The organism is Actinospica sp., assembly GCF_035552695.1.
Lineage (GTDB): Bacteria > Actinomycetota > Actinomycetes > Streptomycetales > Catenulisporaceae > Actinospica.
This window is the reverse complement of the sequence record NZ_DASZKT010000009.1, coordinates 1-91,285: the sequence shown is the minus strand read 5'-3', so window position 1 is coordinate 91,285 and position 91,285 is coordinate 1. Positions and strand designations below refer to the sequence as shown.

Sequence of the window (91,285 nt, the reverse complement as noted above, 5' to 3'; positions counted from 1 at the left end):
GCAACAGTCGCGTTGATCCGGTCGGCGCATCCGTCGTGGACGGCGGGGCAGGTGATCCGGGACCTTATTGCGACGGCGGATCCGGCTTCGGGGCAGGCGACGGGGCAGCACAGCGATCAGTACGGGTACGGGATCGTCGATCCGCTGAAGGCGCTGCAGGCGTCGGCGCCGAGTGAGACGTCGAATCCGCTGCTCGCGTCAGCGAGCAGTTCGGCGTCCGCGGGGACGACGGCCACGGCTACATCGACGGGTGGCGGCGCTACGGCCTCGTCGTCGAAGTCGAGCTCGGGGCTGGTGATCGGGATCATCGTCGCGGTGGTCGTCGTGCTCCTGATCATCGTGCTGATCGTGGTGCTCAGTCGTCGCAACCGGAACCGGCCGGGGGGCGGGCCGGGCGCTGGTGGGCCCGGCGGACAGCCGCCGTATGGTGGCGGACAGTATCCGCAGCAGAACCCATATGGTCAGCAGTCGAATCCGTACCAGCAGCAGAATCCACAGCAAGGTAATCCTTACGGGCAACCGCAACCGCAGCAACCGCAGTATCCGTACCCGCCGCAGAACCCGCAGCAGGGGCAGCAGCCTCCGCAGCGGTAAGTGGGGCGGTACTTTCGGGACGAGACGCGTGGCGGAGTCGTGATCGCACGGCGCCGCCACGACATGTTTAAGAAAAGTTCGGAGGGCGGCTCAACCAAACGGGGGTGCCGGCGGTCATTATCTGTGCCAGTTGGCAGCGAGAGGGGAGGGATCGGGATCGTGCGAACGACGCGGGTTACGGGGCGGTGGGGCATCGGCGCCGCAGCGGTGGTCCTGGCCACGCTCGGTACGGTCGCGGGGTGCGGCATGGCAGGCGGCGGGATCAGCGTGGTCGGCGCGAATCCGGCGACCGTGCCCGTCGTAGCCCAAGCGTCCACGTCGGCCACAGCTACGGCAACATCGAGTGCTGCTCAAGGCGACGCCGCCGTGCTGAACAGCAAGGGCGAGCGTGGGACTACGGAAGCGACGGCCGTCGCAAGTTCTATTGCAACAGCCAGCGGCGCTGGCTCCGGTGCGCCTACTGGCACCGGGAATCCGACGACCACCCCGACTACGGTGTCCACATCGACTGCTGATGCGTGTGCAGCCGCGGCGCTGAACCTTCAGGTCACGGCATCATCCGCAGCCGGCTACGTGGGTGGGGGCGGCTACACGGGCGGCAGCACGAAGTCGGGGCATCACTCGCTCATTATCGTGACGCGAACTCAGCAACTGACTCTCACCTTCACGAACGTGTCCCACATCAGGTGCACGCTACGTGGCTACCCGAGCGTCGACTTCCTGCGTGGCGGAATCAAGGGGCCGCTCAGCGCGCCCGACTCGTTCGCGCCGAAACCGGGCGTCACTGACGTGTACCTGCTCCCCGGTAACGCGGCCACAGCGCAAGTCACCTTCACCGCGAACGGCGCCGACAATCCGCACGGCGCGCGATGCGATCAGGTCATCGCGGTGCGCGTCTACGCTCCCGGTACGACGAAGGCTCTGACCACTACTGCACGCGACATGGCTGGTCACCGGATTCCGTCCTTCTACGTGTGCGGGCACAAGGTCGTGGTGCACGCGGTGCAGCACGGCTGAGGACACCCTCATCACGATCAGCACGCGAAAATAGCTGGTCACACTGGCGGACCCGCGCTTAGCGTGGGAGGCATGAACGATCGCACCGAACTTACGCCCACTCATACCGATGCTCTGCCCACGCGCGGCCGGGTGCGGTCGGTCAATGTCGGGGCCCTGCAGCCGTCGAATCCCGCGAAGCCGCACACATCGGGTACCGGCATCAACAAGCTGCCGGTCGACGAGCCGGTGCGGGTGCGCACACCGCGGCCCAAGAACTCGGGGCCGGGGCAGTCGGGGCTCGTCGGCGACGTCATCTGTGACATCAAGCACCACGGTGGACCTGACCAGGCTGTTTACGCCTACGCTCGGGAAGATCTCGACTGGTGGGGGCAACTGCTCGGGCGGGACCTGCCGGACGGCATGTTCGGCGAGAACCTGACGACCGAAGGGCTGAACCTCACCGACGCCGTTGTCGGGGAACGCTGGCGGGTCGGCGAAGAGCTTGTGCTCGAGGCGCGGCTTCCGCGGGTCCCCTGCGTCACGTTCGCCGCGAAAATGGCCGAACCCCGGTGGATCAAGCGATTCACCGAGGTCGGGGTCACGGGCGCCTACCTGCGGGTCATTACTCCGGGCGACGTACGTGCGGGAGACAGGATCGAGGTCCTCACCCGTCCGGCCCACGGCGTGACGATCGCGACGTACTTCCGCGCGGTCACCACGCAGCGCGACCGACTCGCCGAACTGGTGCCGGCTCGGGAGTTTCTAGCGGACGAGACTCTCGACGACCTGGCACGAATCGGTCACTGATCCGCGGTCCAGCTGGGCGTCCACGAGCGGGGACACGCCGAGCATCATCATCGCCGTGTTGTTGGCCGGCACGGACGTTGCGTCGCCGGTCACGGAAGTCGCCGCCGCGCGCTTGGCGAGATTTGCGCGGATCACGATCGTGCCGACGCGCGTGCAGACCTCGCACAGCACCATAAGGATCAGGGCACTGACCCACGCCTGGATCGAGGTGATCTGGTGCTGCTCGCTGAAACGCACGAGGGTGGGGCCGCCGCTGTGCTCGGACCAGATCGCGAATGCGAGCCGCCCGCCCATGCTGAGGATCCACAGACCGGCCGCGACGAATCCGGCGCGAACGAACACCTTGCCCTGCTCAAGCCGCACGTGAGTGGTGAGTCCGCCTGCCACACCCAGCGCGAGGCCCACTGCGGCGAACACGCCGATCACCAGCAGATCGTTGCCACCGGTCGGGATCGGGCTGAGGTACTTGTGCGCGACGAACGCGACGATGCCGAGCGGCAGGAGCACGGTCGTCGCGTCGATGCGGCTCCAGCGGATCTGCCGCAGGACGACGAGGATGAGGACGATGTCGAGGATCCAGTCCGAAGTGGTCATGTCTCGACTATCGCCTGGACCTGCGGGTATGTGATCAAACCGTGGGTCGAACCAAGGTGGAGACGCGGGTGGAGATCCGCGCGGTCCGCGGGTGGAGAAGTCGGCCGGAGGCATGCGCGGCCTCGATGACGAGGGAGCGGGTTCAACGCGTCCGGGGACCGCGGCACGTGCGGGAGCCGGAACCGATCGGGCACCGCAGCCGAGGCGAAGATCGCGACTCACACGGCACTGCAACGGAAGCACCGCAGCAGAAGTGAGGAAAGCGATTCACACGGGCAGCAGCGCAACTCATGCGCGGACCGCGCGACTCATACGGGACCGGCCCGCGCGTGGTCCGCGACTGACCACGGGGATCTCGACCCAGGTAAGGCGGCTCACACGCGACCGCGGCTGACGCACGTACCGACGCTCACACCCGGTCCGCGACTGGCCGCAGGGACCACGACCCAGTTACAACGACTCACATCCGGCCATGGCTGACGCACGTACCGCGGCTCACGCACGGTCCGCGACTGACCGCAGGGACCGCAGCTCACGCAGGATCCGCGACTTATGACGGGTACCGCGACTCGTGCAGAGAGCGCGACTATAACTACTAGCTTGTACCTACTCCCTCGACCCATGCGGGGACAGCGACTTTCACCGGAAACCGCACCTCGTGCAGGTACCGCGCGACTCACACTTGCACCGTGTCGCTTGCGGAGGACCTGCCGGCGCCGCCGCGGCGGAGTGCGCCGGCGACGGCTTCGGCGAGTTCGGGGGCCTCGCCGGGGCGGAGGCCGGCGATGGTCACGCGGATGCCGGGTCCGCTGCGTACGCGGAACCAGGAGCCGGGCGCCACGGCCCAGCCGCGCGCGAGTAGGCCGGTCGCCGCGGCGGTCTCGTCTGGGACGGGGATCCAGACGTTGAGTCCGGTCTCGCCGTGTGCCGTAACACCGCGCCGCGCGAGCTCGCCGATCAGCGCCTCGCGGTTTGCCGCGTACGTCTGAGCGGCCTTGGCCAGCACCGCGTCGTGCTTCGCGTCCGCCAACGCGGCCGCCCACAGGTTCTGCATCACGCCCGAGACACGTCGCGACGTGTGCCGCAGTTGGCCGGCGACGCGGTCGGCCGAGTCTTCGTCCCCGACCAGCACTGCAATACGAAGGTCTGGGCCGTACGCCTTCGACGCCGAGTAAAGATAGGCCCACTGGTGTGTCGCGCCGCAAAGCACCTGCGGTGCCCCAGGGGTCAGATCGGCGCCGTGATCATCGTCGATCGTCAGCACGTCTGGATATGCGGCGAGCTCCGCACGAAGCATCGCCGCACGGCGCGGTGACACGACTGCTCCATACGGGTTCTGCGCCCGCGTCGTCACGATCACCGCGCGGACTCCCGCCGCCAGCGCGGCGCGTAGGTCCACGGGGTCCGGGCCCTCGTCGTCGATGCGCATCGGCTGTGCCGTGATTCCGCGCGCGGCCACGAGATCGAGCAGGTTTCCCCATGCCGGGTCTTCGATCGCGACCTTGTCACCGGGCCTGGTGTGAGTCGCCAGCAAGCGATCGACTCCGTCCAGTGCGCCGAAGACCGGCACCAGCTTCGCCTGTGTCACCAGCTCAGCCACTGTGGCCGACGTCGCGTCAGTTCGATCAGTCGCTCCGTGAAAGCTGTGCGCTTTCGCAGCTCGCACGTCGAAGTTTCGAGCCAGGCGGCGCCTGAGCTGCTCCTCCAACGCGGACTCGGTCGACGCGCCGTACCGGTAATGCGAGACGTCGATGTGGGTGGGCGGGGCCAGCTGCGGCAGCAGGGCTGGATCCGGCTCACCCGAGGTCAGATCCCGCACTCCCTCCGGCATGGCATACGAACGGTTCCGCTCGCTTCGACCGGGGCGGTCACGCACCCGGGTCCCGGCGCGGCCGCGCGTCTCAACCGTGCCCCGATCACGCAGGGCGCGGTATGCCGAGGCGACGGTGTTCGGGTTGACGCCGAGCCGCTCGGCCAGGTCGCGCACCGGCGGCAGCGACTCACCTGGGCTGAGCAGGCCCGCGGTGAGGGCAGCCTCGACCGACGAGGCGATCTCGCTTGCGCCTGCCCCGGCCAGCTTGTAGCGTTCCCACCAGAGAGATTGTTCTGACACAATCAACATTATGTACTAGGACATAACCATGACGCAAGTCTACGCCGCCAAGGAACTGTCCACGCCGACCAGATATCGCGATCGCGCGAGCTACGACACGGCCGCCGTCCACGCTGTACTCGATGAGGCGCTGCACTGCCACGTCGCCTTCGTCCGCGACGGCCGGCCGGTGAGCCTGCCCACGATGCACGCTCGCGAGGGCGAGACGATATACGTGCACGGATCCACCGGTGGACGCTTCGCATTGCTCGACGGCGAGCCGATCTGCGTCACCGTCACGCTGATCGACGCGCTCGTACTGGCCCGATCGTGGATGCACCACTCGGTCGGCTATCGCAGCGTCGTCGCGCACGGGGAGGCGCGCGTCGTGCGGGATCCCGAGGAGCGGCTCGCGGCCATGCGCGCCCTGATCGAGAAGATGCACCCCGGGCGATCCGATGAATCCCGGCCGCCCACGGCCAAGGAGGACGCGGCGACCGCGATCATCGCGCTCAAGCTCGAAGCGGTCTCGCTCAAGAGCCGGGCGGACAATGTCGCGGACGACGAATCCGACCTCGACGGCCCGTTCTGGGCGGGCACGATTCCGGTCTCCGTTCAGCGTGGCCCCGTTCGTCCGGCACCGGACCTCGCGGAGGGTATCCCGATTCCGACAGCGCTGGACTGCAACGGAATCGGCTGAATGATCCGAGGAATACTCCAATCGAGAATCACTCAACGAGATCTGAGCATTCGTCAGAAATAAACACGGCTGTGTCCGCGAGCGAAGACATCGCTCGCGGACACAGCCGGAAGTCTCTTCTCGGCACGCCGGACTCCACCAATCCCCGCGCCGGGGCCGGGCTCAGCCCTGGTTGAAGAACCCGGGGTCCTGGGACGGGTTGTCCGCGCCGTCCACGATCTCCAGGCCCGCCGGGGTCAGCAGGAACACCCGGGCCGCGACACGCTCTATTCCGCCGCGCAGCGAGAAGATCAGGCCGGAGGCGAAGTCCACGATGCGCTTGGCGTCGGACTCTTCCAGGTCGGCGAGGTTCATGATGACGGGAACGCCGGCGCGGAAGTACTCACCGATCACCTTGGCGTCGGTGAAGCTGTGCGGCCGGACGGTGGCGATCCGCTGGCCGATCCCGGCAGCTTCCTCTCCATCCCCGTACCACCGCTCGCCGTCATCGACCGGAACCAGATGCGGGGCCGTGGCCCTGCGGCTCGAAACCATCGAACGCCTCCTCTCTCCACTGCGGCCCGTGTCGAGACGGGTAGCACAATTCACTCAATCGAGTGTCGCAGCCCACGCTACCGGTTTTCCCCGGTGTACGGACCCCGACGCGCCGTCCGCCCTCGCCCAGCGTAGCGGGACGGTGGCAGGCACTGGGAAACGGCAGGGGAGGGCCACGACCTTGCCCCGAGTGGTACCCCGGCTTCCCATCCGCCACACATGCGAACGGGCGGATGTTCATTGAGCAGGGAAGATTTTTTGATTACCGGTCAGTGGACAACCCGTCAGTCGGCAGCAGGATGATTATTCGTTCCCCTTAAAGAAGGACGATCTGAAAAGTTCCGTACCCCCGGGGCGCCGGCGTCGTTTCCCTCTGCGTGGCCCGAGGCGGATCGGATGCGAAAACCAGATCCGGCTCGACGCGGCCACTGCCCTGTTACGCATGCCGCGGTCACGACGGCCGCGACAAGGAGGACTGTTCATGAACGTCAAGAAGATCGCCGCGCTGTCCGGTGTCACCGGCGCCCTGGTCGTCGTGGGCGCCGGTGCGGCCATGGCCGACACCACCGCGCACGGCTTCGCCCAGCACTCTCCGGGCGTCGTGTCCGGCAACACCATCCAGGTTCCGGTCAGTGTTCCGGTCAACGCCTGCGGCAACAGCATCTCGGTGATCGGGCTGCTCGACTCCGCGTTCGGCAACAACTGCCAGAACTACAACTAGTCGGCGCTCCCGCCGCCGGGGCCGGCCGTACGGCTCGGCCCCGGTCACAGGCGCTTCTCCCGGGCCCGGCCACCGCATTCCCATGCACGGTGGCCGGGCTCTGGGTATCCCGGACGGACGAGCTTTCCGATGGTTGTACGACGAGGCGCGAAATCACTCGTCTGCGGTATTCCTGCGATTTGCGGTAACCCCGATCGTCATACCTCGTTTCTGTCATCTGGAAGAGGGCGACTGCCCGAACGATCAACTCAGGGGTTTTGATGCATCACTCGACGAAGCGGCGAGTCGTCCTCGGAATGACCACCGGCGGTCTGCTGATCGGCGGCCTCGGTATGGGCGTCGCTCAGGCCGACACCGCCGCGAGCGGCGGCACGGCCGACTCCCCGGGCATCCTGTCCGGCAATCTGATCCAGATTCCGGTCAGCATCCCGATCAACATCTGCGGCAACAGCATCTCGGTCGTGGGCATCCTCGACTCGGCGTCCGGCAACAGCTGCACGAACGCGGGCTCGACCGGCAGCACGGCCAACGGCGGGGCGAGCCACTCCCCCGGCGTCGGCTCGGGCAACCTGATCCAGATCCCCGTCAGCATCCCGGTCAATGTCTGCGGCAACTCCGTCAGCGGCGCGGGCGTGGGCGACAGCGCCTCGCACAACAACTGCTCGAACGGCTCGGGTTCCGGCTCGGCCGGGAGCAGCGCGAACGGCGGCTCGAGCCACTCGCCCGGCGCCGGCTCGGGCAACACCGTGCAGGTTCCGGTGAGCGTGCCGGTCAACGCGTGCGGCAACGACGTCTCGGTCATCGGCATCCTCGACTCCGTCACCGGCAACAACTGCGGCAACGGTGGCACGCCGACCGTCCCCGGCCACCCGTGCGGCTGCCACCCGACGCCGCCGAGCCACCCCACCCCGCCGGCCACGCCGCCCAAGCACGTCTCGCCGGCGTCGACGCACAAGCACAAGCCGTTCAAGGGTTCCGGCACGCTCGCGGAGACCGGTTCGGGCGCTTCGAAGGTCGTCACGCCGCTCGGCGCGAGCGTGCTCGGCGGCAGCGGCCTGATCCTGCGCAAGCGGGTCTCGACCCTGCGGCACCTGACGCACCGGCACTAGCCGTAACGCGCCCCCCGACGGGTTCGGGGAGAGTGGATGTACCGAAAAGACACCGGATTCCCCGTTCGGATATGTCTTTTCGGTACATCCATTTCCGCTACCACGGCTTTTGTCGGTGGCGGCGTGCACCATGGGGTCATGGACTACTTCGCCGAACCGACTCAGCGCTGGTTGAGCGCCGCCTTCGCGCAGCCCACCGCCGCTCAGCTCGGCGCGTGGGCGGAGATCCAAGCCGGGCACAACGCCCTGGTCGTGGCGCCGACCGGTTCGGGCAAGACGCTGGCCGCGTTCCTCGCCGCGCTGGACCGGCTGGCCTTCGGGCCGCCGCCCGAGGATCCGAAGCTGCGCTGCCGGGTGCTGTATGTGTCGCCGCTCAAGGCGCTGGGTGTGGACGTCGAGCGGAACCTGCGCGCCCCGCTGATCGGGCTGCGCCAGGAGGCGGTGCGCACCGGGCTGCCGGAGCCGGACGTCCGGGTCGCGGTGCGCACCGGGGACACGCCGGCCGACGAGCGCCGCCGCTTCAGCACCAAGCCGCCGGACATCCTGATCACCACCCCCGAGTCGCTGTTCCTGCTGCTCACCTCGCAGGCGCGGGAGGCGCTGCGCGGAATCGAGACGGTGATCGTGGACGAGGTGCACGCGATCGCCGGGACCAAGCGCGGCGCCCATCTCGCGCTCAGTCTGGAGCGGCTCGACCTGCTGCTGAAGGAACCCGCGCAGCGTATCGGCCTCTCGGCGACGGTCCGGCCGCCCGAGCAGGTGGCGAACTGGCTCGGCGGGCCGCGGGCAGCCGTGGTGGTCGCGCCGCCCTCCGCCAAGATCTTCGATCTGAAGGTGGTCGTGCCGGTCGAGGACATGGCGGAGATCGCCTCGCTGGATGACGAGTCCGTGCCCGCCGAGGAGCGCGGCAGGCACCGTTCCTCGATCTGGCCGCACGTGGAGCAGCGTGTCGCGGAGCTGATCGAGCAGCACACGTCGACGCTGGTGTTCGCCAACTCGCGTCGGTTGGCGGAGCGCTTGTGCAACCGGCTGAACGAGATCCGGTGGGCGGAGCTGCATCCGCCGGAGGCGGCGCAGCAGGAGAAGACGCGGCGAGGCCGTGCGCCCGCCGAACTGATGGGCGAGGCGGGGCAGGTCCAGGGCGTGCCGCCGCTGCTCGCGCGGGCGCACCACGGCTCGGTGTCCAAGGAGCAGCGGGCCGAGGTCGAGGAGGCGTTGAAGGCGGGCCTGCTGCCGGCCGTGGTGGCGACATCGAGCCTCGAGCTCGGTATCGACATGGGAGCCGTCGACCTGGTCGTCCAGGTGGAGTCGCCGCCCTCGGTCGCCTCCGGCCTGCAGCGCGTGGGCCGGGCCGGGCACCAGGTGGGCGCGGTCAGCCGTGGCGTGATCTTCCCGAAGTTCCGTGGGGACCTGCTGCAGGCAGCGGTGGTCGCGGAGCGGATGCGCGGAGGCCAGATCGAGTCCGTGCACACCGTGCGCAACCCGCTGGACGTGCTGGCGCAGCAGATCGTGGCCATGGTCGCGGTCGATTCTTGGCAGACGGCTGACTTGTTGACCGCGATCCGCCGGGCCGCGCCCTTCACGACCCTGGCCGAGTCGGTGTTCGAGGCCGTGCTCGACATGCTCGCGGGCCGCTACCCGAGCGATGAGTTCGCCGAGCTGAGGCCGCGGCTGGTCTGGGATCGCGAGGCGGGCCGGGTGGAGGGGCGGCCGGGCGCGCAGCGGCTGGCGGTCACCTCGGGCGGCACGATCCCGGATCGCGGCCTGTACGGCGTCTTCCTGGTCGGGGATCAGAAGCAGGCCAAGCGGGTCGGCGAGCTGGACGAGGAGATGGTGTACGAGTCGCGGGTGGGCGATGTGTTCACCCTCGGCACCAGCTCGTGGCGGATCGAGGAGATCACGCACGACCGGGTGCTTGTCTCGCCCGCGCCCGGCCAGCCGGGCCGGCTGCCGTTCTGGCACGGCGACTCGCTCGGTCGTCCGCTCGAGCTCGGCAGGGCGCTCGGCGCGTTCACCCGCGAGCTCGGCGGCCTCGAACCGCAGCAGGCGCAGGTCAGGCTGCGCGAAGCGGGGCTCGATGAGTGGGCGGCCGGGAACCTGCTTGCGTATTTGACGGAGCAGCGGGAGGCGACGGGTCTGGTCCCGGACGATCGGACGATCGTCGTCGAACGCTTCCACGATGAGCTCGGCGACTGGCGCCTGGTCATCCACTCCCCCTTCGGCGCGCAGGTGCACGCACCGTGGGCGTTGGCGATCGGGGCGCGACTGCGCGCGGTGCACGGCATGGACGCGCAGGTCATGCACGCGGACGACGGCATCGTGCTGCGTGTGCCGGACGCGGACTGGGATGAGGATGCGGCGACGGTACGGCCCGAGGCGGAGCTCGCGCGCTTCGCCGCCGAGGAGATCGAGCAGTTGGTGACGGACGAGGTGGGCGGCTCGGCGCTGTTCGCCGCGCGGTTCCGCGAGTGCGCGGGCCGGGCTCTGCTGCTGCCGCGCCGCAGGCCGAATGCGCGCGTTCCGCTTTGGCAGCAACGACAGCGTGCCGCGCACCTGCTTTCGGTGGCGAGCAAGTTCGCCTCGTTCCCGATCGTGCTCGAGACGGTCCGCGAATGCCTGCAGGACGTGTTCGACCTGCCGGGCCTCGTCGAACTGCTCGGGGACATCGAAGCGCGGCGGGTGCGCATCGTCGAGGTGGAGACGCACGCACCCTCGCCATTCGCGAAATCCCTGCTGTTCGGCTACATCGCGCAGTTCATGTACGAGGGCGACTCGCCGCTGGCCGAGCGCCGTGCCGCCGCGCTCGCCGTGGACCCGTCGTTGCTCGCGGAACTGCTCGGGCAGCCGGAGCTTCGTGATCTGTTCGACAACGAGATCATCGACCAGCTCGAGGCGGAGCTGCAGCACCTCTCGCCGGAGCGGCACGCGCGGGACGCCGAGGACGCGGCCGACCTGCTGCGCCTGCTCGGGCCGATGTCGACCGAGGAGGCGGCCCGACGCGGAATCGCGGAGGAGTGGCTGATCGACCTCGCGCGGACGCGCCGGGCGATCCGGGTGCGCATCGCCGGCGAGGAACGTTGGGCGGCGATCGAGGACGCGGGTCGTTTGCGCGACGCGCTCGGCTGCCCGCTGCCGGTCGGCGTCCCCGAGGCGTTCACCGAGCCGATGGCGGATCCGCTCGGCGACCTCGTGGCCCGATATGCGCGAACCCACGCGCCGTTCACGGTGCAGGACGCGGCGGCGCACTTCGGGCTCGGCGTGGCGGTGCTCAGAGCCGCGCTGGAACGCCTGTCCGCGGAGCAGCGCGTGGTGCGCGGCGGCTTCCGGCCGGACACCTCGGGCGAGCAGTGGTGCGATGCCAGGGTGCTGCGGAGGCTGAGGCGCCGGACCGTTGCAGCGCTACGGGAGCAGGCTGAGCCGGTCGCGCCGACCTCGCTCGCCCGAATGCTGCCCGCGTGGCACGGGGTCATCGCGACAAGCGGCGGCGAGGGCTCGGCCCAGCCGAAGCTGCGCGGCGTGGAGGGAGTGCTCCGCGCGGTTGAACAACTCGCCGGCTATCCGGTCCCGGCGTCGGCGCTGGAGAAGCTGATCCTTCCCGCGCGGGTCGCGGACTACCAGCCCGCGATGCTCGACGAGCTGACCTCGGGCGGCGAGGTGTCGTGGACGGGTGCGGGCGCGCTGGCCGTGGACGACGGCTGGGTTTCGCTGGCTCCGGCGGCGATCGCGCCCGCCGTACTGCCGGAACCGCTGCCGATGGACAGCTTCGGCGAGCTGCATCGCAGGATCCTCACGGAGCTCGCGGGAGAGAACGCGCTGTTCTTCCGCGGTCTGATGTCGCGTCTCGACGAGCAGGGCATCGAAACGACTCCGGACCGCGTACTCGACGCGCTGTGGGAGTTGCTCTGGGCGGGACATCTCAGCAACGACACGCTCGCTCCGATGCGGGCGCTGCTCGGTGCGGGTAAGACCGCGCATCGCGCGAAGCGGCCGACACCGCGGGGAAGGTACGCCTCGCTCCGGCTCTCCGCTCCGTTGCCCGGCGCCGAGCAGTCCCTGACCACGGTCCAAGCGGCGCGCGCCGCCGGACGCTGGTCTCGGGTACGTCGCCTCACAACGATTCCCGGTGATGCCGCCGCCAATGGCGCCGCGTCGAGCCTCTCCCCCGCCCAACTCGCCCAGCTGGCCCAGATTCAGGCGGAGGTGCTGCTGGACCGCTACGGTCTCGTCACCCGAGGCTCGGTCGGTGCCGAACGCGGCGGTGTCGGTGCGCTGGGGAACTTCTCCGCGGCGTACCGGGTGCTGTCAGCGTTCGAGGAAGTGGGGCGGGTGCGGCGCGGCTACTTCGTGGACGGGCTCGGTGCCGCGCAGTTCGCGGCGGACGGCGTCGTGGACCGGCTGCGCTCGGAACCGAGCGGCTTCGGCGGCCGCAAGGAGCAGCCCGCGACGATCGTGCTCGCCGCGACCGATCCGGCGAACGCGTATGGCGCGGCTGTCGATTGGCCGCACCGACGAGAGTCGGCAGCCGAGGGCGGTGCGGCGCCCGCTCAGCCGGCGAAGCTCGGCCATCGTCCGGGCCGGAAGGCGGGCGCACTCGTCGTGCTGCACGACGGGCAACTCGCCTGGTACGTCGAACGCGGCGGGCGCACGGTCCTGACCTTCCATCAGGATCAGGAGGTGCTTGAGGCGTCGGCCCGCGCGCTGGCCGACGCGGTGCGTTCGGGGCGGGTCGGTGCGCTGACGGTCGGCGCGGTCGACGGCGTGCCGGTGTTGTCGGCTGAGGGCGGACCACGCATCGGCGGACGGGACGGAGCCGCCGGTCCGGCGGCGCTGCTCGTGCAGGCCGGATTCTCGCTGACACCGCAGGGGTTGCGATTGCGCGGATAGCCGAGCCGGGCGCGGACCTGGGACACCCGTCAAGCGGCAACCGTCAGCCGCCAGCGCGTCGGCCGTCAATCGCCGGCCGCATGCCGTCGGCCGCTAGCGCGTCGTCCGTCGTCCGTCAGCCGTCAGCCGTCAGCCGTCAGCCGTCAGCCGTCAGCCGTCAGCCGTCAGCCGTCAGCCGAGGGCGAGCTTGCCGGCGACGCTCACTATGAGAAGGGAGACCACACCGAAGAAGACCTTGCGAATGAATACCGAACCCCGTGTCGTGGCCAGCGCCGTACCGATGAGGGCGCCGCTGAGATTACACAAGGCCATCACGATCGCCAGTCCCCAGGCGACGGATCCGCCCGGGGCGAAGACGATCAGCGCACCGAGGTTCGTGGCGCAGTTGACCACCTTCGAGACCGCCGAGGCGCGGACGAACTCGAAGCCCACCGCGCCGACGAGAAAGAAGATGAGCAACGAGCCGGTGCCGGGCCCGGCGATGCCGTCCCAGAAGCCGATGACGAGGCCGCCCGCAGCCATGACGGCGATGCGTAGCGGCTGGCCGTCGTCGCCGAAGCGCAGCGACTCGACCACACCCAGGGTCTTGTTGAGCCACAAATAAATACCGATCGCGACCATCGCCACCAGGACGATCGTGTCCAGCACCGTCGCGGGCATCAGGCTCGCGGCGCGCGCCCCGGCGAGTGAGCCGAGCAGAGCGACCGCGGCCATCGGCGCCGTCTCGCGCCAGTCGACCCGGGTGCGCCGCAGATAACGACCCGCGGCCGTGCTTGTGCCGACGATGGAGGCGACCTTGTTGGTGCCCAGCGCAAGGACCGGCGTACGCGGCATCAGGAACAGCAGGGCGGGCAGTTGGATCAGCCCGCCTCCGCCGACCATCGCGTCCACACAGCCCGCGACGAGCGCCGCGGCGCAGACGAAGACGATGCCGAACAGGCCGAGGTGGGCGAACAGGGCGCCGTGCACGAAAGCTGTCTCCCCCCGGGCGGTCTCCAGGTCTCCAATGGTCGCGGCCCGCAGTAGCGGCGAGCGGCCCGGCGCGCGGGCGCGCACACGACCTCGGATTCAACCACATCCGGGGAAACGGCAAACAGGGAGGGCGGTTCGGTGCGGGGCGGTCAGAACTGGCCGGGCGCGGCGCGGCGGACGGTCCAGGCGGCCGGGCCGGTGTCCGGCTCGGCCAGCACGCAGCGGAGGCGGTAGAGCGCGGGTTCGCCGAAGCGGCCGACGGAGGCGCTCACCAGCCAGTGCACCTCGCCGGGCTCCGACCAGCAGCCGAGCAGGTCGTGCACGATGAACAGAAGGCCCTGGTGCAGGAAGTAGACCGGCCCGTCGGCACCTTGGAGCACCTCGCAGTACCCCTCGTCGCCGGCCGTGCCCGAGTCCGGCAGCTCCTGGGTCATCTCGACCGCCATCCTTACCACCGATGCCTTTCCGCGCTGGTAACTCTCCGACCTGTCCCGACCTGCCCTGTGTCCGGCGCCGCCGGCGAACGCGAGCTTCCCCGACGTGCGACGACGTGGGGATGCGTCCGAGCCCGTGGACACCCACGCCGTCGCCGTCCCCGCGTCCGCCGGCGGCGGCTTGTTCGAATCTTTGTTCGAACGGCACCACTCTAGCGGGCTCGGGCGGCGACCGCCAAGCCTTAGCCGAATTCCCACTCGTTCGAGTGGGACTCGCCCGGAATCGGCCATCCCACCTGCACTTTCACAGAGTTATCGATTCGTTACCGACTGCCATGACAACCGTGCGGGCCCCTGGCTGGTCCTACTCGATGGATCGCACCGCCACGGCGCAACGCGATCGGCCCGGGCGCGCGACGATTCGAGGAAACCCGGCTCCGATCGGTGGGGAGAACCGGCCGTGGTCTGCCCAGCCGCCTCGGGAGAGCGGCGGGGGGAGCGGGTCTTGACGGGACCCGCTGGGGTGGGGAGTACGGCGGCCGCGCGCCGTGGGGGCACGCGGCCGCCGTCACCATGCCCGGAAGGAAACGCCGAGAGGCGACCGGCGGCGATTTGCCGGGCCACCACAAGACCAGTCACCACAAGACCACGAGTAGCTGCACCGTGAGCAATTGCACCGTGAGCAGCTGTGCGAGGCGGAAGGCTGCGAGCGGCGTGCGAGGCAGACAGCCGCCAGCCGCATGCGCGACGGGGAACCGCGAGCTGCGCACGAGACGACCGAAGAGCATGAGCAGCGTCCGAGGCCACAAGGCTGCGGGCAGTGCACGCGACCAAAACCGCGAGTCGAGCTCGGGACGAAGCCGCAGGCGGAGCGCAGGACCAAAAACGCTAGCAGAGCGCGGGACGAAGCTGCAGGCGGAGCGCGGGACCAAAAACGCTAGAGCAGAGCTGGGGACGAAGCCGCAGGCAGAGCGCAGGACCAAAAACGCTAGAGCAGAACGCGCGACCGAAAACGCGAGCAGAACGCGGGACTAAACCGCGGGCAGTGCACACGACCAAAATCGCGAGGCAGCGTCCGAGCACAAAACCGCGAGCAGAGCGCGGGACTGAGCCGCGGGAGAGCGCGGGATCGCGAGTCCGTGCGGGGCGGGAGATGGTCAGTGGCCATGCGCGGCTGGAGGCTGAACGTGCTGAGCGGGCGGGGGGATCGAGAGCGTGCGGGTGGCGGGCTCAGGGGGCTGCGGATGAGCGGAGAGTGAGCGCGCTGCTCCATCCGGTTGCCTTCGGCATGGCGGGCTCGACTCACCTCCCTAATACTCGAAAGCGTGCCAGGACTCACAGTCGTCCCCCGGATGCTGCCCCGACTACCCGTCACCCGACCCGTCCTGGTCGCACCGCCGCTGCTGCATCTGCACGCGGCCGGGCCGCGGACGCCGCAGGTGACCGAGCCGGTGTCGGTGCTGCTGCCGTTGCGGCACGAGCCTTCCGTGGCGCTGGCTGCGGTGCGGGCGGCGGTGGCGCAGCGCAACGTGGCCCGGCTCGACGTCGTGGTGCTGGACGTCGGGTGCACGGAGGCGACTTATCGTGCACTGAATCGCGAGTACGGGGATGATCCGCGGATCCGGCTGCTGGACACGGCGTGTGTGCCGAACGGCTGGTCGCGCACGTCGCACCGCGGCCAGCAACTCGCTGTCGGAGCACGCGGGCGGATACTCTTCTTCGCCGATCCGGCCGCGCCGCTCGGGCCGTACGCGGCGGCCGCCGGGGCGAGCCTGTTGCGGCGTCAGAAGCTCGACCTGCTGGTTCTCGATGCGGGCGGGTCGCGGCGGACGGGGCGTTTCGCCGTTGCCGCGGACACGGAGGCGTACTGGCGGATCGGCGGTCACCGGGCCGCGGCGCGCGATGCGCATCCGCTCGCGCTGCTTCGTGCGATGCGCAAGGCACACGCGTCGACCGGCCTGGCCGACGGGCGACGCGTCATCCCGGCGGATACCCGCGCGCACGCCGAGGATCTGCCGCCCGAGCCGCGCGAGCAGTACTTCCAGCGTCGCGGCGAGCACGGGGACGCCACCTTCGGCTCGCTCAGCACGTCCGCGCGACGCGTGCTCGCGGCGCTCTGGGCGACAGGGGCCGACCTGGCCGGGCTCGGCGCGCACCCGTCGCCTGAGGACGACGAGGACCCGCAGCACACCATGTTCGGGGAGGACTCCATGTACGGGGAAGACACCATGTTCGGGGCGGACGACTGGCGACCCTAGCCACGGCACCGCGCAACGCACGCTGCCAGGCGCGGAAGACACCATGTTCGGCGACCCTAGCCACGGCACCGCGCCACGCACGCTGTCGGGCGGGGAAGACACCATGGTCGGGGCGGACGACTAGCGACGGCATCGCGCCACGTACGCTGTCGGGCATGGCAAGGATCATCGTCGTCGGCTCGGGCGTGGCCGGACTCGCGGCCGCGGCGCGCATGGCGACCGGCGCCAACGACGTCACCTTGATCGAACGCAACGGCTCCCCCGGCGGCTCGCTCATCTGGGCCACGCCCGACACCCTCACCCTCCCCGCTGTCCTGCGCGATCTGTTCGTGAAGACAGGGGGCCGCAAGGCGAGCGCGGCCGGGAAGTTGGAGGAGGTCGTCGACCTTCGTCCGATCGATCCGGTGCGCACGTACCGCTTCCCGGACGGATCCAGCCTCGACCTCCCGAACGCCGCTCGTGGGGCCTCGAAGGACGCGTTCGACGCCGCGTTCGGGCACGGTGCGGGCGACGCGTGGCTGCGCGTCGTGGACCACGGGAACCGTGCCTGGAGCGCCGTCCGGCCGACGCTGGTCGAGGTTCCGGACGCCGGGCGTCGCGACCTCTGGCGCCTGTTCAGCTCCTCCGCCGCACGTCGTGCCCTCGCGCCACGCCGGACGCTGCGTCAGATCGGCGAGGCCGCGGGCGTTCGCGATCCGCGGATGATGCGCGTTCTGGACGAATACGCGCAGGCCGCGGGTGCCGCGCCCGAAACCGCGCCGTCCGTGATCGCGATCCGGCCGTACATCGAGCAGACGTTCGGCGCGTGGCGGATCGTCGGCGGTCTGCCCGAACTCGCCACGGCGCTGTACGAACGCTGCCTCAAGCGCGGCGTCAGCTTCCGATTCGACACCGAGGTCACGTCCATCGCCGCAGGTAGCGTGACGTTGGCGGACGGCGAGCGGCTGTCGGCGGACGTGATCGTCGCGGCAGTGGATGCGCATGTGTTGGCGCGGCTCACGGGAACCGTCAAGGGAAGCAAGGCGGCTCCCGCCGACTACTCGCCCTCGATCCTCAGCATCAGGCTGGAAAGCCGGAATGCGACCGAGACGACCCCGGCGACCGAGACGACCGAGCGCGCCTATGAGACGGTGCTTTTCGGCGAGGGGGACGAGCAGCCGACGATCCGGCTCCGCGTCGCTCCCGAGCGGCCGAATGAGTGGATCGCGTACGCCGATGTGGCCCTAAGTATGACAAGCCAGGACGCGGAGGAGCTGAAGAGCGCCATCGCGAAGCGGCTCGGGATCGCGGCCGAATCCCTCACCGTGCGCGAGGTCTTCACTCCGGGGGATCGGGAGCGGCTGACCAGCACTCCGGGCGGGTCACTGCACGGCCCGGCGATCAGCTCTCTGAACAGTGCGATTCTGCGCTCGCCGACCGTTCAGCCGATCAAGGGCCTGCTGCACGTCGGCCCGAGTGCGCGGCCGGGGCCCGGCATCGCGTTCGCCGCGCTGTCCGCGTGGAACGCCGCGGAGGTGCTTAAGCCGACGCGGGTGTGAACCGCGTTTGACTCACGCAGCCGGGTTCAGTGAGTCACGCAGCCGGGTTCAGGTTCCGGTAGACCTCGAGCGTCGCCGTGGACGTGTTCAGGGTGATGAAGTGCAGACCGGGCACGCCCTCGGCGAGCAGCCGCTCGCACATCCGGGTGCAGTGGTCGATGCCGATGGCGCGCACGGCCGCCTTGTCGTCGGCGACGGCGTGGATTCGCTCGCCGACGGCCGCCGGGAACTTGCCGCCGCTGAGCGTGACCATGCGCTCGATCTGCGCCGCGCGGGTGATCGGCATGATGCCCGCGATGACCGGAGTCTCGCAGCCGGCCTCCGCGAGCCGGTCGCGCAGCCGCAGGTAGTCGTCGACCTCGAAGAACATCTGGGTGATCGCGAAGTCCGCGCCCGCGCGGCACTTGGCGACGAAGTTGCGGATCTCGGCGTCCCAGTCGGCCGAGCGCGGGTGCTTCTCCGGGAAGGCGGCGACGCCCACGCAGAAGTCCCCGGATTCCTTCACCAGCCGCACGAGCTCGGCGGCGTACTTCAGGCCGTCGGAGCGCGGCACCCAGTCGCCCGAGGGGTTGCCCGGCGGGTCTCCGCGCAGTGCGAGGACGTTGCGCACGCCCGCGTCCGCGTACCGGCCGATGATCTGACGCAGCTCGGCGACGGAGTGGTTCACGGCGGTGAGGTGGCCCAACGGGGTCAGCGTCGTCTCGGTCGCCACGCGCTCGGCCTCGCTCGCCGTGCCCTCACGGTTCGAGCCGCCCGCGCCGTACGTGATCGACACGAAGTCCGGGCCCACGCCCTCGACCCGGCGCAACGCCTTCCACAGGCTGCGCTCCTGCTCCTCGTTCTTCGGTGGGAAGAACTCGAAGGACATGGTCGGCGCACCGGCGGCGAGCAGTTCGCGTACGGTGACGGCCCGGTCGGGGCGGACGCTGGGAAGTCCGAGTGCCATGTAAGGAGCGTAGTCGCGGGCCGGGTTGTGTCGAGTACATGTCCGACTGCCGAGACACGAACGTCCATCCGCCAACCTGCGCGGTTGGCTTCCCCGGTGAACTTCCACAGTCGGTCGAAACCGTCCGCACCGAATGGCTTAGGGTCGAAGCGTGACCGAAACCTCCGCATCCCCGCTCGACCGGCGTGACCTGCGCGTACGGGTGTCCCGCGCGTTGACCGAGTTCCTGGACCGGCAGGAGCTGGTGCTCCGGCAGATCTCCGCGGATCTGCTGGAACCCGCCGTCGCGCTGCGCGAGTTCCTGGACGGCGGAAAGCGGATGCGGCCCGCGTTCTGCTATTGGGGCTGGCGGGCGGCAGGCGGCGGCGCGGCGGCGGACGGGGCGCTGGATCACGCGGCGCTCGTGGCGGCCGCCTCGCTCGAACTGCTGCAGGCTTCGGCGCTGATCCACGACGACTACATGGACGGTTCGGACACGCGCCGCGGCAAGCCGGCCGTGCACAAGCGGTTCGAGGCGCTGCACACGGCGGGCGGTTGGGAGGGCACCGGCGCGCGGTTCGGCGCCGCGGCCGCGATCCTGCTCGGCGACATCACGCTGACCTGGTGCGACGAGATGTACACCCGTTCCGGCTTCGACGCGGCTCGGATCCACGCGGCACGGCCGATCTTCGATCTGATGCGCTCTGAGGTGATGGCGGGTCAGTATCTCGACGTAGTCGCGCAGAGCCGCGGGCTGAGCGTGGCCACGCCGCAGGAGATCCTGGAGCGCGCCGAGACCGTGATCCGTTACAAGTCGGCGAAGTACACGATCGAGCGCCCGCTGCAGTTCGGTGCCGCTCTGGCTACCGGCAACGGCGACGAATCCGGTCCGATCAACGCGGCCTTGTCGGCGTACGGTCTGCCGCTCGGCGAGGCCTTCCAGCTGCGCGACGACGTCCTCGGCGTGTTCGGGGACCCGGCGACGACGGGCAAGCCGGCGGGCGACGACCTGCGCGAGGGCAAGCAGACCGTTCTGGTCGCGCTGGCCGCCGCACAGGCCGACACGACGCAGTTGAAGCTGTTGCGCGAAGGCCTGGGTGACGCGGCGTTGGACGCGGCCGGGGTCGCGGCGCTGCAGGAGGTCATCGTCGAGACCGGCGCGCTGGCCGCCGTCGAGCTGCGGATCGAGCAGCGGACCGGGCTGGCGTTGGCCGCGCTGGAGCGCGCGTCGGTCGAGCCGGAGGCGCGCACGGTGCTCGCGGAGCTGGCCATCGCCGCCACAGCCCGCCAGGTCTGAGGCGCAGGGCGTAACCCGTTTGCCGTAGTAATCTCATGAACGAATCCGCAGCGAAGCCGGTGTGAGTCCGGCGCTGTCCCGCAACTGTGACGTCCGGCCCCTCGGGGCCGACGAAGCCAGGTCGCCTGCGGATTCTGACGACTCAGACGACCCGTGGGCATGGTCGGTCCGTCCTCGGCGGCCGGCTCTGCCCGCCCGCTTGCGAAGGACAAGTCCCATGCGTCTGCCCCGGTTCACCGCGGCCACGACCGCCCTGCCACTGCTGGCCCTCGGCCTGACGGCCTGCTCGAGTTCGGCGGCTCCCGCGAGCTCGGCCGCGGCGTCCACGACCGAGCCGCGCCGCATCGTCTCGCTCTCCCCCACCGCCACCGAAGACCTGTTCGCGATCGGCGCGGGCAGCCGGGTCGTGGCCGTGGACAAGGATTCCGACTATCCGGCGAGCGCGCCGAAGACGACGCTCGACCCGATCACTCCGAACGTCGAGGCGATCCTCAAGTACAACCCCGACCTCGTCGTCGCGTCGCAGGATTCGAACGGCCTGGTTGCCGCGCTCAAAAAGGTAGGTGTGGCGACGCTGATCGAGCCAGCGGCTAACACATTGAACGACGCGTACACCCAGATGGAGCAGCTCGGCAGGGCCACCGGCCATGTGAGCAGCGCCGATTCGACCGTCGCCACGATGAAGAGCGAGATCGGCACCGCCGTCGCGCAGGCCGGATCGAAGCACGCGGACTTGTCGTACTACTGGGAGCTCGACACGACCTACTACTCGGCGAGCTCCTCGACCTTCATCGGCCAGATCGTCGGGTTGTTCGGGCTGAAGAACATCGCGGACAAGGTGAGCAAGGCGGCCGACGGCGGATATCCGCAGCTGTCGAGCGAATACATCGCCCAGTCCTCGCCGAGCCTCGTCTTCCTGGCCGACACGAAGTGCTGCGGCGCGAACGCGGCGAGCGTGGCTGCGCGGCCGGGCTGGTCGGGCATCGAGGCCGTGAAGGTGGACGACGTCGTGAGTCTCGACGATGACGTCGCCTCGCGCTGGGGGCCGCGGCTCCCACAGCTCGTCGAGGCGATCGCGGCGGCGGTCGAGAAGGCGCCGGCGAAGTAATGAGCCGCACCGTCCGGGCGTTGCTGGCCGCGGTGGTCTTCGTGATCGCCGCGGCCCTGCTCGGCGCACTGGTCGGGGCCGCGGATCTGAACCCCTGGGGCATTGTGGCGACGCTGCTCGACCGGATACCCCTGGTGCACCTGGACACCGGGCTCACTCCGCTGGAGCAGAACATCCTGCTGCAGATCCGGCTGCCGCGCGTGGTGCTGGCGCTGCTGGTCGGCGGGCTGCTGGCGATCGCCGGAGCCGGATACCAGGGCGTGTTCCGCAATCCGCTCGTCGACGCCGGCATGCTGGGGTCGAGCGCGGGAGCGGGGCTGACGGCCACGATCGCGATCGTCTTCCTCGGCGGATTCGGCGGGCTTGGCGGCTCCGTGGTGCCGGTCGCGGCATTCGCCGGTTCGCTGGCCGGAGTGGCGGTGTCCTGGTTCGCCTCGGGCGGCCGCGAGACGACGACACTGCTGCTGTCGGGCGTGGCCGTCGGGATGTTCCTGACCGCCGCGCAGGCCTATCTGATGCAGCGGGAATCGCAGGACCTGCAACAGGTCTACGCGTGGATGCTCGGGTCGATGGCGGCGGCGTCGTGGACGCAGGTGACCGAGGCGCTGCCGTACGCCGCCGTCAGCATCCTGATCCTGTTGGTGCACAGCCGACGGCTCGACGTGCTGGCACTCGGCGACGACGAGGCGCGCAGTCTCGGCCTGAACGCGGGTCGCACACGGTTGATCGTGATCGCCGCCGCGTCGCTGGCCGCGGCCACGGCCGTCGCCGTGAGCGGGCTGATCGGCTTCGTCGGGATTGTGGTGCCGCACGTGGCGCGGCGGCTCGGCGGACCGTCGTACGCACTGGCGGTGCCGCTGTCGCTGCTGATCGGCGCCGGATTCCTAGGGCTGGCGGACACCGTGGCGCGCACGGCGCTCAGCCCGGCCGAGCTGCCGATCGGCGTGGTGACGGCCGTCGTCGGCGCACCGGTGTTCGTGGTGATCCTGCGGCGCAGCCAGGCGGTGCGCGAGTGAGCGCACTACGGGCAGTCGACGTGCGGGTCGTGCTGAACGGCGGCGCCGTGCCGGTGGACGGGGTGTCGTTGCGGGTCGAGACCGGCGGTTGGCTCGGCGTGATCGGACCGAACGGCGCGGGCAAGTCCACCCTGCTCAAGGCGCTGGCCGGGCTGCTTCCGTATCAGGGCACGGTGACGCTTGATCCGGCACCGGACGGGCGGAAGCGACGTGACCTGGCCCGAGCACTCGCATACGTGGCACAACAACCGACCCTGCCGCCAGACGTTTCAGTACACGAATATGTGCTGCTCGGGCGCACGCCCTACCTCGGCTATCTGGGCAATCCCGGCCGCCATGACCGGGAGATCGCGGACGAGGCGTTGACCAGACTCGAACTCGAATCCCTGGCACGCCGACGGCTCGGCACCTTGTCCGGCGGTGAACGCCAGCGGGTGGCCTTGGCTCGGGCGCTGGCCCAGCAGCCGCGGATCCTGCTGCTCGACGAGCCGACCTCCGCGCTGGATCTCGGGCATCAGCAGCAGGTACTCGAACTGGTGGACCGGCTGCGGCTGGACGATAGGCTGACCGTGATCAGCACGCTGCACGATCTGACCGCCGCCGCCCAGTACGCCGACCGGCTCGTGCTGCTGGACCGGGGGCGGGTCGCTGCGGCCGGATTACCCGCCGAAGTGCTCAGCGTGTCGCGGATCCGAGAGGTTTACCGCGCCCTAGTATCAGTGACCACTGATACGTCCGGCAGGCCGGTGCTGAACCCGGTGCGGCCCCTCGACGGCCTGCGCCCATGCCGACGCGACGTCGACTCTGTGTGACGAATCCGGGCCGCTGAATTCGTGATCAACCTGGGCAAGCGGGTCAGGGGGTGAACACGAGCCGTAAGGACAGTGATTCCGAGCGACAACTTTCCGCGAAGGGGTCGCCAACCGCCTTCGAGACATGAATAATCCTCTTCGAGACTCCAACGTCCCCCCGTACGGAGGGGTCTCAACTTAGAGACTCCTGTCGCCGGGACCCCGGTTCCGCGCGGAGGAGTCTCCCCCGAGGTACGCGGCGCCCCTCCCCCCGTGGGGCTCCTCCGTACCGTTGCGACGCCCCATCCGTCCCCCCGTGCGGATCCGGCGTCGTCGGCGCCGGAACCGCCCCCGCCGTCCGTGCGGTCTTCGGACCCGGACGGCGGAACCTTCGGCGCCTCGCGGAGAGTCCTCGACAACTCTCCGCCGCGAGGCCTGTCGTCCCCCCGTGCGGCAGGCCTCGCTCCCATTTCCCCGGCCGTCCGCGGCGTGATCCAGCTCGCAGGGCGTTCTCGTCGCAGTGACGATAAAGGGTGCTTATGATGGAGCCATGGCGCAACTGAGAATCGCACTGGCCCAGATCAACCCGACCGTGGGCGATCTGACGGGCAACGCGGCGTTGGTGCTCGAGGCGGCGCGCGAGGCGTCGGCGGCGGGCGCGCAGCTGCTCGCGGCGCCGGAGCAGGCGCTGACCGGCTACCCCATCGAGGACCTGGCGCTGCGCGGCTCGTTCGTCCGGGCCTCCCGGGCGGCCCTGGAGGAGCTGGGCCGGCGGCTGGCCGACGAGGGCCTGGGCGAGCTGGTCGTCGTGGTCGGCTACCTCGACGAGACCGATTGGGTGCCGCGCGCGGGCTTCCCGGCCGGTTCGCCGCAGAACGCGGCGGCCGTGCTGCACCGGGGCGAGGTGCTGATCCGCTCGGCCAAACACCACCTGCCCAACTACGGGGTCTTCGACGAGTACCGGTACTTCGTGCCGGGCGACGAGCTGCCAGTGGTGCGGATCGGCGGCGTGGACACGGCCGTCGCGATCTGCGAGGACCTGTGGCAGGACCGTGGCACGCCCGCGGCGGCGGCCGAGTCGGGTGCCGGCCTGATGCTGTCGATCAATGCTTCGCCGTACGAGCTGGCCAAGGACGATGAGCGCTACGAGCTTATGCGCCGCCGCGCGATCGAGACCGGCTGCGCGGTCGTGTACGTCAACCAGGTCGGTGGCCAGGACGAGTTGGTGTTCGACGGCGACTCGCTGGTGGTCGCGAAGGACGGCGCCCTGATCGCGCGGGCCGGCAAGTTCGTCGAGGAACTGTTCGTAGTCGACCTCGACCTGCCGGAGTCGGATCTGCCCGTCGAGGACACGATCGCGTCCAACGGCATGACGATCCGTCGCGTCGTGGCCAGTGCGGACCCGCTGCCCGCGCCCCCGGCGCCGCGAGTCGAGCCGGTGATCGAGGAGCAGCCGAGCGAACTCGAGGAGATCTATCGGGCGCTGGTCCTCGGCCTGCGCGACTACGTGCGCAAGAACGGCTTCAGGACGGTGCTGTTCGGCCTGTCCGGCGGGATCGACTCGGCGCTCGTCGCGGCCATCGCGGTGGACGCGGTCGGCGCGGAGAACGCGTATGCGGTGTCCATGCCGAGCGCCTACTCCTCCGAGCACTCGAAGAGCGACGCCGCGGACCTGGCACAGCGCACCGGCCTGCACTTCGAGACCGTCGCGGCGGCGCCGATGGTCGACGCGTACCTCAAGACGATCGCCGACAGCGGCACCGCGATCACCGGCGTCGCCGACGAGAATCTGCAGGCACGCGTGCGTGGCACGATCCTGATGGCGCTGTCGAACCAGCGCGGCCATCTCGTGCTGGCGACGGGAAACAAGAGCGAGCTGTCGGTCGGCTACGCGACGCTTTACGACGCCGGCTCGATCGGCGGCTTCTCCCCGATCAAGGACGTCCCCAAGACGCTGGTCTGGCAACTCGCGCGGTGGCGCAACGCCGCGGCCGAGCAGCGCGGTGAGACGCCGCCGATCCCGGTGAGCTCGATTGAGAAGGAGCCGAGCGCGGAACTGCGGCCGGACCAGAAGGACTCCGACTCGCTGCCCGACTACGCGCTGCTCGACGGGATCCTGGACCTGTACGTCAAGGGCGACAAGGGGATCGAGGAGATCGTCGCGGCTGGCTACGACCCGGCGCTCGTCGAGCGGATCATCCGCCTGACCGACCAGGCCGAGTACAAGCGCCGCCAGTACCCGCCGGGCACGAAGATCTCGCCGAAGGCCTTCGGCCGCGACCGTCGGCTGCCGATCACCAACCGGTACAAGCAGAAGGCGGACGGGGCCGCGGACAAGACACAGCGGGACGAGAAGTGAGATTTGGGGCTGGGGAGAGCTGAGGTCGGCGAGGTGTGGGGGCTCTTCGAGGGCCCGGCCGGGCCGGCCCTCGCTCAGGCGCTAGCGCGCGTCGTCTGACGGTTCGTCACGCTTGCGCCAGCGGTCCGCGACGATGGTGGACACCACGCCCCGCTCCCAGCACAGCATGCAGCCGTGCAGGATCGTGGAGTTCTGGCGTGGCACCTTCCGACTGCCGAGGCAAGCCGGGCACTCGACGATGAACCTGCCACTGGTGGGCCGGTCGTGCTTCATGTGCGGGACTCCTTCCCTCCCGTCCCTACCGCTCGGGGGACCTGACGACCTGTAGGTCGGTGCCCGCCACCCGGTTCGCTCGTGGATCCACGGCGATCCGCGGGCGATTCAGGTCCCTTGGCGGCCTTAGTTCTGATAGTTTCGCTCAGAGAGCCTGTTGGCAACTGCGTTTGGCAATTGCCAACGACAAGTTCACCTGGCATGTACCCCGTGCATGTTCGTTCGTATCGCGCACTGCCCGGATGCCGTGTAACAGTCCGCATGGATCTTCCACGGGAGGTGGGCCGCATGCCTGAGTTCGCGGGCGCGATGCTGCTCCGCTGGGAACTCGGCAATGCCCTGCGACGTATGCGCGATGAACGGGGCATGACCATCGCCGAGGTCACGAGCGCGATGAAGGATCGCTACGGCTCGAGCTTCTCGGCCACCAAGCTGAGCCGGATGGAGACGGCGCGGCGCACCGTGATCCCGCGCGACGTCCACGATCTCTGCCTGATCTACGGGGTGCCGGACGAGGAGCGCGAGAGACTCGTCGAACTGGCGGTGCAGGCCCACGAGGGCGAGACACCGGTCACCGACGAGCAGGTGCGCGGCTATCTCTGGTACGCGACACTCGAGGAGGTCGCCTCCAGCATCCGCGAGTACACGACGATGTTCGTCCCCGGCCTGCTGCAGACTCCCGGCTACGCGCGCGTCGTGGAGAATCTGCAGTTCATCGCACCCGACTACTACAGCCCGTACTCAGAGATCGAGGACGTCCCGCGCAACGCCGACGATCGGGTGAAGCTTCGCCTGAAACGCCAGGAACTCCTGGAGCGCGAGAACGGCGCGCATCTTCATGTACTGATCGACGAGAGCGTGCTCAGGCGGCAGCTTCCCGATCGGGAGATCATGCGCGAGCAACTCAGACATCTCGTCAGTATGTCACAACGGCCGAATATCACGATACAGGTGATTTCGTTCGAGGCCGGACTCTATCCGGGCTCCGAGACCTCGTACTGGTCGATCCTCGACTTCCCCGACGGCCGCAATCGGCCCCCGACCACGATCTACATGGAAACGGCCAACGGGGCGCAGATCATCGAGCGCGACGCCGACGTGTCCAGGATGTCCGCCGCGTTCGAAGCGCTCACCCGTCTGGCCCTCGACGCGACCGCGACGCGCGAAATCCTCGACGCCTCATTGGCCCGATTGGCTTGACAGATGAAATAATATGTCGCGCGTGACTTTAAAATACGACGCCGACGCACAGGCGGACCAGTCATCACTCGACTGGCGTAAATCAAGCCTTTGTCCCAATAATGCGACGTGTGTCGAGGTGGCGGCGCTGCCTGATGGTGGGCGCGCCGTGCGGGACGGCAAGAACCCGGCAGGTCCGTCCCTGGCATTCGGCGCCACCGCGTGGTCCGAGTTCCTGGCGGCGGCGCGTGCGGGGAAGTTCGACGGCGGTCGCTAAGCGCGCTGACGTGAGACGGGAGGGGTTCGGCCGACCGAACCCCTCCCGTCTCACGTTTCGGACCTAGGAACACAATCGCATTGAGTGCTCGGCGAGCGGGCATACGGAAGTCAGGGTGGCTGCCGTACTCATCCAGGCCGATTGTGAGGTGTGCCTGAATGGACACCACGCGTCACATAGATCTTCATTGGCGCAAGCCGAGCACGTGTCCGAACGGAGCGTCATGCGTCGAGATCGCCGCGCTGCCCGGCGGCGGCGCAGCGATTCGGGACGGAAAGAATCGACAGGGTTCTGTGATCAAATTCGACGCCCCCGAGTGGGCGGCCTTCCTCGCCGCGGCGAAGGCGGGCGAGTTCGATTCGCCTTCGCCGGATCGAGATCAAGCGGGCTGACCCTCCGTCACCGGCGGCGCAGGGTGCGGCGGCGACGGGTGGGGCGGCCTGGGGGGCGGGTGCGGGCGCGCAGGGGACGGATGGGACGCAGGGCGCTCATCGGCGGGCGCCTTGCAGCAGGTCGTCGACCAGGCCGATGCAGTACTCCTCCGTCACCTCGAAGGCGGGGAAGAGCTTGCAGACGAACAGCATGGTGGACGTGAGCATGATCGTCGCGCGTTCGACGTTGAGGTCGGCGCGCAGTTCGCCTCTGGCGATGGCGTTGCGCAGCACGATGCGGTATTGCTCGCGGCGCGGTTCTATGACGGTTTCCTGGTAGCGGCACATCAGCTGGGGGTTGCCCGCCAGGGTCTGCAGCAGCACCGCGAATGCCGTGCCCTCGTGCGTGTGCATGACGTTCGAGCGCATCTGCTTGAGCAGGTCGATCAGCTGCTCGCGGACCGTTTCGCCTTCGGGGGCGTGGCGGGCGGTGCTGTGGAAGGTGCGCTGCAGGGTGGCGATGACCAGGGCCTCCTTGTTGGCCCACCTGCGATAGATCGCGGCCTTGCCGACGCCCGCCTTCGCGGCGATCATCTCCATCGACAGCAGGTCGTACGTGACGCCCTGGCCCAGCAGGCCGATTACGGCGTCGAGGATGGCGTCCTCGACGTGCTCGCTGCGCGGGCGGCCGGGGCGACGTGCGGCCCGGGGCGGGGCCACAGCCACGTCGGCGACCTCGGCAGCGCCGACCGCGGGAGGGGACACTGGGGCGACTGGGGCGACCTCGGCGGGGCCCACGGCGGCAGGGGCCGCTGCGGGCGCCGCTGCGGCGGGGGCCACTGCGGGCGCCACAGCGCCAGGATCGGCAGGGTCTATGGCGGACGCAGGGCCTTTGGCGGACACAGCGTCTATGGCGGCTACAGGGGCGGCGGCGTCCGCGGGGCTCGTGCCGCCGCCCGTCTTCGTGCGAAGCGCCATCGGATCAGGCCGCCACGCTCTCGGCCTGGGCCGCCGCGTCGACGGGGCCGGCGGCCTGGGTGACCTTCTTCGGCAGCCACAGCGCGACGACGATCGCGGCGAAGACCATGATGACCGCGCCGGTCAGGGTCGTGACGTGCATGGCGTGGACAAACGACTCGTTGGCGGGCTGCAGCAGGCCGGCGGCCCGCGTGTTGCCCTGCGATACGGCGACGCCGACGGCCTGCTGGGTCGCCTCGATCGAGCCGCTGACGTAGTGCGACTGAGCGGCCGTCAGGTGCGAGTTCGGGATCGCGTTCACCAACGGCTGCATCCGGCTGCGGTACGCCGTCGTCAGGATCGTGCCGAGCACCGCGACGCCGAGGGCGCCGCCGAGCTGACGGACCGTGTTGTTGACCGACGAGCCGACTCCCGCGATCTGCCGGGGCAGCGCCGCCATGACGGTCGTCGTCGCCGGGGGCATCACGTTCGCCATCGCCGCGCCCTGGAAGAACGCGATCAGCAGGTAGATCCACATCGCCGAACTCTGCGTCACGAACTGGTAGCAGGCCATGGCGATCGCGATGGCCAGCAGTCCGCTGACGGCGACCGCGCGCGGGCCGAAGCGCTTGACCATGTTCGAGGACAGCGGCGAGAAGATCACCATTGCTGCGGCGAACGGGAGCATGAAGACGCCGGACTTCAGCGGCGTGTAACCGCGCACCGACTGCAGATAGAACGAGAAGAAGAACATCCCGCCCATCATCGCGAAGAAGGTCAGCGCGACCGAGATCACCGCGGCGGAGAACATGCGGTTGGCGAACAGCCGCACGTCCAGTGCGGGATGGCTGGTGTGCAGCTCCCAGAGTACGAAGCCGACGAGCAGCAGCAGGCCGCCGCCGATCGAGCCCCACACACTCACGGCGCCCCAGTCGCCGGTGTCGCCCGCATGAATGATGCCGTAGACGAAGATCACCAGGCCGGCCATCTCCAGCAGCACGCCGATCGGGTCGAGCCTGCCGGGATTCGGGTTCTTCGACTCGGGCAGCAGGATCAGCATCACGATGAACGCGATCACGGTGATCGGGACGTTGATCAGGAAGACCGAGCCCCACCAGAAGCTGTTGAGCAGCGCGCCGCCGACGATCGGGCCGATGGCGATCGCGAGACCGACCGAGCCCGACCAGATGCCGATCGCCTTGGGCTGCTCGTGCCGCGGGAAGACGTTGGCGATGATCGCCAGCGTGGACGGCATGATCGCGGCGCCGGAGAAGCCCATCGCGGCACGCGCGGCGATCAGCTCGGTCGGGCTCTGCGCGTACGCGGTGAGCAGCGAGGAGAGGCCGAACAGCACCATGCCCAGCATCAGGATCCGCTTGCGGCCGAGCCGGTCGGCGAGCAGGCCCCAGGTGAAAAGCAGCCCGGCGAAGATCAGGGTGTAGGAGTTGATCGCCCATTCCAGGTCCGACTGGCTGGCGCCGAGGCCCTTGGGCTTCGGCTCGGACATGGTCTTGAGGGCGACGTTCAGGACGGTGTTGTCGAGGACGACCACGAGCAGCGAGAAGACCAGTCCGGTGAGGATGATCCACCGGCGCGGATGGCCTGTGTGCTCCTGGTGTTCGACGGCGCGGGCGTCACTCACGGCGGTACCCCTCCCAAGGCCCAAGGCGTCCCGGTGATTACGATCCGGGACCGTTCCGTTTCTCCGGCGAGAGTACTCCCGGCAATTCCGATACGCAACCGTTCCGTATCGTAGGGAAGCCTGTGAAAACAGCGGCGCCGCGACCCCGGGGAGGGCAGTCGCGGCGCGCGGGGTGACGGTGCGTCAGCCTGGGTCAGTCGGCCGAATCAATCAGCCGGGTCAGTCGGCCAGCGGGACGGACCGCAGGCGGGCGGAGAGCGAGCGGGCCATGGCCCCCGCCGCGGCGGCGTCCGGGGCCGCGGTGAGCGCGCGGACGACGACGATTCGGCGGGCTCCGGCGTCGAGCACCTCGTCGAGGTTCCGCTCGTCGACGCCGCCGATCGCGAACCAGGGCGGCACGCCGTCGGCTCCGGGCGGGGCCACGCGCGCGGCGTGCCGCACCAGGCCGAGGCCCGGCGCTGGACGGCCGGGCTTCGTCGGGGTGGGCCAGCACGGGCCGACGGCGAAGTAGCCGGTCTCCGGGTCCGCAGCGGCGGCCTCGACCTCCGCCTCGGCGTGCGTGGACCGTCCGATCAGCGTCTCCTGGCCGACGATCCGGCGCGCGATCCCGACCGGCAGGTCGTCCTGGCCGAGGTGCAGGATCGGGGCGCCGGATCCGTACGCCACGTCGGCGCGGTCGTTGACGGCGAACAGCTTGCCGTGCCGCTCACAGGCGGCCGCGAACACCGCGAGCAATTCCAGCTCGCGCGCGGCCTCGAGCGCCTTGTGCCGCAACTGGACGACGTCCACGCCGCCCGCCAGCACCGCGTCGAGGAATGCCGGGAGGTCGTCGCGGTCGAGCCGTCCATCCGTGCAGAGGTAGAGGCGCGCGTCGGCGATGCGGGCGCGGGAGTCGGCCACCCTAGAACCCCAAGGCCTGCGCGCGGCGGCGTACCTCGGTGCCGCGGTTCTCCTGCAGGGCCTGGACCGGCGTGCCGGGAAGAGTGTCGTCGGCGGTGAACATCCAGCGCAGCGCCTCCTCATCCGTGTACTTGCTGTCGGCCAGAAGAGTGAGCGTGCCGGGAAGCCCCTTGAGCACCTGATCATCGGAGATGAATGCGGCCGGCACCGACAGGACGTTGCGCTCACCGCGCCTGACCGCCACCACCTGGCGGTCCTTCACGAGTTGCCGCGCCTTCGTGATGGGAAGGTGCATGCGCTCGGCCAGGTCGGGCAGGGTGAGCCAGTCGGTGATCAGCGAATCGAGTTCTGCAGGGGTAGTCACCCTCATACTCTGCCACGCCGCGGCCGGGGAGTTGCGTCCGTGCGTCGGAATCAAGACAGCTGGGGAACCGCCAATCGTGTCCGTTCGTTTACCACACTCTCAGTCTTAGGCCGTAGGGTGTGCGGCTATGACGGATAACACCACGACCACGGGCGGGTCGGACGCAGAGTCGGAGACCGAGTCGGAGACCGAGTTCGTCTCCGTGGGTTCCGCGCAGGAAGCGGAGGCCGCTGTGCCCGAGGAGCTCATCGAGATCGACGACGACGGTGCCGACGACGAGGATGACGTCCCGGGAACGGGCACGGTCAGCGGCGGTTTCGGCTTCGCCGGCCTGGCCCTGGCCATCGTCTCGCTGACCACCAACTGGACCAGCGGCATCCAGGTCTCGCACGCGCAGTACGTCCAGCAGGTGCACGAGACCAGCTCGGCCTCCGCGCAGGTCGCGCTGAACATGTACGAGAACGGCTGGCACACCCAGGCGTGGTGGGCACTGGCCTTCGCGCTCGGCGGCGTGCTGTTCGGCGCGGGCGCCCTGCTCTCGCCGAGCATCCTGCTGAGCGGCCGCACGCCGGGCTGGGCGAGGGCGGGCGCGACCGCGGCCGTCATCATCGGCCTGATCGCGGCGCTGCTGGCCGTGCTGACCCTGGTCGGCGTCATCGGCGGGCACATCGTCGCGCCGACCACCGCCGGCTGAGCCAGACCCGAGGGCACGCTCTACCCACAGCATCCAGCCCCCCTGCCGGGACCGCCGCGCGGTCCCGGCTAAGCTGTTTCCCGGATACATTTCAATAATCACCACACGGGAGCCCCCACGACGCGGGGGCTGAGAGGGAGACGGCCTCGGTCTCCGACCGTTCGAACCTGGCCGTGCGCCGCCGCTCGGGCGCGCCGGTGGAGGGAGCGGGCAGTGTCACCTGTCTTGGCACATGCGCACGGCCGCGACTGCGCCGTGCTCGGCGGCGGACTGATCGGTCTGGCGATCGCCTGGCGTGCGGCGCTCGGCGGGCTCAGCGTCCATCTCGCGGATCCGGAACCGGGCGTCGGCGCGTCCACGGCGGCGGCCGGGATGCTCGCGCCGGTCACCGAGGCGCATTACGGCGAGGAACGGCTGCTCGAGCTCAATCTGCGCTCGGCACGCCGGTATCCCGAGTTCGTGGCCGAGTTGGAGCGGGCCTCGGGCCTGCCGACCGGCTACGACACGCACGGGACGCTGGCCGTGGCCTTCGACCGCGACGATCGGGCCGTGCTCGCGGAAACCGCCGCGTACCACCGAAAACTCGATCTTGAATCGACGCCGCTGACCGGCCGCGAGGCCCGCGCGCTGGAGCCGATGCTCGCAACCGGGGTCCAGGCGGGGCTGCTCGTCGAGCGCGACTACCAGGTGGACAACCGGCTGTTGCACTCGGCTCTGCTGGCGGCGGCTATCCGCGCAGGCGTGCGGATCCACCGATCCCGCGCCGCGCTCATCGTCGAGAACGGTCGAGCGCGTGGCCTGCGCCTCGAATCCGGCGAGACGCTGACGGCCGATCAGGTCGTACTCGCCGCCGGATGCTGGTCCTCCGAGATACCAGGGCTGCCGCCCGACGTACTCCCCCGCGTGCGGCCGATCCGCGGGCAGATCCTGCGCCTCGCGATGGGCACGCCGCCGACGCTCACGCGCACGGTCCGCGCGATGGTCCGCGGCCGTTACGTCTACCTCGTCCCCCGCGCGCACGGCGAGCTCGTCATCGGTGCGACGACGGACGAACTCGGCTTCGACACGTCCGTCACCTCGGGTGGCGTCTACGAGCTCTTACGGGACGCGCACGAGGTCGTGCCGGGCATCACCGAACTCCCGCTCGTCGAATCGCGAACCGGGTTGCGTCCCGGGTCCCCGGATAACGCCCCGCTGCTCGGCGAGACCGTGCTGCCGTGCCTGATCGCCGCGACCGGGCACTACCGCAACGGCGTGCTGCTGACGCCGATCACCGCCGACGCGATCGCCGCCCTGCTGATCGACGGCGCGTTGCCCGAGTACGCCGCGCCCTTCAGCCCTGAGCGCTTCGGAGGCCTTTCATGAACCCGATCACCGTGACCGTCAACGGCGAGGCCCAGCGGATCCCCGCCGACGAACCGCTCTCCGAGTTGATCACGCGGCGGACGAACGCCCGCTCCGGGGTCGCCGTCGCGGTGAACGGCGAGGTCGTGCCGAGAACCGCCTGGCCCGCGCACGTGCTCGAAGACGGCGCCAGGATCGAGATCCTCACCGCGGTCCAGGGAGGCTGACATGACGGGACAGAAAGCCGCGCGGACAGGCGCTCAGACGGCCGCTCAGGCAGCCGCACAAGGACTGGAGATCGCCGACCGCTCCTACGATTCCCGGCTCATCATGGGCACCGGGGGCGCGCCGAGCCTGGAGATCCTGCGGGAGGCGCTGATCGCCTCCGGCACCCGGCTGACGACCGTCGCCATGCGCCGCGTCGCCGCCGGAAGCCGCGGCTCGATCCTGGATCTGCTGACCGAGCTCAAGATCGACATCCTGCCGAACACCGCGGGCTGCCTCACCGCGGGCGACGCCGTGCTCACGGCGCGGCTGGCCCGCGAGGCGCTCGGCACCTCGTGGGTCAAGCTCGAGGTCATCGCGGACGAGCTCACGCTGCTGCCCGACCCGATCGAACTGGTCGACGCGGCCCGCACACTGGTCGACGACGGCTTCACGGTGCTGCCGTACACGAACGACGACCCGGTGCTCGCGCGCAAGCTCGAGGACGTCGGCTGCGCGGCCGTGATGCCGCTCGGGGCGCCGATCGGCTCCGGCCTCGGCATCCGCAACCCGCACAACATCGAACTCATCGTGGCCGCCGCGGGGGTTCCGGTGATCCTCGACGCGGGCATCGGCTCGGCCTCCGACGCGGCGCTGGCCATGGAACTGGGCTGTGCGGGTGTACTGCTTGCCTCTGCCGTCACCCGATCGCAGCAACCCGCGTTGATGGCGGCGGCGATGCGCGACGCGGTGGCCGCCGGGCACGCCTGCCGAGCGGCCGGCCGCATCCCCGTTCGCCGTTTCGCGCTCGCTTCGAGTCCTTCCCGTGACGAATCGCCTGCGTTTTAACCGTTTTGGGACGTGACTCGTACGGTCTAGTAACCCCTGGTGCGCCTACACTCGATGACCGTGAGCACCGCGACCGTCAACCTGCCGCCCGAGGACCTCAGGCCCGGGCAGATCGTCGACGGCCGGTACCGGGTCGAGGCGCGCCTGGCGCAGGGCGGCATGGCCACGGTCTACCGGGCGTTCGACGACCGGCTCGACCGCCTTGTCGCGCTGAAGGTGATAGAGGCCGGGCTGGCCCGCCGCCCCGAGTACGTCGCCCGGTTCATCCGCGAGGCGAAGTCCTGCGCGAAGCTGAACCACCCGAACATCGTCGCGGTCTACGACCAGTCCGCGATAAGGCAGGCGCCGGCCGGCTACGGCGCCGCGAACCAGGGCACGCTGGCGTATCTGGCCATGGAGTACGTGCCCGGCAGCACGCTGCGGCAGGTGCTCGGGCGGCGCGGCCGGCTGACGCCGCGTCAGGCACTGCAGGTGCTCGACGCGATGCTCGCCGGACTCGGCGCCGCGCATCGGGCCGGGATTGTGCACCGCGACGTCAAACCGGAGAACGTGCTGATCAACGACGCGGTGCTGGCGCAGTCGCACTCGTACGCGGCGGCGCTGAAGGTGACCGACTTCGGCCTGGCCCGCTCGGTGGCCGGAAGCGCGGACGGCACGCTCGGCGGCAGCCTGCCGGGCGGCGGGCTGATAGGGACCGCGTCGTACCTGGCGCCGGAACTGGTCCGCTTCGGCACCTGCGACCAGCGTTCCGACGTGTACTCCGCCGGGATCGTGCTCTTCGAACTGCTGACGGGGCGCAAGCCGTTCATCGCGGCCACGCCGGTCCAGGTGGCGCAGATGCACGCGACGGACCGGGTGCCCGCGCCGTCCTCGCTGCTGCCCGGGCTCGATCCGGCGATCGACGCGCTGGTGTCCCGCGCGACGGCCCGGGAACCCGACCAGCGACCCGCGGACGCGAACGGCCTGCGCACGGAACTGCGCGCGGCCTATGCGAACCTGCCTGACGCCGCGTTGGATTTCGGCGGCCCGACGGCGACGGAGACCACCCAGCAGCTGCACAATGACGCGGTCGGATCGACGCGGGCGGACGTGGCGCCGACCCGCGTGGACCTGGCCGATCAGCCTCCCGCGGGCACGAAGGCCCGTCCGCAGACCCCGCTCCCCCCGATCCTGCCCCGCCGCGATCCCGACGAGCCGTACCGGATCGCGGACGAGAACGGCAAGCGGCGCAGCCTCCGCGGCCTGGTCGTCTTCCTGGTGATAGTGGTACTGGCGGCGGTCATCGGCTTCGGCGCCTGGTTCTGGGGCAGCACGCACTACCAGTCGATGCCCGACCTGACCGGCCTCGCGAAGACCCAGGCCGAGCAGGCGCTGAACAGCGACGGCCTGAAGTACACCGTGAAGCAGGCCCCGAGCACGACGGTGGGCTCGGGCGAGGTGATCTCCACGGATCCCGGCTCGGGCAGTCCGGTCTCGGACGGCAGCACCGTGACGCTGACCGTCTCGAGCGGCCCGGCGCAGGTGAACGTGCCGAACGTGACCGGGTTGACGCAGTCGGACGCCACCAGCCAGCTCAAGTCCGCCGGCTTCGCCGTCGCGGTGGCCACCCCGACCCAGTTCTCGAGCAGCGTGGCCGCCGGGGACGTGGTCGCCTACACCCCCAGCGGCACGCAGACTCAGGGCACGACGATAACGCTGACGATCTCCGGGGGCTCCGGTCAGACCACCGTGCCGGACGTGACCGGGAAGAACATCACCGACGCCACCAACGAGCTGCAGCAGGACGGCTTCAAGGTGGTCACCCACCACGTCACGCTGGTGTTCAACACGGTCGTCAACCAGAGCCCGAGCGGGGGCGACAGCACCACGCCGGGCGGCACCGTCACGCTCTACTACTGAGGTCCTCGTACTACTGAGGCACTCCGCTACCGGGTCCTGCGCTACCGAGCCCTGCCGCTGAGCACGGAAATGCCACTGGTGACCCACGATCCGGGGTTCTTGACCGGCGTGCCCTTGCGATAGCCGCCGAAGATCAGTCCGAGCACGATGATGATCAAGATCAGCCAGAAGAGGGCCCAGAGCGCGTTGAAGCCGCGACGGCGCGGCCGCTCGTCCCGCTCACGCCGTGTTCGCAATCGGGGGATTCTCAAGCCTGGCAAGGGTATTCGCTCCTTCTGGCAGTGGATACTCATAGCACTGATGGACAGGTTAGAGTCAAGGGGCGGTGGTCGTGGTGGCGGTTGTATCTCGGTGGCGTAAGCGAATAGTCGTGGGTGCCGTGTCGCTGGTCGTGGTGGCGGGCCTGGCCCTGCTGGGATCCGCCATCCACCTTCTACCCCAACTGCGCAATCCATTCTCCGAGCAGACGACGGAGCGTTCCGGGCCCGTGCTGCTCCAGTCGATCGTCGAGCTGTCCAAGTACGAGGCCGCCGAGGGCAACTTCCAGGTCGTCGTCGACATCTCCTCGGGCGGCTCGCTGCTGCCGAGCTTCCTCGAGGGCAGCGACACGCTGTTCATCGGCATCGGCACCGACAACGCGTACGTGGACTTCTCCGCCCTCAAGGGCAGCGCGGTGCAGGTCTCCGCGGACCGGCTGTCGGCGACGATCACGCTGCCGCCGGCCAAGCTCGACCCGGCGCAGCTCAACGTGCAGCAGTCCTACGTCTTCGCGCAGCAGCAGGGGCTCTTCACCCGGGTGAACAGCTTCCTGAGCGGCAACCCGAACTCGCAGCAGGCGGTCTACGAGCTCGCGCAGAAGCAGATCGAGGGCGCGGCGGCGAAGAGCGCGCTGATCACGGACGCGGAACGCAACACGCGGACGATGCTGACCAGTCTGCTGCAGTCGCTGGGATTCAAGAACATCACGGTCAAGTACACGTCGTGAACCGCACCGTGATCTGACGTCCGGTCAGTCCTCCTGGTAGGAGTAGCGCTGCTCGTGCCAGGGGTCGCCGGTGTTGTGGTAGCCGCGCTCCTCCCAGAAGCCGCGCCGGTCCGCGGTCAGGTACTCGATCGCGCGCACCCACTTCGGGCCCTTCCAGGCGTAGAGGTGCGGGACGACCAGGCGCAGCGGGAAGCCGTGGTCCGGCGTGAGCTCCACGCCGCCGCGGTGGGTCGCCAGGATCGTCGCGTCGGCGGCGAGGTCCTCGATGCGCAGGTTGGCCGAGTAGCCGTACTCGGCCCAGATCATCGCGTGCGTGGCCTCGGGCGCGGGCGGAGCGAGTTCGAGGATCGTGCGCGCGAGCACGCCGCTCCAGCTGTTGCCGACGAGGCTGAACTTGGTGACACAGTGCATGTCGCCGCTGACCTCGGCCGTGGGCAGCGCGTGGAACTCGCCGTAGTCCCAGCTTTGCTTCGTCCCGTCGACCGTGGCGCCGTAGACCTGCAGATCCCAGCGCTCCGGCTTGAACCGGGGCACCGGACCGTAGTGCAGGACCGGCCACTGGGTCTGCGCACGCTGTCCGGGCGGCAGCTGCTCCGCTTCCCCCGGCGACTCGTGAGAACCCACCATGGCTTCTATCGTCCCAGACCCGGGGGTGTGCTTCCGACCACAATCGGCCGTCCCGTGCTTGCGCGTCCCGGATCGTCCGGGTTAGCTTAGGTTTACCTAACCGTAGCCCCGAGGAGTCCCGTCCATGTACGCCTGTGTCTGCTTCAGCATCACCGAAGAGGAGATACACGACGAGATCTCGGCGGGCGCGCGCACGCAGGAGGAGCTCGGCGAGCGCTGCGGTGCCGGGACCAGCTGCGGGACCTGCGTGGAGCGCCTCGGCTGCCTGATCGAGGAGGCCCGCCGGCGCCCCTGCGTGGAACACGCCCTCAAGGCCTGCCCGTCCGTGTGCGACGCCGCAGCCCGGGTCGGCGAAGTGCTCGCCGGGGACGCGCTCGCCGCCTGAGCGTTCGGCGCTTTCGGCACGACGCGGCGATTGACGCGGTGATTCGAGCCGGCGTGGCCCGGATTCGCCCCGTGCGCGTGAAAGACTACCTGCCGTCATCACCCCACCACGGCACGGAAGTGATCAGTCGATGCAGGGCCACAAAGATGTCATCGCGATCCTCAACGAGCAGCTGACGGCCGAGCTCACGGCCATCAACCAGTACTGGTTGCACTACAAGCTGCAGGAGAACAACGGCTGGGTGAAGCTCGCCAAGCACACCCGGCGCGAGTCGATCGAGGAGATGCAGCACGCCGACCGGCTCGCCGAGCGCATCATCTTCCTCGAGGGGCTGCCGAACTTCCAGAAGCTGCAGCCGCTGCGCATCGGGCAGACCGTCACCGAGATGTTCGAGTGCGACATGAAGGTGGAAGTCGAGGCGGTGGAGCGGCTGCGCCGCGGGATCAAGCTGATGCGCGACAAGGACGACGTGACCTCCGCGAACATCTTCGAGGACATCCTCGAGGACGAGGAGGAGCACATCGACTACCTCGAGACGCAGCTGGACCTGGTCAAGAAGCTCGGCGAGCCGCTCTACCTGGCGCAGCTGGTGCAGCAGCCCGAGCACGAAGACTGAGCCGACCGAACCGCCGCCGTCCCGCCGCACGCGTGAGCCGCGGCGGCCGGCGGTTCGGCTCAGCCACCGGGTTCGGTTCCGCCGCCGGACTCAGTCCAGCCACCGGACTCAGTTCCGCCACTGCTCGTGCGCGCTGCTCGGCAGGAAGGTGGTCAGCCCGCGCACCAGGATGTCGAGGCCGAGCTCGAAGCGGTCGTACAACGGCGAGTCGGGGTCGCCGGAATCGCCGACCATCACCCGGGCCAGCGCCGTCACGTTCGGGAACTCCTCCTTGGGCAGCGACTCCAGATAGTCGCCGACCTCGCTCATCGCCTCTGAGGTCTGCGTCGGCGTGGAGTCGGGATACCGCTCCTGCCAGGTGAAGCCCTCGATCGCCGAGGCCACCAGGTACTGGCCGATCAGGTCGCCCGCGTACGCCGCGACGTAGTCCGGCATGCCGTGCGCGCGCAGCAGTTTGAGCATCGCCTCGACGTTGCGCAGCCCGTTGGGGCCGAAGGGGATGCGGCCCAGCATCGCCTTCGCGATATCGCGGTGCGAGAGCAGCACCTGGTAGCTCGACCGCAGCATGGATTTGAGCTGCTCCTGCCAGCCGAGCACGTCCGGCGCGATCTCCCGCACCTCGACCGCGCTCTCCGCCATGATCTCGTCGACGATCAGGTCCATCAGCTGGTCCTTGTTCGCCACGTACGCGTAGAGCGACGCGGCCCCGGTGCCGAACTCCTGGGCGACGCGGCGCATCGAGACGGCGTCGAAGCCCTCCTCGTCGATCACCCGGATGGCGGCCGCCACGATGGCCTCCCGGCTCAGCACGGGCTTGTCCGCGCGGATGCGGCGCGGCCCCGGCTCGCGGGACCAGGGCGGCGGCGGAATGGGCGGGATCACCCCGGCGCGGCCCGCCGAGACCCGGGACGCGGCCGCGCGCAGGTCCCCGGCCCGCGCCGCCGCGTTCGAACGATCTCCGGCCGACCCCTCGTGCCCGTACGCCATTCCGTCTCCTTCTGGCTGGCCTGCGGCCCCTACCGTACCGCCGCACGAACAGCGTACGCAATACGAACAACGTTCTTGACGCGAACGCCGTTCGAGCGTAGAACAGTGTTCCAACGGCTAGTACAGCGTTCGCAAGCAACAAACACTGTTCGTTCCCAGGGAGGGATTCCGATGAGCACCACCGTTGACCGAGAGCCGCCGAGTACCGGCTCGAGTCCCGAGTCCGACGGCGGGTCCAACCCGGCCAGGAGCACGCGCCTGCAGACGGCCGTGCTGCTGACCGTGCTCGGCGCCGACGTCATGGACCTGCTCGACTCGACGATCGTCAACGTGGGCGCACCCTCGATCGCCCGCGAACTGCACGCCACCACGACCCAGCTGCAGTGGATCATCGCCGGGTACACGCTGGCGATGGCGGTCGCGCTGATCACCGGCGGCCGGCTCGGCGACCTCTTCGGCCGCCGCCGGATGTTCCTCGGCGGCATCGGCGCGTTCACGCTGATGTCCGGGATCGCCAGCGCCTCGATAGACCCGCAGATGCTGGTCACCGCGCGCGTCCTGCAGGGCCTCGCGGCCGCGCTGATGCTGCCGCAGGGACTCGCGATCATCCGCTCGGTCTTCCCGGCCGACAAGGCGGGCGCCGCGATGGGCATCTTCGGCCCGGTGATGGGCGTGGCCGCGACCGTCGGACCGATCATCGGCGGCGCGCTCGTGCAGGCGAACCTGTTCGGCTCGGAGTGGCGGTCGATCTTCTGGGTGAACGTGCCGGTCGGTCTGATCGCCTTCGGCTACGCCTGGCGCGTGGTGCCCAAGGACAAGCCGCACGGCCCTGACGCACCGACCCTCGACGTGACCGGAGCGGTGCTCTCCGGTCTCGGCATGCTGCTGCTCGTCTACCCGCTCATCCAGGGCCGGGAGCAGGGCTGGCCGGTGTACATGTTCGTACTCATGGCCGCGTCAGTGCCGGTATTCGCGCTCTTCGGCCTGCAGCAGCGCATGCGCACGCGCCAAGGACGCACTCCGCTGGTGACGCTCTCGCTGTTCCGCAAGCCGGCCTTCGTCGGCGGTCAGATCTTCGGAGTCTTCTTCTTCTGCGCGCTCGGCGGCCTCTTCCTCGTGCTGATCCTGCACCTGCAGCTCGCGCTGGGCTACACCTCGCTGCACGCCGGTCTGACGAGCCTTCCGTTCTCCCTCGCCGTCTCCATCGGCGCGGGCCTCGGCGGCGCACTGCTCGCACCGAAGTTCGGTCGCCGCGTGCTGCACGGCGGCGTGGTCCTGATGGCGATCGGCATGGCAGGCGTGGCGCTCAGCGTCGAACACTGGGGTCTGCACCTGACGAGTTGGGAGCTCGCACCCGCCTACACGTTGTGCGGCCTCGGCTTCGGCCTCCTGATCGCCAGTTACTTCGGCATCGTGATCAGCGCCATCGACGACCACGAAACCGGCTCGGCGGGCGGTCTGATGAACGCACTCCAGCAGCTCGGCAACACCCTCGGCTCGGCCCTGTTCGGCACGCTCTACTTCAACGGCCTCGCGGACGGCCACAGCTCGGTCTCCTCGGCCGCCACGACGCTCGCCTGGTGCACCGTCGTCCTCGTGCTCTGCGTCCCGCTCGGCTTCCTGATGCCGAAGCGCATCAAGCCCTCGGCCCTCGAAGCGCACTGACACCGCACTTTCCAGCTGCGGACCATTCGTTCGAGGCCTGCATCCGGGATGTCGACGCCGTCCTGGCGGCACGCGATGTGGAGCGGCGGTATTGATTGCGGGCACCCCACCCGACTGTCCTTCGAAAGCTCGCGCGCGCTGCCCGGCGGCTCGGTGGAGATCGTCTACTCGATGCGCGGATAGGGCCGATTCCGGTGACTTGGGCGCGAAGCAAGGCGGCGCCGGGGCAAATCCCCCGGCGCCGCATCACTGAGTCAGCCTTCGGCATCGCCGAAACGGCCTCGGCCTACTTTTGGGCCGGGGCCGCCTCCTTCTCCTCCTGCTTCGCGTCGTCCGCGGTCACGAACTCGGCGGCGGCCTCGGTGCCGGCCATGCGGAAGCGAAGCGCCTCCCACAGCGGGCCGGGGATCACGTGGATGCCGTAGTGCGTGCGGTGGTGGTTCGCGCAGAGCACCTCCAGGTTGCCGGGCGACTCGGCCCACTTCTGGAAGTCCTCGTCGTTGTCGAAGTGCAGGCCGAGCGACTGCTGGATCTTCTTCGGGTCCACCTCGTTGATCTGGGAGAACTCGATGAAGGTGTGGTGCAGTTCGGGCTCGCCGCCGCAGAGTTCGTCGGCGATGATGCACTTCCACAGGCCCTGACGCTTCAGCCGCGCCTTGGCCTGCTCGAACAGGTGGTAGTGCGGGTCGTCCTCGCGCGGCGAGTGGTCGGGCACATGGGTCTCGATGTGCACGGTCATCATCTGGTCGTGCGCGGCCGTCACCGGGCCCGAGGCCACGTCGTGCACGTGCGTGTGCGCGTCGGCGGCGAGGGCGCCGCTGAGCGGCGCGTAGGTGCGCTGCGGCGGCACCGGGTCGTGCGTGTGCGCGTGCTCCGCCTTCGGCTCGGCCTTGTCAGTGTCCTTCGCAGCGGCCTTCTCGACAGGCTTGTCAGCTGTCTTCTTCGCGGCCGTCTTCTTGGCCGGGGCCTCCGCCGTCTTGCTCGCGGCGGCCTTCTTGGCGGCGGGCTTCGCGACCGCCGCCGGCTTCTTCGCGGCGGCCTTCTTCGCCGGGGCGTGTTCGTGCTCAGACTCGGTGGAGTGCGAGTGCTTCTCCGCGTACGCCTCAGCGGCCTTTCGCTTGGCCGCCTCCTCGCGCTCCTTCTCCTCGTCGTCGCCGAAGATCTTCTTGAAAATGCCCATGGCCGCCCCCTGGGGTCGTTGATGGATGCTTCGTGTCGCGCACGAAGGTAGCCCTCGCCCCAGGGGTCTATCAACAGCCTCAAACAGTCGAAAATCAGCTCAGTACGCCGCAGTTCATACGGAATCTGCGACGGCTTGAGCCGCCGTCACCACCGACTTCTCCGTTACATCCAGATGCGTGATGGCTCGCAGGGTTCTGGGACCCTTCGGACCGATCAGTACGCCTTTCTCTCTCACCCGGTTGACTACACCGGGTGCGTCTCCGGGTACGTCGATGAGCACGATGTTCGTCTCCGGCTCAACCACCGTCAGCCCGCGCTCGCGCAGACCCTCGGCGAGCAGCCTCGCGTTGGCGTGGTCCTCGGCCATCCGCTCGATGTGGTGTTCGAGGGCGTACAGTCCGGCCGCGGCGAGCATTCCGGCCTGCCGCCAGCCGCCGCCGAGACGGTGTCGCAGCACCTTGGCCTGCTCGCGCTGCTCCTGGGACAGCAGCAGCACCGAGCCGACCGGCGCGCCGAGTCCCTTGGACAGGCAGACGGAGAGCGTGTCGGCGATCTGTCCGTAGTCCGCGAGCGGGGTGCGCGTCGCGACGTGCGCGTTCCACAGCCGGGCGCCGTCGATGTGCACGGCCACGCCGCGCGCGTCGGCCAGGGCCCTGATCTGCCGCAGCGTCTCGATCGGATAGATGGAGCCGCCGCCGCGGTTGTGCGTGTTCTCCAGTTCGACGACCTTGGTGCCGACCACGTAGGGGCCGTGCGGGCGGATGAGCCGGTCCAGCTCCTCGGCCGTCAGCAGGCCGCGCTCGGTCAGCGTGGTGCGCGTCTGGACCCCGGCGTGCCAGGCCAGGCCCGCGTCCTCGTGCGCGACGATGTGCGCGTCGGCGTCGCAGACCACTTCCTCGCCGGGCGCGGCATGCATCCGCAGGCCGATGTGGTTGGCCATGACGCCGGTCGGCACGAACAGGGCCGTGGTCAGTCGCGAGTCCGGGCCGCCGAACAGTTCGAGCGCGCGGGCCTCGAGCGCGGCGACCGACGGGTCCTCGCCGTAGACGTCGTCGCCGACCTCGGCGTCGAGCATGGCCGCGCGCATCGCGGGGGTGGGCTTGGTGACGGTGTCGCTGCGCAGGTCGATCGGGGCAGAAATGGTCATGGCCGCAGCCTATGCGCTGCGGCCATGACGGAAACGGTCGGGATTACCGGGTCTCGCGGTACATCTCCGCGACGAGGAACGCCAGGTCGAGCGACTGCGAGCGGTTCAGCCGCGGGTCGCAGGCCGACTCGTAGCGGGTGCCGAGATCGTCGAACACGATCTCGTCGCCGCCGCCCACGCACTCGGTCACGTCGTCGCCGGTCAGCTCCACGTGGATGCCGCCGGGGTGGGTGCCGAGCCCGCGGTGCACCTCGAAGAAGCCCTTGACCTCGTCCAGCACGTCGTCGAAGCGGCGGGTCTTGTGGCCGCTGGGCGCCTCGAAGGTGTTGCCGTGCATCGGATCGCAGATCCAGGCGACCTGGTGGCCCTCCGAGGTGACCTTCTCGATCAGCGCCGGGAGCTTGTCGCGCACTATGCCCGCGCCCATCCGCACCACGAAGGTCAGCCGGCCCGGCTCGCGGTGCGGGTCGAGCTTGGCGAGGTAGGCGAGGGCGTCGTCCGGTGACGTGGTCGGCCCGAGCTTGATGCCGATCGGGTTGCGGATTTTCGAGAAGTAGTCCACGTGCGCGCCGTCGAGGTCGCGGGTGCGCTCGCCGACCCAGACGAAGTGCGCCGAGGTGTTGTACGGCTCCCGGGTGCGCGAGTCGATGCGGGTGAGCGCGGCCTCGTACTCCAGCAGCAGTCCCTCGTGCGAGGAGAAGAACTCGACCGCGCGCAGCTCCTCCGGGTCCGTCCCGCAGGCCTGCATGAAGCGCAGCGCGCGCTCGATCTCGCTCGCCAGCACCTCGTAGCGCTCCCCGGCCGGGGAGCTGGCGACGAAGTCCTGGTTCCAGGCGTGCACCTGGCGCAGATCGGCGTAGCCGCCGGTGGTGAACGCGCGCACCAGGTTCAGCGTCGCGGCGCTTGAGTGGTACATCCGGACCATCCGCCACGGGTCGGGGATCCGGGAGTCGGGGGTGAACTCGAAGCCGTTGACCGAGTCGCCGCGGTACGCCGGGAGGGTCATCCCGTCCCGGGTCTCGGTGTCCTTGGAGCGCGGCTTGCCGTACTGCCCGGCGATCCGGCCGATCTTGACCACCGGCACGGACGCGGCGTAGGTGAGCACGGCCGCCATCTGCAGCAGCGTCTTGAGCTTGTTGCGGATCGCGTCCGCGGTCACGGCGTCGAAGGTCTCGGCGCAGTCGCCGCCCTGCAGGATGAAGGCCTCGCCGCGGGCGACGGCCGCGATCCGCTCCTTGAGCAGGTCGCACTCGCCCGCGAAGACCAGCGGCGGATACGAGCGCAGCTCCGCGGCGGCGCGGGTCAGCTCACCGGCGTCGGGCCACGAGGGCTGCTGCTTGGCGGTCATTTTCCGCCAGGTATCCATTTCGGTCGTATCCACCCGTCCAGGGTACGGGACGCCGGTCGCGGGCCCCGACGCGGTTTCGCCAGACGAGACGCGCGGCCCGGACGGGTGGACACGGCGGGCGGCCTCAGTCCGCGAGCACCTCGTCGATGGCGGCGAGCTCGGAGTCGTCGAGGGCCGGGGCGCCCAGCGCGCCGAGGTTGACGTCGAGCTGCCTGACCGACGAGGCGCCGATCAGCGTCGAGGTCATCCGCGCGTCGCGCAGCGTCCAGGCCAGGGCGAGCTGGGCGAGCGTCTGTCCGCGCCCCTCGGCGATCTTGTTGAGCGTGCGCGCCTTGTTCAGCACCTCCTCGGTGAGCTGGTTCTCCTTGAGGAAGCCGCCGGTCGCCACCCGGGAGTCGGCGGGGATGCCGTTCAGATAGCGGTCGGTGAGCCGGCCCTGGTCCAGCGGCGAGAAGCAGATCGCCCCGGCGCCGACCTCCTCGAGCGCGTCCAGCAGGCCGCCCTCGACCCGCTGCCGGTCGAACATGTTGTAGCGCGGCTGATGGATGAGCAGCGGCGTGCCGAGCTCGCGCAGCAGGTGCGCGGCCCGCCGGGTCTGCTCCGGGTCGTAGTTGGAGATGCCCGCGTACAGCGCCTTGCCGGAGCGCACCGCCTGGTCGAGCGCGCCCATCGTCTCCTCGAGCGGCGTGTCCGGGTCGAAGCGGTGGCTGTAGAAGATGTCGACGTAGTCGAGCCCCATCCGGGTGAGCGACTGGTCCAGGGAGGAGAGCAGGTACTTGCGCGAGCCCCATTCGCCGTAGGGGCCCTGCCACATGTTGTAGCCGGCCTTCGTGGAGATGATCAGCTCGTCGCGGTACGGCCGGAGGTCGGCACGCAGGTGCCGGCCGAAGTTCTCCTCGGCCGAGCCGGGCGGCGGGCCGTAGTTGTTGGCCAGGTCGAAGTGCGTCACGCCGCGGTCGAAGGCGCGGCGCAGCACCGCGCGCTGGTTGTCGAAGGTGTAGGCGTCGCCGAAGTTGTGCCACAGGCCGAGGGAGACGGCCGGCAGGCGCAGGCCGCTACGACCCGAGCGCCGGTAGGTCATGGAGGCGTAGCGATCCGCGGCAGCGAGGTAGGTCATGAAAATGATCCTAGGCTTGACGGGGCTTGACTCTCCACCCACTGGAAGCCGGAGCGTGGACGCCATGAGGGAGACCGAACCGTGACGCGGTTGCTGACGATCGGTCAGCTGAGCGAGTTGAAGGGCGTGTTGTACGAGTCGATGCAGTGGCTGATCGAAGCGTTGCGCGCCGGTGCGGGAACTGACTGACCCGCTGGTCCGGCGTTGGTGGTGGGCGGCGGGTCGGAGCGCTGTCGGTGTCCGCGGCTACCCTCGGAGCATGACAGAGCGCACTCCCCGACTCGCCGCCCGGCTCGTGATCATCGACCCGGACGGCGCCGTCTACCTCCAGCTGCACGACGACGTGGAGATCGGCCTGCACTGGGCCCCGCCCGGCGGCGGCATCGAGGAGGGCGAGAGCGAGCTCGAGGCGGCGGTGCGCGAGACGGCCGAGGAGACCGGCTGGACGGACGTGAAGGTCGGGCCGCCGCTCTGCCGCTGGGAGCACGACTACACCCGCGCGGGCGTGCCGACGCGGCAGAGCGAGGCGATCTACCTGGCCGAGGGGCCGCGCCGGGAGGTCGAGGGCGATCTGACCGAGTCGCACCGGCTGGACGGCATCATGGCGACGCGCTGGTGGACCCCTGGCGCGCTGGAGGAGTCGCAGGCGCTGTTCTGGCCGCCGAACCTGCCGGAACTGGTCGCGCGGGTGCGCAGGCAGGGCCCGCCGGAGCCGCCGACCGAGCTCGGCTATACGCCGAACCCGGGATGACTCTAGATGGCGGCGTGACTGGAGCCCTGCTGCCGCCCGGATCGATCGCCGTACGCCGCGACGTGTTCCGCGGCCGCGTGTGGACCCAGGCTCCGGTACGGGTGCTCGCGTCGGATGAGACGTCGGCGGTGGCGGCGCTCTGGCCGGGCGTCGTCACGCTGGCGGCGGCCAGGTTCGTCGAGTCCGGCGGCGGCCGCGACAAGGCGTTGCGCTCGGCGGCGCTCGACGACTTGGCCGGCGGCGGGTGGGACCTGGCCGAATGGGCGTGGCGGTGGACCGGCGTCGTCACGGAGATCGTGTCAGGGCGCTGGTTCAGCGTGGCCCGGATGTACGCCGAGGACGGGACGCTCAACTGCTGGTATGTGAACTTCGAGCGCCCGCCGACGTGGTACGCGTCTGGCTGGGACACGATGGACCTCGCGCTGGACCTCGTCGTGGAGCCGGACGGCAAGTGGCACTGGAAGGACGAGGACGAATACGCGCAGTGCCGGCGCCTCGGTGTGATCACGGATGCCGAGGACGCCGCGCTGGAGCAGGCCCGCGAGCAGGCCGTCGCACTGGTCGAGGCGCGTGCGGGGGTGTTCGGTGCGGACCCGGCGCGGCGGTGGCTGCCGGAAGCCGGATGGGCGCTGCCGACCCTCACGGAAAGCTAAGGCAAGGCTTACCTATAATCCTCCCCATGGGCATTGAGACGAAGGCCGCGATATCCGCGACCGACCGCGTTCCGCCGCTGGAGGCCCGCGCCCCCAAACTCGCGATCCTGGCGGCGGCGGTCGTCGGCACGTGGCTCGCCGTGGTCCTGGTGAGCAAGCACGAGAGCGCGGCGACGGTCTACCTGACCGATGCGGCCAGGACTCGGTATCTGACCGTGCACGTCATCGGGTTCTGCATCGGTCTCGGCACCGTGCTCGCGGTCGACGGTGTGTTCCTGACGTCGTTGTTCGGCTGGACGTCGATCGGCCGCGCGGCCCGCTTCGCCCTGTACGCGGACTGGCTGATCTGGCTCGGGTTCGTGCTCGTGTGCTTGAGCGGCGCGTTCCTGCAGCCCGATTTCGGCAACGGCTGGGTCGTCGCCAACTTCTTCGTCGTGCTGGCGCTGGGCGTCAACGCGGTCCACGCGCGGGACGTGCTGGACCACGTGCGCGCGGTGCCGAAGGGGGCGCGGGTCAGTACCCTGCCGCGCCCCCTCCTCGTACGCGCTGTCACGAGCGCCGTGCTCTCTCAGTCCCTCTGGTGGACGTCGATGGCGATCGGCTTCTTCACCCGACTGCGGTGAACACTCAGACCTTCGCCTTCGCCAACTGCGCCGCCTGAGCGAGCAGGTTGTTCGCCTCAGCCGAAGCCGAGACGACGGCCTGCGGACGCGCTGAGTACGCAGTGCGTCCGACACGCGAGTAGCTGTCGAGAATCTGCTGGATCTGCTTGACCAGCGCATCGCGCGCCTGACCGAGCGCGGTCAACTTGTTCTCGGTTGACGTGTAGAAGGCGTCGCCGGGCGTATCGCTGGCCAGTGCCTTCGTAGACGCCTGCAGCGTGCTCGCGGCGAACGCGCCGACCGGCGAATCGAGCTGGCTGTAGGCCTCGCCGAGCTGCGTGATGTACGCGGGCGTCTGGCGGTTCAGGATCTCAGTCAACACCCTGCCGTCCGGCGTGTAGTCGTCGTGCAGGCCGAGCAGCGACATCATCGTCGGCTGGATGTCCGCGTGCGAGGACCACGTGGTGTTGTCGACGCCCTTGTCCTGAACGCCGGGACCGACCAGCCCGAGGAACGTGGTGTCGATCTGCGGGTAGTAGTCGCCGTGGTTCCACACGTCGCCGCCGGTCGGCTGCGAGACACAGGAGTTGGTGCACGTGGTCGATCCGTGCCCCACCCAGAAGTCCGGGTTGTCGAAGGACACGAACGTCGGCGTGCGCTTCGGGTCTCCGGTCGTCATATGCAGGAGATTGAGTTCGACCGGATCGGCCAGATAGTCGGTCAGCGGCACTGTTTCGCCGGTCGCCAGGTCCTGCGCGGTCAGCTTCGCATCGGCGCGTTCCAGGGTACGAACCTGCGACTCCGTGCGCCCAGGCTGGTTCTTCAGATAGAGAACCGGCGCGGAGTCCGCCTCGACCTGGAACGGCGTGGTCACGCCCTGCTCGGTGGCGGCCAGACCGTTGAGGTTCGCGTCCACCTCGCCGAGGTTGCTGTAGCTGCACGCCACGTGGACGCCGTCGCACCCGGCCGGGCTGGCCGTGCCGCCGACGAAGTGGTCGCCTTCGTCCGCGGTGACCACGAACAGCGTGTTCTGCTTGGTGATGCCATGCGCGGCGAGGCCGGCGAAGAAGGTGCCGAAGGCCTGGTTCTCCGCCTTCAACTGTGCCTCGTACTCCGACTCGCCCGGGCCGAGGCCGGCGCCCGTGGTCCACGAGTCGTGCACGTCGCTGAGGTAGGTGTACGTGACGGGCACGCCGCTCGACTGCATGTCGAGCGTGTAGGCGAGCGCGTTCGTGCCCTGCATGCCGTCGTAGCCGGGGAAGCCGACGTCGCCGGAGCCGTCCTCGATGACCTGGCCGTCGAGATTGCGGACCGGGCTCTTCGGGCTGATCAGCGGCTGGACCGCGACGTTGCCGTACAGCGCCTTGTAACCCGCGTAGCCGCCGGGCTCGGAGGGCAGCACGTCGGGCACGGCGTTGGCGGCGCACGCCTTCGAACCGCGCGCGCAGTGCACGGACAGGCCCTCGAAGTCGGCCGCCGCCTTGTTCTGCAGGTTCGGGTTCTCCGCCTCGGCGGCCTGCGTCGAGTTCGCGCCGTAGACCAGCGGCACGTCAGGGGTCGTATTCTCCAGCTCCGTGTTCGCCGCGGCTACCGAGCCGACATTGCAGCCCGCACGCGTATACGGCACCCACGGAGCCGGCACCCCGCTCCCGCTCGGCGTGACGAGGTTCGTGCTGCTGTCGCCGACCGGCGCCCCTGTGCTGGTGTTGTAGTCGACGATCGGGTCGGTCCAGTACGCGAAGTCGCCCGCGGTGTCGATCGTCCCGCTCGGCGTGTAGTACCCGTACTCATTGGACACCGAGAGACCCTGCGAGCCGCCGTAGAGGCCGGTCTCCGAGGTGACGATGTCATTGGCCGTGTGGGCGATCAACGGGGTGTGCTCGTGCGTGACGAGCGTGCCGTTCCCGGTCAGGAAGTTGAGCAGGTTCGGCATCTGCTCCAGGTCGCTCGGCACGGATGCGGAGTCGCGCGTGTAGTGCACGTTGTCGAACTGAAGGTAGATCACATGCTTGACGCTCCCGCCGAGGGAGCATCCGGCGGCGGCACTGGCAGCGGCGGCCGACGCCGGGGACGCGGTGGACGCCGCTGAGGCAGCGGCGGCGGTCAGCGTCGCCGTCGCGGCCGCGGTGGCGGCGAGCGCCGCGACCGTCCTGGTGAGTCTGCTGGTACGCATGACGATCCGTTCCTTGAGGGTCGGATGGTGCGTGGCAGGGCGCAGCGTAGTCAATGCCCATGACTCAGCAAGTGAAATCTCCGTAGCGGACGGATGTATTCGGGCGACGGAGAACCGTATCCGGAAGTACCCCGCCGCTATTCGGCGGCCTTCGCGACGCGCTTGACAGCGTCCTTAGTCCACTGGCGCAGCGCCTCGGCGTCGAAGTCCGAGCCGAAGACCAGGTTCCTGACCTGGGGCAGCATGACGCCGTAGTTGATCATGCTCATGAGCATCATCAGCATGTACGTGGGCGGGATGTCCTTGCGCGCCAGGCCCTGATCCTGGGCATCGGCGATCTTCTGCACCTTCACGGCGTAGCGCTCGGCGCGGGTCTCGCCGCGGCAGGTCTCGGACTCCTCGACCTCGAGCGCCTCCCACATCAGCAGCCTGAGGAGCTCGGGGTGCTTCTGGTGGTAGTCGATGTGCTCGTCGACCCAGCGGTCGAGGTCGGTGATGTCGGTGGAGACCATCTCGGCCACCTGGACCAGCGTCTTGTCCAGCACCTTGTAGAACAGCTTCTTCTTGTCGCCGAAGTAGGCGTAGATGAGCTGCTTGTTGGCCTGGGCGTTCTGCGCGATGCGGTCGACGCGGGCACCGGCGATCCCGTGCGCGGCGAACTCCTCGGTCGCCGCCTCGAAGATGCGCGCCTTGGTTGCTTCAGCGTCTCGCGTGGCCATGAGGCCATAGTAACCAACTAGTCAGTTGACAGCCAGCCCGTGCCGTGGAATATTCTCAACCAACCGGTTGGTTGAGGCCTACGCAGGGCCCCGACCGGCCTTCAAGGGGATCATCCGTCAGGTCGCGAGGGAGCGCACGCGGATTTCCGACCCCGAGCTCAGCTTCGTTTCGCGCAGGATCCGCAGGACCCAAGCAGCACACGCAGCAACCGTCACGCTCGCCGGACGATTCTGGAGAACCACGTGTCCGTCACCGAAACCCGTACCGCGGCCGACACCGCCGCCCGCCAGCCCGCGTTCGTCGCGTATCCGGCCCGCTGGCGCGCTCTGCCGGTCATCCTGACCGCCATGTTCATGGCCATGTTCGACTACTTCGTGGTCAACGTCGCCGCCTCCTCGCTGCAGCACGACCTGCACGCCGGCGAGTCCGCCCTCGAGCTGATCGTCGGCGGCTACGGCTTCGCCTACGCCAGCGGCCTGATCACCGGCGGACGGCTCGGTGACCTGCACGGACACCGGCGCCTTTTCGTGATCGGGATGAGCCTGTTCGCGATAGCCTCGCTGCTGTGCGGCCTCGCGCCGAACGGCTGGGCGCTGGTCGCCTTCCGCATCCTGCAGGGCGGCACGGCCGCGCTGATGGTGCCCCAGGTGCTGGCCCTCATCAACACCATGTTCCCGCCGCACGAGCGGGCGAGGGCGATGTCCGCGTTCGGCGCGACGATCGGCATCGGCGCGGTCGCGGGGCAGGTGCTCGGCGGCGTGCTGCTGGACGCGAACCTGTTCGGCTGGGGCTGGCGCACCATCTTCTTCATCAACGTGCCGATCGGCATCGCGGCCGTGGCGCTCGGCGCCCGCTGGCTGCCGAAGCACGAGCCGACGCACCGGCCCAAGCTGGACCCGATCGGCGCGATCGGCATCTCGCTGGCGCTCGCGCTGGTGCTCGTCCCGATCACGCTCGGCCGTTCGCAGGGCTGGCCGCTGTGGACCTTCGTGGCGATGGTCGCGGCCGTGCCGGTGCTGCTGGCCACGCTGCGCTACGAGCACCGGCTGCACGCTCGTGACGGCCAGCCCATCCTCGACACGAACATGGTGCGCGAGCGGGTCTTCGCCGCGGGCATGGTGATATCCGCCGGCTATCTGGCCTTCTTCGCCGGATTCATGCTCTGCCTGACGCTGCTGCTGCAGGACGGTCTCGGCCTGTCCCCGCTGCGCGCCGGGCTCGCCTTCGCCCCGCTCGGCGTCGCGTTCGCGCTCAGCTCCTTCCTGCTGGCCCGCCGGGTCGCCGAGCGGATCGGCAACCGGGTGATCGTGCTCGGTGCCAGCCTGAGCCTGCTCGGTCTGGCGCTCACGATCGGCGTGCTGCTCTGGCAGGGCTCCGCGGTGACCGCGCTCGAACTGATCCCCGGCGGCGTGGTGATCGGTCTGGGCAACGGCCTGGCCATCCCCTCGATGCTCGGCGCGGTGCTCTCCTCGGGCATCGAGCCGCACAAGGCGGGCATGGCGGCCGGCGTGCTGACCACGGCCCAGCAGTTCGGCAACGCGGTGGGCGCGACCGTGCTCGGCACGATCTTCTTCTCGGTGCTGGGCAGCGGAATCCGCGTCGGCTCGTTCGTGAGCGCGATGGAGATCGCCTCGGTCGTGGGCCTCGGGATCGTGATCCTGGTGCTCGGTTCGGCCTTCCTGCTGCCGAAGAAGGTGGCCCGCGCCTAACCCCGGACGGCTGGGACGAGCTCTGCTACAGTCGGGCTCATGAAGCTCGCGCTCCCGAAGAACCAGTGGTGGTGGCCGGTGACCCCGGCGGACCACTGAGCGCGCTGCTTCCCCAGACAACGCGACCGGCCGCCGTCAGGCGGCCGGTTCGCTGTTTCCAGGCGTGTTCCGGGCCAGACCTGCGGTGACCCGCAGCCACAGCCGAAGGACACCGCAATGGAACGACTGGTCCCGCCCTACGCCCTGATCCGCAGACACGACGGGCTCGAGCTGCTCCGCGGCCGCGTCGAGACGTACGAGCGGCTCGCCGATCTGCCGCGCGTCGAGGACGAGGGCGGCGAACTGCTCGCGCTCGTGCCGTATCGCCAGCTTCTCGAACGCGGCGACGAATGCCACGACGACGCGACTCCGCTGCGTGCGCTGATCGTGGAACGGCGGGAGACGATCCGCATCGACGAGTTGCCGTCCGGAGACGCGCGAATCCGGGATGGCGGATTCGACGTGGATGACGACACGTACGCGCGGCAGGTGAAAACGGTCCTCGACGAGGAGATCGGCACCGGCGAGGGCTCGAACTTCGTGCTTCGGAGAACGTTCGTCGGGCACTGCGAGGACGCTGCCGCCACCGCATTCGCCGCGTTCCGCAATCTGCTTGTCCAGGAACGCAATGCGTACTGGACCTTCCTGGTGCACACCGGCGACGCGATCATGGTCGGTGCGACGCCCGAGCGGCACGTGTCGCTCGAATCGGGTGTCTGCACGATGAATCCGATCAGCGGCACGCTGCGCCGGCCGCCGAGCTCGGTCACCCGCGAGGAACTCCTGGCGTTCCTCAACGACCCGAAGGAGCGCGACGAGCTCGCGATGGTGGTCGACGAGGAGCTGAAGATGCTGGCGGAGGTCGGCGACCAGGGCGGGGTGATCGACGGTCCGTACCTCAAGGAGATGGCCAACCTCGCGCACACCGAGTACTACATCAGGGCCCATACGACGATGGACGCACGCGAGATCCTGCGCGCGACGATGTTCGCCCCGACCGCGACCGGCTCGCCGATCCGCAACGCCTTCCGCGTGATCAGGCGACACGAGGTCTCGGGCCGAGGCTACTACGGCGGTGTCGCGGCGCTGATCGGGCGGGACGAGCGGGGGAATCAGACCATGGACGCGCCGCTGATGCTGCGCGTGGCGTACCTGGATCCGGCGGACGGCTCGGTGCGGGTGCCGGTCGGGGCGACGCTCGTGCGCGGCTCGGACCCGTACGGCGAGGTGCTGGAGACGCACGCGAAGGCGGCTGGAGTGTTGAAGGCCTTCGGCGTCACCGATCAGACGGAGGCGCCCGCCGCGGCGTCCAGCCGCTGGGCCGAGGATCCGGAGATCCGGGCGGCGCTCGCGTCCCGCAACGACCGCCTCTCCCCCGCGTGGGCCGCGTACCACGCGCCGGGCGAGCTCGCGGCGCCGGAGCTGGCCGGACGCAGCGTGCTGATCATCGACAACGAGGACGCGTTCACCTCGATGCTCGCGGTCCAGCTGCGCAGCCTCGGCCTCGCGGTCACGAGACTGCCCTACGACGCCGTGACCGGCACCGACGGCTACGACTTGGTGGTGCTCGGCCCCGGGCCCGGCGACCCGCGCGACCCGCGGAACACGAAGATGCTCGCCGGACGCGCGTTCGCCCGGCAGTTGCTCGACGAGCGGCGTCCCACGCTCGGCATCTGCCTCGGCCACCAGCTGATCTGCGCCGAACTCGGCCTTGAACTGCACCGAAGGCCGACGCCGAACCAGGGCGCGCAGATCCCGGTCGGGCTGTTCGGGCGGACCGAGGCGCTGGGGTACTACAACTCGTACGCCGTCCTCGCGCCGAGCGCTCCAGGCGACTGGGAGCTCGCGCACGACGGGCCCGAGCTCGCGGCGCTGCGCGGACCGCACTACACCGGCCTGCAGTTCCACCCGGAATCCGTGCTGACCAGGGACGGGCTGGCGATCCTGCGGCGGGAGCTGGTCCGGCTGCTGCCGCAGTGAACGAGACAGCGGGCCCCCGCGTCCGCGGGGGCCCGCTCGAGTACCGGGTCGGCTCAGCCGAACAGGACCTTGGCCTCCTCGTAGAGGCTGATCGGGACGGTCTTGAGCTCGGTGGTGGCGGCGCTCAGCGGCACCCGGACGATGTCCGTGCCCTGCAGCGCGACCATCTTGCCCCAGTCGCCGTCCTTGACCGCGTCGATCGCGTGCAGGCCGAAGCGGGTGGCCAGCCAGCGGTCCCGCGGGGTCGGGGTGCCGCCGCGCTGCACGTGGCCGAGCACCGTGGTGCGCGACTCCTTGCCGGTGCGCTTCTCGATCTCCGCGGCGAGCCGCTCGCCGACGCCGCCGAGGCGGACGTGGCCGAAGGAGTCGACCTCCTGGTTGAGCAGGATCTCGTCGCCCTCCTTCGGGGTCGCGCCCTCGGAGACCACGACGATCGGCGCGTACTCGGACTTGAAGCGGGACTCGACCCAGTCGCAGACCTGCTCGATGTCGTACTTCTGCTCGGGGATGAGGATGACGTTGGCGCCGCCGGCGATGCCGGAGTGCAGCGCGATCCAGCCCGCGTGCCGGCCCATGACCTCGATGACCAGCACCCGGTGGTGCGACTCGGCCGTGGTGTGCAGCCGGTCGATCGCCTCGGTGGCGATGGTCACCGCGGTGTCGAAGCCGAAGGTGTAGTCGGTGGCGTTCAGGTCGTTGTCGATGGTCTTCGGCACGCCGACCACCTGCACGCCCTGGCCGTGCAGGGCGGTGGCCACGCCGAGCGTGTCCTCGCCGCCGATGGCGATCAGGGCGTCCACCCCGAGGTTCGCCAGGTTCTCCTTGATCCGCTCCACGCCGCCCTCGATCTTGACCGGGTTGGTGCGGGAGGAGCCGAGGATGGTGCCGCCGCGGGGCAGGATGCCACGCACGGCCTTGACATCGAGCGTCCTGGTCAGGCCCTCGAGCGGTCCGCGCCAGCCGTCGCGGAAGCCCACGAACTCGTAGCCGTACTGCTGGACGCCCTTGCGGACCACCGCCCGGATGACGGCGTTGAGACCGGGGCAGTCGCCCCCGCCGGTGAGCACTCCGACGCGCATGTTGCTCCTTGGGTAATCTTTGCGTGTGCCGTGAGCCGCCGCACCGGCCCGCACAGGCAGTTGAAAGCCGTTGACTGTGGGGTCGAGGTGGGGCGCCGTTGCCCACGGACCGATCAGGCACTCCCTACGGTCACCGACCTCGACCCCCAACTTACCGGTTACCGATGGGTTTCGGATGCCCCGCCCGTATCGCGGACCGGTTACGTGCGGATGAACACCAACCGGCCGCGGCCCGCTGGGGAATTGCCGGGGGTCCTCGATCGTTCAATGCGGAGAACCGCCAGTACGAAGGTCCTCACGAGTCTCAGGAGACAAGGATGAGCAACGCCTCTCTCGCACCGGCCTCGGTGCGCACCTCGGTGCGGATCCCGCTTCGGTTCTCCGACGGCTTCCGCGTCGATGCACAGGTGTTCACCTTCGAGGGGCTGGTCGACGGGCAGGAGCACATAGCCCTGGGGCTCGGCGACTACAAACATACGAGCGCGCCGCTGGTCCGGCTGCACTCGGAGTGCCTGACCGGGGACGTCTTCGGCTCGGCGCGCTGCGACTGCGGGCCGCAGCTGCGCGACGCGGCGGAGAAGATCTCGCAGGCCGGCGGCTACCTGATCTACCTGCGCCAGGAGGGCCGCGGCATCGGCCTGTACAACAAGCTGGACGCGTACGCGCTGCAGGACCAGGGCCTGAACACCTACGAGGCGAACGAGGCGCTCGGGCTGCCCTCGGACGGCCGCGACTACACGGCCGCCGCGCAGATGCTGACCACGCTCGGCGCGCGCCGGATCGAGCTGCTGTCGAACAACCCGGACAAGGCCAAGCAGCTGACCGCGCACGGCATCGAGATCCAGCGCAAGGTGCCCACCGGCGTCTTCGTCACGCCCACCAACCTGCGCTACCTGCAGGCGAAGGTGAACGTGACGGGGCATCAGATCCTGCTGGACGGCTCCGGCGCCTCGGCGCTGCCGGCGGCCGCGGCCTGATCGTCGGTCGCTTGCTCGAGGGGTGCGGCGGCGGGGGCCTTCTTCTTCACGTCGGAGGCGTAGCGGTCGACGTATTCGCGGCCGGTCATCGTCACCAGGGTGTGCATTATCTCGTCGGTGATCGCGCGCAGCACGGTGTGTTCGTGCTCGGTGTCCTGCACCGCGTCCCAGAGCTCGCCGGCGTAGCGGGAGAAGTCCAGCGGCGGCCCGAAGGTGACGGTGACCGGATGCACCTTCGGCAGCATCTTCCCGGTGGGCTGCACCTTCTCGGTGCCGGAGATCGCGCAGGGCACCACGGGGCAGCGCGCGGTCAGGGCGATGCGCGCGGCCCCGGTGCGGCCCTTGTACAGCCGCCCGTCCGGCGAGCGGGTGCCCTCCGGGTAGAGCCCGACGATCTGGCCCTGGTCAAGCAGCCGCAGCGCGGTCTTGATCGCGGCGTCCGCGGCCCGGGCCCCGGCGCGGTCGATCGGCACCGAGCCGACCCCCTTGAAGAAGCCCGCCGAGAGCCAGCCCTTGACCCCGGGGCCGCTGAAGTATTCAGCCTTCGCCAGGAACTTCACCGGCCGGGGCGTGAGCAGCGGCATGAAGATGGAGTCGGAGAAGGACTGGTGGTTGGCCACCAGCAGCACCGGGCCGGACTCCGGGATGTGCTCGACCCCCTCCGCCTGCGGCCGGAACACGACGTGCAATGCCGGGCCGAGCAGACCACGCTTGAGCAAGCCGTATAACACCGGTCCTCCGATCGATGGGGCGACTACCCTGGAAGATACCGAAGCGGCCGCATGCGCGTGTCGTTCACCGCGGGGCCGGGCCGGGTCCGCTTTCCGGCCGTATTACTGTACGAGACAAGGGATCGCGTGGGACCATGCGAACAGTAGCGCGTGACCCTCTAAGGAGCGGGCCGATGACCGAGGTCGAGACTGACACCGTCGAGGAGCCCGCGGGCGAAGCCGCGCAGCCCGGCGCCGAGCCGTGGAGCGCCGGGCCCGCCGAGGCCGCGATCGGCGTGTTGTTGTGCCACGGCTTCACCGGCTCGCCGCAGTCGATGCGGCCCTGGGGCGAGTATCTCGCCGCGCGGCATCCCGAATACGCGATCGATCTCCCGCTGCTGCCGGGCCACGCACTGCCCTGGCGCGAACTGCAGCGCACCCGCTGGACCGACTGGTACGGGCGGATGGATCGGGCTTTCCTGGACCTCAAAGAGCGCTGCGACCAGGTCTTCCTGATGGGTCTTTCGATGGGCGGCGGCATCGCGCTGCGGCTGGCCGAGCAGCACGCGGCGGACGTGGCCGGGCTGGTGCTGGTCAATCCGTCGGTGACCAGGAACAAACCGGCGGAGGCGCTGCTTCCCTTGCTGAGCAAGGTGATCCCGTCCGTCCCGGCGATCGCCTCGGACATCAAGAAGCCGGGGACGAAGGAGTGGGGGACCGATCGCACGCCGCTCAAGGCCGCGCACTCGCTCAGCCGGTTCTGGACCGTCGTCGCCGCGGACCTGCCGAAGGTGACCGCGCCGGTGCTGGTGCTGCGCTCGGCCGAGGACCACATCGTGCATCCGCGCAACAGCGCCCTGGTACTCGCGAAGGTGGGCTCCACGGACAAGCGGGAGGTCGTGCTGGCCGAGAGCTACCACGTCGCCACGTTGGACAACGACGCCGACCTCATCTTCGCGAACTCGGCGGAGTTCGTCGAACGGATCGGAGCGAGGGAGGCGGCACAGTGAGCGGAACGGAGCGCCCCGGCGAGCCGGACGGGCCCGCCGACGCCGAGGCCGAGGCCGCCTGGAACGACCTGGTCGCCGCCTTCCACGAGTCGCCGCCGTCCGAAGGGCCGGTGCCGTGGCCGGAGGCGGAGAACGTCACCCAGCAGCCGCCCGCGCCCGGAACCCCGGAGCCCGGCGCCCGCGTGGTGCGCCCGGCCGCCCGGCCCGCGCCGCCGCGTCCGGTGGACTCGCGGCTGACCTGGACCTCGGGCACGATCGGACCGCGCGACGCGCCGCAGCCCGATGAGCCAGCGCCGGAGACCTTCGAGCCGCCCACGCCGGAGCCGCTGCCCAGCCTGGACTGGCCGGCCCGGGCGGCCTGGCTCGGCGCGCTCGGCGGCCCCGGCTATCTGATGGCGGCGACGATACTGAACTGGCAGACGCCGACCTGGCTCGCGGTGGGCAGCGCGTTCGCCGGCCTGTGCGGCTTCGGCTACCTGGTCAGCCGGCTCAAGCCGCACCACGACGACGATGACGACGACAACTTCGGCGCGGTGGTCTAGAACGTGGAAACCCGCCGCCGACGGAACGTCGGCGGCGGGCCTGCGGATGATGGTTAGCCTCTGTCCCTGGCCAGGTCGGCGGCGCCGATGATTCCGGCGTCCGGGCCGAGGGTCGCGATGACCACCTCGGCCAGCGGGCGCTGGCCGGTGGCCGGGGCCTTCTCCACGTAGGCCTTGCGCGCGGGCGCGGCGAGGAGCTCGCCCGCCTCGGACACGCCGCCGCCGAGGATGATCACGCCAGGGTCCAGGATCGCGGTCATGTCCGCCATCGACTGGCCGATCCACGTCGCGACCTCGGTGAAGCCGTCCAGCGCGACCGGGTCGCCCTCGCGCGCGGCGACGGTGATGTGCGAGCCGACGATGCCCTCCGGCGTGCCGTCACCGAGGCCGAGCAGTATCTTCGCCCGCTCCGGCTCGCGCGCCGCGGCCTGCTTCACGATCCGGGTCAGCGCGCTGCCGGAGGCGTACTGCTCGAGGCAGCCGTGCTGGCCGCAGCCGCAGGGCAGCCCGTCCGGCACCGCGCGGTAGTGGCCGAGCTCGGCGCCGATGCCGAAGTGGCCGCGCAGCAGCCGGCCGCCGATGATCACGCCGCCGCCGACGCCGGTGCCGATGGTCAGCAGCACCACGTTGTCCTCGCCGTTGCCCGCGCCGAACCGGGCCTCGCCCCAGGCGGCCACGTTCGCGTCGTTCTCCACCACGACCGGGAGGTCGGCCAGGCCCTCGATCCGGTCCCGCAGCGGCTCGTTGCGCCAGGACATGTTCGCGGCGAACAGCACCGTCGCGCGGTCCGCGCTGACGAAGCCGGCCGCGCCCAGGCCCACGGCCTCGACCTCGTGCCCCTGCCGCACCGTGTTGACGGCCTCGGCGATGGTCGCGGCGACCTGCGCGGATTCATGCGGTGTGGCGAGCTTGACCCGTTCCAGGATCGCGCCCCGCTCGTCCACCACACCGGCGGCGATCTTCGTGCCGCCGATGTCCACGCCGATCGTCAGTGCCATGATGCCCTCACACGCCTCGTCGCTCGCATCCGCTCTCCGCCTTCAGTCCTGCTCCGGAACGTCGTCCCCGGGTTCCTCGGTTTCCGCGGGCGCCTCGTCCTGCAGCACCTCCACGACGACGTCCGTCCCGGCGGACGGATCCGCGTTCCGCTCGCTGTTCCCGGCCCACAGCTGCTCGCTGCCGCGGATCAGCGAGCGCACCGCGGACGCCAGCTCATCGCCGGCGCTCGTCAGGTGCCCGGCCGCTTCCGGGTAGTTGTGCACCAGGGGCTGCAGGAACTGCGAATACACGGCGTCCCACAGTTTGCGAGCCTCCGCGCCCAACGACTCCGGATCATCCCTCACCGACTCAGTCCGCGTCCAGTCCGGTTCGTCGACCGGGGACGCGGGCAGGCCGGACTCGGCGTCGTGCACCGGGATCTCGAAGCCCTCGGCCTCGTCGAACTCGTCGGACTGCTCGTCCCGCGGTTCGCGCTGTGCATCGTTCACGCTCTGCTCCCCGAATCGGCTCTGGGTACGGTTGGATCAAGGACTGTGCCGCGGCGCGCGCGTTCTCCCGCGCACCCGCTAGGAGGCCGCGGCCGCGGCGCCGGCGGCGTCGGGAGGCCCGGGCGGCTCGCTCGCCGCCGCGGCGTCCCCGGCGGCCCGCGGCGCGGCGGGCCACTGCGCGGGATCCGGCACGAAGCGGATCTCCAGGGCCTGATTGCGCAGCACGGCCCCGGCGATCTTGCAGCGCCGCAGCACCGGTTCGAGTCGCAGCGTACGTCGATACGGTCCGACGGTGAGCACCAGCTCCTCGTCCCGGCGCAGCAGCCCCATCGCCCGGCGGTCGGCTCCCGGCAGGGGCACGCTCAGTACATACCCCTCCCCGGCCTTCGCCACCGTCGGCTCCGGCGCCCTTCCCGGCGCGCCGAGGCCGTCCACCTCGCCGTAGGCCGCCGCGGCGACCACGGCGAGCTCCTCGAGCCCCAGCGGCTCGCAGGGCCGGTACGGCACCTCGTGCCGGGCGACCCCGGCGAAGATCTCGGCGAGCTGCTCGGCGGCGATCTGCTGGGCCGCCGCCCAGCCGCGCGACCAGCTGTCCCGCGGCGCCTCGACGACCTGCCGGTTCACCATGAGCGCGTCCAGCCGCAGGCCGTAGAGCGCGAGCCCGCAGCGGGCCGAGCGCAGCCGGTCGAGGCCGACGATGTCCGGGGTGGCGACCAGCCGCACCGAGGAGAGCTGATGCGCCAACACCTCCTCGACCGCGCCGCACTCGCGGACCAGAGCGTCCGTCATGTCCACCAGCGCGGTCTGCGGCAGCGGCAGCCCGGCGAAGGTGGCCAGCATCGGCCGCAGCGCGCGGGCGGCCTGCGTCTCCACCGGCCGGGCGCGGCGCAGCCAGTCGCGCGCGCAGACCGGCAGGGACAGCAGCCGCAGCGCCTGGCCGAGCGGCGGCAGGTCCACCACGACCAGATCCCAGGCGCCGCCGTCCACCGCGGCCGCGATCTCGGCAAGCGCCAGCGGCTCGCCGGCGCCGGGCGGGGCGAGCAGTTCGGCGGCGTCCGGCAGGGTGAGCCCGATGGTCTCGACGAAGCTGCGCACCCGGGTGACGGCCTTGCCGTACCACTGCTCGAAGGCGGCCTGCGGGGCGAAGCTCTGGGCGTAGAGCAGCCCGTCGACCTGCGTGGGCACCGCGCCGACCGGGTGGTCCAGGACGGTGGCGAGGTCCGCGCCGTCCCCGTCGTGGGCCAGCGAGCCGAGGGAGAGCAGCAGGGTGCGCATGCCGCGCTGGGCCCCGTGCGCGGCGGTCGCGGCGGCCAGCGTGGTCACGCCGCTGCCACCCTTGCCGGTGAACAGGATCAGATTGGTCACCCGCGAGTCGGGGCCGGCCGACGCGGGCCCGTGTGCGCCGCCGTCCGCCTCCCCCTCGCCCGGGCCGCCGTTACCGTAGGGACTCAACGCGCTTCTTCAACCCGGCCAGGGCGCGGTCGATGATGACCTTCTCCATCTTGGACTTCATCATGCCGAGCAACGGGATCTTGGTGTCCACGGCGAGGGTGTACTCGACGGTGGTGCTCGCCCCGCCCGCGCCGGGCGTGAGCGTGTAAGCGCCCTCCAGGGCGCGCAGCATGTCCCCCTTCACCAGGCTCCAGCGCACGGCGCGGTCGCCCTCGAAGGTGTAGGCCAGCTCCTGCCGGTCGCGCAGCGCCCCGCCGTCGATGGTCAGCACGGCCCGGCTGGCCCGGCCGGTCTCCGCGTCGGTCTCCAGCACCTCGGCCCGCTTGACCTCCCCGGTCCACTCCGGGTAGGCCCGCAGGTCCGCGATCACGGCCATGACCGCGTCGGCGGGCGCGCCGATCTCGATCGAGGCCCGGGTACGGTCCGCCATCGGTCCCCTTCCCACTCCGTCGCGCCGCGTGAGCGCGCAAGCCCAAGGGTATCGTGTCGGCCCGACACGGTCTTCGGCCCCGGCCACCGGTGATGAAATCTTCCCCATACACTCTGGCTACCGGCCGGTAATAAGTTGTACCTTCGTGGCGCGGGCGTTTTCGTGCCCCGCCTATCCTCCAGTGCAAGGAGCCTGCCCGTGCGCGAGTTCACTGTCGAACCGTTGTACAAGGTGCCCGAGAAGGCGAACCTGACCGACCTGGTGCACACGGCCGCGGCAGAGGTGCCGAATCAAGCCGGTCTGGCGCGCAAGGTCGGCGGCGCCTGGCGGGACGTGACCTTTGCGACCTTCCTCGCGGAGGTCCAGTCGGCGGCGAAAGGGCTGGTAGCCCTCGGCGTGTCGGCCGGCGACCGGGTCGCGATCATGTCGCGCACCAGCTACGAGTGGTCGCTGCTCGACTTCGCGATCTGGGAGGCCGGCGGCGTGCCGGTGCCGATCTACGAGACCTCGTCCGCCGAGCAGGTGGCGTGGATCCTGAAGGACTCCGGCGCGGTGGCCGTGTTCACCGAGCTCGACGCGAACACCGCGACCGTGGAGTCGGTGCGCGACCAGGCGGACACGCTCAAGGACGTCTGGCAGATCGAGGCGAGCGGCGACGGCCGCGGCGCCGTCGCGATGCTGGGCGAGGCCGGGGCCGAGGTGTCGGACGAGGCGCTGGCGGAGCGCCGCGCGACGCTGCTGCCGGAGACCGTCGCCACCATCATCTACACCTCGGGCACCACGGGCCGGCCCAAGGGCTGCATGCTCACGCACGGGAACCTGCTGTTCGAGGCGGGCAACGCGGTCGGCGTGCTCACCCGGATGTTCAAGGGCGACGAGGCCAGCACCCTGCTGTTCCTCCCGCTGGCGCACGTGTTCGCGCGCATCATCAACGTCGGCGCGCTGATGGCCCGCGCCAAGCTCGGCTACTGCGGCGACACGCGGGAGCTGCTGCCGGAGCTCGCCTCCTTCCAGCCGACGTTCCTGCTGACCATCCCGCGCGTGCTGGAGAAGGTCTACAACTCGGCCAGCGCGAAGGCGCACTCCGAGGGCAAGGGCAAGATCTTCGACGCCGCTGCCGCCACCGCGATCGCCTGGGGCGAGGCCAAGTACCGGGGCAAGATCCCGGTCGGCCTGAACCTGAAGCACAAGGTGTTCGACCGCCTCGTGTACGGCAAGCTGCGCGCGGCCCTCGGCGGCCAGACCGCGCACACGATCTCCGGCGGCGCCCCGCTCGGCGAGCGGCTGACGTACTTCTACAACGGAATCGGCCTGACGGTCTGCGAGGGCTACGGCTTGACCGAGACCTCGCCGGCCATCGCAGTGAACCCGATCGAGGCGATCCGCCCGGGCACCGTCGGCCTGCCGCTGCCCGGCGTGACCCTGCGGATCGCCGGGGACGGCGAGATCGAGGCCAAGGGCGAGGTCGTCTTCCAGGGCTACTGGCGCAACGACGAGGCGACCCGGGACGTGATGACCGAGGACGGCTTCTTCAAGACCGGCGACCTCGGCGAGCTCGACCAGGACGGCTACCTGCGCATCACCGGCCGGAAGAAGGAACTGCTGGTCACCTCGGGCGGCAAGAACGTGGCGCCGGCCGTGCTCGAGGACCGGCTGAACGCGCACGCCCTCGTCGCCCAGTCGATGGTCGTCGGCGACGCCAAGCCGTTCATCAGCGCCCTGATCACCCTCGACCCGGAGTCGCTGCCGCACTGGCTCTCCCAGCACGGCAAGCCCGCGGACATGTCCCTCGCCGACCTGTGCAAGGACCCGGAGCTGATCGCCGACCTGCAGGCCGCGATCGACGACGCCAACAAGGCCGTCTCCAAGGCCGAGTCCGTCCGCAAGTTCGAAGTGCTCCCGATCGAGTGGACCATCACCGCCGGCCAGCTCACCCCCAAGCAGAGCATCCGCCGGCACATCCTCACCGCCGAGTACGCCGAGAAGATCGAGGCGATGTACGCGAAGTGAGGCCGCCGGCCGGTCGTGCCGTTCGCTAGTTCGGCCAGACCTGGTCGCCGATGAACGCGTCGATCGCATCGGCGACCTGTCCGGCGACGGCGGTCGTGGCGGAGACCGGGCCGGGTACGTGGAGCGCGTGGTCCGCGCCCGGAATCTCCAGCACGTGCGGGGAGATCCGGCGCGCGGTCGCGCCGTCCCACAGCTCGTCCGCGCCGCCGCCGATCAGCAGCGGCGGATACTCGGCGGCCGTGATCTCTTCGACCACTTCGGGGACGGTGAGCAGCGGCGTGAGCCAGACTGCGTGCAGCGCGCGCTCGGCGATGAGCCCTGCGGACAGTGAGCCGAGGGACTTGCCGATGACCAGGGCGTCGTCGTCGCCGACGGCCTCGGCTACCTGGCCGCGCACGACGTCGATCCGGTGCCGCGTGTCGTCGAATTTCCGCGGCAGGCGCCACGCGATCGAGCGCACCTCGCCGCCGCGGCGTTCGACGGCGAGCCGCGCGTAGAAGAGCAGCGGGGCCGCGACCGGATAGTTGGCACCGGGGGCGAGTACGGCGACGCGCTGAGCTTCCATGGAAACGAGCTTACTGAGTCAGCGCCGCGCGGCGGGGGCTGTCGAGGCGCGGGTGACGAGGTCGACGGGGATGTCGATGGTCTTCGGTGACGGCTCGTCGGGGTCGGCCAGCAGCAGGGACATGGCGCGTTCGCCCATGTGGCGGAGCGGGAGGCGGACGGTGGTCAGGGCGGGGCTGAGGTCGGCGGCGAACGGGAGGTCGTCGAAGCCGATCACCGAGAGATCGTCGGGGACCTTGCGGCCCGCGTCCTTGGCGGCCGCGAGGACTCCGGCGGCCATCAGGTCGTTGAGGGCGATCAGTGCGGTGAGGCCGGGGTGCGCGGCGAGGAGCTTCTTGGCGGCCTGGTAGCCGCCCTCGCGGGTGAAGTCGGCCGCGATGATGCGCAGGCCGTCGCCGAGGCCTGCTAGGCGCTGGCTCACCGTCAGCAGCGTCTCGGGGCCCGAGATGATGCCGATTCGCTTGTGGCCGAGGGCTTCGAGGTGCGCACGTGCTTGCCGGGCGCCGGCGACGTTGTCGGGGACGACGGCGTCGATGTGCGTGTCGGGGCGGGCGCCGATGGCGGCGACGCGGCCGCCCTCGCGGGTGAACGCGGCGATGGCCTCGGCGAGCCTGCCGCTGACCCGTGCGTCGGTGCTGCCGCTACCGGCGAGCAGGACGCCGCGCGCGCCCTGCGCCCGCAGCCTGCTGAGATAGTCGATCTCCAGCTCGGGGTCGCGGAAGGTCGCGGCCATCATGACCATGACGCCCTCGGCGTGGGCGGCGTGCATCGCTCCGGTCGCGATGGCGGCGAAGTACGGGTCGGTCACGTCGTGCACGATCAGGCCGACGGTGCTCGACCGGGCGCGGGCCAGGGCCTGCGCGTGCGGGTTGGAGACGTAGCCGAGGCGCTCCGCGGCCGTCTGGACGCGCTCGGCGAGCGGGCCGCGCACCTCCCGGCCCCCGGAGCGGTGCAGCACCCGGGAGGCCGTGGCCAGCGAGACCTCGGCCTCGGCCGCCACCTGCTTGAGCGTCACCGCGCCGGTCGCCGGGCGGATCCGGGCCGGCGCGGCGCCCGCGGCCGCAGCCGCAGCCGTCGCGCCCGTCGCGCCCGCCGCCGAACCGTTCGCCGCGCCGGCACCCCTTGACCTCTGCTCGTCCACGCCCCTACCCTACTCGCTGGAAAGCGCTTTCCAGATTGTCCTGACGCAACCGTCGCCCCGAGCCCCAAGGAAGGGCCAGATGAGCCGCACCACCCTCGGCATCGTGATGAACGGCGTGACCGGACGCATGGGCTACCGCCAGCACCTGATCCGCTCGATCCTGGCCCTGCGCGAGCAGGGCGGGCTCGCGCTGCCGGACGGGACGGTCCTGTGGCCCGAGCCGGTGCTCGTCGGCCGCAACGCGGACAAGCTGGAGGCCATGGCGACCAGGCACGGTCTGACCCGCTGGACCACCGACCTGGACGCGGCGCTCGCCGATCCGGCCGATCAGATCTACTTCGACGGCCAGCTCACCCACCTGCGCGAGGCCGCCGTCAAGAAGGCGATCGCGGCCGGGAAGCACATCTACGTGGAGAAGCCGACCGCGTCCTCGCTGGAGGGGGCGCTCGAACTCGCGCGGCTGGCGGACGAGGCGGGCGTGCGGCACGGCGTCGTGCAGGACAAGATCTTCCTGCCCGGCCTGCTCAAGCTGAAGCGCCTGGTGGACGGCGGCTTCTTCGGCCGGATCCTGTCGGTGCGCGGCGAGTTCGGCTACTGGGTCTTCGAGGGCGACTGGCAGGAGGCGCAGCGCCCGTCCTGGAACTACCGGGCCGAGGACGGCGGCGGCATCGTGCTCGACATGTTCCCGCACTGGCAGTACGTGCTCGAGCACACCGTCGCGCCGGTCCGCTCGGTCTACGCGCACAAGGTCACGCACATCCCCGAGCGGGTGGACGAGCTCGGCAAGCCCTACCAGGCCACCGCGGACGACGCGGCGTACGGCGTGTTCGAGCTCGAAGGCGGCGTCGTCGCGCAGATCAACTCCTCCTGGGCGGTGCGGGTCAACCGCGAGGAGCTCGTCGAGTTCCAGGTGGACGGCACGCACGGCAGCGCCGTCGCCGGGCTGCGCGAGTGCAGGTTCCAGTCCCGCGCCGGGACGCCGAAGCCGGTGTGGAACCCGGACATCCCGAACACGGTGCCGTTCCGCGAGCAGTGGCAGACCGTGCCGGACAACGGCGAGTTCGACAACGGATTCAAGCTCCAGTGGGAGCTGTTCCTCAAGCACGTCGTCCAGGACGCTCCCGGCACGCCGTTCCCGCACGACCTGTGGGCCGGGGCGAAGGGCGTGCAGCTGGCCGAGCTGGGCCTGGCCTCGGCCGCCGAGGGCCGCCGGATCGCCGTTCCGGACCTTCTTCCCGGCCGGGGCGCCTGATGCCGGTCTCCCGCACCGTCTTCGCCGCCGCGCACGTGGTGGCCGACCCGAACGCGGCGAACAGTGCACAGGGCGCTCCGGCCGTCGTTGACTGGGACGCGACGCTCGCGTTCCGGCACCGGCTGTGGTCGCTGGGCCTGGGCATCGCAGATGCGATGGACACCGCGCAGCGCGGCATGGGCCTGGACTGGGCCGCGACGAAGGAGCTGATCCGGCGGTCGGGCGCCGAGGCGCAGGCCGTCGGCGGTCTGGTCTGCTGCGGCGTCGGCACGGACCAGCTGCCCGGAGCGCCGGCCACACCGTATTCGCTCTCTGAGATCGGCGACGCGTACGAGGGCCAGCTCGAGGTCGTCGAGCAGGCCGGAACACAGCCGGTGCTGATGTGCAGCCGCGCGCTGGCCGCCGCCGCACGCGGCGCCGAGGACTACGCCGAGGTGTACGCCCGGATCCTGGACCAGGCCTCGCGTCCGGTGATCCTGCACTGGCTCGGCGACATGTTCGACCCGGCGCTGCACGGCTATTGGGGCAGCGCCGATCTCGACGTCGCGACCGAATCAGTGCTCTCCATCATCAGTGAACATGCCGCGAAGATCGACGGCATCAAGGTCTCGCTGCTCGACGCGGATCGCGAGATCGCGCTGCGTCGGCGGCTGCCGGAGGGCGTGCGCCTGTACACCGGCGACGACTTCAACTTCCCCGAGCTGATCGCGGGCGACGAGCAGGGTTTCAGCCACGCGCTGCTCGGCATCTTCGATCCGCTGGCCACGCAGGCCGCTCAGGCATTCGAGCTGCTCGACGCGGGCGACGTGGCCGGGTTCCGCGGCGTGCTCGATCCGCTGGTCCCGCTGGCGCGGCACATCTTCGCCGCGCCGACGCAGTTCTACAAGACCGGCGTCGTGTTCCTGGCGTACCTGTCGGGCTATCAGGAGCACTTCAAAATGGTCGGCGGGCAGCAGAACGGCCGCGACCGCGCGCATCTGACGAAGCTCTACGAGATGGCCGTGGACGGCGGGATCTTCCCTGATCCGGATCTGGCCGCGGCGCGCTTCAAGGAGTACAGCGGTGATTGAGCAGCTGTCCCTGAACGTCTGGACGACGAAGAACTGGAGCCTCGCCGAGGCGGTCGCTGGCTGCGTCGAGCAGGGCGTGCCGGGCATCGGCCTGTGGCGCGACAAGGTCGCCGAGCACGGCCTGGACGCGGCGGCGAAGCTGGTGCGCGACGCCGGCCTGACGGTGACGAGCCTGTGCCGCGGCGGATTCTTCACCTCGCCGGACTGGCTCGCGGACAACCACGCGGCCGTCGACGAGTGCGTGGCGCTCGGCACGAACGTGCTCGTGCTCGTGGTCGGCGGGCTGTATCGCGGCAGCAAGGACCTTCCGGCGGCGCGTGCCGCGGTGACGGACGGCATCGCCGAGCTCGCCCCGTACGCCGAGCGCCGCGGCGTGAAACTGGCGATCGAGCCGCTGCATCCGATGTTCTGCGCGGACCGCGCGGTGGTTTCGACGCTGGGCCAGGCTCTGGACATCGCCGACGAGGTGGCGGTGCGGACCGGATGCCGGAATGTCGGCGTATGCATTGATACGTACCACATCTGGTGGGATCCGGACGTGTTCAAGCAGATCGAGCGCGCGGGCGCGGGCGACCGCATCCACGCGTTTCAGGTGTGCGACTTCCTGCTGCCGATCCCGGCGGACGCGCTGCTCGGCCGCGGGCACGTGGGCGACGGCGTGATTGACGTCGCCGCGTTCGCGCGCGCCGTGCAGGCGACGGGATATAAGGGATTCACCGAGGTGGAAATCTTCAACCAGGAGATCTGGGACACACCGGGTGAACAGACCCTGCGAACCGTGATAGACCGGCATACGCAACTGTTTGCGGATCTCGACTGAGCGGACGGAGCGTGGGCTGCGGCCATGGCGCGGATATTGGTGTACTCGCGGACCACGGGCTACCGGCATGCGTCGATCCCGGCGGGTGTCGAGGCCCTGGAGAAGCTGGGCCTGGAGTACGGCTTCGGCGTCGAGGCGAGCGAGGGCGTGCACTGCTTCCGGCCGGGCCGGCTCGAGCGCTATGACGCGATCGTGTTCCTGTCCACCAGCGGCGCGGTGCTCGACGAGCCGGGCCGGGCCGCGTTGACGCACTACCTGAAGCAGGGCGGCAGCTGGCTCGGCATCCACGCCGCGTCCACGACCGAATACGACTGGCCCTGGTTCGAGGGCCTGGTCGGCGCGTGGTTCGACCGCCATCCGGAGCTCCAGCCCGCCGTGCTGACCGTCGAGGACCGCGAGCACCCGGCCACCGAGCACCTCGGCGAGCGGTGGGAGCGCACGGACGAGTGGTACGCCTTCCGCCGCAATCCGCGCTCCGCCGTGCAGGACATCAGGGTCCTGCTGACGGTCGACGAGGCGACGTACCAGGGCGGCACGATGGGCGCCGACCACCCGCTGTCCTGGTGCCACGAGTACGGCGGCGGCCGGTCCTTCTACACCGCGCTCGGGCACGCCGACGAGACGTTTCAGGACCCGGAGTTCCTGCGGCACGTGCTCGGCGCGCTGCGCTGGCTGGGCGTGGAGATGCGGGCCGAGGACGACTAGCCGGTGGCGGCGGACCTGCGCTGCCTGGCCGCCTCGTAGAGCACGACGCTCGCCGCGTTGGCCGCGTTGAGCGAACTCGCCGCGCCGCCGATCGGGATGCGCACGAGCGCGTCGCAGGCCTCGAGCCAGCCCTGGCTCAGGCCGCTGGTCTCGTTGCCGATCGCGAGCAGCGTCGGGACCGTGAGATCGAACTCCGCCACGTCCGCCTCGCCGTGCTCGTCCGTGCCGACGACCTGGATGTCCCGGCCCGCGGCGCGTTGCTCGGCGATCCACGCCTGGACCTGCGGAGGGCCGGGCACCCGCACCGTGGGCAGCGCGAAGAGCGAGCCCGTGCTCGCGCGCACGGCCTTGGGGTCATAAGGGTCGGCCGCGTGGCCCGACACGATCACCCCGTGCGCGCCGAACGCGTCCGCCGAACGGATGATCGAGCCCAGATTTCCCGGGCTGGTCGGCCGGTCGAAGACGAGACCGAGGAATGACGCGCCGGTTGATGATCCTACGCTGCATGTTCCGACACTGATCCGATCGAGCGAATCGGGGGCGGCGGCGACCACGGCGAGCAATTCCGGCGGCGTCGAATCCTTCTCGCCGAGTTCCGCGATGAGTTCGCCGGACATGCCGTACTGCGCCGCACGGCAGGAGCGCAGCGTATCGGCGGCCCAGCGCGAGAGCGGCCGGTCCAGGTCGAAGACCAGCGCCCGGATCGGCCAGCGGTATTCCAGCGCCAGGCTGATCGGGCGAACGCCCTGTACCAGGAACTCCCCCGCCCGGTGCCGCTTGCTCCGATTTCCGAGCAGCGCCTCCCATTGCTGGAACCTGGCGTTGCGCGATGTGATCCTCTCCACGTTCAGGAGTGTAGCGAGGGGCGAAGCTGCGGCGTTGTGTTCAAATCAGCACAGAGTGTAGGGTACGGATTCGCCCATCGGAGGACGACGGAAGCAGTTTCCGGTAGATGTCTGAGAAAAATTGTGGTTGAGAGCGGGGATCCCTGGGGGTATCGGGTGACGGACGTGGCGGTGTTCCACGGCGTCGCCTACCGCCAGGGCTCGGTCAACGATCCGATATGGCCGCGGATAGCGCTTGTCGAGGGGGATAACACGATCCTGGTACATCCGGACCGGCTCGACGAATGGTTCACCTCGCGCTGGACGTTCATGTGGCGCGAGGAGCCCTTCGAGGCTCGCGGGCTGCTGGACGGCGCGATGGAGGGGGTCTACCTCGGCGGGGACGTGGAATTCGCGGCGAAACACCTGCGCTCCGAGTTCGCCAAGTACCGCGGGCGTTTCCCGCTCGACGAGATCGCCGACCTGACGCGGCATCGCGACTCGCTGCTGCCCCGTTTTCGCCGGGAGCAGCGTTTGATGGCCGCTGCGGCGAAGTACCGCTCGGGCACCTTCGCGCGGCATCAGGGCCGTATCCACCCGGCGGCCGAAACGGTCGGCGAGGACGGACGCCTTTTCCTCACCGGTCCGGCGAACCTTGGGCCGCTGAACGTCGCCCTGGACGAGGTCGAGGAGTGGTACGCCACCGTATGGACCTTCCGCTGGTGGGGTGAGCCCTTCGAGGTGATGGATGTGACCCAGGGCCGGCTCAAGGGCATCTACATGGGCGGCCAGGCGCATTTCGCCTGGGATTACCTGCGCCTGGAGCCGGGCACGCGGCAGGACTACACGATCCTGCTGCCCGAGGAGAGCGTCGCGGAGCTCACCGAGCACCGCGAGGACCTACTCGCCCGCTGGCGGGACAAGCAGTAGCGAAAAGGCAATAGTCAGACCTGCAGCAGTTCCTTGAACGTGCGCTGCACGAGCGGCCACTGCCATTCGCGCTCGACCCAGGCCCGCCCGGCCCTGCCCATCTCCGCGGCCTTCGCCGGGTCGTTGAGCAGTTCCGCCACACGTTCGGCCGTTTGAGGGACACTCAGCTCGCCGCTGCCGGGCACGACGTAACCCGTTTCGCCCTCGACGACCGCGTCGGGCGCGCCGCCGGAATCGCCGCCGACGACGGCCATGCCGAGCGCCGAGGCCTCCAGGTAGACGATGCCGAGGCCCTCGATGTCGAGTCCGCCGCGGCGGGTCCGGCACGGCATCGCGAAGACGTCGCCCGCCGCGTACAGCCGGGGCAGCTCGCCCCAGGAGACGGGGCCGCTGAACACGACGTCCCTCGCCACGCCGGTGTCCTCGGCCAGCTTCTCCAGCTCCTTGCGGTACGGGCCGCCGCTGCCGATGAGCAGGGCCGCGTCCGGGACGGCCTTCTTGATCAGCGGCAGGGCCTTGATCAGCGTGTCCTGGCCCTTGCGCGGCACCAGCCGGGAGACGCAGACGACGGTCGGGCGGTCCGCCAGCCCCAGGCGCTCGCGCAGCGCCGCCGTCTCCGGCTCGGCGCGCACGCCCGGGTGGAAGGTCTCGATGTCCACGCCCGGGTGCAGCTGCGCCATCCGGCCGCGCGCCTGCGGGCTGAGCACGTCGCCGACCTTGCGGTGGTAGTAGTCCACCAGATAGGTGAGAACGTCCACGCCGTCACCGATCCGGCGCAACAGCTGCCTGGCGACCGGCAGCTGCGCCCAGCCGGCCTCGTGCCCGTGCGTGGTCGCGACCAGGCGCTCGACCCCCGCCTTGCGCCGCAGCGTCGGCGCCATCAGGGCCAGCGGCGCGGCCGCGCCGAACCAGACCCGGTCGCAGCCCTCGGATTTCGCGATCTCCACCGCGCGTCGCACGCGCTTGGGGTCCGGAATCATTACGGTTGTCTGGTCACGAATCGTCAGATACGGACGTTCCGCGTCGTACGCGCGGCACTCGTCCGCCCTGCCGCGCCAGGTCGAGGCGTACACGACCACGTCCGAAGGGGTGAACCCATCGACCATCGCTTGGACGAATGCCTGGATACCGCCGGGTCGCGGAGGGTAGTCGTTGGTGACGACGAGGGTGCGGGCCATGGGTCTACGATCTCATTCCCCCGCCACCCGCACGACCACCGATCAGGAACGGGACTGTCGATGAGCCTGCGGGCCATGATGACCCTCGCGCGGCTGCGCTCGGCGCTGCTGCCCGCGGCCACGTGGGCGTGGACCCGGGGCGTGCTGCTGCTCTACGTCTACAACGTGATCCCGTACATCTCGCACGGCGACATCACCGGCGACCTCAAGCTCTACAACCACTGGTCGAACGTCCTCAGCACCGGCCATTTCCCGCAGAACGACCCGAGCTGGCAGTACCCGCCGGGCGCCTCGCTGGTCATCGAGTTCCCCCGGCTGGTCCGCGCGCTGACCGGGATGAGCTACTACTCGGCCTTCTACGCGATGGCGCTGGCCTCCGATCTGATCATCTTCCTGCTGGTGGTCTACCGCTGCTGGCGCACCCAGGAGGAGACCGGGAACGAGCGGATCGACTACGTCGGCGCGTACGCCTACGTCGCGGCGATCTTCATGCTTGGTCCGTTCATCTTCGGCCGCTACGACATCACCGTGACCATGATCGCCTCGGTCGGCCTCGCGGTGTCGCTGCGCACGGCCGCGGCCACCTGGCGGCTGCGCGGCGCGGCGATCGGCCTCGGCACGATCGTGAAGGTCTGGCCGATGGCGCTGCTGCTCGGGCTGCCGCGCGGCCGCGACGGACGTCGCGCGGTGAGCTGGGCGGCGGTCGGCGGCGCCGTGCCCACGCTGCTCCTGCTGATCATGCCCGGCGCGCTGTCCTTCCTGAAGCAGCAGGGCGGCCGCGGCCTGGAGATCGAATCGGTGCTGGCCGCGCCGTTCCTGCTGGCCAGGCACTTCGGCTACCACGCCGTGATCCGCAACCGCTACGGCTCCTGGGAGATCATCGGCCCCGGCATCAGCGCGATCGCCGGGTTCTGCGAACTGCTCACGCTGCTCGGCTTCTGCTGGCTGCTGTGGTGGCGCCGGCGCGCGAAGCTGGCTCCGGAGCGCTGGACCGAGGGCGTGTACTACGACGCGAGCCTGGTCGCCGTGATGATCTCGATCATCACCAGCAGGGTGCTGAGCCCGCAGTACCTCGTCTGGGTGTGCGGCCTGATCGCGCTCTGCCTCGCGATCGCGCCGCTCAAGCAGGGCGGCACGGTGCTGGCCGGGCCGTGCTGGCTGCTGCTCGGCACGATCTCCATCACCCAGGTGGAGTTCCCGCTGCGGTTCGCCTCGCTCGTGCACGGCAGCACCAAGTCGGCGCTCTTCGTCACCGGCCGCAACGCCCTGCTGGTCGGCGCGACGGTCTGGGCCGCGTACCTGCTCTGGAAACGCTACGTCGTCGTCGAGGCGGTCCCCGAGATCCCCAAGACGGAGGAGGAGCGCGAGCCCGAGCCGGCCATCTGACCGGCTCGGGCTCGCCTCCGCCGCGCCTTTCTTCAGGAGCGCTCCGCCGCGTTCGCCTTCCGGGCCTCGCGCACCTCGCGGGCGACGGCCCAGGCGTCGGCGAGCTGCCCGAGATGGGTGAGCTTCTCTGGATTGCTCACGCTGCGGACGGTCTGGACCTGCCCGTCCAGCACTTCGAGGATCATGGTGTGCAGCACGCCGCCCTCCCGGTCGCGGAAGATCGCGCCGGGCTGGCCGTTGACCTCGTGCGGCTCCAGCGTCACGCCGATCTGGTCGAGCACCGGATAGTACGAGGCGAGCACGCGGGCCACCCGCTCCGTACCCACGACGGTCTTCGACAGGTTCGGCGCCTTGCCGCCGCCGTCCCCGACCATCTGCACGTCCGCGGAGAGCAGGTCCTGCAGCCCGAGCACGTCGCCGTCCCGGAGCGCGTCGAAGAACCGGGTGGCCAGCTCCTGCCGCTCCCGCCGGTCCGCCTCGAAGCGCGGCCGCTCGTCCCGCACATGCCGGCGCGCCCGCACCAGCAGCTGCCGGCACGCCGCCTCCGAGCGCCCGACCGCCGCGGCGATGTCGTCGTAGTCGAAGGCGAACACCTCGCGGAGCACGAACACCGCGCGTTCCAGCGGGCTGAGCCGCTCGAGCAGCACGAGCGCCGCCATCGACAGCGAGTCGGCCAGCTCCGCCGCGCGTGCCGGGTCCTCGTACGGATCGCTCAGCAGCGGCTCGGGGAACCACGGCCCGACGTACTGCTCCCGTCGCACCCGCGCGGAACGCAGCACGTCGATCGAGATCCGCGTCACCGTCGCCGAAAGGAAGGCCTTGGTCGAGTCGGGCACCGTCGCCGAGCCGTCGAAGCGCAGCCAGGCCTCCTGCACCACGTCCTCGGCCTCGCCGACGCTGCCCAGGATCCGATAAGCGATCGAGAACAGCAGCGGCCGCAGTTCCTCGAACTCCTCGACCTTGTTCATGCCTACCCCTTGCCCGCGTCGACGCTCACACCCTCGAGACGAGATGGCCCGGCGGCTTGTGACACTTCAGACGCTACGCGACTGTGACCAGGCTTGGGCTGGCGGATGACCATGACCGCGAGCAGGACGCGGTCTAGTCGAGACAGAACTCGTTGCCCTCGACGTCCTGCATCACGATGCACGACTCGTTCACGTCATCGGCAACCAGTAGTTGCACTCGCAGCGCGCCGAGCGCGAGGAGTCGTGTGCACTCGGCCTCGAGTGTGGCGAGGCGCTCCTGCCCCACCAGCCCGGTGCCGACCCGCACGTCGAGGTGCACCCGATTCTTGACGACCTTGCCTTCGGGAACGCGCTGGAAGAACAGCCGCGGGCCGATGCCTGAGGGATCGATGCAGGCGAACGCAGAACCCTGCTGTTCGGGCGGCAGCGAGCGGTCGAAATCGTCCCACGTGGCGAACGCCTCGGGCGGCGGCGGTACGACGTACCCCAGCACCTCGCACCAGAAGCGGGCGACGCGCTCAGGTTCCGCGCAGTCGAAGGTCACCTGGAACTGCTTGATCGACGCCACGGGGTCACCATAGCGCGGTGGTCGATTCGCTGGTGCCGTTCGTCAAGAGCGGACGCCGAGTGTTCGGTCCAGAAATTCGCGCAGGAGTCCGCGAACCTCGGGTACCGCGGTATCCGGGTCGATCGCACCGACGAGTGCATCCCGATCAGCAGACGTCATGAGGCCTTCGGCCTGCAGTTGCGCCGCCATCGGGGCGAGATCGGTGAAGACCCAGTGGTTCGCATTCGCGATCTGACGCCGTCTCGCACGGTGGCCGGAGCGGGCGAGCATGACCGACCAGGACAGGTCGAGCGCCTGCTCGTCAGTGAAACCACTGCTGCCCACCATCAGCATCGGCCGGTTCGTGCCGTGCTCGGCGACGCGAAGCAGCACACCGGGCTCGCCGGGTGCCGCCGGTGTCCAGTCCAAGTAGCCCTCCAGGTTCACGCCCGCGACGAATCGGGCGTCCTCATAGAGGGTTTGAGCGGCTGTCGTGCCGCCCGCCGAATGACCGTAGATCACCAACCGGCTCGGGTCGATCGCGCGGCCCAGGCCGCGAGGCGGCCTCCGGCCCAGCGCATCGGGATTGCCGCCCGCCGCCAGCGTTTCGAGGGCGTCGGCAACGAACTTGCAGTCGGCGATCCTCGTGTCGATCATCGTGCGGTACGTCGCGGCATCGGACCGGGGGTCGCCGCGGAAGACCGTGATCCGGTACCGGCCGCGATACGTCGTGGCCGTGGGGAACCCGACGTCGCACGCGTCTCCCGGGTGGTCGACGGTGGCCACGATGTAGCCGTGGCTGGCCAACTCCTCGGCGGTGTACGTGCCGAGCGTGCGCGGGTCGCCTCCACCGGGGCTGTAGATCACCGTCGGGCGGCGCCCGGGCAGAGCGGACGCGCCGGTGTGCGCGTGCGTCATCGTCGCCGCCCAGTTCACGCCCGAGGCCGGTAGCTGCGGGTGGCCGAGCGGCGCGATCTGGCCGAACAGCGCCGCTGCACCCGGCGCCATCTGCGCGGCCAGCGCGAAGCCCTGCGCGCCACATGCCGGGTAGAGGACCGTCACCATCAGCTCCCTGACCGGAATCGCCGAGTCCCACGGATCACGGCGCGAACGGTCGGCAAGGTAGAGCTCGACGGCACCGATGCGATACGGGCCGGTGGGCGCGGGCAGGCGCAGCACAGCGGGAGCGAGGTCGGCCCGGGCCGGACCCACCCCAAGCCCGGCACCGACCATACTCGCACCGGACACCAGGGCCAGCTTGGCCAGCGTCCGGCGATCGACAGCTGAAAGTCTTGTGGTCATGCCGCCCATCGTCTTCCCGCCGGGCACCGCGAGCGATCGATTAGGATCGAGGCGAAACGATCGCGCCGCGCGGGGATAGGGGCTGCCGTGATCCGTATCCACCTCACACCAGCCGATCTCGCACGCATCCGCTTCGCCGGCCGGCCCGCCCCGCTGCAAGAACTGAACGCGGCACTGATGATGCTCACCACCCCGCAGCACGCCCCACTGCTGTTCGGCCGTTGGCGCAGCCGCGCTCTAAGGGCGCTACCCGCTGCGGCCGTACCGTTGCGTGACCTCGTGCCGGGCCGCCGTGCTCCCGCATTCCTCGACAGCATCGCGCCGAGCCTGGATGAGGGCTTCGACGCCATGCGCACAAGCGACACGGCGTGGATCGCGGCTGAACTCGAACTCGCGTACGCGGCAGTGGGCACGGTCGGCCGAGCACCCACCTGGGTCAGGGATCTGCATCGCGGCTCATACGACGCCTGGCAGCCGGTTGTCCGCGCCCAGCGCTCGGCGTTCGATGCACTGCTCGCACCGGTCTGGCCACGCGTCCAGGACCTGCACCGCGCCGAGTTCGCGCGATACGCCGCGATCACCGCGCAACACGGCATCGGCCACGCTCTGACCAGCACCATTCTCGGCTCCCGGCTGAACGGCCATGCGTGGGAGTTGCCCGTCGCGACCACCACGCGCGAGGTCCACCCGGCCGGGCGCGGCGTACTGCTGCTACCGACGTTCCACTGGACCGGTGACCCGCTCGTATCGGACATGCCGGGCCGCCCCGTGACGGTGACCTTCCCGGCCGGCCCGCGCATCCCGCTCCCGCCGTCCGCCGTCGCCTCGGCGCAGGACGCACTGGCCGAAGTGCTCGGCCGCACACGACTGCGCATCCTGACGCTCAGCGGCGACGGCCTGAGCACCAGCGGGCTGGCCCGCGGCCTGGGCCTGAGCGCCGCGACCATCTCCGTGCACACCGCGGCGCTGCGCGCAGCCGGATTCATCACCAGCGCCCGGGACGGCAAAACAGTGGTGCACCGACGCACCGCGCTCGGCAGCCTCCTCCTCGGCATCCCGTACGACGCCGAGTAACACGCAACACAATGATCAGCTGCCGTCCGGTCGGACGATTGTACTGATCGGCATCGAGGTGACGGAGGCGAACTGCACCGCGGAGCCGGGGCGCGGGGCGTGGATGATCAGGCCGTTGCCAACGTACATGCCGACGTGGGTGCGCCCGGAGAAGTAGATCACCAGGTCGCCCGGCTCGATATCGGACAGCGACACGGTCTGTCCCGCGTCCGCCTGCTCCTGCGAGGTGCGCGGGAGCATGACGCCCGCCGCGCTCCAGACGTGCTGCATCAGGCCCGAGCAGTCGAAGCCGTCCGGGCCGACCGCACCCCAGATGTACGGCTTGCCGAGCTCCGCGTAGGCGGACTCGATCGCCTTCTGCGCGCGGGGGACGTCGATGCCCTGGCTCACGTCCGAGGCCACGGTGGTCAGCAGCGTGCCGAGCGACGGGGCCTGCGCGGGCACGGAGGTGCCGAGCCCGTCGCCGGTCGCGCCCTGGGCCAGCGCGTGCGTGACGGCTTGCTGGTCGGCGGCGTCGAGGTCAGCGAGTTGCTGACGGGCCTGCGCGAGCTCGGCCTGGATCAGCGAGCGCGAGGAGACCAGCTGGGTTCGGGCCGCCTGCAACTCCTGCAGTTCCTGCTCCCCCAGCGTCGACAACGCGTCCAACTGACGCTGCGCCTGCTCCGCGACGCGGATCTGCTGGTCGTCGAGCGCGGCGACGCGGTCGTTCATGCCGGCGCGCTGGAGGTAGTTGTCGGGGTGCGTGGCGAACAGCAGCGCGAGCGCCGAACTGTAGTCAGGGTCTCGATACTGCTGCGCCGCGAGCCTGCCGAGCCCTCCGTCGAGCGTGTCGAGGAGCTGCCGCGTCTGCGCACTCTGGCCGTCGGCGTCGTTGATCGCGGCCTGAAGCTGCGCGATCCGCTCCTCGTCCGCGTCGAACCGCTGCGTTGCCGCCTCAGCCTGCGCATAGAGAGTGGAGATGTGCTGCTCGGCCGCCTGGCGCACGTCCGATGCCGGCTGAGCGTGACCCACACCGGCGCCGAGCCCCAATGCGGCGCACGCCGCGGCGGTCACCGACGCGGCACGATGCCCTGGACCCGAAGTCTGTCGATGCACGGAGCGCAACGTATCGGTCGAATCCGGGCTCGATCAAACATACGTCACCCGCCCGAGCGAATAGGAGGATTTCCCGCTAACTCCGCCCGAGCCTGCGAACCAGCATCGAGGATGGCACCGGGCGGGCGCCGGAGCGGCGGACGCCGTCGGCGACCTCCTTGTCGGAGGACACGACGATCAGGGGACGGCCCTGGGGCTCGGCGGCGACGAGTCTGCGGATCAGCTCGTCGGCGATCTCGCCGCCGCGGGAGAACAGCACCCTGACGCCCTTGTGCTGCGGCACCGGGACCGGGCCGCCGAGTTCCGCGCCGTCGAAGACGCAGGTCACCTCGGCGCCGGTGCGGGCCGCGATGCCGCCGAGGCCCTTGAGCAGCCTTATCCGCTGCTCGTGCAGGGACAGCGTCGGGAAGCCGGTCTTGGTCACGTTGTAGCCGTCGACGACGAGGTGCGCGCGCGGCAGGGCCAGCAGCGCGTCCAGGATCGCCGGGTCGTCGACCGCGCGCGCCTGGCCGGACACGTCGTGGGCACCCAGCGTGTCGGCCCGCACGGCCTCCACGGTGTCCGCGGGACGCGCGTCCGTGGGCGAGATGGCCAGCTCCCGCTGCAGGCCCGCGGCGGCCTCGCTGATGGTCTCCAGGAGCAGCCGCATCCGCACCTCGTCCGCGCCGCGGCTCGCCCGGGTGGCGCTGCGCGCCGTCTCCAGGGCCGCCTCGGATTCGACGAGCCGCGCCCTGATCCGGCGCAGCTCCGCCTCGGCCGCGGACACCTGGATCGAGGCCGCGTTCTGCACCGCGCTGCTCTCCGACACCGCCTCGCGGGCGTGCGCCTGAGCCCGCCTCATATCCGCCTCGAGCTGCCGGATGCGGCGGCGCAGCGAGTCGCCCTCGCGGCGTTCGGCGGCCAGTTCGGCCTTGAAGCGCTCCGACTCGGCCTTGCTCTGCTCGCGGATCGTGTCGATCTCCGCCTTGAGCCTGGCCACCTCGTCACCCAGATGCTCGTCCGCCAGCGCCCGCTCGGACGCGCGGGACGCGAGTTCGGCCTGGTCAAGCAGCGCCGGCCAGCCCTCCGGGCGCAGCAGGTAGACGATCGCGGCCACGTCGCGCGGGTCGGCGGCCGGCGGGATCGCCCCGGCGAACAGCGCCTCGGCCACCTCGGGGTACGTGTCGCGCACCCGCTCGGCGACCCGGCCGCGGAAGACGGAGTCCGCCTCCAGCGCCGCGGCCAGCGGGGTCGCCGCGAGTCTGGCCCGCTTGGCCGGGGTGAACTTGGCGAAGGGGCGCAGCGAGACCGGCAGCGTGGCGGCCGGCAGGCCGCCCGCGACCTGCGCCGCGAAGTCCAGCACGCGCGCCCGGACCGGCTCGGACAGGGCGGCGGCGCTCGGGCTGCGATCGGGCGCGGCACCGGGCGTGTCGTACCCGGTCTCCTCGCCGCTCATCTCTCGCCTTCCGTCCCTACGATGACTGGTGGTCAGGGTATTTCCCAGCGTAGACGCTTTCACGCGCCATACGAGAGCCCCCGCGCGCCCCCGGGGCGTCGCGGTCTAAGCTGAACGGCATGGTGACCGCGATAGTGATGATCAAGGCCGAGACCGGTCTGGTCCCGGAGACCGCCGCGTCCGTGGCCGCACTGGCCGGGATCAGCGAGGTCTACTCGGTGACCGGCGAGTGGGACCTGATCGCCATCGCCCGGGTGCAGGCGCACGAGGATCTCGCCGACCTCATCCCGGGCCGCCTCAACAAGGTGCACGGTGTCCTGCGCACCGAGACGCACACGGCCTTCCGCGCCTACAGCGACGTGGACCTGGACGCCGCCTTCGCGCTGGGCCTCGAGTAGCCGCCGCCGAGCCTCATGCCGTCCGGATAAACACGTTCCCCTCCGTACCCGCACGGTACGGAGGGGAAGTGCGTTGTGGCTACAGCTTTTTCCGCTTTTCGGTGCGGATGGGTGCGAACCCGCCGACCGGCTCGGTCAGTGGTGGCCGCTGGAGATCGCCTGGTGGTACTCCTCCTCGGTCGGCTTCTCCACCCGCTCGCCGAAGTACCAGCGCGTCGCCCGGGCCCGCAGCTTGGCCAGCCGCAGGTTCGGCGCGGGCACGCCGTTGGCGTCGGTGACGTCGGTCAGCGTCAGCGGACGGTGCACGTCGTGCGCGGTCAGCTTGTGCAGGTCGCCCGACGGCAGCGGGGTGTGGATCTCGGAGAACTCGCCCTCCGGGGACCGGGTGATGATGCCGGACTCGCGTCCGTGCAGCACCTTGTCCCGGTCCCGGCGCTGCAGGCCGAAGCAGATCCGCCGGGTGAGCCAGAAGGCGAACACCGGCCCGACGAAGAACAGCACCCGGTCGACCCAGGTGATCGTCTCCACCGAGAGGTTGAAGTGGGTGGCGATCAGGTCGTTGCCGCCGTTGAGCCACAGCACGCCGTACACCACGATGCCGGCCACGCCGATCGCGGTGCGGGTCGGCATGTTCCGCGGCCGGTCCAGGATGTGGTGCTCGCGTTTGTCCCCGGTGACCCAGGCCTCGAAGAACGGGTAGATCGCGAGGCCGGTGAAGATTATTCCGGGCACGACCAGCGAGGGGATCATCACGTTCAGCGAGAGCGTATGACCCCAGAAGTTCCACTCCACGTTGGGCATCATGCGCAGGCTGCCCTCGAGGAAGCCGATGTAGAAGTCCGGCTGCGAACCCGCCGTGATCTGCACCGGCGTGTAGGGGCCGTAGTCCCAGATCGGGTTGATCGACACCAGGCCGCCGAGCAGCGCGATGAAGCCGAAGACCACGAAGAAGAAGCCGCCCGCCTTGGCCATGTACACCGGCATCAGCGGCAGGCCGACCACGTTCTTGTTGGTGCGTCCCGGGCCCGCCCACTGGGTGTGCTTCTGGTAGAAGACCAGGATCAGGTGAGCGGTGATCAGCCCCAGGATCAGGCCGGGCACCAGCAGGATGTGGATGGTGAACAGCCTCGGGATGAAGTCGTGTCCCGGGAACAGTCCGCCGAACAGGAAATACGAGATGTACGTTCCGATGATCGGGATCGACAGCACGACGCCCTGGGCGATGCGCAGACCGGTGCCGGAGAGCAGGTCGTCCGGCAGCGAGTAGCCGGCGAAGCCCTCGAGCAGCGCCAGCACGAACAGCGTGAAGCCGATCAGCCAGTTGAGCTCGCGCGGCTTGCGGAACGCCCCGGTGAAGAAGATCCGGAGCATGTGCACCATGATCCCCATCACGAAGACCAGCGCGGCCCAGTGGTGGATCTGCCGCATCAGCAGGCCGCCGCGCACGTCAAACGAGATGTTCATCGTGCTGGCGTAGGCCTCGGACATCTTGATGCCGTCCAGCGGCGTGTACGAGCCGTTGTACGTCACGTCGGTCATGGACGGGTTGAAGAACAGCGTCAGGAAGATGCCGGACAGCAGCAGGATGATGAAGCTGTAGAGGCAGATCTCGCCCAGCATGAAGGACCAGTGGTCCGGGAAGATCTTGCGCAGTTGCTTCTTTGCCGCGCTCGTGGTGCCGAGTCGCTGGTCCAGGTAGTCGGAGACCTTCCCGCCGATCGTGGTCGGGACGATCTCCTCGTTTGGATTAGACACAGAGGTGCTCATCCGCGTTCCCCTTCCACCGCATCGCATGCGGACGCATGGTGTCGACCGAAGGTACTCATCCGCGTTCCCAGAAGCTCGGACCGACTGGCTGGTCGAAGCCGGCCTTGGCGACCAGGTAGCCGTCGGCGTTGACAGTGATAGGAAGCTGCGGCAGCGAGCGCGCCGCCGGGCCGAAGATGACCCTGCCGTCATCGGAGAGGTCGAAGGTCGACTGGTGGCAGGGGCAGAGCATGTGGTGTGTCTGCTGTTCGTAGAGCTGGACCGGGCAGCCGACGTGCGTGCAGATCTTCGAGAAGGCCACGATGCCCTCGTAGCCCCAGTTGATCTCCTGCTGCGACTTGATGTCCGCCGGGTTGAGCCGGACCAGCAGGATCGCCGAGAGGGTCATCATGTCGACGACCTCCTCGCCGGCCGTGAGCACGGCGGCCGGGCTGGCGCTGACCAGCGAGCCGATCTGGATGTCCTCGGGCTTGATGCCGCGGCCCTGGGTTCCGTCCAGCGAGATCGAGTTGTCGTTGATGATCAGCTCGCCGGCGGCCCACGCCGTCTGCCGCTGCGTCGTGCCGGGCAGCGGGCCGAGGTCGCGCATGATCCACAGCGCCGGCAGCGGCAGCACCGCCATCGCGCCGAGCAGCGTCCGGCGGATCAGCGGACGCTGCTTCCAGCCGGAGTCCTCGAGACCCCGGTTGAACTCGGCGGCGCCCGCGGCCTTGTCCTCGGGAGAGGACTCCAGCACGTGCCGCTCCTGCGGCAGCTCGACGTCCGTCATCAGGGTGCGCGCCCAGTAGATCGCGCCCGCGCCGAGCGAGAACAGCGCCACGCCCAGGGTGATGCCGAGGGCGAAGTTCGACGCCGACATCGCGCCGATCGGGAAGAAGTTCACGATCGACGAGGTGTTGTTCGGCACCTCGGTGTAGCAGACCATGAACGCGATCGTGGAGATGGCGGACAGCACGAACAGCCCGGCCACGATGCGCTCGGACCGCTTGGCCGCCTTCTCGTCGATATCGGTCAGCCGGGGCTGGTGCTCCGGCAGGCCCGGGTCGGCGAAGGGCCTCTCCGCGACGGCCCCGTGCCCGTGGCCGTGCTCCTGCTCAACGGCGACCGCGCCGTGCTCCTCGTGTGTCATGTCACCGCTCATGGTTACTCCTTGCCCCCCTTCGTCCCAGCCGCGGCCTTGGCCTTGGCGACCCGCTCAGCGGAGGCCTTCGTCGTGTGCGCCGCGATCCAGACCGCGAACAGCAGCAGCGCGATCAGGCCGATGGTCCAGATGAAAAGACCCTCGGACGTCGGGCCGAGTCGGCCGAGGCCGGCACCGCCGTAGTTGGGCTCGTTCCGCATCGTGACGATGTACGAGATGATCGCCTGCTTCTCCATCGGGGAGATGACCGTGTCCGGGAAGTTCGGCATGTTCTGCGGGCCGGTCAGCATGGCCTCGTAGATCGCCTTCGGATTGGTCTGCGTCAGCGCCGGCGCGTACTTGCCGTCGCTCAGCGCGCCGCCCTCACCGGAGAAGCTGTGGCACTCCGAGCAGGTGGTGCGGAACAGCACGCCGCCGAGCTGCACCAGGCTGGCGTCCACCTGGTACTTGCTGGGGTCCGGGACCGCCGGGCCGCCACCGAGCGAGTCGATGTAGGCGGCCATCTCGTCGATCTGCTCCTGGGTGTAGAGCACGGCCTTCTTCTGGATCTGCGCGCCCGGCTGCTGGGCGGGCATCCGACCCGTGGAGACCTGGAAGTCGACCGCGGCGGCGCCGCTGCCGACGAGGCTGGGCCCGTAGCTCGAACCCTCGCCTTCCTCGCCGTGGCAGCTGGAGCAGGTCGTCTCGTACAGCGCCTTGCCGTTGGCGATCTGCTGCGCGCTGCTGGTCCCGCTGCTGGCCGACGCGTCAGCAGGCGAGAGGAACGCGGCGAAGACGGTGCCCACTGTAGCGAGTGCGAGCACCAGGACGACGAACGCTGCCAGCGGGTGGCGTCGCCGTGTAGAGAGCGATTTCACGACTAGTGTCCCTAATGGAGCTTCTCGTCCGGAATTACTTGAGCACGTAGATAACGAAGAACAGGCCGATCCACACCACGTCGACGAAGTGCCAGTAGTACGACACGACGATCGCGGAGATCTCCTGGTCGTGGGTGAAGCGCTTGGCCTTGTAGGTGCGCATCAGCACCATCAGGAAGGCGAGCAGACCACCCGTCACGTGCAGTCCGTGGAAGCCGGTCGCCAGGAAGAAGGCGCTCGTCCACTGGTTCTCCGAGATCGGGTGCCCGTCCTTGACCAAGGAGGAGTACTCGAAGACCTGCAACGAGATGAACACGGCGCCGAGGATGAACGCGAGGATGTACCACTCGCGCATGCCGTAGCGCCGGACGTTGAGGATGGAGCCGGTGCGCTTGACCTGGTGGCGCTCCGCCGCGAACACGCCGAACTGGCAGGGGAACGAGGACGAGACCAGGATGATCGTGTTGATCGTCGACAGGGTCACGTCGAGGTGCGCCGCGTTCGCCTTGAAGAACGCGTCCCCGGACACCGAGCGCAGGGTGAAGTAGATCGCGAACAGCGCCGCGAAGAACATCAACTCGGAGGCCAGCCAGATGATCGTCCCGACGCTGACCAGGTTGGGCCTATTGGGCACCCGGTGCGCGGGTGCGGCTTGGGTTGCAGTTGCTGTCGCCACGGCGGCCATTATTGCCCCCCGCCACTACGCCGCCGTCGTCGGGGTACCCCTTTGGCGCTGGTGTCGCTGACGATCCTTCGAATGGCGGGTGGGAAACCGGGGATGATTAGTCCAAACGGGGAAGAAGCAGCGCACCCCGACCGGCTCTGACCACATGTCAGCGGTCCGGTTCCCCTCGTGTCCGGTCTCGGGTTCCCGCGTTATCAGATCGTTAGGGCTGGTTTCGGCGCGGGCCCGGTCCTAGGCTGGTCGCACGTGCGCGCACTACCGGTGAGTCCTCAGAGTGGAGGCGGGTCCATGTCCGCAGCAGCATTGGCAGCTCAGTCCGACACGGAGGGGTCCGGGGTGGGCGGGTCCACCGCGTCCGGTGCCCCGCCCGAGGCCTCGGTGAAGAGCCTGAAGGTCCTGCTCTACAGCGACGACGCGAAGGTGCGCGAGCACCTGCGGCAGTCGCTCGGCTCCCGGCCCGACGCCGCCCTGCCCGAACTGGCCGTGGAGGATTTCGCCACCGCCCCCGCGCTGATCGCCCGGATGGACGCCTCGCTCAAGGGCCAGCGCGTCGACCTGGTGATCCTGGACGGCGAGGCGGTGCCGGCCGGCGGGATGGGCCTGGCCAGGCAGCTCAAGGACGAGATCTACCAGTGCCCGCCGCTGCTGGTGCTCACCGGCCGCGCGCAGGACGGCTGGCTGGCCACCTGGGCCAGGGCCGACGCCGTCGTCTCGCACCCGATCGACCCGGTCCGGCTCGCGGACGTGGCCGTCGGACTGCTGCGTGCCCGCGTAGGCTGATCCCCGCCCTGACCGCCCGGTCCGGGACCGAGATCAGCGCGTGGAAGGAGGGCCAGAACGATGACGGCAGTGGAGGTCACCCAGTCCTGGCCCCGAGTCCTCGGCGCGCTGATCCGCCGCGAGGACCTGTTCGCCGAGGCCACGGCCTGGGCGATGAACGAGATCATGACCGGCGCGGCCACCCCGGCGCAGGTGGCCGCTTTCGCGGTGCTGATGCGGGCCAAGGGCGAGACCGTGGCCGAGATCGAGGGCCTGGTCGCGGCGATGTACCGGCACGCGAAGCTGATCGAGGTGCCCGGGCCCACGGTGGACGTGGTCGGCACCGGCGGCGACGGCGCGAAGACGGTGAACATCTCGACGATGTCCGCGATCGTGGCCGCGGGCGCCGGAGCCCGGGTCGTCAAACACGGCAACCGGGCCGCCTCCTCGTCCTCGGGCGCGGCGGACGTGCTCGAACAGCTCGGCGTGCGGCTGGACCTGACGCCGCGACGGGTCGCCGAGGTGGCCGAGGAGGTGGGCATCACCTTCTGCTTCGCGCAGACCTTTCACTCCGCCCTGCGGTACGCCGGTACCGCGCGCAAGGAGATCGGCGTCCCGACCGCGTTCAACATGCTCGGCCCGCTGACCAACCCGGCGCAGGTGAAGGCGCAGGCCGTGGGCGTGTCCGACCAGCGGATGGCCGGGGTGCTCGCCGGGGTGCTGGCGCGCCGCGGCAACAGCGCGCTGGTCTTCCGCGGCCTGGACGGGCTCGACGAGCTGACCATCACCACCGGCTCGACGGTGTGGACGGCGCACTGCGGGACGGTGACCGAGGAGGTCTTCGACCCGCGCGAGGTCGGCATCGAACTGGCCCCGATCGAGGCGCTGCGCGGTGCGGACGCGGCGTACAACGCGGACGTGGCGCGCAAGCTGCTCGCCGGCGAGACCGGCCCGGTGCGCGATGCGGTACTGCTCAACGCCGGGGCCACCCTCGCGGCCCTGACGGCGCTGGAGATGCCCGAGGGCAAGCTGCCGCCGTTGGCCGAGCGACTCGCCGAGGGCATCGAGCGCGCGCTGCGCTCCCTGGAATCGGGCGCCGCGGCGGCCATCCTGGACCGCTGGGCCGCCGCCACCCGCGCGTAAAGGCAAAGGCGCGCAGATACCCGTCGGCCCCCGGTTTCAAACCGGGGGCCGATCAGTGTGATCAGCACACTCCGGTGCGCCGATCGGTGGACCGATCGATGCACCGTCGCTGATTCACCCGGAGTAGGCGTTCACCCGGAGAGCACGGCGCGCAGGTCGTGCAGCCGCTGCTCCACGGCCGTGCGCTGGTCCGTGGTCGCCCACAGTGCCATCCACTCGCTCTCCGGGCCGCTGACCTTGTCCAGCGCGGCGAGCGCGAGCAGCGCCGAGTCCTGGTCGGTCACCGGTCTATGCAGGCTCAGCCACTCGTCGACGGACGGATTGCCGGTCGCGGCGCTGCGCGAGCGCCCGGCCGCGACCAGGCCCGCGGCGGCCACCGCGAGGTGCCCCTCGTCCAGCTCGAGGCGTCCGGGACGCTCGGCGACGGCCGCCAGCACCTCGCTCAGCCGCTTCTGCACCTGATCGTCCGGGGTCTCCTCGATCTCGTCGAAGAAGTCCATCGCGACGTCGTTGTCGAACGGCCCGACATACCAGGTACCCATGGCGCTCGCCTGCCTCCGTCCCTTCCCCCCGTGCGTCACTGTGATGACCCTTAGACGCAAGGTAACCGGGATTGGGCCGGTCCGCTATGCGGAGACGGGTTTCCCGTTGAGCGTGGGACCATACGCCGACCCCTTGACCAGGCCCGCCCAGTCGAGGGTGAAGGTGCAGATGCCGTTGTCGACCGCCACCGTCCGCGTCCGGGTGCCGTTGATGGTGACCACGTCGCCGTCGATCACCTGGTTGTAGAACCATTCGGCGTCGGCGGTGTGGCAGTGCACGCAGCCGTGCGAGTCGTCGTTGGCCGAGCCGATCTCCGAGTCCCAGGGCGCCGCGTGCACGTACGTGCCGCTCCAGGTGATCTGGGTGGCCCAGTTGACGAAGTCGTCGTAGACGTCTCCGCCTCCGTAGTTGCCCTTCATCTCGACCGGGTTGCCCTTGCCGAGCACCGCCATCGTGCCGGTGTAGGTCACGAAGGTCTCGGCCGTGGTCTGGCCGGTGTCGATCGGGAAGGTGCGGACGACCTTGCCGTCCTGGTAGCAGGTGGCCTGGAACTTGTCCTTGTCGATGATCAGGCGCAGGTCGCGTGAGCTGATGCCGAAGTCGTGCGAGGCGTAGTCCTTGACCCCGAACTGGTGCGAGCCGAGCCTGACTCCGTTGAGGTTGAAGGCGATCGAGACCTTCGTGCCGACCGGCCAGAAGTTCTCCGGCCGCCAGTCCGCGACGGCGCCGCTCGAATCGTTGGAGACCCAGTACCAGGCGCCCTTCACGGCAGGGGTCGTGGTCACGACGCAGGCCTTCTCGAGCGCGGCCTGATACTCCGTCGGCACGTAGTTGGAGAACGTGACGCGGATCGGCTGCCCGACCCCGACCGTGGATCCGCGCGGCGGCACGACGGACGACACGCCGAAGGTCGACGAGGGCGCGAGCGTGTGGAAGGCGACGTTCGATGTGGTGGCGTGGCCCGCGGAGTTCTTGGCGACGATGGTGAGCGTGTAGCCGGTGTCGACGTTCAGCACGTTGTCCGACGTCCAGGAACTGGTGTCGCTGGAGAGCGTGCCGCTGGTCTGCTGCTGACCCGAGAGCGACACTGACTCGATCGTGCCGCCGAGCACCTGGACGCTCACGGCCTTCGACGGGTCCACGCCCGTCGCGCCGTTCACCGGGACCGTGGCCACGGTCGGCGGCGGCACGCTCGGCGAGGCGCTCGCGGAGGCCTTCGACGACTTCGCGGCGCCCGCCGCCGCGCCGGTCGCGGTCCCGGAGGCGGACGGCGAGCCCGAGGCGGATCCGGTGGCCGCGATCGTGGCCAGCACGCCGCCGATGACGACCACGCCGGCGCCGCCGGCCAGCAATACGTTGCGACGGTTCAGCAGGGTCGCGGGAGCCCCCGCCACGGCCGGATTCAGGGCACCGTTCAGGGCGTCGGGGGCCTTGGGCACGTCCTTGGGGACGGCGGGAGACTCCGGCGGCGCTTCGACGGGCGGGTCGACAGGCGGCTCTGCCGGAGGTTCAGCCGGTGGTTCGGGCTGCGGTCCGGCCGCCGCCTCAGGCCGCGGCTCGGCGGGTGCTTCAGACGTTGGCTCAGACTGCGCCGCGCCTCCTGGCTCGGCAGCCGCTTCAGACCTTGGCTCAGACTGCGCCGCAGCCGCTGGTTCGGCAGGTACGTCAGACGTTGGCTCAGCCTGCGCCGCGGCCGCTGGTTCGGCCTGCGCTTCAGGCTGTGCAGCGGCCCCTGGCTCGGCCGCCGCCTCGGACCGCTCGGTCCCCTCGTCGTCCGCCATGTTCGCGCCCTCCCACTGTGACCCGCGGTCTACGCCCCCTGTCAGGGCACAGCGTATGCAGCAAGGGCCGGTACGGAAATTCCGTACCGGCCCTTGCTGAGGTTCTGTTACAAAACTACAACCTGTCAGTAGTGCTTGTTCTCGCCGCGGTAGTACTCCATGACGAAGCCGTACACGCCGAACGCCGCGAACGGGGCCGCGAAGTAGATCAGCCAGAAGCCGATCGCCACGCCCAGGAACGCCATGGCCAGCGCGATGCACATGACCAGCGGCCAGTAGCTCGTGGGCGAGAAGAAGCCCTGCTCGCCGGAGCCCTCGTGCGGCTCGGCGTCGTCCCGGTCGTCCGGCCCCGGGCCGATCCGGCGGGCCGTGAAGTACAGGTAGTACGCGATCATGCCGGACAGGCCGGTGGCCATCACCAGCGCGGCCGTGCCCGTCGGGTCGTGCGAGGTCCACCAGTAGACGCCGACCATGACGATCAGGAAGAGGCAGATGTAGAAGAACATCTTCGCCGTGATCTTCATCGGGTGATCACTCCTCTCCGGACTTCTCGGCGGACGGCCTGCCGCCGCCGGCGGCGGCCTTCTTCGCGGCTCTGCGCGCGGCCTTGGCCTCGGCGGCCTGCGCCTCGCGCTCCCTCATCAGCGCCTTCTTCGCGGAGTGCCCGCGCTCGCCGTTCTCGATCTCCATCAGCGCCACCTCGGGGTGGTGCAGGTCGAAGGCCGGGGACTCGGAGCGCACCCGGGGCAGCGAGTTGAAGTTGTGCCGCGGCGGCGGGCAGGAGGTCGCCCACTCCAGTGAGCGGCCCCAGCCCCACGGGTCGTCCACGGTGACCCGCTTGCCGGACTTCGC

88 protein-coding genes, 1 pseudogene and 1 riboswitch are annotated in these 91,285 nt (G+C 69.8%); of the genes and pseudogenes, 45 read left to right on the top strand and 44 right to left on the bottom strand.

Translation table 11 applies throughout. From position 1 onward, the window contains the following. Nucleotides 1-116: 116 nt before the first annotated feature. Complete coding sequence (locus tag VG296_RS01940) at nucleotides 117-338, bottom strand: hypothetical protein (RefSeq protein ID WP_325562363.1); 222 nt, start codon at nucleotides 336-338, stop codon at nucleotides 117-119. A 622-nt stretch (nucleotides 339-960) separates the two neighbouring features. Here VG296_RS01940 and VG296_RS01935 point away from each other — a divergent pair. Further along, the gene (locus tag VG296_RS01935) at nucleotides 961-1,611 is read left to right on the top strand and encodes a DUF4232 domain-containing protein (RefSeq protein WP_325562361.1); all 651 of its coding nucleotides are present in this window, start codon (nucleotides 961-963) and stop codon (nucleotides 1,609-1,611) included. A 72-nt stretch (nucleotides 1,612-1,683) separates the two neighbouring features. Then, a complete protein-coding gene (locus VG296_RS01930) occupies nucleotides 1,684-2,400 on the top strand; it encodes an MOSC domain-containing protein (protein ID WP_325562358.1) in 717 nt (238 codons plus the stop codon). On the opposite strand, the gene VG296_RS01925 is transcribed toward VG296_RS01930, so the two are convergent. Next, entirely contained in the window at nucleotides 2,356-2,994 is a 639-nt protein-coding gene (locus tag VG296_RS01925) for a hypothetical protein (RefSeq protein WP_325562356.1), read from the bottom strand. The genes VG296_RS01930 and VG296_RS01925 overlap by 45 nt on opposite strands. Nucleotides 2,995-3,670: 676 nt before the next feature. Beyond that, nucleotides 3,671-5,107: an aminotransferase class I/II-fold pyridoxal phosphate-dependent enzyme gene (locus VG296_RS01920; protein WP_325562354.1), complete on the bottom strand. Its 1,437-nt coding sequence runs from the start codon at nucleotides 5,105-5,107 to the stop codon at nucleotides 3,671-3,673. Between the two features lie 28 nt (nucleotides 5,108-5,135). Between VG296_RS01920 and VG296_RS01915 the strand changes: the two genes are divergently transcribed. After that, nucleotides 5,136-5,786, top strand: a complete 651-nt coding sequence (locus VG296_RS01915; RefSeq protein ID WP_325562352.1) for a pyridoxamine 5'-phosphate oxidase family protein — start codon at nucleotides 5,136-5,138, stop codon at nucleotides 5,784-5,786. A 162-nt stretch (nucleotides 5,787-5,948) separates the two neighbouring features. Here VG296_RS01915 and VG296_RS01910 read toward each other — a convergent pair whose 3' ends face one another. Then, nucleotides 5,949-6,320 carry a cell division protein SepF gene (locus VG296_RS01910; protein WP_325562350.1) on the bottom strand — a complete coding sequence of 124 codons (372 nt, stop codon included), beginning with the start codon at nucleotides 6,318-6,320 and terminating at the stop codon, nucleotides 5,949-5,951. Nucleotides 6,321-6,801: 481 nt separating this feature from the next. On the opposite strand from VG296_RS01910, the gene VG296_RS01905 reads away from it, so the two are divergent. The 3 genes from VG296_RS01905 to VG296_RS01890 all read left to right on the top strand — a co-directional run bounded on the left by VG296_RS01905 (nucleotide 6,802) and on the right by VG296_RS01890 (nucleotide 13,034). Then, a complete protein-coding gene (locus tag VG296_RS01905) occupies nucleotides 6,802-7,041 on the top strand; it encodes a chaplin (protein WP_325562347.1) in 240 nt (79 codons plus the stop codon). Nucleotides 7,042-7,301: 260 nt separating this feature from the next. Further along, nucleotides 7,302-8,150: a chaplin gene (locus tag VG296_RS32655; RefSeq protein WP_349259421.1), complete on the top strand. Its 849-nt coding sequence runs from the start codon at nucleotides 7,302-7,304 to the stop codon at nucleotides 8,148-8,150. A gap of 138 nt (nucleotides 8,151-8,288) precedes the next feature. Further along, nucleotides 8,289-13,034, top strand: coding sequence for an ATP-dependent helicase (locus VG296_RS01890; protein WP_325562344.1), 4,746 nt, complete (start codon nucleotides 8,289-8,291; stop codon nucleotides 13,032-13,034). A 171-nt stretch (nucleotides 13,035-13,205) separates the two neighbouring features. On the opposite strand, the gene VG296_RS01885 is transcribed toward VG296_RS01890, so the two are convergent. Further along, nucleotides 13,206-14,003, bottom strand: coding sequence for a sulfite exporter TauE/SafE family protein (locus VG296_RS01885; RefSeq protein WP_325562342.1), 798 nt, complete (start codon nucleotides 14,001-14,003; stop codon nucleotides 13,206-13,208). Between the two features lie 152 nt (nucleotides 14,004-14,155). Beyond that, nucleotides 14,156-14,440 (bottom strand): hypothetical protein, encoded by a 285-nt coding sequence (locus VG296_RS01880; protein ID WP_325562340.1) that lies wholly within the window; start codon nucleotides 14,438-14,440, stop codon nucleotides 14,156-14,158. Nucleotides 14,441-15,765: 1,325 nt separating this feature from the next. Here VG296_RS01880 and VG296_RS01875 point away from each other — a divergent pair. Continuing rightward, a complete protein-coding gene (locus tag VG296_RS01875; RefSeq protein ID WP_325562338.1) occupies nucleotides 15,766-16,698 on the top strand; it encodes a hypothetical protein in 933 nt (310 codons plus the stop codon). A 155-nt stretch (nucleotides 16,699-16,853) separates the two neighbouring features. Continuing rightward, complete coding sequence (locus VG296_RS01870; RefSeq protein ID WP_325562336.1) at nucleotides 16,854-18,236, top strand: phytoene desaturase family protein; 1,383 nt, start codon at nucleotides 16,854-16,856, stop codon at nucleotides 18,234-18,236. 34 nt (nucleotides 18,237-18,270) lie between these two features. Here VG296_RS01870 and metF read toward each other — a convergent pair whose 3' ends face one another. Beyond that, a complete protein-coding gene (gene metF / locus VG296_RS01865) occupies nucleotides 18,271-19,182 on the bottom strand; it encodes a methylenetetrahydrofolate reductase [NAD(P)H] (protein ID WP_325562334.1) in 912 nt (303 codons plus the stop codon). Between the two features lie 151 nt (nucleotides 19,183-19,333). On the opposite strand from metF, the gene VG296_RS01860 reads away from it, so the two are divergent. The 5 genes from VG296_RS01860 to VG296_RS01840 all read left to right on the top strand — a co-directional run bounded on the left by VG296_RS01860 (nucleotide 19,334) and on the right by VG296_RS01840 (nucleotide 25,732). Continuing rightward, the gene (locus VG296_RS01860) at nucleotides 19,334-20,458 is read left to right on the top strand and encodes a polyprenyl synthetase family protein (protein ID WP_325562332.1); all 1,125 of its coding nucleotides are present in this window, start codon (nucleotides 19,334-19,336) and stop codon (nucleotides 20,456-20,458) included. Further along, a riboswitch (cobalamin riboswitch) is annotated at nucleotides 20,457-20,605 on the top strand. (Overlaps the previous gene by 2 nt.) A gap of 70 nt (nucleotides 20,606-20,675) precedes the next feature. After that, nucleotides 20,676-21,566, top strand: a complete 891-nt coding sequence (locus VG296_RS01855; protein WP_325562330.1) for an ABC transporter substrate-binding protein — start codon at nucleotides 20,676-20,678, stop codon at nucleotides 21,564-21,566. Then, nucleotides 21,566-22,582, top strand: a complete 1,017-nt coding sequence (locus VG296_RS01850) for an iron ABC transporter permease (protein ID WP_325562328.1) — start codon at nucleotides 21,566-21,568, stop codon at nucleotides 22,580-22,582. The genes VG296_RS01855 and VG296_RS01850 overlap by 1 nt, the downstream gene beginning before the upstream one ends. Then, on the top strand, nucleotides 22,579-23,394 hold the full coding sequence (locus tag VG296_RS01845; protein WP_325562326.1) for an ABC transporter ATP-binding protein: 816 nt from the start codon (nucleotides 22,579-22,581) through the stop codon (nucleotides 23,392-23,394). The genes VG296_RS01850 and VG296_RS01845 overlap by 4 nt, the downstream gene beginning before the upstream one ends. Nucleotides 23,395-23,923: 529 nt before the next feature. Then, a complete protein-coding gene (locus VG296_RS01840) occupies nucleotides 23,924-25,732 on the top strand; it encodes an NAD+ synthase (RefSeq protein WP_325562324.1) in 1,809 nt (602 codons plus the stop codon). A gap of 81 nt (nucleotides 25,733-25,813) precedes the next feature. Here the strand turns inward: VG296_RS01840 and VG296_RS01835 are convergent, their stop codons facing one another. Next, a complete protein-coding gene (locus VG296_RS01835; RefSeq protein ID WP_325562322.1) occupies nucleotides 25,814-26,005 on the bottom strand; it encodes a hypothetical protein in 192 nt (63 codons plus the stop codon). A 201-nt stretch (nucleotides 26,006-26,206) separates the two neighbouring features. On the opposite strand from VG296_RS01835, the gene VG296_RS01830 reads away from it, so the two are divergent. From VG296_RS01830 to VG296_RS01820, 3 genes are all read left to right on the top strand, one after another. Next, nucleotides 26,207-27,205 carry a helix-turn-helix transcriptional regulator gene (locus tag VG296_RS01830; RefSeq protein ID WP_325562320.1) on the top strand — a complete coding sequence of 333 codons (999 nt, stop codon included), beginning with the start codon at nucleotides 26,207-26,209 and terminating at the stop codon, nucleotides 27,203-27,205. Nucleotides 27,206-27,218: 13 nt separating this feature from the next. Then, nucleotides 27,219-27,461, top strand: coding sequence for a DUF397 domain-containing protein (locus VG296_RS01825; RefSeq protein WP_325562318.1), 243 nt, complete (start codon nucleotides 27,219-27,221; stop codon nucleotides 27,459-27,461). 158 nt (nucleotides 27,462-27,619) lie between these two features. Next, nucleotides 27,620-27,853, top strand: coding sequence for a DUF397 domain-containing protein (locus VG296_RS01820; RefSeq protein ID WP_325562316.1), 234 nt, complete (start codon nucleotides 27,620-27,622; stop codon nucleotides 27,851-27,853). 96 nt (nucleotides 27,854-27,949) lie between these two features. Here the strand turns inward: VG296_RS01820 and VG296_RS01815 are convergent, their stop codons facing one another. From VG296_RS01815 to VG296_RS01800, 4 genes are all read right to left on the bottom strand, one after another. Continuing rightward, nucleotides 27,950-28,597 (bottom strand): TetR-like C-terminal domain-containing protein, encoded by a 648-nt coding sequence (locus tag VG296_RS01815; protein ID WP_325562314.1) that lies wholly within the window; start codon nucleotides 28,595-28,597, stop codon nucleotides 27,950-27,952. 217 nt (nucleotides 28,598-28,814) lie between these two features. Beyond that, the gene (locus VG296_RS01810) at nucleotides 28,815-30,431 is read right to left on the bottom strand and encodes an MFS transporter (RefSeq protein ID WP_325562312.1); all 1,617 of its coding nucleotides are present in this window, start codon (nucleotides 30,429-30,431) and stop codon (nucleotides 28,815-28,817) included. Between the two features lie 219 nt (nucleotides 30,432-30,650). Continuing rightward, nucleotides 30,651-31,331, bottom strand: coding sequence for a thiamine phosphate synthase (thiE, locus tag VG296_RS01805; protein WP_325562310.1), 681 nt, complete (start codon nucleotides 31,329-31,331; stop codon nucleotides 30,651-30,653). A gap of 1 nt (nucleotide 31,332) precedes the next feature. Further along, on the bottom strand, nucleotides 31,333-31,695 hold the full coding sequence (locus VG296_RS01800) for an Rv2175c family DNA-binding protein (protein ID WP_325562308.1): 363 nt from the start codon (nucleotides 31,693-31,695) through the stop codon (nucleotides 31,333-31,335). Between the two features lie 127 nt (nucleotides 31,696-31,822). Between VG296_RS01800 and VG296_RS01795 the strand changes: the two genes are divergently transcribed. The 5 genes from VG296_RS01795 (at nucleotide 31,823) to pknB (ending at nucleotide 36,685) form a co-directional block, all read left to right on the top strand. Further along, nucleotides 31,823-32,389 (top strand): hypothetical protein, encoded by a 567-nt coding sequence (locus VG296_RS01795; protein WP_325562306.1) that lies wholly within the window; start codon nucleotides 31,823-31,825, stop codon nucleotides 32,387-32,389. A gap of 213 nt (nucleotides 32,390-32,602) precedes the next feature. After that, a complete protein-coding gene (gene thiO, locus VG296_RS01790) occupies nucleotides 32,603-33,754 on the top strand; it encodes a glycine oxidase ThiO (protein ID WP_325562304.1) in 1,152 nt (383 codons plus the stop codon). Continuing rightward, nucleotides 33,751-33,960: a sulfur carrier protein ThiS gene (gene thiS / locus VG296_RS01785; RefSeq protein ID WP_325562302.1), complete on the top strand. Its 210-nt coding sequence runs from the start codon at nucleotides 33,751-33,753 to the stop codon at nucleotides 33,958-33,960. The genes thiO and thiS overlap by 4 nt, the downstream gene beginning before the upstream one ends. A 1-nt stretch (nucleotide 33,961) precedes the next feature. Further along, on the top strand, nucleotides 33,962-34,786 hold the full coding sequence (locus VG296_RS01780) for a thiazole synthase (RefSeq protein WP_325562300.1): 825 nt from the start codon (nucleotides 33,962-33,964) through the stop codon (nucleotides 34,784-34,786). Nucleotides 34,787-34,846: 60 nt separating this feature from the next. Further along, the gene (pknB, locus tag VG296_RS01775) at nucleotides 34,847-36,685 is read left to right on the top strand and encodes a Stk1 family PASTA domain-containing Ser/Thr kinase (protein ID WP_325562298.1); all 1,839 of its coding nucleotides are present in this window, start codon (nucleotides 34,847-34,849) and stop codon (nucleotides 36,683-36,685) included. Nucleotides 36,686-36,726: 41 nt separating this feature from the next. Here the strand turns inward: pknB and VG296_RS01770 are convergent, their stop codons facing one another. Further along, the gene (locus tag VG296_RS01770; RefSeq protein WP_325562296.1) at nucleotides 36,727-36,921 is read right to left on the bottom strand and encodes a hypothetical protein; all 195 of its coding nucleotides are present in this window, start codon (nucleotides 36,919-36,921) and stop codon (nucleotides 36,727-36,729) included. Between the two features lie 134 nt (nucleotides 36,922-37,055). Between VG296_RS01770 and VG296_RS01765 the strand changes: the two genes are divergently transcribed. Further along, nucleotides 37,056-37,670: a DUF4230 domain-containing protein gene (locus VG296_RS01765; protein ID WP_325562294.1), complete on the top strand. Its 615-nt coding sequence runs from the start codon at nucleotides 37,056-37,058 to the stop codon at nucleotides 37,668-37,670. 24 nt (nucleotides 37,671-37,694) lie between these two features. Here the strand turns inward: VG296_RS01765 and VG296_RS01760 are convergent, their stop codons facing one another. After that, entirely contained in the window at nucleotides 37,695-38,294 is a 600-nt protein-coding gene (locus tag VG296_RS01760) for a sulfite oxidase-like oxidoreductase (RefSeq protein WP_414641042.1), read from the bottom strand. Nucleotides 38,295-38,421: 127 nt separating this feature from the next. Between VG296_RS01760 and VG296_RS01755 the strand changes: the two genes are divergently transcribed. Together VG296_RS01755 and bfr are read left to right on the top strand one after the other, a co-directional pair. Next, complete coding sequence (locus tag VG296_RS01755; protein ID WP_325562290.1) at nucleotides 38,422-38,682, top strand: (2Fe-2S)-binding protein; 261 nt, start codon at nucleotides 38,422-38,424, stop codon at nucleotides 38,680-38,682. Between the two features lie 130 nt (nucleotides 38,683-38,812). Then, nucleotides 38,813-39,298 (top strand): bacterioferritin, encoded by a 486-nt coding sequence (bfr, locus tag VG296_RS01750; protein WP_325562288.1) that lies wholly within the window; start codon nucleotides 38,813-38,815, stop codon nucleotides 39,296-39,298. 108 nt (nucleotides 39,299-39,406) lie between these two features. Here the strand turns inward: bfr and VG296_RS01745 are convergent, their stop codons facing one another. Then, nucleotides 39,407-40,285: a TetR/AcrR family transcriptional regulator gene (locus tag VG296_RS01745; protein ID WP_325562285.1), complete on the bottom strand. Its 879-nt coding sequence runs from the start codon at nucleotides 40,283-40,285 to the stop codon at nucleotides 39,407-39,409. Between the two features lie 171 nt (nucleotides 40,286-40,456). Between VG296_RS01745 and VG296_RS01740 the strand changes: the two genes are divergently transcribed. Both VG296_RS01740 and VG296_RS01735 read left to right on the top strand, forming a co-directional pair. After that, nucleotides 40,457-41,950: an MFS transporter gene (locus tag VG296_RS01740; RefSeq protein WP_325562283.1), complete on the top strand. Its 1,494-nt coding sequence runs from the start codon at nucleotides 40,457-40,459 to the stop codon at nucleotides 41,948-41,950. 48 nt (nucleotides 41,951-41,998) lie between these two features. Continuing rightward, nucleotides 41,999-42,133: a hypothetical protein gene (locus tag VG296_RS01735; protein ID WP_325562281.1), complete on the top strand. Its 135-nt coding sequence runs from the start codon at nucleotides 41,999-42,001 to the stop codon at nucleotides 42,131-42,133. Between the two features lie 103 nt (nucleotides 42,134-42,236). Here VG296_RS01735 and VG296_RS01730 read toward each other — a convergent pair whose 3' ends face one another. The 4 genes from VG296_RS01730 to mgrA form a co-directional block, all read right to left on the bottom strand. Beyond that, the gene (locus VG296_RS01730; RefSeq protein ID WP_325562279.1) at nucleotides 42,237-43,130 is read right to left on the bottom strand and encodes a hypothetical protein; all 894 of its coding nucleotides are present in this window, start codon (nucleotides 43,128-43,130) and stop codon (nucleotides 42,237-42,239) included. A 114-nt stretch (nucleotides 43,131-43,244) separates the two neighbouring features. Further along, complete coding sequence (locus tag VG296_RS01725) at nucleotides 43,245-44,279, bottom strand: GntG family PLP-dependent aldolase (protein ID WP_325562277.1); 1,035 nt, start codon at nucleotides 44,277-44,279, stop codon at nucleotides 43,245-43,247. Nucleotides 44,280-44,322: 43 nt separating this feature from the next. Then, complete coding sequence (locus VG296_RS01720; protein ID WP_349259423.1) at nucleotides 44,323-45,645, bottom strand: class II 3-deoxy-7-phosphoheptulonate synthase; 1,323 nt, start codon at nucleotides 45,643-45,645, stop codon at nucleotides 44,323-44,325. A 106-nt stretch (nucleotides 45,646-45,751) separates the two neighbouring features. Next, nucleotides 45,752-46,744, bottom strand: coding sequence for an L-glyceraldehyde 3-phosphate reductase (gene mgrA / locus VG296_RS01715; protein WP_325562273.1), 993 nt, complete (start codon nucleotides 46,742-46,744; stop codon nucleotides 45,752-45,754). 259 nt (nucleotides 46,745-47,003) lie between these two features. Between mgrA and VG296_RS01710 the strand changes: the two genes are divergently transcribed. Genes VG296_RS01710 through VG296_RS01700 form a run of 3 tightly spaced genes read left to right on the top strand, consistent with a single transcriptional unit; the run spans nucleotide 47,004 to nucleotide 48,771 of the window. Next, nucleotides 47,004-47,495: an NUDIX domain-containing protein gene (locus tag VG296_RS01710; protein WP_325562271.1), complete on the top strand. Its 492-nt coding sequence runs from the start codon at nucleotides 47,004-47,006 to the stop codon at nucleotides 47,493-47,495. A gap of 14 nt (nucleotides 47,496-47,509) precedes the next feature. Then, nucleotides 47,510-48,148, top strand: coding sequence for a DUF402 domain-containing protein (locus VG296_RS01705; RefSeq protein WP_325562270.1), 639 nt, complete (start codon nucleotides 47,510-47,512; stop codon nucleotides 48,146-48,148). 26 nt (nucleotides 48,149-48,174) lie between these two features. Then, nucleotides 48,175-48,771: a hypothetical protein gene (locus VG296_RS01700; RefSeq protein ID WP_325562269.1), complete on the top strand. Its 597-nt coding sequence runs from the start codon at nucleotides 48,175-48,177 to the stop codon at nucleotides 48,769-48,771. Nucleotides 48,772-48,775: 4 nt separating this feature from the next. Here the strand turns inward: VG296_RS01700 and VG296_RS01695 are convergent, their stop codons facing one another. Together VG296_RS01695 and VG296_RS01690 are read right to left on the bottom strand one after the other, a co-directional pair. Then, nucleotides 48,776-50,923, bottom strand: coding sequence for a hypothetical protein (locus VG296_RS01695; protein ID WP_325562264.1), 2,148 nt, complete (start codon nucleotides 50,921-50,923; stop codon nucleotides 48,776-48,778). 137 nt (nucleotides 50,924-51,060) lie between these two features. Continuing rightward, nucleotides 51,061-51,642, bottom strand: a complete 582-nt coding sequence (locus tag VG296_RS01690) for a TetR family transcriptional regulator (RefSeq protein WP_325562263.1) — start codon at nucleotides 51,640-51,642, stop codon at nucleotides 51,061-51,063. A gap of 243 nt (nucleotides 51,643-51,885) precedes the next feature. Here VG296_RS01690 and VG296_RS01685 point away from each other — a divergent pair, with 243 nt between their 5' ends. Together VG296_RS01685 and VG296_RS01680 are read left to right on the top strand one after the other, a co-directional pair. After that, on the top strand, nucleotides 51,886-53,352 hold the full coding sequence (locus VG296_RS01685) for an MFS transporter (protein ID WP_325562262.1): 1,467 nt from the start codon (nucleotides 51,886-51,888) through the stop codon (nucleotides 53,350-53,352). A gap of 216 nt (nucleotides 53,353-53,568) precedes the next feature. Then, nucleotides 53,569-55,371: an anthranilate synthase family protein gene (locus VG296_RS01680; RefSeq protein ID WP_325562261.1), complete on the top strand. Its 1,803-nt coding sequence runs from the start codon at nucleotides 53,569-53,571 to the stop codon at nucleotides 55,369-55,371. Between the two features lie 53 nt (nucleotides 55,372-55,424). Here the strand turns inward: VG296_RS01680 and VG296_RS01675 are convergent, their stop codons facing one another. Beyond that, nucleotides 55,425-56,450, bottom strand: a complete 1,026-nt coding sequence (locus VG296_RS01675) for a 6-phosphofructokinase (protein WP_325562260.1) — start codon at nucleotides 56,448-56,450, stop codon at nucleotides 55,425-55,427. Between the two features lie 317 nt (nucleotides 56,451-56,767). Here VG296_RS01675 and VG296_RS01670 point away from each other — a divergent pair, with 317 nt between their 5' ends. Further along, complete coding sequence (locus VG296_RS01670) at nucleotides 56,768-57,427, top strand: GTP cyclohydrolase II (RefSeq protein ID WP_325562259.1); 660 nt, start codon at nucleotides 56,768-56,770, stop codon at nucleotides 57,425-57,427. On the opposite strand, the gene VG296_RS01665 is transcribed toward VG296_RS01670, so the two are convergent. Next, nucleotides 57,373-58,158 (bottom strand): lysophospholipid acyltransferase family protein, encoded by a 786-nt coding sequence (locus tag VG296_RS01665; protein ID WP_325562258.1) that lies wholly within the window; start codon nucleotides 58,156-58,158, stop codon nucleotides 57,373-57,375. The two genes, VG296_RS01670 and VG296_RS01665, sit on opposite strands and share 55 nt — an antisense overlap. A gap of 173 nt (nucleotides 58,159-58,331) precedes the next feature. Here VG296_RS01665 and VG296_RS01660 point away from each other — a divergent pair, with 173 nt between their 5' ends. After that, nucleotides 58,332-59,147, top strand: a complete 816-nt coding sequence (locus VG296_RS01660; RefSeq protein ID WP_325562257.1) for an alpha/beta hydrolase — start codon at nucleotides 58,332-58,334, stop codon at nucleotides 59,145-59,147. Then, nucleotides 59,144-59,689: a hypothetical protein gene (locus VG296_RS01655; RefSeq protein WP_325562256.1), complete on the top strand. Its 546-nt coding sequence runs from the start codon at nucleotides 59,144-59,146 to the stop codon at nucleotides 59,687-59,689. The genes VG296_RS01660 and VG296_RS01655 overlap by 4 nt, the downstream gene beginning before the upstream one ends. 53 nt (nucleotides 59,690-59,742) lie before the next feature. Here the strand turns inward: VG296_RS01655 and VG296_RS01650 are convergent, their stop codons facing one another. The 4 genes from VG296_RS01650 to VG296_RS01635 form a co-directional block, all read right to left on the bottom strand. Then, on the bottom strand, nucleotides 59,743-60,687 hold the full coding sequence (locus tag VG296_RS01650) for an ROK family glucokinase (RefSeq protein ID WP_325562255.1): 945 nt from the start codon (nucleotides 60,685-60,687) through the stop codon (nucleotides 59,743-59,745). A gap of 42 nt (nucleotides 60,688-60,729) precedes the next feature. Then, the gene (locus VG296_RS01645; RefSeq protein ID WP_325562253.1) at nucleotides 60,730-61,176 is read right to left on the bottom strand and encodes a hypothetical protein; all 447 of its coding nucleotides are present in this window, start codon (nucleotides 61,174-61,176) and stop codon (nucleotides 60,730-60,732) included. 78 nt (nucleotides 61,177-61,254) lie between these two features. Next, on the bottom strand, nucleotides 61,255-62,628 hold the full coding sequence (locus tag VG296_RS01640; RefSeq protein WP_325562251.1) for an ArsA family ATPase: 1,374 nt from the start codon (nucleotides 62,626-62,628) through the stop codon (nucleotides 61,255-61,257). Next, nucleotides 62,612-63,058, bottom strand: coding sequence for an SRPBCC family protein (locus VG296_RS01635; protein WP_325562249.1), 447 nt, complete (start codon nucleotides 63,056-63,058; stop codon nucleotides 62,612-62,614). The genes VG296_RS01640 and VG296_RS01635 overlap by 17 nt, the downstream gene beginning before the upstream one ends. Nucleotides 63,059-63,256: 198 nt before the next feature. Here VG296_RS01635 and VG296_RS01630 point away from each other — a divergent pair, with 198 nt between their 5' ends. Continuing rightward, entirely contained in the window at nucleotides 63,257-65,068 is a 1,812-nt protein-coding gene (locus VG296_RS01630) for an AMP-dependent synthetase/ligase (protein ID WP_325562247.1), read from the top strand. A 25-nt stretch (nucleotides 65,069-65,093) separates the two neighbouring features. On the opposite strand, the gene VG296_RS01625 is transcribed toward VG296_RS01630, so the two are convergent. Both VG296_RS01625 and VG296_RS01620 read right to left on the bottom strand, forming a co-directional pair. Next, nucleotides 65,094-65,633, bottom strand: coding sequence for a hypothetical protein (locus tag VG296_RS01625; protein WP_325562244.1), 540 nt, complete (start codon nucleotides 65,631-65,633; stop codon nucleotides 65,094-65,096). Between the two features lie 18 nt (nucleotides 65,634-65,651). Continuing rightward, nucleotides 65,652-66,773: a LacI family DNA-binding transcriptional regulator gene (locus VG296_RS01620; RefSeq protein WP_325562242.1), complete on the bottom strand. Its 1,122-nt coding sequence runs from the start codon at nucleotides 66,771-66,773 to the stop codon at nucleotides 65,652-65,654. Nucleotides 66,774-66,852: 79 nt separating this feature from the next. On the opposite strand from VG296_RS01620, the gene VG296_RS01615 reads away from it, so the two are divergent. Genes VG296_RS01615 through VG296_RS01600 form a run of 4 tightly spaced genes read left to right on the top strand, consistent with a single transcriptional unit; the run spans nucleotide 66,853 to nucleotide 70,620 of the window. After that, nucleotides 66,853-68,025, top strand: a complete 1,173-nt coding sequence (locus VG296_RS01615; RefSeq protein ID WP_325562240.1) for a Gfo/Idh/MocA family oxidoreductase — start codon at nucleotides 66,853-66,855, stop codon at nucleotides 68,023-68,025. Further along, complete coding sequence (locus VG296_RS01610; RefSeq protein ID WP_325562238.1) at nucleotides 68,025-69,095, top strand: dihydrodipicolinate synthase family protein; 1,071 nt, start codon at nucleotides 68,025-68,027, stop codon at nucleotides 69,093-69,095. The genes VG296_RS01615 and VG296_RS01610 overlap by 1 nt, the downstream gene beginning before the upstream one ends. After that, nucleotides 69,088-69,915 carry a sugar phosphate isomerase/epimerase family protein gene (locus tag VG296_RS01605; RefSeq protein WP_325562236.1) on the top strand — a complete coding sequence of 276 codons (828 nt, stop codon included), beginning with the start codon at nucleotides 69,088-69,090 and terminating at the stop codon, nucleotides 69,913-69,915. The genes VG296_RS01610 and VG296_RS01605 overlap by 8 nt, the downstream gene beginning before the upstream one ends. 24 nt (nucleotides 69,916-69,939) lie before the next feature. Further along, nucleotides 69,940-70,620: a ThuA domain-containing protein gene (locus tag VG296_RS01600; RefSeq protein ID WP_325562234.1), complete on the top strand. Its 681-nt coding sequence runs from the start codon at nucleotides 69,940-69,942 to the stop codon at nucleotides 70,618-70,620. Here the strand turns inward: VG296_RS01600 and VG296_RS01595 are convergent. Beyond that, complete coding sequence (locus VG296_RS01595; RefSeq protein ID WP_349259422.1) at nucleotides 70,617-71,471, bottom strand: TrmH family RNA methyltransferase; 855 nt, start codon at nucleotides 71,469-71,471, stop codon at nucleotides 70,617-70,619. The two genes, VG296_RS01600 and VG296_RS01595, sit on opposite strands and share 4 nt — an antisense overlap. Nucleotides 71,472-71,621: 150 nt before the next feature. Here VG296_RS01595 and VG296_RS01590 point away from each other — a divergent pair, with 150 nt between their 5' ends. Next, nucleotides 71,622-72,374, top strand: a complete 753-nt coding sequence (locus tag VG296_RS01590; protein WP_325562230.1) for a hypothetical protein — start codon at nucleotides 71,622-71,624, stop codon at nucleotides 72,372-72,374. A gap of 14 nt (nucleotides 72,375-72,388) precedes the next feature. Here the strand turns inward: VG296_RS01590 and VG296_RS01585 are convergent, their stop codons facing one another. Beyond that, nucleotides 72,389-73,552, bottom strand: coding sequence for a glycosyltransferase family 4 protein (locus VG296_RS01585; RefSeq protein ID WP_325562228.1), 1,164 nt, complete (start codon nucleotides 73,550-73,552; stop codon nucleotides 72,389-72,391). Between the two features lie 60 nt (nucleotides 73,553-73,612). Between VG296_RS01585 and VG296_RS01580 the strand changes: the two genes are divergently transcribed. Continuing rightward, complete coding sequence (locus tag VG296_RS01580) at nucleotides 73,613-74,938, top strand: glycosyltransferase family 87 protein (protein ID WP_325562226.1); 1,326 nt, start codon at nucleotides 73,613-73,615, stop codon at nucleotides 74,936-74,938. Nucleotides 74,939-74,970: 32 nt separating this feature from the next. Here VG296_RS01580 and VG296_RS01575 read toward each other — a convergent pair whose 3' ends face one another. The 3 genes from VG296_RS01575 to VG296_RS01565 all read right to left on the bottom strand — a co-directional run bounded on the left by VG296_RS01575 (nucleotide 74,971) and on the right by VG296_RS01565 (nucleotide 77,956). After that, complete coding sequence (locus VG296_RS01575) at nucleotides 74,971-75,906, bottom strand: RNA polymerase sigma-70 factor (RefSeq protein ID WP_325562224.1); 936 nt, start codon at nucleotides 75,904-75,906, stop codon at nucleotides 74,971-74,973. 133 nt (nucleotides 75,907-76,039) lie between these two features. Next, nucleotides 76,040-76,474 carry a VOC family protein gene (locus VG296_RS01570; protein ID WP_325562222.1) on the bottom strand — a complete coding sequence of 145 codons (435 nt, stop codon included), beginning with the start codon at nucleotides 76,472-76,474 and terminating at the stop codon, nucleotides 76,040-76,042. A gap of 42 nt (nucleotides 76,475-76,516) precedes the next feature. Further along, on the bottom strand, nucleotides 76,517-77,956 hold the full coding sequence (locus VG296_RS01565) for an alpha/beta hydrolase family protein (RefSeq protein ID WP_325562220.1): 1,440 nt from the start codon (nucleotides 77,954-77,956) through the stop codon (nucleotides 76,517-76,519). On the opposite strand from VG296_RS01565, the gene VG296_RS01560 reads away from it, so the two are divergent. Beyond that, nucleotides 77,933-78,829, top strand: coding sequence for a winged helix-turn-helix domain-containing protein (locus tag VG296_RS01560; RefSeq protein ID WP_325562218.1), 897 nt, complete (start codon nucleotides 77,933-77,935; stop codon nucleotides 78,827-78,829). The genes VG296_RS01565 and VG296_RS01560 overlap by 24 nt on opposite strands. A gap of 15 nt (nucleotides 78,830-78,844) precedes the next feature. On the opposite strand, the gene VG296_RS01555 is transcribed toward VG296_RS01560, so the two are convergent. Continuing rightward, a complete protein-coding gene (locus VG296_RS01555) occupies nucleotides 78,845-79,924 on the bottom strand; it encodes a C40 family peptidase (protein WP_325562216.1) in 1,080 nt (359 codons plus the stop codon). A gap of 76 nt (nucleotides 79,925-80,000) precedes the next feature. Then, nucleotides 80,001-81,359, bottom strand: coding sequence for an NYN domain-containing protein (locus VG296_RS01550; protein WP_325562214.1), 1,359 nt, complete (start codon nucleotides 81,357-81,359; stop codon nucleotides 80,001-80,003). 119 nt (nucleotides 81,360-81,478) lie between these two features. Between VG296_RS01550 and VG296_RS01545 the strand changes: the two genes are divergently transcribed. Continuing rightward, the gene (locus VG296_RS01545; protein WP_325562212.1) at nucleotides 81,479-81,757 is read left to right on the top strand and encodes an Lrp/AsnC ligand binding domain-containing protein; all 279 of its coding nucleotides are present in this window, start codon (nucleotides 81,479-81,481) and stop codon (nucleotides 81,755-81,757) included. Between the two features lie 135 nt (nucleotides 81,758-81,892). Here VG296_RS01545 and VG296_RS01540 read toward each other — a convergent pair whose 3' ends face one another. Genes VG296_RS01540 through VG296_RS01525 form a run of 4 tightly spaced genes read right to left on the bottom strand, consistent with a single transcriptional unit; the run spans nucleotide 81,893 to nucleotide 86,207 of the window. Then, nucleotides 81,893-83,524 (bottom strand): ubiquinol-cytochrome c reductase cytochrome b subunit, encoded by a 1,632-nt coding sequence (locus VG296_RS01540; protein WP_325562210.1) that lies wholly within the window; start codon nucleotides 83,522-83,524, stop codon nucleotides 81,893-81,895. A gap of 55 nt (nucleotides 83,525-83,579) precedes the next feature. Continuing rightward, nucleotides 83,580-84,665, bottom strand: a complete 1,086-nt coding sequence (locus VG296_RS01535) for a ubiquinol-cytochrome c reductase iron-sulfur subunit (RefSeq protein WP_325562208.1) — start codon at nucleotides 84,663-84,665, stop codon at nucleotides 83,580-83,582. A gap of 2 nt (nucleotides 84,666-84,667) precedes the next feature. After that, complete coding sequence (locus VG296_RS01530) at nucleotides 84,668-85,522, bottom strand: c-type cytochrome (protein WP_325562206.1); 855 nt, start codon at nucleotides 85,520-85,522, stop codon at nucleotides 84,668-84,670. A 34-nt stretch (nucleotides 85,523-85,556) separates the two neighbouring features. Further along, entirely contained in the window at nucleotides 85,557-86,207 is a 651-nt protein-coding gene (locus tag VG296_RS01525; protein ID WP_325562204.1) for a heme-copper oxidase subunit III, read from the bottom strand. 288 nt (nucleotides 86,208-86,495) lie between these two features. On the opposite strand from VG296_RS01525, the gene VG296_RS01520 reads away from it, so the two are divergent. After that, nucleotides 86,496-86,987 (top strand): hypothetical protein, encoded by a 492-nt coding sequence (locus tag VG296_RS01520; RefSeq protein WP_325562202.1) that lies wholly within the window; start codon nucleotides 86,496-86,498, stop codon nucleotides 86,985-86,987. 60 nt (nucleotides 86,988-87,047) lie between these two features. Then, the gene (gene trpD / locus VG296_RS01515) at nucleotides 87,048-88,109 is read left to right on the top strand and encodes an anthranilate phosphoribosyltransferase (protein ID WP_325562200.1); all 1,062 of its coding nucleotides are present in this window, start codon (nucleotides 87,048-87,050) and stop codon (nucleotides 88,107-88,109) included. A gap of 131 nt (nucleotides 88,110-88,240) precedes the next feature. On the opposite strand, the gene VG296_RS01510 is transcribed toward trpD, so the two are convergent. The 4 genes and pseudogenes from VG296_RS01510 to VG296_RS01495 form a co-directional block, all read right to left on the bottom strand. Further along, nucleotides 88,241-88,651 carry a DUF4259 domain-containing protein gene (locus VG296_RS01510; RefSeq protein ID WP_325562198.1) on the bottom strand — a complete coding sequence of 137 codons (411 nt, stop codon included), beginning with the start codon at nucleotides 88,649-88,651 and terminating at the stop codon, nucleotides 88,241-88,243. An 84-nt stretch (nucleotides 88,652-88,735) separates the two neighbouring features. Further along, a complete protein-coding gene (locus VG296_RS01505) occupies nucleotides 88,736-90,091 on the bottom strand; it encodes a L,D-transpeptidase (protein ID WP_325562196.1) in 1,356 nt (451 codons plus the stop codon). A 467-nt stretch (nucleotides 90,092-90,558) separates the two neighbouring features. Further along, nucleotides 90,559-90,957 carry a cytochrome c oxidase subunit 4 gene (locus VG296_RS01500; RefSeq protein ID WP_325562194.1) on the bottom strand — a complete coding sequence of 133 codons (399 nt, stop codon included), beginning with the start codon at nucleotides 90,955-90,957 and terminating at the stop codon, nucleotides 90,559-90,561. A 7-nt stretch (nucleotides 90,958-90,964) separates the two neighbouring features. Further along, nucleotides 90,965-91,285, bottom strand: a pseudogene (locus tag VG296_RS01495) (hypothetical protein); the annotation flags it as partial.

Bases quoted from the DNA above. Each gene is read 5' to 3' on its own strand.
- VG296_RS01940 (WP_325562363.1), bottom strand. From the start codon at position 338: ATGATCAGGAGCACGACGACCACCGCGACGATGATCCCGATCACCAGC.
- VG296_RS01930 (WP_325562358.1), top strand. From the start codon at position 1,684: ATGAACGATCGCACCGAACTTACGCCCACTCATACCGATGCTCTGCCC.
- VG296_RS01925 (WP_325562356.1), bottom strand. From the start codon at position 2,994: ATGACCACTTCGGACTGGATCCTCGACATCGTCCTCATCCTCGTCGTC.
- VG296_RS01915 (WP_325562352.1), top strand. From the start codon at position 5,136: ATGACGCAAGTCTACGCCGCCAAGGAACTGTCCACGCCGACCAGATAT.
- VG296_RS01910 (WP_325562350.1), bottom strand. From the start codon at position 6,320: ATGGTTTCGAGCCGCAGGGCCACGGCCCCGCATCTGGTTCCGGTCGAT.
- VG296_RS01905 (WP_325562347.1), top strand. From the start codon at position 6,802: ATGAACGTCAAGAAGATCGCCGCGCTGTCCGGTGTCACCGGCGCCCTG.
- VG296_RS32655 (WP_349259421.1), top strand. From the start codon at position 7,302: ATGCATCACTCGACGAAGCGGCGAGTCGTCCTCGGAATGACCACCGGC.
- VG296_RS01890 (WP_325562344.1), top strand. From the start codon at position 8,289: ATGGACTACTTCGCCGAACCGACTCAGCGCTGGTTGAGCGCCGCCTTC.
- VG296_RS01880 (WP_325562340.1), bottom strand. From the start codon at position 14,440: ATGACCCAGGAGCTGCCGGACTCGGGCACGGCCGGCGACGAGGGGTAC.
- VG296_RS01870 (WP_325562336.1), top strand. From the start codon at position 16,854: ATGGCAAGGATCATCGTCGTCGGCTCGGGCGTGGCCGGACTCGCGGCC.
- metF (WP_325562334.1), bottom strand. From the start codon at position 19,182: ATGGCACTCGGACTTCCCAGCGTCCGCCCCGACCGGGCCGTCACCGTA.
- VG296_RS01855 (WP_325562330.1), top strand. From the start codon at position 20,676: ATGCGTCTGCCCCGGTTCACCGCGGCCACGACCGCCCTGCCACTGCTG.
- VG296_RS01850 (WP_325562328.1), top strand. From the start codon at position 21,566: ATGAGCCGCACCGTCCGGGCGTTGCTGGCCGCGGTGGTCTTCGTGATC.
- VG296_RS01840 (WP_325562324.1), top strand. From the start codon at position 23,924: ATGGCGCAACTGAGAATCGCACTGGCCCAGATCAACCCGACCGTGGGC.
- VG296_RS01835 (WP_325562322.1), bottom strand. From the start codon at position 26,005: ATGAAGCACGACCGGCCCACCAGTGGCAGGTTCATCGTCGAGTGCCCG.
- VG296_RS01830 (WP_325562320.1), top strand. From the start codon at position 26,207: ATGTACCCCGTGCATGTTCGTTCGTATCGCGCACTGCCCGGATGCCGT.
- VG296_RS01825 (WP_325562318.1), top strand. From the start codon at position 27,219: ATGTCGCGCGTGACTTTAAAATACGACGCCGACGCACAGGCGGACCAG.
- VG296_RS01820 (WP_325562316.1), top strand. From the start codon at position 27,620: ATGGACACCACGCGTCACATAGATCTTCATTGGCGCAAGCCGAGCACG.
- VG296_RS01795 (WP_325562306.1), top strand. From the start codon at position 31,823: ATGACGGATAACACCACGACCACGGGCGGGTCGGACGCAGAGTCGGAG.
- thiS (WP_325562302.1), top strand. From the start codon at position 33,751: ATGAACCCGATCACCGTGACCGTCAACGGCGAGGCCCAGCGGATCCCC.
- VG296_RS01780 (WP_325562300.1), top strand. From the start codon at position 33,962: ATGACGGGACAGAAAGCCGCGCGGACAGGCGCTCAGACGGCCGCTCAG.
- VG296_RS01755 (WP_325562290.1), top strand. From the start codon at position 38,422: ATGTACGCCTGTGTCTGCTTCAGCATCACCGAAGAGGAGATACACGAC.
- bfr (WP_325562288.1), top strand. From the start codon at position 38,813: ATGCAGGGCCACAAAGATGTCATCGCGATCCTCAACGAGCAGCTGACG.
- VG296_RS01745 (WP_325562285.1), bottom strand. From the start codon at position 40,285: ATGGCGTACGGGCACGAGGGGTCGGCCGGAGATCGTTCGAACGCGGCG.
- VG296_RS01740 (WP_325562283.1), top strand. From the start codon at position 40,457: ATGAGCACCACCGTTGACCGAGAGCCGCCGAGTACCGGCTCGAGTCCC.
- VG296_RS01735 (WP_325562281.1), top strand. From the start codon at position 41,999: ATGTCGACGCCGTCCTGGCGGCACGCGATGTGGAGCGGCGGTATTGAT.
- VG296_RS01730 (WP_325562279.1), bottom strand. From the start codon at position 43,130: ATGGGCATTTTCAAGAAGATCTTCGGCGACGACGAGGAGAAGGAGCGC.
- VG296_RS01725 (WP_325562277.1), bottom strand. From the start codon at position 44,279: ATGACCATTTCTGCCCCGATCGACCTGCGCAGCGACACCGTCACCAAG.
- VG296_RS01720 (WP_349259423.1), bottom strand. From the start codon at position 45,645: ATGGATACCTGGCGGAAAATGACCGCCAAGCAGCAGCCCTCGTGGCCC.
- mgrA (WP_325562273.1), bottom strand. From the start codon at position 46,744: ATGACCTACCTCGCTGCCGCGGATCGCTACGCCTCCATGACCTACCGG.
- VG296_RS01710 (WP_325562271.1), top strand. From the start codon at position 47,004: ATGACAGAGCGCACTCCCCGACTCGCCGCCCGGCTCGTGATCATCGAC.
- VG296_RS01700 (WP_325562269.1), top strand. From the start codon at position 48,175: ATGGGCATTGAGACGAAGGCCGCGATATCCGCGACCGACCGCGTTCCG.
- VG296_RS01695 (WP_325562264.1), bottom strand. From the start codon at position 50,923: ATGCGTACCAGCAGACTCACCAGGACGGTCGCGGCGCTCGCCGCCACC.
- VG296_RS01690 (WP_325562263.1), bottom strand. From the start codon at position 51,642: ATGGCCACGCGAGACGCTGAAGCAACCAAGGCGCGCATCTTCGAGGCG.
- VG296_RS01680 (WP_325562261.1), top strand. From the start codon at position 53,569: ATGGAACGACTGGTCCCGCCCTACGCCCTGATCCGCAGACACGACGGG.
- VG296_RS01675 (WP_325562260.1), bottom strand. From the start codon at position 56,450: ATGCGCGTCGGAGTGCTCACCGGCGGGGGCGACTGCCCCGGTCTCAAC.
- VG296_RS01670 (WP_325562259.1), top strand. From the start codon at position 56,768: ATGAGCAACGCCTCTCTCGCACCGGCCTCGGTGCGCACCTCGGTGCGG.
- VG296_RS01660 (WP_325562257.1), top strand. From the start codon at position 58,332: ATGACCGAGGTCGAGACTGACACCGTCGAGGAGCCCGCGGGCGAAGCC.
- VG296_RS01650 (WP_325562255.1), bottom strand. From the start codon at position 60,687: ATGGCACTGACGATCGGCGTGGACATCGGCGGCACGAAGATCGCCGCC.
- VG296_RS01635 (WP_325562249.1), bottom strand. From the start codon at position 63,058: ATGGCGGACCGTACCCGGGCCTCGATCGAGATCGGCGCGCCCGCCGAC.
- VG296_RS01625 (WP_325562244.1), bottom strand. From the start codon at position 65,633: ATGGAAGCTCAGCGCGTCGCCGTACTCGCCCCCGGTGCCAACTATCCG.
- VG296_RS01615 (WP_325562240.1), top strand. From the start codon at position 66,853: ATGAGCCGCACCACCCTCGGCATCGTGATGAACGGCGTGACCGGACGC.
- VG296_RS01610 (WP_325562238.1), top strand. From the start codon at position 68,025: ATGCCGGTCTCCCGCACCGTCTTCGCCGCCGCGCACGTGGTGGCCGAC.
- VG296_RS01600 (WP_325562234.1), top strand. From the start codon at position 69,940: ATGGCGCGGATATTGGTGTACTCGCGGACCACGGGCTACCGGCATGCG.
- VG296_RS01585 (WP_325562228.1), bottom strand. From the start codon at position 73,552: ATGGCCCGCACCCTCGTCGTCACCAACGACTACCCTCCGCGACCCGGC.
- VG296_RS01580 (WP_325562226.1), top strand. From the start codon at position 73,613: ATGAGCCTGCGGGCCATGATGACCCTCGCGCGGCTGCGCTCGGCGCTG.
- VG296_RS01575 (WP_325562224.1), bottom strand. From the start codon at position 75,906: ATGAACAAGGTCGAGGAGTTCGAGGAACTGCGGCCGCTGCTGTTCTCG.
- VG296_RS01560 (WP_325562218.1), top strand. From the start codon at position 77,933: ATGATGCTCACCACCCCGCAGCACGCCCCACTGCTGTTCGGCCGTTGG.
- VG296_RS01550 (WP_325562214.1), bottom strand. From the start codon at position 81,359: ATGAGCGGCGAGGAGACCGGGTACGACACGCCCGGTGCCGCGCCCGAT.
- VG296_RS01545 (WP_325562212.1), top strand. From the start codon at position 81,479: ATGGTGACCGCGATAGTGATGATCAAGGCCGAGACCGGTCTGGTCCCG.
- VG296_RS01540 (WP_325562210.1), bottom strand. From the start codon at position 83,524: ATGAGCACCTCTGTGTCTAATCCAAACGAGGAGATCGTCCCGACCACG.
- VG296_RS01535 (WP_325562208.1), bottom strand. From the start codon at position 84,665: ATGAGCGGTGACATGACACACGAGGAGCACGGCGCGGTCGCCGTTGAG.
- VG296_RS01525 (WP_325562204.1), bottom strand. From the start codon at position 86,207: ATGGCCGCCGTGGCGACAGCAACTGCAACCCAAGCCGCACCCGCGCAC.
- VG296_RS01520 (WP_325562202.1), top strand. From the start codon at position 86,496: ATGTCCGCAGCAGCATTGGCAGCTCAGTCCGACACGGAGGGGTCCGGG.
- trpD (WP_325562200.1), top strand. From the start codon at position 87,048: ATGACGGCAGTGGAGGTCACCCAGTCCTGGCCCCGAGTCCTCGGCGCG.
- VG296_RS01510 (WP_325562198.1), bottom strand. From the start codon at position 88,651: ATGGGTACCTGGTATGTCGGGCCGTTCGACAACGACGTCGCGATGGAC.
- VG296_RS01500 (WP_325562194.1), bottom strand. From the start codon at position 90,957: ATGAAGATCACGGCGAAGATGTTCTTCTACATCTGCCTCTTCCTGATC.